This window comes from Hymenobacter sublimis (assembly GCF_023101345.1).
GTDB lineage: Bacteria > Bacteroidota > Bacteroidia > Cytophagales > Hymenobacteraceae > Hymenobacter > Hymenobacter sublimis.
This window is the reverse complement of sequence record NZ_CP095848.1, coordinates 2,323,676-2,439,018: the sequence shown is the minus strand read 5'-3', so window position 1 is coordinate 2,439,018 and position 115,343 is coordinate 2,323,676. Positions and strand designations below refer to the sequence as shown.

At 60.1% G+C, this 115,343-nt stretch carries 78 protein-coding genes, 2 tRNA genes and 1 pseudogene (2 of these 81 running past the window's edge); 36 read left to right on the top strand and 45 right to left on the bottom strand.

Going from position 1 to position 115,343, the window contains the following annotated elements; genetic code table 11:
- Positions 1 to 698 carry the 3' portion of an FAD binding domain-containing protein gene (locus MWH26_RS10185; RefSeq protein ID WP_247974187.1) on the top strand. Its footprint begins 325 nt before the window's first position, so the window shows 698 of its 1,023 coding nt (coding positions 326-1,023); its start codon lies beyond the left edge, outside the window; its stop codon occupies positions 696 to 698.
- Positions 695 to 2,926: a xanthine dehydrogenase family protein molybdopterin-binding subunit gene (locus MWH26_RS10180; RefSeq protein ID WP_247974186.1), complete on the top strand. Its 2,232-nt coding sequence runs from the start codon at positions 695 to 697 to the stop codon at positions 2,924 to 2,926. Before MWH26_RS10185 ends, MWH26_RS10180 begins: the two co-directional genes overlap by 4 nt.
- Positions 2,927 to 3,810: 884 nt before the next feature.
- Here the strand turns inward: MWH26_RS10180 and MWH26_RS10175 are convergent.
- The 3 genes from MWH26_RS10175 to MWH26_RS10165 form a co-directional block, all read right to left on the bottom strand.
- Complete coding sequence (locus tag MWH26_RS10175) at positions 3,811 to 4,965, bottom strand: alpha/beta fold hydrolase (RefSeq protein ID WP_247974185.1); 1,155 nt, start codon at positions 4,963 to 4,965, stop codon at positions 3,811 to 3,813.
- A gap of 343 nt (positions 4,966 to 5,308) precedes the next feature.
- The gene (locus MWH26_RS10170) at positions 5,309 to 6,487 is read right to left on the bottom strand and encodes an MFS transporter (RefSeq protein ID WP_247974184.1); all 1,179 of its coding nucleotides are present in this window, start codon (positions 6,485 to 6,487) and stop codon (positions 5,309 to 5,311) included.
- 223 nt (positions 6,488 to 6,710) lie between these two features.
- Entirely contained in the window at positions 6,711 to 7,268 is a 558-nt protein-coding gene (locus MWH26_RS10165) for a GNAT family N-acetyltransferase (protein WP_247974183.1), read from the bottom strand.
- Positions 7,269 to 7,551: 283 nt separating this feature from the next.
- Here MWH26_RS10165 and ygiD point away from each other — a divergent pair, with 283 nt between their 5' ends.
- Positions 7,552 to 8,439, top strand: a complete 888-nt coding sequence (gene ygiD / locus MWH26_RS10160) for a 4,5-DOPA-extradiol-dioxygenase (RefSeq protein ID WP_247974182.1) — start codon at positions 7,552 to 7,554, stop codon at positions 8,437 to 8,439.
- 416 nt (positions 8,440 to 8,855) lie between these two features.
- Here the strand turns inward: ygiD and MWH26_RS10155 are convergent, their stop codons facing one another.
- Together MWH26_RS10155 and MWH26_RS10150 are read right to left on the bottom strand one after the other, a co-directional pair.
- Positions 8,856 to 9,290 carry a c-type cytochrome gene (locus tag MWH26_RS10155; RefSeq protein WP_247974181.1) on the bottom strand — a complete coding sequence of 145 codons (435 nt, stop codon included), beginning with the start codon at positions 9,288 to 9,290 and terminating at the stop codon, positions 8,856 to 8,858.
- Between the two features lie 8 nt (positions 9,291 to 9,298).
- Positions 9,299 to 10,582, bottom strand: a complete 1,284-nt coding sequence (locus tag MWH26_RS10150; protein WP_247974180.1) for a PQQ-dependent sugar dehydrogenase — start codon at positions 10,580 to 10,582, stop codon at positions 9,299 to 9,301.
- A 454-nt stretch (positions 10,583 to 11,036) separates the two neighbouring features.
- On the opposite strand from MWH26_RS10150, the gene MWH26_RS10145 reads away from it, so the two are divergent.
- From MWH26_RS10145 to MWH26_RS10135, 3 genes are all read left to right on the top strand, one after another.
- The gene (locus MWH26_RS10145; protein WP_247974179.1) at positions 11,037 to 12,116 is read left to right on the top strand and encodes an acetamidase/formamidase family protein; all 1,080 of its coding nucleotides are present in this window, start codon (positions 11,037 to 11,039) and stop codon (positions 12,114 to 12,116) included.
- A gap of 238 nt (positions 12,117 to 12,354) precedes the next feature.
- Entirely contained in the window at positions 12,355 to 14,994 is a 2,640-nt protein-coding gene (locus MWH26_RS10140) for an MGH1-like glycoside hydrolase domain-containing protein (RefSeq protein WP_247974178.1), read from the top strand.
- 318 nt (positions 14,995 to 15,312) lie between these two features.
- Entirely contained in the window at positions 15,313 to 16,026 is a 714-nt protein-coding gene (locus MWH26_RS10135; protein ID WP_247974177.1) for a dienelactone hydrolase family protein, read from the top strand.
- Positions 16,027 to 16,209: 183 nt separating this feature from the next.
- On the opposite strand, the gene MWH26_RS10130 is transcribed toward MWH26_RS10135, so the two are convergent.
- Complete coding sequence (locus MWH26_RS10130; RefSeq protein ID WP_244696501.1) at positions 16,210 to 16,662, bottom strand: ankyrin repeat domain-containing protein; 453 nt, start codon at positions 16,660 to 16,662, stop codon at positions 16,210 to 16,212.
- Positions 16,663 to 16,936: 274 nt separating this feature from the next.
- On the opposite strand from MWH26_RS10130, the gene MWH26_RS10125 reads away from it, so the two are divergent.
- Positions 16,937 to 19,393 (top strand): TonB-dependent receptor, encoded by a 2,457-nt coding sequence (locus tag MWH26_RS10125; protein WP_247974176.1) that lies wholly within the window; start codon positions 16,937 to 16,939, stop codon positions 19,391 to 19,393.
- Between the two features lie 17 nt (positions 19,394 to 19,410).
- Positions 19,411 to 20,544 (top strand): PepSY-associated TM helix domain-containing protein, encoded by a 1,134-nt coding sequence (locus MWH26_RS10120; RefSeq protein ID WP_247974175.1) that lies wholly within the window; start codon positions 19,411 to 19,413, stop codon positions 20,542 to 20,544.
- An 89-nt stretch (positions 20,545 to 20,633) separates the two neighbouring features.
- On the opposite strand, the gene MWH26_RS10115 is transcribed toward MWH26_RS10120, so the two are convergent.
- The 7 genes and pseudogenes from MWH26_RS10115 to MWH26_RS10085 form a co-directional block, all read right to left on the bottom strand.
- Positions 20,634 to 21,692: a serine hydrolase domain-containing protein gene (locus MWH26_RS10115; RefSeq protein ID WP_247974174.1), complete on the bottom strand. Its 1,059-nt coding sequence runs from the start codon at positions 21,690 to 21,692 to the stop codon at positions 20,634 to 20,636.
- A 178-nt stretch (positions 21,693 to 21,870) separates the two neighbouring features.
- Positions 21,871 to 22,920 (bottom strand): bile acid:sodium symporter family protein, encoded by a 1,050-nt coding sequence (locus MWH26_RS10110; RefSeq protein ID WP_247974173.1) that lies wholly within the window; start codon positions 22,918 to 22,920, stop codon positions 21,871 to 21,873.
- 114 nt (positions 22,921 to 23,034) lie between these two features.
- Positions 23,035 to 23,744: pseudogene (locus tag MWH26_RS10105) on the bottom strand (IS5 family transposase).
- A gap of 17 nt (positions 23,745 to 23,761) precedes the next feature.
- Positions 23,762 to 25,165 (bottom strand): PepSY-associated TM helix domain-containing protein, encoded by a 1,404-nt coding sequence (locus MWH26_RS10100; protein WP_247974171.1) that lies wholly within the window; start codon positions 25,163 to 25,165, stop codon positions 23,762 to 23,764.
- 131 nt (positions 25,166 to 25,296) lie between these two features.
- Positions 25,297 to 27,867, bottom strand: a complete 2,571-nt coding sequence (locus tag MWH26_RS10095; RefSeq protein ID WP_247974170.1) for a TonB-dependent receptor — start codon at positions 27,865 to 27,867, stop codon at positions 25,297 to 25,299.
- Positions 27,868 to 28,418: 551 nt separating this feature from the next.
- A complete protein-coding gene (locus tag MWH26_RS10090; RefSeq protein ID WP_247974169.1) occupies positions 28,419 to 29,477 on the bottom strand; it encodes an LLM class flavin-dependent oxidoreductase in 1,059 nt (352 codons plus the stop codon).
- Positions 29,478 to 29,622: 145 nt separating this feature from the next.
- The gene (locus MWH26_RS10085; protein WP_247974168.1) at positions 29,623 to 31,191 is read right to left on the bottom strand and encodes an MDR family MFS transporter; all 1,569 of its coding nucleotides are present in this window, start codon (positions 31,189 to 31,191) and stop codon (positions 29,623 to 29,625) included.
- A gap of 191 nt (positions 31,192 to 31,382) precedes the next feature.
- Here MWH26_RS10085 and MWH26_RS10080 point away from each other — a divergent pair, with 191 nt between their 5' ends.
- On the top strand, positions 31,383 to 32,162 hold the full coding sequence (locus tag MWH26_RS10080; RefSeq protein ID WP_244696491.1) for a sulfite exporter TauE/SafE family protein: 780 nt from the start codon (positions 31,383 to 31,385) through the stop codon (positions 32,160 to 32,162).
- A 221-nt stretch (positions 32,163 to 32,383) separates the two neighbouring features.
- On the opposite strand, the gene MWH26_RS10075 is transcribed toward MWH26_RS10080, so the two are convergent.
- Positions 32,384 to 32,845: a hypothetical protein gene (locus tag MWH26_RS10075; RefSeq protein WP_247974167.1), complete on the bottom strand. Its 462-nt coding sequence runs from the start codon at positions 32,843 to 32,845 to the stop codon at positions 32,384 to 32,386.
- Between the two features lie 228 nt (positions 32,846 to 33,073).
- On the opposite strand from MWH26_RS10075, the gene MWH26_RS10070 reads away from it, so the two are divergent.
- On the top strand, positions 33,074 to 34,099 hold the full coding sequence (locus tag MWH26_RS10070) for an SDR family NAD(P)-dependent oxidoreductase (protein WP_247974166.1): 1,026 nt from the start codon (positions 33,074 to 33,076) through the stop codon (positions 34,097 to 34,099).
- Between the two features lie 142 nt (positions 34,100 to 34,241).
- Here the strand turns inward: MWH26_RS10070 and MWH26_RS10065 are convergent, their stop codons facing one another.
- The 4 genes from MWH26_RS10065 to MWH26_RS10050 form a co-directional block, all read right to left on the bottom strand.
- Positions 34,242 to 34,742 carry a DUF5004 domain-containing protein gene (locus tag MWH26_RS10065; protein ID WP_244696487.1) on the bottom strand — a complete coding sequence of 167 codons (501 nt, stop codon included), beginning with the start codon at positions 34,740 to 34,742 and terminating at the stop codon, positions 34,242 to 34,244.
- 312 nt (positions 34,743 to 35,054) lie between these two features.
- Positions 35,055 to 35,876 carry a DNA-formamidopyrimidine glycosylase gene (gene mutM, locus MWH26_RS10060; RefSeq protein WP_247974165.1) on the bottom strand — a complete coding sequence of 274 codons (822 nt, stop codon included), beginning with the start codon at positions 35,874 to 35,876 and terminating at the stop codon, positions 35,055 to 35,057.
- Between the two features lie 144 nt (positions 35,877 to 36,020).
- On the bottom strand, positions 36,021 to 36,923 hold the full coding sequence (locus MWH26_RS10055) for a PhzF family protein (RefSeq protein ID WP_247974164.1): 903 nt from the start codon (positions 36,921 to 36,923) through the stop codon (positions 36,021 to 36,023).
- Positions 36,924 to 37,147: 224 nt separating this feature from the next.
- On the bottom strand, positions 37,148 to 38,032 hold the full coding sequence (locus tag MWH26_RS10050; protein WP_244696485.1) for a M48 family metalloprotease: 885 nt from the start codon (positions 38,030 to 38,032) through the stop codon (positions 37,148 to 37,150).
- A 188-nt stretch (positions 38,033 to 38,220) separates the two neighbouring features.
- On the opposite strand from MWH26_RS10050, the gene MWH26_RS10045 reads away from it, so the two are divergent.
- Positions 38,221 to 40,314, top strand: a complete 2,094-nt coding sequence (locus tag MWH26_RS10045) for a T9SS type A sorting domain-containing protein (RefSeq protein WP_247974163.1) — start codon at positions 38,221 to 38,223, stop codon at positions 40,312 to 40,314.
- A gap of 165 nt (positions 40,315 to 40,479) precedes the next feature.
- Here the strand turns inward: MWH26_RS10045 and MWH26_RS10040 are convergent, their stop codons facing one another.
- The 7 genes from MWH26_RS10040 to MWH26_RS10010 all read right to left on the bottom strand — a co-directional run bounded on the left by MWH26_RS10040 (position 40,480) and on the right by MWH26_RS10010 (position 49,279).
- The gene (locus MWH26_RS10040) at positions 40,480 to 42,276 is read right to left on the bottom strand and encodes an ABC transporter ATP-binding protein (protein WP_247974162.1); all 1,797 of its coding nucleotides are present in this window, start codon (positions 42,274 to 42,276) and stop codon (positions 40,480 to 40,482) included.
- A 251-nt stretch (positions 42,277 to 42,527) separates the two neighbouring features.
- Positions 42,528 to 44,228 carry an MFS transporter gene (locus MWH26_RS10035; protein WP_247974161.1) on the bottom strand — a complete coding sequence of 567 codons (1,701 nt, stop codon included), beginning with the start codon at positions 44,226 to 44,228 and terminating at the stop codon, positions 42,528 to 42,530.
- A 203-nt stretch (positions 44,229 to 44,431) separates the two neighbouring features.
- On the bottom strand, positions 44,432 to 44,659 hold the full coding sequence (locus tag MWH26_RS10030; protein WP_247974160.1) for a KGG domain-containing protein: 228 nt from the start codon (positions 44,657 to 44,659) through the stop codon (positions 44,432 to 44,434).
- A gap of 48 nt (positions 44,660 to 44,707) precedes the next feature.
- On the bottom strand, positions 44,708 to 45,040 hold the full coding sequence (locus MWH26_RS10025; RefSeq protein ID WP_247974159.1) for an STAS domain-containing protein: 333 nt from the start codon (positions 45,038 to 45,040) through the stop codon (positions 44,708 to 44,710).
- Positions 45,041 to 45,093: 53 nt separating this feature from the next.
- Complete coding sequence (locus tag MWH26_RS10020) at positions 45,094 to 45,528, bottom strand: hypothetical protein (RefSeq protein ID WP_247974158.1); 435 nt, start codon at positions 45,526 to 45,528, stop codon at positions 45,094 to 45,096.
- A 529-nt stretch (positions 45,529 to 46,057) separates the two neighbouring features.
- Complete coding sequence (locus MWH26_RS10015; protein ID WP_247974157.1) at positions 46,058 to 48,226, bottom strand: hypothetical protein; 2,169 nt, start codon at positions 48,224 to 48,226, stop codon at positions 46,058 to 46,060.
- Positions 48,227 to 48,523: 297 nt separating this feature from the next.
- Positions 48,524 to 49,279 carry a DUF305 domain-containing protein gene (locus MWH26_RS10010; RefSeq protein WP_247974156.1) on the bottom strand — a complete coding sequence of 252 codons (756 nt, stop codon included), beginning with the start codon at positions 49,277 to 49,279 and terminating at the stop codon, positions 48,524 to 48,526.
- 377 nt (positions 49,280 to 49,656) lie between these two features.
- On the opposite strand from MWH26_RS10010, the gene MWH26_RS10005 reads away from it, so the two are divergent.
- From MWH26_RS10005 to MWH26_RS09995, 3 genes are all read left to right on the top strand, one after another.
- Entirely contained in the window at positions 49,657 to 51,231 is a 1,575-nt protein-coding gene (locus tag MWH26_RS10005) for an alpha-N-arabinofuranosidase (protein ID WP_247974155.1), read from the top strand.
- 171 nt (positions 51,232 to 51,402) lie between these two features.
- Positions 51,403 to 53,892, top strand: coding sequence for a beta-galactosidase GalB (galB, locus tag MWH26_RS10000; protein ID WP_247974154.1), 2,490 nt, complete (start codon positions 51,403 to 51,405; stop codon positions 53,890 to 53,892).
- A gap of 218 nt (positions 53,893 to 54,110) precedes the next feature.
- On the top strand, positions 54,111 to 56,387 hold the full coding sequence (locus MWH26_RS09995) for a heavy metal translocating P-type ATPase (protein WP_247974153.1): 2,277 nt from the start codon (positions 54,111 to 54,113) through the stop codon (positions 56,385 to 56,387).
- Between the two features lie 254 nt (positions 56,388 to 56,641).
- On the opposite strand, the gene MWH26_RS09990 is transcribed toward MWH26_RS09995, so the two are convergent.
- Both MWH26_RS09990 and MWH26_RS09985 read right to left on the bottom strand, forming a co-directional pair.
- Positions 56,642 to 56,713, bottom strand: a tRNA-Glu gene (locus tag MWH26_RS09990).
- A gap of 112 nt (positions 56,714 to 56,825) precedes the next feature.
- On the bottom strand, positions 56,826 to 57,551 hold the full coding sequence (locus tag MWH26_RS09985; protein WP_247974152.1) for a TVP38/TMEM64 family protein: 726 nt from the start codon (positions 57,549 to 57,551) through the stop codon (positions 56,826 to 56,828).
- 163 nt (positions 57,552 to 57,714) lie between these two features.
- Here MWH26_RS09985 and MWH26_RS09980 point away from each other — a divergent pair, with 163 nt between their 5' ends.
- Positions 57,715 to 59,505 (top strand): glycoside hydrolase family 15 protein, encoded by a 1,791-nt coding sequence (locus tag MWH26_RS09980; protein WP_247974151.1) that lies wholly within the window; start codon positions 57,715 to 57,717, stop codon positions 59,503 to 59,505.
- Between the two features lie 120 nt (positions 59,506 to 59,625).
- On the opposite strand, the gene MWH26_RS09975 is transcribed toward MWH26_RS09980, so the two are convergent.
- Positions 59,626 to 61,800, bottom strand: coding sequence for a bifunctional alpha,alpha-trehalose-phosphate synthase (UDP-forming)/trehalose-phosphatase (locus MWH26_RS09975; RefSeq protein ID WP_247974150.1), 2,175 nt, complete (start codon positions 61,798 to 61,800; stop codon positions 59,626 to 59,628).
- 383 nt (positions 61,801 to 62,183) lie between these two features.
- Positions 62,184 to 62,255 (bottom strand) — tRNA-Glu (locus MWH26_RS09970).
- Between the two features lie 292 nt (positions 62,256 to 62,547).
- Here MWH26_RS09970 and gap point away from each other — a divergent pair.
- From gap to MWH26_RS09950, 4 genes are all read left to right on the top strand, one after another.
- Positions 62,548 to 63,555: a type I glyceraldehyde-3-phosphate dehydrogenase gene (gene gap / locus MWH26_RS09965; RefSeq protein ID WP_244696469.1), complete on the top strand. Its 1,008-nt coding sequence runs from the start codon at positions 62,548 to 62,550 to the stop codon at positions 63,553 to 63,555.
- Between the two features lie 270 nt (positions 63,556 to 63,825).
- Complete coding sequence (locus MWH26_RS09960) at positions 63,826 to 64,692, top strand: diacylglycerol/lipid kinase family protein (protein ID WP_247974149.1); 867 nt, start codon at positions 63,826 to 63,828, stop codon at positions 64,690 to 64,692.
- 125 nt (positions 64,693 to 64,817) lie between these two features.
- On the top strand, positions 64,818 to 65,162 hold the full coding sequence (locus MWH26_RS09955) for a translation initiation factor (RefSeq protein ID WP_247974148.1): 345 nt from the start codon (positions 64,818 to 64,820) through the stop codon (positions 65,160 to 65,162).
- Positions 65,163 to 65,246: 84 nt separating this feature from the next.
- Complete coding sequence (locus MWH26_RS09950) at positions 65,247 to 65,648, top strand: DUF1622 domain-containing protein (RefSeq protein ID WP_247974147.1); 402 nt, start codon at positions 65,247 to 65,249, stop codon at positions 65,646 to 65,648.
- A gap of 12 nt (positions 65,649 to 65,660) precedes the next feature.
- Here the strand turns inward: MWH26_RS09950 and kdsB are convergent, their stop codons facing one another.
- A complete protein-coding gene (gene kdsB / locus MWH26_RS09945; RefSeq protein ID WP_247974146.1) occupies positions 65,661 to 66,407 on the bottom strand; it encodes a 3-deoxy-manno-octulosonate cytidylyltransferase in 747 nt (248 codons plus the stop codon).
- A 307-nt stretch (positions 66,408 to 66,714) separates the two neighbouring features.
- Here kdsB and MWH26_RS09940 point away from each other — a divergent pair, with 307 nt between their 5' ends.
- From MWH26_RS09940 to rlmF, 4 genes are all read left to right on the top strand, one after another.
- Positions 66,715 to 67,743 (top strand): LysM peptidoglycan-binding domain-containing protein, encoded by a 1,029-nt coding sequence (locus MWH26_RS09940; RefSeq protein ID WP_244696464.1) that lies wholly within the window; start codon positions 66,715 to 66,717, stop codon positions 67,741 to 67,743.
- Between the two features lie 125 nt (positions 67,744 to 67,868).
- Positions 67,869 to 68,627: a TIGR02757 family protein gene (locus tag MWH26_RS09935; protein WP_247974145.1), complete on the top strand. Its 759-nt coding sequence runs from the start codon at positions 67,869 to 67,871 to the stop codon at positions 68,625 to 68,627.
- 124 nt (positions 68,628 to 68,751) lie between these two features.
- Positions 68,752 to 71,169, top strand: a complete 2,418-nt coding sequence (locus MWH26_RS09930) for an endonuclease MutS2 (protein ID WP_247974144.1) — start codon at positions 68,752 to 68,754, stop codon at positions 71,167 to 71,169.
- Positions 71,170 to 71,273: 104 nt separating this feature from the next.
- Positions 71,274 to 72,203: a 23S rRNA (adenine(1618)-N(6))-methyltransferase RlmF gene (gene rlmF / locus MWH26_RS09925; protein ID WP_247974143.1), complete on the top strand. Its 930-nt coding sequence runs from the start codon at positions 71,274 to 71,276 to the stop codon at positions 72,201 to 72,203.
- A 528-nt stretch (positions 72,204 to 72,731) separates the two neighbouring features.
- On the opposite strand, the gene MWH26_RS09920 is transcribed toward rlmF, so the two are convergent.
- From MWH26_RS09920 to MWH26_RS09895, 6 genes are all read right to left on the bottom strand, one after another.
- On the bottom strand, positions 72,732 to 75,011 hold the full coding sequence (locus tag MWH26_RS09920; protein ID WP_247974142.1) for a phospholipase D-like domain-containing protein: 2,280 nt from the start codon (positions 75,009 to 75,011) through the stop codon (positions 72,732 to 72,734).
- Positions 75,012 to 75,292: 281 nt separating this feature from the next.
- Positions 75,293 to 75,589 (bottom strand): fibronectin type III domain-containing protein, encoded by a 297-nt coding sequence (locus tag MWH26_RS09915; protein WP_247974141.1) that lies wholly within the window; start codon positions 75,587 to 75,589, stop codon positions 75,293 to 75,295.
- Positions 75,492 to 76,328: a hypothetical protein gene (locus tag MWH26_RS09910; RefSeq protein WP_247974140.1), complete on the bottom strand. Its 837-nt coding sequence runs from the start codon at positions 76,326 to 76,328 to the stop codon at positions 75,492 to 75,494. The genes MWH26_RS09915 and MWH26_RS09910 overlap by 98 nt, the downstream gene beginning before the upstream one ends.
- Before the next feature lie 204 nt (positions 76,329 to 76,532).
- A complete protein-coding gene (murB, locus tag MWH26_RS09905) occupies positions 76,533 to 77,561 on the bottom strand; it encodes a UDP-N-acetylmuramate dehydrogenase (protein WP_247974139.1) in 1,029 nt (342 codons plus the stop codon).
- 131 nt (positions 77,562 to 77,692) lie between these two features.
- Complete coding sequence (locus tag MWH26_RS09900) at positions 77,693 to 79,084, bottom strand: sugar MFS transporter (protein ID WP_247974138.1); 1,392 nt, start codon at positions 79,082 to 79,084, stop codon at positions 77,693 to 77,695.
- Between the two features lie 69 nt (positions 79,085 to 79,153).
- Positions 79,154 to 80,176 carry a hypothetical protein gene (locus tag MWH26_RS09895; protein WP_247974137.1) on the bottom strand — a complete coding sequence of 341 codons (1,023 nt, stop codon included), beginning with the start codon at positions 80,174 to 80,176 and terminating at the stop codon, positions 79,154 to 79,156.
- Between the two features lie 547 nt (positions 80,177 to 80,723).
- Here MWH26_RS09895 and MWH26_RS09890 point away from each other — a divergent pair.
- The gene (locus MWH26_RS09890) at positions 80,724 to 81,902 is read left to right on the top strand and encodes a THUMP domain-containing class I SAM-dependent RNA methyltransferase (RefSeq protein ID WP_244696453.1); all 1,179 of its coding nucleotides are present in this window, start codon (positions 80,724 to 80,726) and stop codon (positions 81,900 to 81,902) included.
- A gap of 197 nt (positions 81,903 to 82,099) precedes the next feature.
- Here the strand turns inward: MWH26_RS09890 and MWH26_RS09885 are convergent, their stop codons facing one another.
- Positions 82,100 to 82,444 (bottom strand): four-helix bundle copper-binding protein, encoded by a 345-nt coding sequence (locus MWH26_RS09885; RefSeq protein ID WP_247974136.1) that lies wholly within the window; start codon positions 82,442 to 82,444, stop codon positions 82,100 to 82,102.
- Positions 82,445 to 82,602: 158 nt separating this feature from the next.
- Here MWH26_RS09885 and recQ point away from each other — a divergent pair, with 158 nt between their 5' ends.
- The 4 genes from recQ to MWH26_RS09865 all read left to right on the top strand — a co-directional run bounded on the left by recQ (position 82,603) and on the right by MWH26_RS09865 (position 87,705).
- Positions 82,603 to 84,885 carry a DNA helicase RecQ gene (gene recQ, locus MWH26_RS09880; protein WP_247974135.1) on the top strand — a complete coding sequence of 761 codons (2,283 nt, stop codon included), beginning with the start codon at positions 82,603 to 82,605 and terminating at the stop codon, positions 84,883 to 84,885.
- A gap of 288 nt (positions 84,886 to 85,173) precedes the next feature.
- Entirely contained in the window at positions 85,174 to 85,986 is an 813-nt protein-coding gene (locus tag MWH26_RS09875; RefSeq protein ID WP_244696451.1) for an XRE family transcriptional regulator, read from the top strand.
- A 191-nt stretch (positions 85,987 to 86,177) separates the two neighbouring features.
- Positions 86,178 to 86,897, top strand: coding sequence for a pirin family protein (locus MWH26_RS09870; protein ID WP_247974134.1), 720 nt, complete (start codon positions 86,178 to 86,180; stop codon positions 86,895 to 86,897).
- 88 nt (positions 86,898 to 86,985) lie between these two features.
- The gene (locus MWH26_RS09865; RefSeq protein WP_244696449.1) at positions 86,986 to 87,705 is read left to right on the top strand and encodes a GAF domain-containing protein; all 720 of its coding nucleotides are present in this window, start codon (positions 86,986 to 86,988) and stop codon (positions 87,703 to 87,705) included.
- A gap of 85 nt (positions 87,706 to 87,790) precedes the next feature.
- Here the strand turns inward: MWH26_RS09865 and MWH26_RS09860 are convergent, their stop codons facing one another.
- The 3 genes from MWH26_RS09860 to MWH26_RS09850 all read right to left on the bottom strand — a co-directional run bounded on the left by MWH26_RS09860 (position 87,791) and on the right by MWH26_RS09850 (position 91,328).
- The gene (locus MWH26_RS09860) at positions 87,791 to 89,647 is read right to left on the bottom strand and encodes a M2 family metallopeptidase (protein WP_247974133.1); all 1,857 of its coding nucleotides are present in this window, start codon (positions 89,645 to 89,647) and stop codon (positions 87,791 to 87,793) included.
- A 320-nt stretch (positions 89,648 to 89,967) separates the two neighbouring features.
- Entirely contained in the window at positions 89,968 to 90,912 is a 945-nt protein-coding gene (locus tag MWH26_RS09855; RefSeq protein WP_244696448.1) for a zinc-dependent peptidase, read from the bottom strand.
- Between the two features lie 53 nt (positions 90,913 to 90,965).
- Positions 90,966 to 91,328, bottom strand: coding sequence for a low molecular weight protein tyrosine phosphatase family protein (locus tag MWH26_RS09850; RefSeq protein ID WP_247974132.1), 363 nt, complete (start codon positions 91,326 to 91,328; stop codon positions 90,966 to 90,968).
- Positions 91,329 to 91,535: 207 nt separating this feature from the next.
- Between MWH26_RS09850 and MWH26_RS09845 the strand changes: the two genes are divergently transcribed.
- The 8 genes from MWH26_RS09845 to MWH26_RS09805 all read left to right on the top strand — a co-directional run bounded on the left by MWH26_RS09845 (position 91,536) and on the right by MWH26_RS09805 (position 107,036).
- Positions 91,536 to 92,144, top strand: a complete 609-nt coding sequence (locus MWH26_RS09845) for an RNA polymerase sigma factor (RefSeq protein ID WP_244696446.1) — start codon at positions 91,536 to 91,538, stop codon at positions 92,142 to 92,144.
- A 159-nt stretch (positions 92,145 to 92,303) separates the two neighbouring features.
- Positions 92,304 to 93,341 (top strand): FecR family protein, encoded by a 1,038-nt coding sequence (locus tag MWH26_RS09835; RefSeq protein ID WP_247974131.1) that lies wholly within the window; start codon positions 92,304 to 92,306, stop codon positions 93,339 to 93,341.
- Positions 93,342 to 93,531: 190 nt separating this feature from the next.
- Positions 93,532 to 96,807, top strand: coding sequence for a SusC/RagA family TonB-linked outer membrane protein (locus MWH26_RS09830; protein ID WP_247974130.1), 3,276 nt, complete (start codon positions 93,532 to 93,534; stop codon positions 96,805 to 96,807).
- Between the two features lie 12 nt (positions 96,808 to 96,819).
- The gene (locus MWH26_RS09825; RefSeq protein ID WP_247974129.1) at positions 96,820 to 98,361 is read left to right on the top strand and encodes a RagB/SusD family nutrient uptake outer membrane protein; all 1,542 of its coding nucleotides are present in this window, start codon (positions 96,820 to 96,822) and stop codon (positions 98,359 to 98,361) included.
- 121 nt (positions 98,362 to 98,482) lie between these two features.
- Positions 98,483 to 99,850, top strand: a complete 1,368-nt coding sequence (locus MWH26_RS09820) for a glucoamylase family protein (protein WP_247974128.1) — start codon at positions 98,483 to 98,485, stop codon at positions 99,848 to 99,850.
- Positions 99,851 to 100,024: 174 nt separating this feature from the next.
- Complete coding sequence (locus tag MWH26_RS09815) at positions 100,025 to 101,785, top strand: family 43 glycosylhydrolase (RefSeq protein WP_247974127.1); 1,761 nt, start codon at positions 100,025 to 100,027, stop codon at positions 101,783 to 101,785.
- A 245-nt stretch (positions 101,786 to 102,030) separates the two neighbouring features.
- Positions 102,031 to 104,355: a beta-glucosidase BglX gene (bglX, locus tag MWH26_RS09810; protein WP_247974126.1), complete on the top strand. Its 2,325-nt coding sequence runs from the start codon at positions 102,031 to 102,033 to the stop codon at positions 104,353 to 104,355.
- Positions 104,356 to 104,909: 554 nt separating this feature from the next.
- Entirely contained in the window at positions 104,910 to 107,036 is a 2,127-nt protein-coding gene (locus tag MWH26_RS09805) for a glycoside hydrolase family 97 protein (protein WP_375374014.1), read from the top strand.
- A 192-nt stretch (positions 107,037 to 107,228) separates the two neighbouring features.
- Here the strand turns inward: MWH26_RS09805 and MWH26_RS09800 are convergent, their stop codons facing one another.
- The 5 genes from MWH26_RS09800 to MWH26_RS09780 all read right to left on the bottom strand — a co-directional run.
- Positions 107,229 to 108,281, bottom strand: a complete 1,053-nt coding sequence (locus MWH26_RS09800) for an alpha/beta hydrolase (RefSeq protein WP_247974125.1) — start codon at positions 108,279 to 108,281, stop codon at positions 107,229 to 107,231.
- Positions 108,282 to 108,458: 177 nt separating this feature from the next.
- Positions 108,459 to 109,925, bottom strand: a complete 1,467-nt coding sequence (locus tag MWH26_RS09795; protein WP_244696433.1) for a glycoside hydrolase family 30 protein — start codon at positions 109,923 to 109,925, stop codon at positions 108,459 to 108,461.
- Positions 109,926 to 109,984: 59 nt separating this feature from the next.
- A complete protein-coding gene (locus MWH26_RS09790; RefSeq protein WP_247974124.1) occupies positions 109,985 to 111,442 on the bottom strand; it encodes a glycoside hydrolase family 30 protein in 1,458 nt (485 codons plus the stop codon).
- Positions 111,443 to 111,499: 57 nt separating this feature from the next.
- Complete coding sequence (locus MWH26_RS09785) at positions 111,500 to 113,461, bottom strand: sialate O-acetylesterase (RefSeq protein ID WP_247974123.1); 1,962 nt, start codon at positions 113,459 to 113,461, stop codon at positions 111,500 to 111,502.
- Positions 113,462 to 113,679: 218 nt separating this feature from the next.
- Positions 113,680 to 115,343: the 3' portion of an RICIN domain-containing protein gene (locus MWH26_RS09780; RefSeq protein ID WP_247974122.1), read on the bottom strand. The gene runs 466 nt beyond the window's last position; only the last 1,664 of its 2,130 coding nucleotides appear in the window; the start codon falls outside the window, past its right edge; its stop codon occupies positions 113,680 to 113,682.

Here is a 115,343-nt window from a genome sequence, read left to right as displayed (position 1 = left end):
ACGGCGGCAACCTCATGCAGCGCACCCGTTGCTACTACTTCTACGACACGGCTACCCCCTGCAACAAGCGCGAGCCGGGCTCGGGTTGTGGGGCCATAGGCGGCCTCAACCGTATTCATGCCATTCTGGGGGCTAGTGAACAGTGCATTGCTACCCACCCCTCGGATATGTGCATTGCCCTGGCTGCCCTGGCTCCAACGGTGCGCGTGAGCGGGCCGAACGGCGAGCGGACCATTCCGTTCGAGGACTTCCACCGCCTGCCCGGCAACACCCCGGAGCGCGACAACAACCTGCAGCCGGGGGAGCTGATTATCAGCCTCGACTTACCCGCCAAGGGCTTCGAGAAGAACTTCAGCTACCTCAAGCTCCGCGACCGAAACTCCTACGCCTTCGCCCTGGTATCGGTGGCGGCGGCCTTGGAGCTGGACGGTGGCACTATTACGGATGCTCGCCTGGCCCTGGGCGGCGTGGCCCACAAGCCCTGGCGCGACCAGGAGGCCGAAAACCTACTCAAAGGCCAACCCGCTACCCCCGAAACCTTTGCCCGTGCCGCGGCCAAAGTGGTAGAAAGCGCCGTAGGGCAAGGTTCCAACAACTTCAAGATTGAGCTGGCCCGTCGCGCCATCGTGCGGGCCCTCAAACAGGCCGCCGAAGGCAGCCAGCACGCATCCGACGTCTTTTTAAACTCGAATCCATGAGCACGACCAACTATATCGGCAAGCCCACGAGTCGGGTTGACGGCCCGGCCAAGGTGACGGGCGCCGCTACCTACGCCGCCGAGTTTCATGTGCCCAACATGGCCTATGGGTGGGTAGTGAGCAGCCCCATTGCCAAGGGCAAAATTACCAAGGTACACTCCGACGAGGTGCTGGCCATTCCGGGCGTATTGGAGGTGTTTTCGCACGAAAACGTGCCTAGCCTGGCTTGGTTTGACCGCAACTACAAGGACGACGTGGCCCCCGGCGGCTCGCCCTTCCGGCCCCTGCACGACAACGAAATCAAGTTCAGCCAGCAGCCCATTGCCCTGGTAGTGGCCGAAACCCTGGAGCTGGCCCGCTATGCCTCCTCCGCCCTGCGCATCGACTACGAGGAAACGGCCCACGACACCGACCTGGAAACCAAGCGCGATGAGGGCTTCGAGCCCGGCAATGGTAAATCGGGCTGGATGCCGCCGCCCCCGCCCCGGGGCAACCCCGACAAAGCCTGGGCGGAAGCCGAGCACCGCATCGAGCACGAGTACGTGCACGGCACCCAGCACCACAACCCCATGGAAATGTTCGGGGCAACGGTGGAGTGGCGCGGCGACAAAAAGCTGACGGTCTATGACAAGACCCAAGGGGTAGTAAACGTGCAGAACTACCTCACCAAAATCTTCGGGCTGAGCAAGGACGACTGCCGGGTGATAAACCAGTACATGGGCGGCGGCTTTGGCTCGGGGCTGCGGCCCCAGTACTCGGTGTTTCTGGCCGTGCTGGCTTCCCTGGAGCTGAAACGCTCGGTGCGCGTCACGCTCACGCGCCAGCAGATGTTCAGCTTCGGCCACCGCCCCCACACCCTGCAATACGTGAAGCTGGGCACCAACCCCGATGGTACCCTGGCCGCCATTCAGCACCACGCCCTCCACGAAACCTCGCAGTTTGAGGAGTACACTGAAAACGTGGTGAACTGGAGCGGCATGCTCTACCAGTGCGAAAACGTGAAGCTGGGCTACCAGCTGGCCAAGCTCGATGTATTCACGCCCCAGGACATGCGCGCCCCCGGCGCCGCTACCGGCTCCTTCGCCCTGGAAGTAGCCATGGACGAACTGGCCGCCGCCGCCGGCATCGACCCCATCGACTTCCGCATCCGCAACTACGCCCAGGAGGACCAGAACGCCGGTAAGCCCTTCTCCAGCAAGCGCCTGCGCGACTGCTACCACCAGGGCGCGGCCAAATTTGGGTGGGAGAAGCGCAACCCCCAGCCCCGCTCCATGCGCAACGGCAACCGCCTGGTCGGTTACGGCATGGCCGGGGGCGTGTGGGATGCTACTCAGAAGAAAGCCGCCGCTAAGGCCACCCTTACCGCCGACGGCAAGCTGCAGGTGAGCAGCGCTACCGCCGACATCGGGACGGGCACCTACACCATCATGACCCAGATTGCGGCCGAAACCCTGGGCCTGCCCTTAGAGGCCGTAAGCTTCAAGCTCGGCGACACCGACATGCCCGAAGCCCCCGTGCAAGGTGGCTCCTGGACCGCCGCCTCGGTAGGCTCGGCCGTGAAAAACGTGTGCGAAGCCATCGGGGAGAAGCTCCTCAAACTGGCCCAAAAGATGGAAGGCTCGCCCCTGAAAGGCGCCAGCATGGATGAGGTAGAGTTCGTGAACGGCCAGATTCGCCTGCGCCAGGACCCCGACAACGCCGTGGTTATCCGCGACGTGCTGCAAGCTAGCGGCGAAACCAAGCTGGAAACCGATACCTCGGCCACGCCCAACATGCTCAAGCAGGGCACTCACTCCATGCACTCGCACAACGCGGTGTTTGTGGAGGTGGAGGTAGATGAGGAATTTGGCACCGTGCACGTTACGCGCGTGCTCAACGCCGTGGCCGCCGGCCGCATCCTCAACCCTAAAACGGCCCGCTCGCAGGTGCTGGGCTCCATTGTGTGGGGCATCAGCATGGCCCTAATGGAGGAAACCATCATGGACCACCAGTTTGGGCGCTACATGAACCACAACTACTCGGAGTACCACATACCAGTGCAGGCCGATATCCACGATATCGAGGTGCTGTTCGTGGAGGAGGAAGACGACGTAGTAAACCCGCTCGGGGTGAAGGGGGTAGGCGAAATCGGCCTGCTAGGCGTAGCCGCCGCCATCACCAACGCCGTGTACCACGCCACCGGCAAGCGCGTCCGCGACCTGCCCATTTACCTGGACAAGCTGCTGTAATCCGGCTTGCCGTAACATGGAAAAGCCCCGGTGCCGTAAGGTGCCGGGGCTTTTTGGTGGGATAGTAAGTCGAATTATAGATAATTCATGGTCTTTCGGTCTTGTATGTGATAAGCGTTAATCGCTGCGTGGCAGGATATATCGATGGTATCTTGTTTCCGTATGTCTTGTGTTCATGTAATTTGAACTGCTAGGAAATAAAAAATCATATTCATTTGGATATAATATTCCAGTCGTTCAAAACATAGGATCCGAATAAGCCTTGATTCATCCTCAAAATTAATTTATAATTTTGAGGATTTTTATTTTCGTATATACTATTCATTACGTTTTTGTGTCCATATATGACATTGCTTCTGTTGTCATAGCCAAAGAAAATCTTATTATTTCTAGCTCTAGCAACTAAACCTTCTATTTCAACTGATGCAACAATCTCACTTTTTCTATTGGAATAAGAAATATTGAAATAATTGAATGTTGTTAGTAATAGTCCGGTGATAAAACATGATCTGATCATATTTTTTAATAAAGCATTAAACAATGATATTAATTTTCTATTTTTAATGAACTCAATTGAAAATATTATGATTAAAATTATGAAAAATGTTAATGGATATATAAATTTTGGGGAGTTTATTATTCGGTTAGATGTTTGCATATATAAGAAGTAACTCACGAGAAATACTATATAAATTAGGATATTTTTCTTGTCAATTGAATTACTTTTTTTCATTTGATGAAATTAATTGCAGTTTTTAAACTTCGTTCAGTGAAATATAATTTCAAAATACATTCTAGCTACTTTCAATCAGCAATATTTATGTTACTGCCATAATTGAGATGATGCCATTTTATCCAACCATCTTTTTATATAACTACCGATTTTACAATGTCTTCAACACCTCCACCGCGTTCATATTCTTCGGGTTAAGCTCTATGGATTTCTTGTAGTTGGCTTTTGCCAGCTCTTTGTTGCCGGAGGTGAGGTAGGCTTCGGCGAGGCTGTCGAAGGCGTTGCCGCTTTGGGGGTGGAGCACGGTGTTGAGCTTGAAGATTTCTAGGGCTTTCTGAGTTTCGCCCTGGCGCAGCAGGGTGTAGCCCCAGCTGTTCAGGTCGCTTTCGGAGTGGCGGTAATCGGTTTCGCGCTTTTTGAGTTCGTTGGTGGCCTCCACGGAGTAGCGGAGGCTGCGCTGGAGCAAGTCGGCGCGTTGCTGGGGGCCGCGGGTGGGGGCGTAGGCTTTGGCAATGACACTAACCGCCAAGGCGGGGTTCTCGTGGAAGAGGTAGTGGCCGCAGCCATAGGCCGTGAGGCTCTCCCGGTTGGGCTGGGCCGACACGAACTGCTGGTGGCAGGCTTTCCAGCGGGCGGCTTCGGTGGGGTTGGGTATGAAAAATTGCTCCGCTACCACGTCCATAACCGGGATGCTGGCCGGAAACGGCGCGTTGCGCACGGCCTGCACGGTGGCGGGGTAGTTGAGGGTTTGGTAGTAGCGGCCCCGGTGCTCGGTTTTGTTTTTGGCAATGTCGGCCTGCATGTCGCGCATCATGCCCGCGAGGAAGTCATCGGTGGCGAAGCAGGGTAGCATGGCATCCAGGAGCACCACGGCCTTTACCTGCTTGGGGTGGCGGGCAGCGTAGAGCGAGCTGTACAAGCCGCCATAGGAGTGGGCTACCAGCATAATTTCCTTGCCGTAGCCAAGCTTTTTAAGGCCGGTTTCCAGCCCCTGCATGCCGCTCAGGATGCCGTGCTGGGTGTCGTCGGCTTCCCGGGATACTTCGCTTTTCCCGAACCCGGCCCGGTCGTAGGTTATTAGGGTAGTGCCGGTTACCTGGGCTAGGGGTGTCAGCAGCTGCTCCCACACGCGGGCATCGTCGCCGCCCCCGGCTTCGAAGAGAATCGGTGTGCCTTTGCCTTTGATGATGTGGAAGTGGAGGCGGTAGCCGCCTACGTCCACCAGCGTATCAACGGTCTGGGCATGCCCGCGCTGGGGGACTAGCGGCAACAGGCAAAGCAGGAGAGCGGCCAAATAAAGCTTCATCAGGGTAAGGATAGAAAAGTGGGTATAGGATAGGGAGGTGATTCGGCGGTGGGAAGTTGCTTCGAGTTACAGGTTATAAAGGCCCAAGTAGAATGTCATGCAGAGGCACCGCCGAAGCATCTCGCTCGAATCGTTGGGTTAGTTTGGCAACGTCAGCACGCGAGATGCTTCGCTGCGCTCTGCATGACGTTCTACTTGGGCCTATTCAGTGCTGAAAGGCTGTGCAAAAAAGGCATTTTCACCTGTCATTCCGAGCTCAAGCGAGGAATCTGGATTGACCATCGGGAGCCAGACCCAGATTCCTCGCTTGGGCTCGGAATGACAAACCATACTCAGTCCTTGGCTACGCACTATCCGCTGGCGCAGTCCTGCCCCGCCACAAGGCCAGTAGCCCCAGGGCCGGCCCGATGGCTAGCGGCAGCAGCAGATAACGCGGGTTGAGGCTGCGGGAGAGCAGGCCGGTGAGCTGGATGCTGGCAATGGTGAGGGCAAAGCCCAGGCAGTTGACGATGGTGAGCGAAGTGCCCCGCGAAGCGGCCAGCGCGTGCTGCGCCACCAGCGTGGAAAACAGCGGCGAATCGGCCACTACTACTACCCCCCAGAAAAACAGAAACCCCAGCAGCAACGCCACGGAGCCGCTGCCCAGCATCAGCGGCGACACCACGCAGCACACCCCCGACAACGCCAGCGCCGCCGTGGCCACCGGGCGCGGCCCCAGCCGCTGGGAAAGCAGCCCGCTACCCACGCAGGCCAGGCTGCCTACCCCAATAATCAGAAACGAGAGCAGCGGCACGGGCAGCTCCGCGCCAGGGTGGGCGCGGTTGTAGGCCGCCAGCAGCACCGGTACAAAGGCCCAGAACGTGTACAGTTCCCACATGTGTCCGAAGTAGCCAAAGGCCGCCGCCCGAAACGGCCGCTCCCGGAACCCCGCCAGAAACGCCGTGAACTTCAGTTGCTGCCCGGCGCGGCGGTAGGGCCCATCGGGCACCAGCAGCACCAACGCCAGGCCGCCCAGCAGGGCCAGGGCAGAGGTAGCCCCCGTTACGTACTGCCACGGCAGCCGGGCGGTAGCGGCCTTCAACAGGTGGGGAAAGGCCGTGCCCAATACCAGCGCCCCCACCAGAAACCCCAAGGACTTACCCAGGCCAGCCTGGTAGTAATCGGCGGCTATTTTCATACCCACCGGGTAAATGCCCGCCAGGAAAAACCCCGTCAGGAACCGCAGGGCCAGCAGCTCCCCGGCCCCGATGCCATTGCCGTTAACGCCCAGGTTGCACAGCGCTGCCAGCAGGGCACTCCCGAAGAACACCCGTGAGGGCGAGAATCGGTCGGCTAGGGCCAGCAGGGCGAAGGTGAGCGTGCCGGTAATGAAACCCAGCTGCACGGCGCTGGTAAGCGTAGCCACAAAACTGGGTGGTAGGTGCAGCTGGGCGGCTATGTCCGGGGCAACGGCGTTGCCGGCAAACCACAGGGAGGTGCAGAAAAACTGCGCCACCACCAGGGTTGGTAGAATACGGGGCATGAAGGGTGAGCAGAACGGGTGGGGTAGGAGCGGAACCAGTCAGCAAGTTGCCGAAAGTTCTGACGCGGTGGCCCGTAACCTTGAGCAGAAAGCAGGACGTTTTAAAGGGCTGTTAACTACCACCTGTTATTCTGAGCAGCGCGAGGAAGCTGGAGTTACTGCGAGAGGGTAGCCCAGATTCCTCGCGCTGTGCGGAGCGACAGGTGAGATGTTGCCGCTCCCCTTACTTGGAAGTGTCGTAGGCAAGCTCGTAGTACTGGTTGCCGTTGAGCTCAAACTCCCGGATAACTTCAAGGCCGAGTTTTTGAGTATGCGCGGCATACGAGCGGGTATTGATGCGGTTGATAAACGTGACCAGCACGGGGTAGCGCACCGCCATCTGTGCCCTGGAGAAATCAAATATTCTTTCCAGCACCCCGCTACCCCGGTGGGGCTTATCAATGCAGATGGGGCCGTACTGGTAGCTGTTCGTGGTGCTGAGCTGCCGGCCCGCGTAAGTCAGCGTCGGCAGCTGCGCTATCATGTAGGCGAAAATCGGCCACCCCGACCAGAACTGCCACGAGGCCGCCATGACGTACGCTACCACCTGCCCCTCGTGCGTGGCAACAGTCAGGCCCTGCTCTTGCTCAATAAGCTGCGTGAGCTGCTCCCGAGTGAAAGCGGTAGTCACGAACCCATCCGGCTTGTCTTCCTCGGCAATGGTGGCCAGCTGGTATTTCCGGTGTAGCGCCAGCACGCCGTCAATATCTTCTAGACTAGCAAGTTTGAATTCCAACTCCATAGTAGGGGGTAGGGGAAACATGGTCAAGAAGCACAAGCTACTAATTCGTTGTCATGCTGAGCGAAGGCGTAGCCGCAGTCGAAGCATCTCTACCTCTGACTCACTTTTAATGGGAGGACGAAGCGGCAGAGATGCTACGCCTTCGCTCAGCATGACGTTCTGGTGAGTTGCTATTTACAGCATAGCAGTAACCCCGAGCCGTGCTGCGCCCCATTTCTTACCCTACATCAAGGTCCCGCCACCTAAGCCGGGGTACTTTTGTTCTGTAGAAACTACAAACCCCATGCACCGCCACGACTTCCTGCAAGCCCTAGCGGTGCTACCCTTTGCCTCCCTTATGAACTCCCTGCAAGACCTTCATAAAACCGCCAGCTCCTTCCAGCAAACCGCCAAAATGCCCGTGCTTTTCGTGGGGCATGGCTCCCCGATGAACGCGCTGGCCGATAACCCGTTCACCCAAACCCTGCACCAACTGGGCCAGGACATTCGCAACTTGCAGCCGCCGCGGGCGGTGCTGGTGGTGTCGGCGCACTGGCTCACGCGCGGCACTTTTGTAGCCGTCAATGAGCGACCCGAAACCATCCACGACTTCGGCGGCTTTCCCCAGGAGCTGTTCGACATGCAGTACCCCGCGCCCGGTGCCCCCGATGTGGCCCGCGAGGTACTGCAAGCCTTGCCCGACGCCCACCCCACCGACGAGTGGGGCCTGGACCACGGCACCTGGACGGTGCTGCACCACATCTTTCCCGAGGCCGATATTCCGGTGTTCCAGCTCAGCATCGATTACTACAAGCCCATTACCTACCACGCCAAGCTGGCCCGGCAACTACAGTTTCTGCGCCGCCGCGGCGTGCTCATTCTGGGCAGCGGCAACATCGTGCACAACCTGCGCCAGAGCATGCCCCGCTTCATGCAGAACGATGCTACGCCCCACGCCTGGGCCGTGGAGTTCGACGCCTGGGCCAAAACCAAGATAAACCAGCGCGACCTAGCAGCTCTGGCCCACTACCAGCAGGCCGGCGCCAGCGGCCCGCTCTCCGTACCCACCCCCGACCACTACATCCCCATGCTCTACAGCCTGGCCCTGGCCGAACCCACCGACAACATCCGCCACGCCTACGAGGAGGTAAGCTTCGGCGGCATGAGCATGCGCACGTTTGTGATAGGGTAGGTAGTGAGCCTTGCTGGTGAAGTAAGTGTATGTTAGTAAGTGTTTTAGGTGCTTCCTGTTGAGTTGTAGATCACCTATTTTTTCCGCGTCCTACAATTACCCCTTATACTCTGGGGTAAGTAAACATTCAGTAAAAGGCACGTCATGCAGAGGCGGAGCGAAGCATCTCGCGTGCTGATGTCTGGTTTACTACCTAACGATTCGAGCGAGATGCTTCGCTCCGCTCTGCATGACAATTTCCTTCTTTAAAATCTTTATTGCCTACTCTCTAGCCCATTGTCCTGAGCGTGGCGAAGGATGACGGGCTGCAGAAGCACGTATTGTACGTCTGTATTGTCACCCTACCCTTGCCTCTCAAGCTAAAAAGCCACCGTTGCACTTAGCAGCGGTGGCTTTCTAGCTTGGTATGCCTTGGTTTACTTCCTGTTGGTAGCCCGGATGGTTTTCACTTCCGCTGCGGTTACCTCACTGGCTTTGTTGCCGAAGTTGCTACGGACGAAGGTCAGTACGTCGGCAATTTCCTGATCCGTGAGGATGTCAAAGGCGGGCATGACGTTGTTGTAGGGTTCCCCGTCAATGTCCTCGTCTTGGAGGCCATTGAGGATGACTTTCACCAGGCGGGTTTTGTCGCCGAGCACGTAGGTGGTGTTGGTGAGGGGCGGGTTCATGCCATCTACGCCGCCGCCATCGGCCTGGTGGCAGGTAAGGCAGTTGCGCGCATAAATGGTTTTCCCGGCTACTACGCCCACGGCGGCCGCGGGGCGCGATTTAGTTTTTGCGTTGGTTTTCTGGGCTGCTGCCGAGTGGCTAAACCAGGCCAGCATGCACAGCAAGGCAAGAATCTGCTTCATTAAAGGGGTTATTTTTTAGCGTAGACGATGCGGTAGATGGTGCCTTTCTTGTCGTCGGTGACGTAGAGCGAGCCATCGGGACCCTGGGCCAGGCCGCAGGGCTTGTGCTCCGGGCGGCCGGCAGCAGCATTGGCCTCAGAGCCAGCAAAGTTATCCGCAAATACTTCCCAATCACCGCTTGGCTTGCCGTTTTTGAAGGGCTGAAACACCACGTAGTAGCCTTTCTGGGGCTCGGGGGCGCGGTTCCAGGAGCCGTGGAAGGCAATGAAGGCGCCGTTGCGGTAGCGCTCCGGGAACATCGTGCCAGTATAGAACAGCAGGGCATCGGGGGCGGTGTGGGCGGGGTAGGCCGCGGCCGGCTCCAGGTAGTTGCCCGTTGCTTCCTTCTTGCCGTCGCCGCCGTACTCGGGGTTCAGCATTTTCTTGCGCTGCTGCCCATCATAATAGAGGTAAGGCCAGCCGGCGTTATCGCCTTTTTTCAGGGCGTACATGCACTCGGCCGGTAGCTCCGCCGACTGCTTGCTGTCGTAGAGGGCCGGAAAGTTGTCGTAGAGCTGGTCGCGGCCGTGCTGCATCACGAAAAGCTGGTTGGCCTGGGCGTTCCAGTCGAGTCCCACCACGTTGCGCAGGCCCGTGGCGTAGCGAATTCCGTTGCCGTAGGTCTGGTTGAGCTTGTCGGCCCGGAACTGCCAGATGCCGCCCGCCGAGTCCAGAATGGGGCAGTTGGGCCGGCCCAGGGAGCCTTTCTGGCGGTCCTTCACCTGGCAGGTATTGGAGTAGGCGCCCACGTTCACGTACAGGTTGCCTTCCCGGTCTAGGGTGATGGACTTGCTCTCGTGCTGGCGGCGGTTGAGCAGGCCCGTCACAATTTTCTCGGGCTGCTCGGGGTTTACTACCTCGCCCTTGCCGTTGAGCTTGTAGCGGAACACGTCCTGGTCGGAGGAGGCGTAGAGGTACTCCGGGGTGCTGTACACACCCGTGCCGCCGTAGTTACCGAAGGCGCTGGCCACCTCGGCCTTGCCGCCGCTGGTTTCGCGCAGCATCAGCAGACCCTTACCGGCCGCGTTGGGCCGGTTCAGCTTCACGAAGATGGTGCCCTGGGGCGTGATGGTGATGTGGCGGGCCCGGCCCCCGGTTTCGGCCACTTTCAGGGCACTAAAGCCGGCGGGCAGCTTCAGGCCGGCATTGTCGGGGTCGGGCACAACGGTGCTGGCGTGCCGGAGCGCCAGCAGCGCCAGGCTGCCGAGCAGGGCCGGCGCCAGCAGTAGGGAACGGGTAAAGGAGCGTTTCATAAGAAGAAGACGATGGGTCAGTTCAGCAGATAAATCGATGAAAAGGCAAGTAAACCATTTGCCCGGCAAGAAAAGCGCCCGACCACCCGAAAAGCCATTTCCTTCCCTGCAAGCTGGCCGCCGCACCGCTAGGCCCCCGAGGAGCGAAGCCCAAGTTCTACTGGTTGCCGCAGGGTAGGCGTACGGCCCAAATGCGCATGTAACAGCCAGTACTTCAACCGAAGGCTACCCTTTCGCAGCTGCTCGGGAGGCTGCGCGGTAGCCTCAAGTTCGCTGCTCTGCCGCCGCGTTTGGGCCGGCGCCATCCTTGGAAGCGGTTCTGCCAGGGCAACGGCGGTGAGTTGGGGCGGGAGGTGGGCTTGGTTGTGATTTGAGGCTTTTTAGGGGAGGCCCTCGGTGGGCGTTCGGGTTCTGGGATGTAGCTTGGGGCGTACTCCTGTCTAGCTTTTTCTCGATGACTCCTCGTTTGAACCGCTACGCCGCCGCCACGGCTTTGGCGCTCCTGCTCTGCACTAACGCCCGGGCCCAGCAGGCGGCATCCGCCGCCGCCACGGGCAAATCCACCACCCACCAGCTCAAGCCTACGCCGGCCACCGTGGCCTGGGGCTTTTACGATGCCGCCGCGAGGCCCGTGCTGCGCATCAAGTCCGGCGACAAAGTGGAGGTGCAAACGCTCATTACCTCCAGCCCCACCCGCCTGGAAGGGGCCGGCCTACCCGCCAGCCAAGTGGAGCAGTCCTTGCGCGACATCCACCAGAGCGTGACCAACAAAGGGCCCGGCGGCCACATTCTCACCGGCCCGATTTACGTGGAAGGTGCCGAGCCCGGCGACGTGCTGGAGGTGCGCATTCGCAAGGTGGAGCTGGCCATTCCCTACGCCTACAACGCTTTCGGACCCACCAGCGGCTTTCTGCCCGAGGACTTCGGCTACGCCAAAATGCGCATCATCCCGCTCGACAAAAAACGCATGGTGGCCCACTTCGCGCCGGGTATTGAGGTGCCCCTACGGCCCTTCTTCGGGAGCATGGGGGTGGCCCCGCCGCTCGCCGCGGGGCGCGTCAACAGCGCCCCGCCCGGCATCCACGCCGGCAACCTCGATAACAAAGAGCTGGTGGCCGGCACTACCCTCTTTATTCCGGTGCACGTGGCCGGGGCCCTGTTCGAAGTTGGTGATGGGCACGCCGGCCAGGGCAACGGGGAGGTGGACATTACCGCCCTGGAAACCTCCCTCACCGGTACCCTGGAGTTTATCGTGCGCAAGGATATGCACCTGACCTGGCCCCGGGCCGAGACGCCCACCGCCTACATTACCATGGGCATCGATGAGGACCTCACGAAAGCCACCAAAATTGCCCTGCGCGAAATGCTGGACTTCTTGATGAAGGAAAAAGGCCTCAGCCACGACGATGCCTACATGCTGGCCAGCGTGGCCGCTGATATGGAAATCACCCAGCTAGTGGACGGCACCAAAGGCGTGCACAGCATGATTCCCAAGAAGATTTTCACTGGCAAGGCCAGTGGCAAGAAGAAGTAAGGGCTTACGGCTTAAGATCATGGAAGTAGCGCCCGGAAGTAGGATAAGGCGCAGAACCGGCCTGCTTGCTACCCTGCCTACCTCCACTGTAGCAACCATGCGGCGCAAAACGGAGTAGGGCAGAACTTCATTCGGCCAGATAAAGCCTAGCCAGGGAAACCGGCGCGGGCCCTGCTGCCCGCCGCATCCCGGCTCCCGTTGGCTTACGTGTATATTCAGGAGCCCTGAGCACCACTCTATGACGCAGGAACAACTACGCCTCGCAGAAACTACCGCCCGCACTGCCCCCTGGAAAAAGTTTGGCCCCTACCTCACGGAGCGCCAGTGGGGCACGGTGCGCGAAGATTACAGCGCCGAAGGCAACGCCTGGGACTACATTACCCACGACATGGCCCGCAGCAAGGCCTACCGCTGGGGCGAGGAAGGCCTCGGCGGCCTCAGTGACGACCAGCAGCTGCTCTGCTTCGGGTTGGGATTGTGGAATGGCAAGGACGAAATCCTGAAGGAGCGCCTGTTCGGCCTGACCAACGGCCAGGGCAACCACGGCGAGGATGTGAAGGAGCTGTACTACTACCTCGATAGTACGCCCACGCACTCCTACATGAAAATGCTCTATAAGTACCCGCAGCGGGCGTTTCCCTACCGTAAGCTGATCAGGGAAAATGGCCGCCGCAACCGCCAGCAGCCGGAATATGAACTGACGGACACGGGCATTTTCAGCAAAAACCGCTACTTCGACGTGTACATCGAGTACGCTAAAGCCGGCCCCGAGGACCTCCTGATGCAGGTAACGGTGCACAACCGCGGGCCCAAAGTAGCCTCGGTGCAGGTGCTACCCCAGTTCTGGTTTCGCAACACCTGGGCCTGGGGCTACGACGCTACCCGCCCCGTGCTGCGCGAAACGGCCTCCGGTACCGTGCTGGCCGAGCACCCCGCCCTGGGCCGCTACCACCTCTACTACGACCAGGCACCCCAGCTGCTGTTCTGCGAAAACGACACCAACGGGGCCCGCCTCTACAACCTGCCCGCCGAAGGCCGCCACTTCAAAGATGGTATCAACGACTACGTGGTGGACGGCGACGCTGAGGCCATTAACGCGGAGCAACGAGGCACCAAAGTAGCGGCCCAGTATTTCCTGAAATTGCAGCCCGGCCAGTCGCAGGTAGTGCGCCTGCGGTTGCGCCAACCTGGCTGCGAAGAGCCTTTCCTGGATTTCGACCACATCTTCGCGGCTCGCCGCCACGACGCCGACGAGTTCTACGACTGCATCCACGAAAATATTACCGACCCCGATGCGCGCAACGTGCAGCGCCAGGCATTTGCCGGCATGCTCTGGAGCAAGCAGTTTTACTACTACGACGTCACGCAGTGGCTGCAGGGCGACCCGGCCGTGCTCATGCCCCCGCCCGAGCGCCACAAGGGCCGCAACCGCCACTGGGGCCACCTGCACAACGCCGACATCATCTCAATGCCGGACAAGTGGGAGTATCCGTGGTACGCGGCCTGGGACCTGGCCTTTCACTGCATTCCGCTGGCCATGGTCGATGCCGAGTTTGCCAAAAGCCAGTTGCGCTTGCTCACCAAGGACTGGTACATGCACCCCAACGGCCAGCTGCCGGCCTACGAGTGGAACTTCTCCGATGTGAACCCGCCCGTGCATGCCTGGGCCACCTGGCGCGTGTACCAAATGGACAAAAAGCTCCGCAATGGGCAAGGCGACGCCACCTTCTTGGAAAGCGTATTCCATAAGCTGGCCCTGAACTTTGCCTGGTGGGTGAACCGCAAGGATAAAAGTGAGCGGAACATCTTTGAGGGCGGCTTTCTGGGCCTGGACAATATTGGCGTGTTCGACCGCTCGGCCCCGCTACCCACCGGGGGCTTCATTGAGCAGTCGGATGGCACGAGTTGGATGGCCATGTTTGCGTTGAACATGATGCGCATGGCCCTGGAGCTGGCCAAAACCAACCCGGTGTATCAGGAGCTGGCCGGCAAGTTCTTCGAGCACTTCCTCTACATTGCCGATGCCATGACCCGCGGGGGTGACGGCCTGTTCAACCTCTGGGACGAGGAAGACGGTTTCTACTACGACGTGCTGCACACCCCCGACGAGGAGCGCACCAAGCTCAAAGTCCGCTCCATTGTGGGGCTGATTCCGCTGTTTGCCGTGGAAGTCATCGACCAGAGCCTGCTGGACGCCATGCCTGAGTTCACGGAGCGGGCCCGCTGGCTGATGGAAAACCGCCCCCACCTGGCCCAGCTGGTTTCGCGTTGGGAGGAGCCGGGCAAGGGGGCCCGCCACCTGCTGAGCCTATTGCGCCGCTCCCGCCTCAAAAAGCTGCTGACCCGCATGCTCGACGAAACGGAGTTCCTCGCCGATTACGGTATCCGGGCCATGTCGCGCTACCACCTGGAGCACCCCTACGTGTTCAGCACCGAGGAAGACGACTTTGCGGTGCAGTACGTGCCGGGCGAGGCGGAAAGCAGCATGTTCGGGGGCAATAGCAACTGGCGCGGCCCCATCTGGTTTCCCATCAACTACCTCATCATCGAGTCGTTGCAGCGGTTTCACTTCTACTACGACGACAAGTTCAAGATTGAGTATCCCACCGGCTCGGGCAACCTGCTCAACCTGCAGCAAGTAGCGGCGGCCCTGGCTGGCCGGCTTACCAAGCTCCTGCTCAAGGACGAAACCGGCCGCCGCCCCGCCCTCGGCAACAATGAGCTGCTGCAAACCGACCCGCACTTCCGCGACAACCTGCTTTTCCACGAGTACTTCCACGGCGACACCGGTCACGGCCTCGGGGCCAATCACCAAACCGGCTGGACTGGCCTAATTGTGCGGCTGCTCCAACTGCGGGAGCAAGGAGTAGCATCGTGAGATGGTGAAGTGTGCGTGAGCCCAAGCGGCTCGCCTAGCTAACAAAAGCACGTCATGCTGCGCTGGCGAAGGACCTAATCATATTTGAACGAGTCGATACACCGAGTATCATACTGCCGTGACAAGGTCCTTCGCCAGCGCAGGATGGCGTATGGAAGTAGGAGTAGATGATGCCTTAGTAGAGGTGGGTACTGGGTAGGCAAAAGCGGACGATGGGCAGCTGATGTCACTTTGGGTGCTGGCGTCCTTAGCAAGCAGACGCAAACAAAAAACCGGCTAGCTGCTTTAAATAGCCAGTTCTTCAACCTCGCCTTTCCTATGAGCTACCCCAACGCCGTTACACTTACCGCTTCCGACAATACCCAACTGAACGCCTACACTGCCTTTCCAACCGATGGTGCGGGTCCGCAGCCGGGTATTATTCTGTTGCAGGAAGCTTTCGGCGTGAATGGCCACATCCGCAACGTGGCCGACCGGCTGGCCCAGGCGGGCTACGTCGTTATTGCCCCGGAGCTGTTTCACCGCACGGCGGCAGCGGGCCTGGAACTTCCCTACTCCAACTTTGCGGCCGCCATGCCTCACTACCAGGCCATTACCAACGAGGGCCTAACGGCCGACGTGCAGGCCTGCTACCACTGGCTGCGGGGCCAGCCAAACGTGACGGATAAAATAGGCAGCATTGGGTTCTGCTTGGGTGGCCGGGTGTCGTTTCTGACGAATGCCGTGCTGCCCCTGGCGGCGGGTGTATCATACTACGGCGGAGGCACTCACTTGCTCACCGACCGCGCCAAGGACCTGCACGCACCCCACCTGTTCTTCTGGGGCGGCCAGGACCAGCACATCAGTTCCGCGCACATAGCCCAAGTTGCGGAAGCCCTAGAAGCGGCCGGCAAGCCCTACATCAACACCGTTATTTCCTACGCCGACCACGGTTTCCACTGCGACGAGCGGCCCAGCTACCACCCCCAGGCCGCCGCCGAAGCGTGGGCCCTTACCCTGGCCTTTTTCGAGCAGAAACTGCGCCTGGCCTAACGTCAGTCGCCGCGGGTACGGTTGCCGGAGTCAGTGAGCGAGGTAGCTTTTGCCCTTGTTGGGGCAATGTCAAAGTAGGCTTAAGGGAAACCTAAAATGCCTACTACCAGCCCCCGAGCAACGAAACGCCCGAAACTCCAGCGGGAGCTTCGGGCGTGCCAGAAGGGTAGCGGGCCGTGAGCCTTATTTGGCTTTGGCCTGAATCAGCTTGAGTACCTCGGCGTTGCCACCTTCTTTGGCGCTGGCTAGTACGTCTTTGCCATCCTTATCCTTGGCCTTAGGGTTGGCCCCGCTGGCTAGCAGAAACTCCACTACCGCAAGGCTGCCGTTGGCGGCGGCGGCCATCAGGGCCGTAGCATTAAACGAGTCGGGCTTGTCAACCTGGGCCTTGTTCTTCACTAGCGCCTTCACTACCTCCAGATGGCCGTTGCCAGCAGCAATAATGAGGAAGGTGGTGGGAAAGCCCGGCATCATTTCTACGGTAGCGTTGGCATCGGCTCCGGCACTGAGCAGGGCGTCTACGTCGGCGGGCTTATTCTTTATAACGGCCGCGTATACCTTTTGGGTAGGAGTTTGGGCCTGGCTAAAGGTAGTGGCAGCGAGAAATAGCGTAATAGCAAGAAGAAGTTTTTTCATGCCAGGAAATCCAATTGAATAGGGAAAAGAAACTCAAATATACGGTATGCTACTGGAATAGCCCTATTTCAGCATAAACAATAGGGCCGTAAACATACGGTTGAGCTTCGTGGTTTTTCCACTTGCAGCTGGTACAGTTACGAAGTGATTAGCCAGGGTAGGGAAGGCCAGTTGGGGGTTAGTTGTGTAGAATTATTCTAAATAAATTTCATTTTCGACATTCTGTGGGCTTACTTTGCAGCGCTTTAGAATCATTCTAAATACAGAATTCAGCATGAACACACTGCACCACCTGGGACTGATTTCCACGTTATCAGTTTGCGCTTTATCGGCTTCCGCTCAGCAAACCGGTTCTATTAGAGGTACCATCACAACGGCCGACGGCCGGCCGGCCGAAGCCGTTACGGTAGGGCTCAAGGGCCGAGGCCAGGGGGCTATTACCAACAACCAAGGGCAGTTTGTGATTGAGCGGGTGCGCGACGGGCAGTACACGGTAGTCGTAACGGCCGTTGGGCTGAAATCGGAGGAGCGGGCCGTAACGGTCAGTGGCGGGCAAAGTGTATCCCTGGACTTTACCCTCACGGAAAATGCCGAGCAGCTGCGTGAGGTAGTGGTGAACGGGGCCCGCGTGAACCGCTTCGCCCGCAAAGAGTCCATAGACGTCAACAAGATGCCGCTCAGCAACTTGGAAAATCCGCAGGTGTACGCCACCGTGGGCAAGGAGCTACTGACGGAGCAGCTGGTTTTTTCGGTGGATGAGGCCACGCGCAACGCCCCGGGCGTGCAAAAAATGTGGGAGGCCACCGGCCGCTCCGGCGACGGGGGCTCGTTCTACGCCTCGCGGGGCTTTGTGGTATCAAGCCAGTTGCGCAACGGTGTGGCCGGCGGGGTCACCAGCACCATTGATGCCGTTAATCTGGAGAAGCTGGAGGTTATCAAAGGCCCTTCGGCTACGCTCTACGGCTCGGCCCTGACCTCGTACGGCGGCCTGCTGAACCGCGTGACCAAGAAGCCCTACGACCGGTTCGGGGGCGAGGCCGCCGTGGCGGCTGGCAGCTACGGCTTCCACCGGGCGAGTGTGGATGTGAATACCCCGCTCAACGCCGCCAAAACGCTGGCCTTCCGCCTGAACGGGGCCTACACCTACGAAGACAATTTCCAGAATGCGGGCTACACCGGCTTTGCGAAAGACGTAGCCCTTGCCCCAAGCCTGCAGTTCCAGCCCACCGACCGGCTCACCATCAACCTCGATGCCGAGGTGTACCGGAGCACCAACGTGGGCAAGCAGCTCATTTACTTGTACTTCCTCGATAAGGTCGATAACTTCGGTTTCTCGCGGGCCGATCAGGCCCCGCTCGATTACCGCCAGTCCTACCAAGGGCCAGGCCTGACCCAGGATTCGCGCAGCACCAACCTGTTTGGGCAGGTGCGCTACCGCATTTCGCCCAGCTTCACTTCCACTACCTACCTCACCTCCAGCCGCAGCTACTCCGAGGGCAACGGGCCGTACTTCTACCTGGCCTCCGACATTGCGCTCGGCAAGGGCACCACGCCCGGCGTCAGCAGCCTGATTCGGGCCGATCAATCAACCCAGGACAGCCGCCGCCAGACCTATCAGGTGCAGCAGCTCTTCAACGGCGACTTTCAGATTGGGGGCCTACGTAACCGCGTGGTGCTGGGCCTGGACTTCCTCCGTCTTGACTCCGATATTGAGTTCTTCGGCGGTACCATCGATACCGCGCCGCTCAACGTGCCGGGCTATAATTACCGCACTTTCAACAAGAGCACCGTTGACGCCACGTACGCTGCTCAGGCGCCGGGGCGCTACCCGGTAACCACTAAAATCAACACCTACAGTGCTTTCGTGTCGGATGTGCTGAACCTGACCGATAAGCTCAGCGTGCTGGCTGCCGTGCGCGTGGACCGCTACGATAACAAGGGCGGCATCCTGTACTTCCCCGTGCCGGCTTACAAGCAGACGGCCGTTTCGCCGAAGTTTGGTTTGGTGTACCAGCCGGTGAAGGATCGGGTATCGTTGTTTGCCAACTACCAAAACAGCTTTAACAACCAAAACAGCTCCTACCTGAACACCGAACTACAACCGTTCGTGACCAAGCCCGAGCGCGCTAACCAACTGGAAGGCGGCGTGAAGCTGGATGCGGCCGGGGGCCGGTTAAGCGCCACGGTAAGCTACTACGACATTCGGGTGCAGAACGTCCTGCGTACGCTCTACACGGTTACTACCGCCGACAGCGCTACGCTGACGATCAGCGCCCAGGACGGCACCCAGTGGAGCCGCGGGACGGAGCTAAGCCTGACGGCCAACCCGCTGCCGGGCCTGAACCTGATAGGCGGCTTTGCTTACAACTACTCGAAGTTTGTGAACACCAACGAAAACGTGAACGGCCGCCGCCCGAACACGGCTTCGTCGCCCTACCTGGCTAACTTCTGGGTAAGCTACCGCCAGCCCGAAGGCCCGCTGAAAGGCCTGGGCCTGGGCTTTGGCGGGAACTACGCCAGTGACAATAAGATTCTGAACAGTGTCTCGCAGGGTGTCTTCACGCTGCCCAGCTACACGGTGCTGAACGCCAGTGCTTTCTACGACCTGCCGCACTACCGCTTCGCGGTGAAAGTAGATAACCTGACCAATGAGCGCTACTGGATTGGCTATACCACCTTCAACGCCCAAAAGCTGCGCAGCATCATTGGCAGCGTGGCGTACAAGTTCTAACCCAACCTTCTTCGCCCATGAAGGCTAAAAAGCTTGTCGGCAAGCTACACCTCTGGCTCGGACTCACGTCCGGGCTAGTGGTCTTTATTGTAAGCCTGACCGGGGCCATTTTCGTCTTTCAAGACGAAATTCGGGACCTTACGGAGCCGTGGCGCAAGGTGCCGGTACAGGCCACGGCGCCGGTGTTGCCTTCCCGGCTCCAGGCCGCCGCGCTGGCTTCGCACCCGGGCATTGCGGCCTCTACCACGTGGGTGACCTACTTCGGCGCCGAGCGCTCGGCCACGGTCTTTTTCACCGACAAAGCCGGCAACCCCATTCAGGTCTACCTGAATCCGTACACCGGCCAGGTCTTGCGCGAGCAGAACCTGCGCACCTACTTTTTCAGCATTGTGCAGGAAATTCACATGACCTTGCTGCTGCCGGAGGCGGTAGCGAAATGGGTGGTAGGCGGCGCGGTGCTGATTTTTGTGGTAATGCTGCTGACCGGCCTGGTGCTGTGGTGGCCCAAGCGCCGGCAAGAGCGCAAGCAGCGCTTTACCATTAAGTGGGGTGCCCGCTGGCGCCGCATCAACTACGATTTGCACAACGTGCTGGGCTTCTACGCCGCCAGCATCGGGCTGGTGCTGGCCCTGACGGGCTTGTTCATGATTTTCCCCTCGGTGCTCACCGCCATTGCGTACGTAACCAACGGCGGACGAACCTACCCCCAGGACCTAATAACGGCCAAAGTAGATACCCTGCGCCCCGTAGCCGCTGCCCCAGCGCCGCTCTCCGACGTGGTGTACCAAGCGGTGCGCCGCCGCTCACCCCAGGCGGAAATGATTCTGCTGGGGCCCGCGGGTAATGGCAAAGAGCCCGCCTACTGCTGGGCCTACCGCAAGGCGCTGCATTACTATAACCGCGACGACTACGCCTTTCACCCCGTGTCGGGCCAGGAGTTGCAGGCCAGCTTTCACGCTACCAAAAGCGCCGGCACCCAACTCACCGACATGAACTACGACATCCATACCGGCCAGATTCTGGGTTTGGGTGGTAAAATCGTGGCCTTCCTGGCCAGTCTGATTTCGGCCAGCCTACCCGTCACGGGCACCATCATCTGGTGGGGCCGCCGCAACAAGGCCAAGAAACCCCGGAAGCTGCAAACGGCTTAAGCACTTTGGTGTTTTGTCAACTGCCAAGCCTAGTGCCCACGGACGAGCTTGGCGGCTGTAAGCTATTCAGTGGCTGCAGGTGGCCGGGGTCAGTGGATTTCGGTGTAAAGTTTATCGGCTAGTTGTTCTAAATCTCCTGTGTCGGTATTGCTCAAAATAAGTACTGCCTTGCGGAATGCTGGGTCTGTCAGCAAAACAGAATTGAATCCATCAATACTGCCTCGGCGTTCCAGAACGGGTTTCGTAAAGGTTTGGTCGTTGTAATAAAATCCCGCGGTAGGGTAGCCGCGGGCTTGGTCTACGAAAACGGCCTGTTGAGGCTTGAGCAGTAGCTTTGCGGTAGTTTTGGCTGTCAATAGAGTATTGGTTTGCAGAGCTAGCAGCAGCTTGTAGAGGTCGGTAACGGTAGAGTACATTGCCCCGGCCCCAGCATAGTTCGATAGGTATTTAGGGGCATCGTTGCGCAGAGTATCCTTGCTGCTACCAGCTCCAAACGTATAGTTATGGTATCCATACGCTAGGTTGGGGATTATCCGCGACTCCTGCACTACCCCAGTATCATGCATGCGTAGCGGGATAAGAATATTGTGACGTACCAAATTAGGAAACGATTGCTTTGACACAACCTCCAGAATACGCGTCAGCAGGATGTAATCAAGGTTGTTGTAATTGAAAGCCGGCGCTTTTCTGCTTTCGTTCTTAACGATGAATTTCTTCACAAACTCCGCAGTAGAATACCTAGTTTGATATACCTGCGTCGAGGGTTCGTTCTGTAGGCCAGAGCAATGCGTTAATAGCTCAGCGAGTGTAATGGTTTGACAAGCCGCAGGTAGATCAGGAAGGTAGAGAGACGCTTTATCGTCCAGCTTCAGCAATGATTTTTCGACAAGTTGAAGGATTAGAATTGCCGTAAAAAGCTTGGTCATGGAGGCAATGGGAAACCGGGTCGTACTGGTGATAGGAACGGCAAATTGGAAATTTGCATACCCCTTATTTATCTGGGAGATAATCTGGCCGTCTTTTACAACCAATAGCGCACCGTTGAAACGACCAGCTTCGTGCTCTGTCGTAACAAGAGTAGAAAAGCTGTTTTGTGCGAAAGTGCTCGTAGTCAGCAGTAAGAAAATGAGCAACAGGTAACGTGCCATACCGAGTAATAATATAGGGTAAATAGAATACTTGGTTTAAAGGTACCATACAGAGGTGCAGAGAATTGTCAGGTCTTTCTTGAATGACAATTCTTTGCACCTCTTTTTCCAAGACGTATCGGCGTAAGTTAGCTAGTCGAATCTTTTCTTTTAGGCTACACTTTGCACCAATCAAGGGCTAAACCGCAACAGAAACAGCTGCTTCCCGGCCCATGCGCTGGGCCATCATGCTGGCCAGCATGATTTGCAGGGCATGGTAGAGCATGAGTGGCAGCAGGAGCAGGCCCGTGGCGGCAGTGGCCGGAAACAGCAGGCTGGCCATGACGCTGCCGTGTACCAGAGACTTTTTGGAGCCGCAGAACAGGGCCGTAATCCGGTCCTCGCGGGAGAAGCCCAGCAGGCGGCTCAGCCCCCACACCAGCCCGAAAATAGCCAGGTACAGTCCCACCATGCCCAAGCCCAGCAGCACAATGTCGCGGGCCGCGAAGCTGCGGAAAACGCCTTCGGCAAACGACTCGCAAAAAGCTGTGAATACAATCAGTAGGATTACTACTTGATCCGAAATGCGTAAGGTGCCCTTGTGCTGTTCGGCAAACGCGCCGAAGCGGCGGTTGAGCAGCACGCCCGCCACTACGGGCAGAATCACCTGCCATATGAGGCTGGTAGCCAGCCCCCAGAGGTGGCCGCCATCGGCAGAGGTGTGCAGGAACAAGCTGGTCCAGAGTGGGGTAAGCAGGATGCCGAGCAGGCTGCTGATGCTGGCGTTGAAGATGGCCGCCGGTAGGTTGCCCCGCGCAATACTCACCATCACCACGGAAGTGGAAACCGTGCTAGGCAGGGTGCACAGAAAGAAAATGCTTTGCCAGAGCTGCTCACCCTTTAACCCCGCAAACAGCGGCCGCACCACCAGGGCCAGCACCGGAAATGCTACGAATGTAATTAGTTGCACTACCACGTGTAGGCGCCAGTTGCGCAGGCCAGCCTTCAGCTTGTCTAGGCTCAAGCGCAGGCCGTAAAAGAAGAAGATGAGCGCCACGCCCGCCGTGGTAATAGCTTTCCACGGAATGGGGCTAGCCTTGCTACCTACCCCCGGAATTAGGTAAGCCAGCACTACCGCCCCCATCAAGCCCAGCAAAAACCAATCGAGTAGGCCCGCCCGCCGGAGCAGGGCCACAAAGCGGTTTTCAGTGGGAGCAGGTAGGGTAGGAGGGGAAGTTGGCTGACTCATGGAGCGGTAAAATAAAAGCGTCAGGCTGAAGTAGCCCGACGCTTTTAAAAATACGCGCGCAACGCGCCGGGGTTATTCGCCGGCCGCTACGCGGCTACTAGGCTGTGTGGACAGCTAGCGCATCCAATCGAGGGCAGCGAGCAGGTGGGCCACGGCTAAAAAGGAGGTAGCAGTTTTCTCGTATCGGGTCGCAAAGCCACGGGCCTCTTTGAGACGGCCGAAGAAGCGCTCCACCTTGTTGCGGTCGGCATACAGGTTTTCATCGTAGTCGCGCTGGTCGAGGCGGTTGGCTTTGGGCGGGATGACGGCTTCGACTTCGTCTTGGGCCAACGTACTGAGTACGTGGTTCGTGTCATATGCCTTGTCGGCGACTACTGCGCCGGGTTGTTCTGACAAGGCCGCCAGCAAACCGGGCAATTGCGGGCTGTCGGCTGCTTCGCCCGGCGTTAGAGCCACGTGCAGGCAGTTGCCCAACGCGTCCACGACGGCATGCACTTTGGTGCAGAAACCGCCGCGCGAGCGGCCTAGAGCTTCGGCTGCGGGCGTGCTTTTTTTTGCCCGGCCGCCGCTTTGTGGGCCTTGGCCGTAGTCGAGTCGACCAGCACCCAGGCATAGTCCGGTTCCTGCACGGCCTGAAACAGCGCTTCCCACACGCCCGCTTGTGCCCAGCGGCGGAAACGCCGCGCCACCGTATTCCACGGGCCAAACCGCTCGGGCAAGTCGCGCCAGGCCACGCCTGTGCGCACCCGGTAGAGCACGGCGTTGACAAACAAGCGGTTGTCGCGCCCCGTGCCCAGCCGGCCGAGGGCGTGTGGTTCGACCATTTTCCATTCGCGTTCGGTTAGTTCATGACGGCGCATGGCGTAAAAATACTATCCTTGCTGTCCACACACTCTAGCTTGGCCTGCTTGCGCCGCTGTTTGCGCAGGCGGTTCAACCACAGGATAGTGCCCGTGATGGGGAAGGTGAAGCCCAGCACGCACACCACCAGGCTGATAATTTTAGAGGGCCAGCCCCAAATAGAACCCGTGTGCACGGGCTTAAACATGCCCCGAACGCGCTGCCCCAGGTTGCGCTGCTCGTAAGTCTGCTGGCTTAGCACCTGGCCCGAGTACTGGTCGAGGTAGGCTTCGTCGGTGGCGTTTTCGTAGGTAGCGTTAGGCCGCAGCGTAGCTACCCGAATGCTGCCGGTAGGGTCCTTCGGTAGTTGCAACGAGTAATACACCGATGAAGGAGCCAGCTCCCGAGCCCGGGCTAGGGCCGCATCTGCCGTGAGGCCGGGCACTGCCGGAGCCGGGGTGGCGCCAGCTTCTGGGGTTACAGCAGGGGTAGCCGTAGCAGCACCCGGCACTACCGAAGTTGGCGGCTCGGGGCGTTGCATGGGCGAGTTCGTCACGGCGTAGATGCCTTTGTTAAACCACTCAAATGACCAGGCCAGCCCCGTAAAGGCAAACACAAACAGGAACAGCGCCGAGTAAAACCCGAGCACAATGTGCAAATCGTGGTTGAGGCGCTTCCAGCCGCCAGTCCATTTCACTTGCAGGCGCTGCTTTACAGCCTTGCGGGTAGCGGGCCACCAAAGCACCAGGCCGGTCAGGATGATGAACAGGAACATCACGGTGCTCACGCCCACAATCAGCTTGCCGATGGGGCCGCCCACCATACCGCGGTGCAGGGCCATCATCGTGAAAAAGAACGTTTCGCGGTAATTCAACTCGCCGGTTACAGTAGCCGTGTAGGGATTCACGAACACCACCGGGCCGCGGCCACCTTCGCCGCCTCCGCCTTTGCCACCTTTGCCTTCCGCGCCGCCTTTGCCGCCCTGGTCTTCCCCGCGGCCGCCCTCGGCGCGCTGGCCTGCCGCTTGCGGGCCTTTTCCGGCTTCGGCGCGGCCCTCATGGCCTTGGCGGCCTTCTGCTTTCTGCTCCTTGCCTTCCCCTTTGTGCTCACCGCCAGGGCCACCGGGCGCGCCGGCCAAGTTGAACTCCACGGTGCGCGCGGGGTCAGCGTACACCTTCATGCCCGTGATTTTAGCGTCGGCTTTGTAGGCTTTTACGGCGGCCGTGAGGCGCTCTAGGGGCAGGGCAGGGGTAGCAACCGGCGCCACAAAGTAGCGCTCCGGGTGCCAGGCCTGCTCCAGCTCTTTCTCGAAGACGAGGATGCCGCCGGTCAGGCAGACCACGGCAATAATCAGCCCCGAAACCAGGCTGAGGTAGAGGTGAATGTTGCGGAAGAAGGTTTTCATGGGGCTAAAATACAAGGCGGAACGTCGGGCGAAAACCCGAAAGGTGGCTAGTTGCAGCTAGCACCTCCCGGGTTTTCATTCACTTACTTTTCTGTGCCAGCTAGCGAACTAGCCTTCGGCTGCTGTGCGCGCTACAGGCGGTAGCCGAGAGTAGCCGCGAAGTTGCGCGGGGCAATGGGGTTCACGCTGTTGTCGTCGTGGAGGTTGTAGCTCAGCTCGTCTAGGATGTTGGCCACCTTCACGCGCACCGAGAACCGGTTGTAGGTGTAGCCCAGGGAGGCGTCGAACAGCAGATAGTTCGGGATGGAAATAAACTTGTTGGAGTCCGTGTTGAGGGGCTTTCCGTCGCTGCCAGTGTCGCGTGGGTTACGGCCAGCCAGCTTATCGCCCACGTAGTAGCTCGTAATGCCGGCACTCAGGCCGCGCAGGAACGTGTTGCTGCCAAACGCGCTGCTGAAGTTGTAGAACAAGCTCAGGTTGGCGGTGTGGGCGGGGTTATAGCGCAGGCGGCTGCCTTCCTTATAGATGTTGCTCTTGGTATAAGCGGTGTTGTTGTAGCTATACCCGGCAATAAAGGAGAAACCATACACCGGCCGGCTCTGGATATCTACTTCCACGCCTTTGCTGGTTACCTCCCCGGCCATTTCCTGAGCTGTAGGGCGGTCGGGGTTGAAGTTGGCAGCGGTAGGCAGGATGGTTTGGACCAAGTTGCTATTCACAATCCGGTAAGCCGTTACGTTCGCCGACAGGGCCCCCTTGAACAGCTCGTTCTTGATGCCCACCTCGTACTGGTCTATAATGGAAGGGGCTAGCGGCTTGCCGCTTACATCCAGGGCATTAACGCCCGTGTTCGGTACAAACGAGTTTGCATAAGAGGCAAACAGCGACATCGTTTTGATGGGCTGATACACCAAGCCCAGGCGGGGCGAGAAGGCATCGTCGTAGCGGGTGGGGTTCTCAGTAGCAGTAATTACCTGCTGACCCTTTGCGTCGGGTTTGGCGTAGGCGTAGGTAGTAGTGGGGGTTTCCTGGTAGCTCCAGCGCACACCGGCCAACACTTTCACTTTCTCGCTGAGGCTGAGCAGGTCCTGCACATAGAAGCCGGCCCGGCGGGTGTTGCCCAGGGTACGGGCGCTGCGCGTGAGGTCGTTGTAGCCGCTAACGCGGTTGGCAGGTAGGTTCAGCACCTTACTCCGGTCGAGCACGTTGATGGAGTCGTAGGGCTGAGCCGCGTAAGTCAGGGTGTTGGTCTGGTACTGGTCGGCGTCGGCCCCGATAAGCACGGTATGGCCCAGGAAGCCGGTCCGAAACTGGCCCGTCAGATCTAGCTGAGCCAGGTAGTAGTTCTCCGTGTTTTCCGTGCGCGCCACAGTCCGCTGCCAGTCGCCGTAGAGGCTGGCTTTGGGGTGGGCTTTGGCAACCACGGTAGTGCCGCGCCGCACTTCTGGCATAATGCCCGCATTAATGCCCACCGGACGGTTACCAGTGCGCAGCTCGTTGTCGTAGCGCTGGAAGCCAGCTACGCTCCGAATCTGCCACTTGTCGCTCAGGCGGCTGGTGAGGGTAGCGGTGGTGCTGGTCTGCTGGGTCGAGTTTTTGGCGCCCGGCGTGTTCAAAAAGCGGCTGCGCGACTCCAAAATGTTGTAGTCGATGGCACCGACGCCGTAGTCGGGCGTGCGGTTGTCGCGCAGGTAGTCGCCCTCCAGTACCAGGGTAGTCTTGGGGCTCAGCTCAAACAGCAGGGAGGGGTTCACATACACCCGGTTTGATTTCACCTCGTCGCGGTAGCTGTTGCCCTGCTCGTAGGTCCCGTTGAGGCGGAAGGCCACTTTCTCGCTCTTGCCCACGGCCCCGTACACATCTACCAGCGGCTTCCAGAACCCGAAGCTGCCCACGCGCAGACCTACCGAGCCGCCGCGCTCGAACTGGGGCTTCTTGGTTACCAGGTTCAGCACCCCACCCGCGGCCACGTTGCCGTACAGGATGGCGGCGCTGCCCTTCAGCACTTCCATGCGCTCCAGGGAGCTAGCCTCGGGCATCACCCCGTTATTAAAGCGCACCCCGTTCTTAAAGGTGTTGTTGGAACCGTAGGCAAAGCCGCGGCTACCCAGTTCTTCTTGGGTACCGCCGGTGGTGCTGGTTACGTAGAGGCCGCTCACGTTGACCAGTGCGTCGGAGAGGCGCAGCACCTGCTGCTGCTCCAGCACCTGGCGTTCCACGGTTACGGCGCTCTGGGGCAGGTCTAGGGAGGCTACCGGCAGCTTGCTGATGCTGGTGGGGCGCTCATTCAGGCTGCGGTTGCCGGTTACGGTTACTTCGCTCAGCTGCTGGTTGCTCTGAGCCAGGGAAAAGGCCGGCAGCGTGTTGGTTTCGCCAGCCGTAATGGTAACCGTCAGCTCCTGGGAGGTGTACCCCAGGCTGCTTACTACTAGCTGGTAGGAGCCAGCTGGGGCCGAGAGGCGGTAGCTGCCATCGGTGCCGGTGGTCGTGCCAAAAGAGGTGCCTTTCAGGGCCACCGTCACGCCTTCTACGGGCTGCCCTTTCTCGTCCTTCACTACCCCCGCCAAGCGGCCCCGCTGCGCTGTATCGTCCTCACCGTGCTTTACAGAAGCAACCGGAGCATCCGGACCGTTCAGTAGGGGGGCGGCAACACCAGACAGCGGCAGAGAAAGAAGCAGGAGCAGAGGGAGAGGTCGGGACATATGGAAGGCAGCCAACGGCGGGCAGCTTGTTTAGACTGATTTAAAACAATGCAAAGCTCAGGTCTATTTAGATAGATTCAAAACAGTTCTTTAGAAAAATTCTATACTTACAAGAATGTCCTTGAATATCAATAAGGTTGCCTGTTGTCAGCTAGCCCAAGTCCAGGATGGATAACTAAAAAAGCCCGACCATAGGCCGGGCTTTTTTAGTTGTTAGGTAGGTGTGAGTAGCAACTGTTATCAGTTAGCTTAAGTCGTGCGTCATGCAGAGGCGCAGCCGAAGCATCTGGCGGGCTGACGTTGGGGTAATAAACCAGCCGACTGCACGCCAGATGCTTCGGCTGCGCCTCTGCATGACGTTCTAGATTCATTCAAATATGCTCTAAGTCAGCCGCTAATGTTTTACGCATTGTGGAGGTGCATATTTTGCGTCTCGTCGTTGCGGACATTGTAATAACCACATCGTTTTGATTTAGTCGTTCAATGACGAGTCTCCAAGTATTGCGCCTCTATCTTATTCTACTGGGTTATTGGCTGATTCACCTCACTTCTCAGTGCAACACAGCGGCCTGGGTGTGGGCGGTAGCACCCGTAGCAGGCAAGGCGAAAGCATAGGCCAGCAATTCGTAGGAGCGGAGCCGGTCGTCGAAATCATGGGTGATGGTGACGGCCACGACTTCATCGACCTGGTAAGCGGCGGCCAGTTCCTGCAAGTCGGCTTTCACCTTATCGGGGGTGCCGCTAATAATGCGCTGGTGATGGTAGGCCAGGCGGTGGCGCAAATCAGCCGACAGGCCCGCCACGTTGGCTTTCTCGACGGCATCGATGGGGGAATATTGGCCAGTTTCGAGCTTGAGCATTTGCAGGGCCAGGTTGTCGGCCAGGGCCTGGGCATGGCCGGCGGTATCGGCGCACACCACGAAAATGGCCACGTTGGCCTGGGGCGCAGCCAACTCCGGGGAAGGCTTAAACCGGTCCCGATACAGCTTCATGAGCTTGGGGCCGCTGTTGGGATTGATGAAGTGGGCAAACGAGAAGGCCGCACCCGCTTCGGCCGCGAACAGGCCGCTTTGCCCGCTGGAGCTCAGCAGCCACAGTTCCGGGATAGTGTCCGTAAAAGGTGAGGCTTTCACCCGAGCATGTATGGTGTCGGGCACTACCTCGTCGCGCAGGTAGGCACGCAAATCCATGAGCTGCTCGGCGAAATCCTCGTCGCTGAAGGTGTTGTGGGGGTTGAGGGCGTGGGCCGTAATCCGGTCGGAGCCGGGGGCGCGGCCGATGCCCAGGTCAATGCGGCCGGGGTACAGGGTTTCGAGCAGGCGGAAGTTCTCGGCTACTTTCAGGGAAGAGTAGTGGGGTAGCATCACCCCGCCCGAGCCCAGGCGGATGCGGGAGGTTTCGGCCCCCAGCCGGGCCAGCAGCACCTCCGGGGCCGAGCCGGCCAGGGTGTTGGTGTTGTGGTGCTCCGACACCCAGAAGCGGCGGAAGCCGAGCCGGTCGGTGAGGCGAGCCAGCTCCAGGGTATGGTGCAGGGCCTCGCGCGGGGTGCGGCCCACCGGCACCGGCGACTGGTCCAGCACGCTCAGGTGAAGGGAGAAAGGCGTTTCCATGGCAGAACAATGATCAACCCGAATAACCGCCGCGCCACCCCAGAAGTTTGCGCAGCACCTCTCTTCTTGTGCCGAAGCCAAGTTATATGCTAATGGATAGCCACCGCTGGGGTAGGGGCGGTAGGGGAGCCGGCCAACGCAGGCGCTACTCAGCCGGGACGGGCGGGGCGCTGTCGTTGCTTTTGCGCAGGGGTAGCTCCGGCACGAACAACGTCATCAGCAGGCCGCCAGCTACCAGGAAAATGTTGAACAGGTACACCCGCGAAATAGCCTGGGAGAAGGCTGCCTTCAGCGCCGGTGATACCTGCGCCGCTCCCGGCCCCGGCACTACTGGCCCTTCCGAAACCGCTACCACCGGCGGCGCCGGTGCCCCCGTAGCGGGCAGGCTATGCGTGAGCGTAAAGGTGAGAATGGCCCCCAGCACCGAGGCCGTAATGGCCCCGCCAATCTGCCGAAAAAACTGGCTGGCCGACGTGGCCTGGCCCATCAGCTGGGGCTCAATGGCGTTCTGAATGGCTAGTGTGTACAGGGGCATGGTAGGCCCCAGCCCGATGCCACACAGCAACAGGTAGCCCAGCACCTGCCGGTAGCTGACCGTGACGGGCATGGTGGCCAACAAGGACAACCCCCCGAGCAGCACTACCAAGCCCCCCAGCATCCAGCGCTTGTAGTGGCCGAAGCGAGAGACCATCTGCCCGGCCAGCAAGGAGCCCAGCACCACTCCCATCGACAGCGGAATCAGGCTAACGCCCGCCCGGGTAGCCGACACACCCAGCACGTTCACCATAAACAAGGGCTCGAAAATGATGATGCCCAGAAACGCGCCGCCTAGCAGAAACAAGGCCGCGTTGGCCGTCCGGAAAACGTGGTTACGAAACAGCCCGAAGTCCAGAATTGGGTTGTCGTGCCGCAGGCTGCGCCTCACAAACAGAGTCAGAGAGGCCACTGCCACCGCAAAAAGCCCGAGCGTAACCGGGGATGTCCAGCCGTACTCCGCCCGGTTGAGTTGCAAGGCTACTACCAGCGGCACCAGCCCGGTTAGCAGGAGCAGGGCGGCCAAGTAGTCAATGGGCCTGGGTTTGCCGGCGGGGCGGAGGGCGGGCATCTGGGTCAGGATAAACCAAAGGGCCAGCAAACCCAGCGGCAGATTCACGTAGAACACCAGCCGCCAGCCCGCTACCCCCGGAATCAGGTCGGAGCCCTGGTCGGTCAGGAAGCCGCCCAGGAAAGGCCCCAGCACCGAGGAAGTGCCAAACACGGCCCCCGTATAGCCCTGGTAGCGGCCCCGCTCGGCGGGCGGAAACAGGTCGGCAATAATGATGAAAGCCATGGCAAACAGCCCCGCACCCCCAAAGCCCTGCACGGCCCGAAAAACCACGAGCTGGTTCATCCCATCACCGAGCAGGGGTAGGGGACCAAATTCCCCAGCCAGACCGCACAGCATGGAACCCACCAGAAATATGCTCACGGCCCCAATTTCAATTTTGCGCCGCGAGTAGGTGTCGGCTAGCTTGCCGTAGAGGGGCACCAGCGCCGTGCTGGCCACCAGGTACGCGGTAGCCACCCAAGTAAAGCGGTCCAGCCCGTGCAAATCGGCCGCAATGCGGGGCAGGGCCGTGCTGACAATGGTTTGGTCGAGGGAGCCCAGGAACATGGCCAGCAGTACGCCCGCAAACGTGAGCATCTTCTGCCGGTGGGTCAGGTTTTCGGTCATGGAGGCGAAGGAATGAACCTGCCTCTACGGCCCCCGCCGCCCGAAGATGCTTCGGCACAGGTTTTCAGGGCCTCTTAGTTAACCAGCATAGCACAGCGGCACTACCGTTATTCGGCTTCCCGCGAGGCCCCGGAAACAGTACCCTGCAACGCTAGCAACTTCGGTGTACCGGGCTGTACCTTCGCGGCCACATGATACCTACGCTTACCCTCGCTCTGCTGTGCACGTTTGCCTTTTTGGCTGGATTGGTTGACGCCGTTGTGGGTGGCGGCGGCCTGATTCAGCTGCCCGCCATGCTGGTATTGCTCAAAGGCACGCCGGTGCCTACCATTTTCGGGACGGGCAAAGTTTCCTCCCTTATGGGCACGGCAGCGGCCCTGCGGCGCTACGCCGGGCAGGTACCCATCCGGTGGCGGGCGGTGGGCGTGGCGGCTGGTGTAGCGGGCATCTTCTCGTTTCTGGGGGCGCGGGTGGTGAGCATGTTGCCCCAGGAGCTACTGCCTCCGTTGGTGCTGGGCCTGCTGGTGGTTATTGCCATTTACACCTTCTGGCGCAAAGATTTCGGCTCGATTCACGCCCCACGCCTGCCCGAAAATCGGGAGCCGCTCTACGGGGCGCTGATTGGCCTGGTTATCGGATTCTATGATGGGTTTTTTGGTCCCGGCACCGGCTCTTTCCTGTTGTTTGCCTTCGTGGGCCTGTTTGGCTACGACTTCATTACGGCCTCTGCTTCGGCCAAGCTGGTCAACGTGGCTACCAACCTGGCGGCTCTGGCCTACTTCGCCTACACCGGCCAGATTCTGTGGGCCGTGGCCGTGCCCATGGCCATTAGCAACATCATCGGCTCCACCCTGGGCGCCCACCTGGCCCTGCGCCACGGCACCGGCTTTGTCCGTATTTTATTCCTGGTAGTAGTCAGTGCCTTCATCCTCAAGCTCAGCCTACAAGTGTTCGAAGTGAGCTTGTGGTGAAACAGGGAATGAGCACCTGAGCACCTGAGTGAAGTACTGTCATGGCGAGTAGGTGGCGCCGTCTGTTTTCTCTTCTGCGACAAGGCGAATAAACTGACAAGCCCTTACTGCCAGCGCGGCGGTATGGGCTTGTCACATTTTAGAAGAGTAGCACGCAGTCAGGACGGATAGCTTCAGTGCCCTCGCCATGACAGTACTTCACTCAGGTACTCATTTTCCGGTTACTCCTCGTAGCGGCTGGGGAGGCCGGGGGCAGCGTTGCCCTGGACGCCCTGGCTGCTGGGAACTCCCATTTTCTCCTCGCGCTTGCGCTGGTATTTGTCGAACTGCTGGGGAGAAAGTGTCTCCTTGAGCATGGCTAGGCGGGCCTGGCCAATATCGTCAACTACGCCGGCCATTTTGCGCACGTCGCGGCCGTACTTCTGGCGGGCGGATTCCACGCCTCGTACGCTGATTAGGTTGATCTGCCGCACCTTCTCTACCTGCTGCGGGGTCAAGGCCAGAGCCTTCTGCATGTTGTCGGTGAGAGCATTGGCGCGGGCCTCCACTTGGGCCGGGTTGGGCGCGGCGGGCTGGGTAGCGGCCGAAGCTGCGGGTTTCGGTTTGGGCTTGGTGGCGGTTTGGGCCAGCAGGGTAGCGGGGGCGCTGAACAGCAGCAGCGAAGCGAGCAGGGTAGTTTTCATGCGGGGAAGTAGCGAAAAGTCGGGGCAGCGAAACAGACGAGAACTGCTACCTGCGCTTTCCACCTGTAAAGATGATGCCAGAAGTGTAATCTGCCACTCACAACGCACAAACGGCTGGTTGTATTCCACGGCAAGAACAAAATCTGGACGGGCCGGCGCGCAACCTTTCCCCGGGGTTTCCATACACAGATTATGCTGCTGCCCGGCGGCACCACTTTGCCCAAGCCTATGAAACCTGATACCCGAAATACTCTGCTGGCCGCCGCGGCTGGCGCTGTGGGCCTACTGGCCGCTACCCTTTACTCCAATCGTCGGGGCAGCTACGAGCTGGCTGGTCGGGTGGTGCTTATTACCGGCGGCTCGCGCGGGCTAGGCCTGATTCTGGCCCGCCAAGCCGTGGCCGAAGGCGCCAAAGTAGCCATCTGTGCCCGCGACGCCGAGGAACTGGAGCGCGCCCGCCAGGAGCTAACCCAGAGCGGAGCCGAAGTGCTGGCCCTGGTCCGGGACCTCACCAACGCCGAGGAAGTGCAGACCCTGGTGGCGGAGGTGCAGCACCAACTCGGCCCTATTGATGTGCTGGTCAATAACGCCGGCATCATCACGGCTGGCCCCCTCGATAACATTGAGCTGCGCGACTACCAAGATTCCATGGACACCCACTTCTGGGCCCCGCTCCACGCCATGCAGGCCGTGCTACCCAGCATGCGCCGCCGCGGCGAGGGACGCATTGTGAACATAGCCTCCGTAGGCGGTAAAGTACCAGTGCCGCATCTGGCGCCCTACTGCGCCAGCAAGTTTGCCTTGGTGGGTCTTTCGGAAAGCTACCGTGCTGAGTTGCTGCAATATGGCGTTCAGGTCACGACCGTGTGTCCCGGGTTGCTGCGCACCGGCAGCGCCCGCCACGCCATCGTGAAGGGCCAGCATAAAAAGGAGTACGCCGCTTTCATCATTGCCGACTCCCTGCCCATGCTCTCAATGAATGCGGATGCGGCCGGACGGCAAATCTGGAATGCCTGCCGCCGCGGCGACGCCGAGGTAATCCTGAGCGTGCCGGCCAAAGTGCTTTCTACCCTGCACGGCCTGTTTCCGGGTACTACTGCCGATGTGCTAAGCTGGGTGAACCGCAGCTTGCCCAAGTCCGGCGGCCCCCTCGGCGACGAGCGGCGCCGGGGTTACGAAAGTGAGTCGGAACTGAGCCGCTCCTGGCTTACTACCCTCACCCGCAAAGCCGAAAAGCAAAACAACGAACGGTAAGCCCCCTTACGCTTCTTCTAGCCCTCACGAGGGAGCCGTACTATTCGCCATTGAAAAGAGCTTAAGCCCGCACCAAGCAAAAGCGCCCGGTCATCATGACCGGGCGCTTTTGCTTGGTGCGGGCTGTAGTAAAGCGCTGCGCTTAGCGTGCGAATACGGAGGTGTAGGTGTTGGTTCCCTGCTCGCTGGTTTGAGTCAGCTTGATGCGGAGGGTGGTGCTGGTGAGTTCCTCCACGGCGAAGTGACGGGTCACGTCAGGCTGGGAAATAGTCAGCGAATCGCCGGTCAGTTTCCAGGTGCCGGTGCTTTGCTGAGGAGCCTCGGGGTAGGCTTTTACGGCTGCCTCATCCAGGGTGTAAGCGCCGCTGGTAGCAAAGCTGTGCAGATTGTCGCGCTGGGCGGGTTTCATGCGGGGGAAAATGTCCACGGCGGGGGCAGCTGTAGCACCCGGAGCGACCGTAGCCAGCGTCAGGCTGGTTAGGTGCCAGGGACCAGCGGCCAACAGTGCCGGTTTCGATTGGACGGTAGTAGCGGCGTCTGCCACTTCCTGGGCGGGGTCTTTAATCTCCTCAATCTCTTTCTCACAGGAGGCAAACACGAGGGTGCTAGCCAGCAGGCTCAGGAACACGGGCAGTTTCTTCATGAAAACGGGTTTTGGTGATTGTGCAACAACACGCTTCGAGGCGTAGTATATCTGCGACATATGCCTGACTTTTTACGTCCAACTTCTCTACTACTCGGCTCCCTGGTGGATACCGTTGATGCAAAGCTAAGTAATTATAATTAATGCTGGTTCAGGTAGTTATCTATTTTGGCAGATTTGTACCACGTTCTCCTCATCTGGTACAATATATAGTGCATTTTATTAGCAGGTTCATATCATTATCCTTTAAAAATGAAAATAGCCAGCTGGGTAGTAGCTGGCTAATATATAGGTGCAATAGTATTTTATGGGTTAACTAGTCGCCGGCTGGCACTGTGGGCATACGTACGTAGCTCGCCCACTAACATAAAATTTTTCTATTTTAGTCTCGGGGTGACGAGGGCAGTACAAGTGCTTGTCGGTACCTGGCGTCGCGGAATCATCCCATTCCCGGGCATGGATGAGAAAACCAGCCGGAAAATCCCGGTAGGTAGCCTCGTGCCCGATTGCGGTGCGTAATACCAGCTGAATGGCTTGGTGCAGATCTTTAAATTCTGCAGTCGACAGCGTGTAGGCCGTACGCTCGGGATGAATCCGGGCCTGAAACAGCACTTCATCTACAATCCAATTGCCAAGGCCGGCCGTGATGCTTTGGTCTAGCAGCAGCGGTTTTAGGATGGTTTTGCGGCGCTGCAGCTTGTGCTCCAATTCCTCCACGGTAATAGCAAGGGCATCGGGCCCCAGCTTTTTGGCCTGCTGGTAATGAGCCACGCTCTCTGCCAGCCGGATGCGTCCAAACTTACGCGGGTCAATGAAAGCAACCCGCAGGCCGGAAGCTAAGTGGAAGGCGACGCGGGTGAAGCGGGGCGCGTCGGTTTCGTCGCGGTAGGCACCCACGTCGCCAGTCATGCCGAAGTGTAGCACCAGGGCCGGGCCGCTGTCTAGCAGCAGAAAACAGTTTTTGCCGAGTCGACTCGTACCACTAACCGTACGGCCCACCAGCGCCTGGCGCAACGTGTCTTCGTCAACTGCCAGTACGTGCGGGTCTTGCACTTCAACGGCCACAATGGGCTGCTGCAGCATCATCTCTTCCAGAAAACGGCGGTACGTTTCAACCTCTGGTAATTCGGGCATCTGGCTGTAGGGTCAGGGTAGGGTTCAGGAAAGAAGGGCTGCGGCCTTAAAGTGGCGGCAACTAGTAGAAAACAAGCTCCACACTAGCCTTCGTTCCCAACCCAGCGGCTAAGCTCTAACGGGCCCTTGGCCGTTTCATTGCTTTCAGAGTTGCAGTTGGCCTTCTACTACAACTACGCCGGTGCCGCCAATCTGCACGGCGTCAATGGCTTGACGGGGTCCCAGCACGCGTACCTGCACCGTGCCCGGTCGGCCCAGCCAATGCCCCTGCTCGGCTATAAAATCGGGGGAGGCCAGGTAGCCGTAGTGCCAGAGGTAGGCCGCCATGCCGCCGGTAGCGGAGCCCGTAACGGGGTCTTCCAGCACATCGGGAGGGGTGCAGAGGTGACGGGCGAAGGTGGTGCCAGCGGGGGTAGCACCTTCCAGACAAAACAGGTGGGAACTGAAGAAATCAGTGCGGCGGCGGTATGCTTCCAGGGCAGCGGGGTTGGGTAAGTGCGCCCGCCGGAGGGTAGCGGCATCGCGCAAGAACACCATCAGCTGGGGCGTGCCCGTACTCACCGTTTGAATAACCGAGCCCGGCACTAAGTCCTCGGGCTCAAGGCCAAAAAGAGCCAGCACCTGAGCTGGCTCATGCACCTGCCCAAAGACGGGCCGGCGCTGGGTCATGAGTACCTGGGCCGGCGCAGCAGAAGCCGCGGGAGGCAGCACCGAAATGGCAATGGGGCCGTGCAGCAGTTCCAACTCCAGAGCCAGTGGCTCGGTAGTAGGTCGCGCTAGCCGCCCCGTGTGCAGCAGCGCCGTGATAGTAGCAATAGTGGGGTGGCCAGCCAGAGGAATTTCCTCACTGGGAGTAAAGTAGCGGACGCCAAAAGCCGCCACGCGTGAGGAGCGCACAAAGGCCGTTTCGGACTGATTAAACTCCTGGGCCAAGCGCTGCATCTGCTGATCGGTCAAATCATCGGCATCAAGCACGACGGCACAGGGGTTGCCGCCCAGGGCCGTTTGGGTGAAGGCGTCTACCAGCAGAAAAGGATAGGAAGGCATTGCAAAAGAGTAGGTGTGAGGCCAAAGGTAGCCGACACGCGCAAAGCCTGGCCTAGTTACCAGCGTACCTGAGCACAGCGCAGTTCCTGCTGTTACGATAGGTAGGCGCTCTATGTACGCTGGAGCACTGTTCAGTACTCCTATAGTAGGAGCAACAAAAGCAAAGGCCAGCTTCCGCGGAAGCTGGCCTTTGCTTTTATCACAAGCGTGCGTGCACAAGTGCGTTACGAAGGATCGGAGAGCATGGCTACCTGCCGGCCGGTGGTATCAAAAATACCGCCGCTGCGGCTGATGTAAAGTCGGCGCTGCTGCCCATCAACTAGCACGTAGGGGTAGTTGGTGCTTTCCGAGCGGGTTAGGCGGCCCACTACCTGCGCCGTACGGTCATCGGGGTCTACGCGGACCACGCTCAGGCGGTTGGTGAGGTAGAAGAACTGGTCGGGATTGTCGCGGAAGGTAATTTTGCCCAGCACGCTCACCGGACTAGCCGCGGTGGCTACCGTGCGCACCGGGGCCGTAGCGCGGTCGGCTAGTACGGCGGGCGCAGCGGAAGGAGCGGCCACGCGGGTGCTGGCTACAATCTGCTGGTTGGCTCGCTGCCAGCCTTCCCCAATGGAGGTGAGGCGGGTGCGGCGGCCCGGGTGGGTAGGCGACGCCTCATCGTCGGAAACAACGGCCATACCGGCCTGGGCCTGCGCTAAGCTAGCGCCCATCTTGCGCAGAACAAAGCCCGAAAACTCGTCGGCTTCCAGCTCGTCGGCGGGGTTGGAGCCGCCAGCACGCAGGGTGTGCCCGTTGAGGTGGTGACCCATTTCGTGGGCCAGAATGCTGATGCCAGCCCAGTCAGTGCGACCAGCGCGGTTCACGGCGGCCACAAACTGCGGGTTATATAGGAGGTAGCGTTTGCCACCATATACTACGGCGGCGGCGTTTTGTACTTCGGTAGTTGCCCGCAGCTCAAAGCGGGGCTTGAGGCCCACTACATCCGTGATTTCGCGCAGAACGTCGCGCTGCCCGGTAGTGGATTGCGCTTGCAGCGAGCCGGTAAGTAGGAGCCACCCGGCAAGCACCAAGCCTGCGAAGCGGCGGAAGAAGCGAGGGTGGTTCATGAAAAAATCCAGTTAAGTGTAATGGTTTAAGAACAAGAACCTTGCCGAAAATTATCGGCCCAGGGCAAGGAACTAAAAGTGGGCAAGTAAAGTTTGAAGCCCATATTTATCTGTGAGCACCGCTAATTAAAACCGCGCGATGCGGAGCTGAAAAGCGGGTGAAAACTACAGAATTGATACTGAGCTACATGGAAAAAACACAATTGAGGTGGAATAGGTTCATCCGGGTGGGTGCTACTGTACTAGGACTACTGGCTGTCAGCGCCGGCTCATCTGTAGCCCAGGATGCCTGCCTGCTGGAGCCCGTATCTTTGCGCCAGCGCATTGCCGCCGCCACCGTAATTGTGGAAGCCCGCGTAGCTGCTACCCGCAGCCAAGACGAAGGGCCGCACATCGTAACTCTTAACGAACTCGAGGTATATAAAGTATTCCGCGGCACGCTGCCAGCCGGAAAGTTAACGGTGGTAACGGCTGGCGGCACGGTAGGGCTACGGCGGGAAGAAGTAACTAACTCACCTCAACTAGCTGTAGGTCGGCAGGCCGTGTTTTTGCTGGAGCCCGATCCGCAGCAGCCGGGGCGCTTCCGCCTCTACGCCGGGCCCCAGGGGCTTATCAGCTACGACCTGAACACGGCCGCCGCCGCGGAGCCCTTTGCCCGCTACGCTTCCATTGAAAACGACCTGTATCCGGCCCTCGAAGCGCAGACCGGCCAGGCTTTTCGCCCCGTGCAACCCAATGCTCCGCTGCTGGCCCGCCTGAAACGGGCGGCTCGGCCTGACGCCGCGCCGCTCATCAGTGGGCTGAGCCCCAGCACCATTACGGCCGGCACCACCAGCGTGCTCACCATCACTGGCTCGGGGTTCGGGGCCACCCAGGGCACGGGTACCGTGGGCTTTCGGAACTCCGACAACGGCGGGCAGTCCTTCGTTTCCCCGCTGGCTGCTGACTACGTGAGCTGGTCGGACACGGAAATTAAGGTGCGGGTGCCTTCCACTACCATCGGCGACGCAGGCACAGCCGGCTCCGGGGCCGTGCTGGTAACCAATGGCACCGCAGAAAGCGCCCTTAGCGTTGATAACGTGACGATTGATTACGCCCTGACTAACCTGAGCTACCAGACCAGCGCTACGGCGCCCCTGAGCCCCTACCGTGTAGCCCTGGTTGGCCGCGACGGGCAGGGCGGCTACACCTTGCACTACAACGAGCGTTTCGCGGCCAACACCGCTGCCAAAGAAGCTTTCGAGCGGGCCTTGCTGACCTGGCGCAACGGGGTAGGGGCCAACCGCCGCATGGCTACCACCACTACTACTACCAATGCCAATGCCCGGGACAATGTGAACATTGTCAGCTTTGATGATGCCGGGGAGCTAGCAGCCGGGGTGCTGGGCGTCACTTATTCCTACTACGCTGGCTGTAGCACGAACGGGGGGAGTATCAACTGGGTGTTGGCCGAAACCGACTACCTCTATGACGAGGAGCGCAACTGGCAATTCACCTCCGCCAACCCCACCAACGGACAGTTCGACTTTGAAACGGTAGCCCTGCACGAGCAGGGCCACGGCATCCAGCTTGGACACATCATCAGGCCAGGAGCGGTTATGCACTACGCCATTGCTCCCAACACCAAAAACCGTGTACTCAGCGCGGCCAGCGACATAGCCGGGGGCACGGCCGAAACCAATTTTAGCCTCTCCGCGGTAAGCTGTAACTACGCCACGTACGCGCGCCAGGCCCCGGCGCCGCTGCCCGTCACGCTGGTAAGTTTCGGGGCGGAAGCGGGCCCAGCCGGCGTACAGCTACGGTGGCGCACGTCGGTGGAGTTGAACAGCCGCTACTTTGCCGTGGAAGCTGCCGACGACCCAGCGGCCAGCAGTTGGACCGAGCTTACCCAGCTGCCGGCCGCTGGTACCAGCACCACACCTCGCGACTATGCCTACCTGGATTCCCAGCCCCTATCGGGCCTACGTTACTACCGCTTGCGTCAGCAGGATCTGGACGGAACCGTGCAGTATTCGGCCGTGGTAACGGTAGCGCCCGGCGCCAGCGCCACCCTAACCGCCTACCCCAACCCCTTTACCACGGAGTTACAGGTGCAGCTACCAGCCGCGCCGGCGGCTATCCTGCGCCTACTCGACCTCACGGGCCGCAGCGTGTACTCCGCGCCTGTGCCCGCCGCCCAAACCTTTCTGACCCTTACCCCGCCCGATTTGCGCCCTGGTGTGTACTTGTTAGAGTGGCGCAGTGGTAACCAGGTGCAGCGCACCCGGTTGGTGAAACAGTAAGTTAGCCTATAGCCAACTAGTAACTAGGTGTAGAAATCCTTCCAAAACTGTCATTCCGAGTGAAGGGAGGAATCTGGGTCAGACTGTAAAAGGCTACCCTAGATTCCTCCCTTCGCTCGGAATGACAGCTTAAGCGAGTTTCTAATCGGAGACAGTTTGACCGGGCTACACGGCGGCGCGCTGGCGGCCGGGCTGGATGGCTGCTTGGGGCCGCTCGCCGATTTGCTGGCGCCACATGGCGTAGTAAAGGCCGCGCTGGGCCAGCAATTCATCGTGGCGGCCGGCTTCGGCAACGTGGCCGCGCTCCAGCACGAAGATGCGGTCGGCGTGCAGAATGGTGCTCAGGCGGTGGGCAATGAGGATGGTGATGTGCTGGCGCGAGCCCGAAAGCTCCCGCACCGTTTGGCTGATTTCCTCTTCCGTGAGCGAGTCCAGGGCCGAGGTAGCCTCATCGAACACCAGCAGGGTAGGGTGGCGCAGCAGGGCCCGGGCAATGCTCAGGCGCTGCTTTTCTCCACCCGAAACCTTCACGCCGCCCTCGCCAATCACCGTATCCAGGCCCAGGGGGGCGCGGGCCAGCAATGAGTCGGCAGCGGCTTGGTGCAGGGCGCGCAGGCACTGCTCGTCGGTGGCCTGGGGCGCCACAAAGCGCAGATTTTCCCGGATGGTGCCGGCAAAGAGCTGAGCATCCTGGGTCACGAAGCCAATTTGCTCCCGCAAGGCGTCCAAATCTAGCTCGGGACCAGGAATGCCGTTATAAAGAATCTGGCCCTCGGCCGGAGGGTAGAGGCCTACCAGCAGCTTAACCAAGGTAGTTTTGCCCGAGCCCGAAGGCCCCACGAAAGCAATGGTTTCGCCTAATTTGGTAGTAAATGAAATGCCCGACAATGCCGCCGTGCTGGCGGTTAGGTGCTGGAAGTGCACGTCGTTGAAGGCCAGCGTCTCGATTTTCTCAATCACCTTAGGATGGGCGGGCTTCACCTCCTTGGGCGTGTCGAGAATCTGCTGGTAGTTGGCCAGGGAGGCCTCCGTTTCGCGGTATACGTTGATAATGGTGCCCATTTCCTGCAAGGGCCCGAAGATGGCGAAGGAGTAAATAAAGAAGGAGAAAAACTCGCCCACGGAAATAACCTTCTGCACCACCAGAAACAGCAGCATCAGCAGAATCACGTTACGCATCAGGTTCACGAAGGTGCCCTGCACAAAGGACAAGGAGCGCAGGTAGCGCACCTTTTTCAGCTCCAGCTTCAGAATTTTATCGGTGGTAGCGTTCAGCCGCTGGGTTTCCTGCTGGGCCAGCCCCAGACTTTTCACTAGTTCAATGTTGCGCAGGCTTTCCGTAGTAGAGCCGGCCAGGGCCGTGGTTTCGGCCACAATGGTTTTCTGAATCACCTTGATGCGCTTGCTCAAAAACAGGCTCAGCGTGGCCAGCAGCGGAATAGTAAGGAAGTAGACTACCGCAATGGGCCAGTACACGCTGATGGCGTACCAGGTCACAAACAGGATGGCTACCAAGGAAATAAACAGCACGTTGACAAAGCTTTGAATCAGCTTTTCCACGTCGGTGCGCACCTTCTGGAGCTTGCCCAGGGTTTCGCCGGAGCGCTGATCCTCGAACACTTGGTAGGGTAGCTCCAGGGAGTGCCGCAGCCCATCGGAGTAGAGCTGGGCCCCCAGCCGCTGGGTAATCACGTTGGTGTAGTAGTCCTGGAAGTTTTTGGCAATGCGCGACACCATGGCCACACCTAGGGCCTTAAGAATCAGCAGGCCTGCACCTCCAGTTAGGAAAACCCAGAAGGTGGGACGCTGGGCACTGTCCAGGGAAGGCGTAACGTAGCGGTCAATTATCTGCCGCAGAATGTAGGGATCTAGCAGGGAGAAAACCTGGTTGATGGCCGCCAGCAACAAAGCCAGGGCCAGCAGGCCCCAGTAGTTGCGTAAGTAACTGTAGAGGAGTTTCATTGAGGAGAAAGAGGGGAGCTATAGTAAGCCGAACAGGCGCTCGAAAGTTTTATTAGGGTAAGCGGGTAGGCGGGTAGGCGGGTAGGAGTTAAGGGGGAGGAAATTCATTATTCTTGAGTTATCCAGTCCCGAATGCTCCGTTAGTCAAGTCGTAGAGGTTTTGCTCAGACCAGAGAGAGTTTTCTTCAAGCACTAAAGTACAGAGCTGCCCCTCATCAACTCTTAACCTCACACCCTCCTGCCCTGAAAACCTACGCCGTGGCCTCGCCGGCGGTGCTGGCTACTAGGCGGGTGCTGCCGGGTACCATTGGGGGCGGCGGGGCGGTAGCGTTGTAGTGCTGGGCTAGCAGGTGGCTCACGGCGGGCGGCTCGGGGCCCTGGTGCAGGGCCCGGATCTGGTTTTTCAGCTCCGCCTCGTCGCGACTGACGCCCCGGTCGTGTTGCTGGGCGTGCTCCTCCCACGACTCGGTCATGAAGTATTCCACCAGCCGGGTGGGGTCAGCCAGGTCGGCATAAAGACCCCAGCCGATGGCGCCCTCGCGGCGCCGAATGCGCGCCAGCTGCTCCATGAGGTAGGTGAACGTGGGGCGGTCGGTGGGGGCTACCCGGTAGGTAGTCGTGATAATAACCGGGCCATCCTCGGGGTCGGGCGCCTCGGCCAGCACTGGTTCGGGGCGGGGGCGGGCGGGGGTGTGGTCCAGGGTTTCGGGGGAGGTGCGCAGGGAAAAGCGCAGGGCTAGCAGGGTAGTCAGGCCCAGCCAGATGGCAGCTCCGGTCAGTGCCAGGGGTAGGCCCGCCCGCTCAGCTACGGTACCCCACACCACACTGCCCAGGGCCATACCGCCCTGAATGGTAAGCAAATAGAGGCTGATAGTGCGGGCTTGTACCCAGCGCGGCACCACCGTTTGCACGCCCACGCTAAACGAGTTCAGTACCAGCATCCAGGCCATGCCCACCAACGTCAGCAGGGCATACAGCAGCCAGTGACTGTCGGCGTAGCCCAGGCCCAGCAAGCTCACGGCAAAAGCCGCCGTAGCCAGGGTCACGCGCCAGTCAATGCTCAGGCGTTGGTTGAGGCGGGGCAGCAGGAAAGCCGCCAGCACCGCACCCAGGCCCATGCAGGAAAGCAGCAGGGAGTAAAACGAGGTCGGTTCGTGCAGGCGGCGGGCTACCACGGCGGGCATCAGGGCAAACAAGGCGCTGGCCCCGAAGGTAAAGCACACGCCCCGCAGCAGAATATGCTGAACCGGCGGGGCAAACCGGGCGTAGCGGATGCCGCCCCGGATGGCGGCCACTACCCGCTCCGTAGCCAGCGTAGACGTGGCCTGGGGTTCCCGTTTCCAGCTATACACCATGTAAATAGTAGCCAGAAACGACAGCCCATTTAGCAGAAATGCCGCGCCCGCCGAGAAGTACCCGATAACCAGTCCGCCCAAAGCGGGCCCAAAGGCGCGGGCCAGGTTAAAGCTGACGCTGTTCAGGGCAATGGCCTGGGGAAGCTCCGGGCGGGGCACCAGCTCCGGCGTCACGGTTTGCCACACGGGGTTGTTCAGGGCCCCGCCCAGGCCCAGCAGAAACGTGAGCGTAAGCAGCAGCCACGGGGTAGTAAAGCCCAGCAGCGTTACGGCGGCCAGCAGCAGGGCCACCGTGGCCATCCAGGTTTGGGTGAGCAGCAGCATCTTGCGGCGGTCCACCAAGTCGGCGAGGGCACCAGCGGGCAAACTCAGCAGGAACACGGGCAGGGCCGAGGCGGTCTGGAGCAGGGCCACCAGCACCGGCGAGGTCGTCAGCTCCGTCATCAGCCCCACGGCCCCCACGTTCTGCATCCAAGTGCCAATGTTCGACACAAAGGAGGCAATCCACAGCATCCGAAAAAACGGAATCCGCAGGGGCGTGAACGGGGATGTGGAGGAAGCGGGCGAAGCGGCCGGAGCCGTGATGGGAGCAGACATGCGAGGCAAAGCGGCGAAGACAAAGGAGCAAAACCGCTTGCTTGTACGCAGGAACCTGCGGGCTGGCCGCGGCTAGTGCCCGGACTACCCCCTCATTAGGGCCGAAGACCGGGCTACCCCAAAGCGCCACAAAGCCCCGAAGGTGCGCTTCGGGGCTTTGTGAGGTGAGAAAGGTGGGCAGTTGCTGCCCGGGCTAGCTGCAGTTACGCGGCGCTAGTGCGGGTAGTGCGGCTGGCTTGCCCCCCTTTGCGGCCGGCCGCTCGGGCCTCTTCCGAGGTGAAGCGGTGGCCCCGGCCGCTTTCGTGCGAGGCTTTGCCGCCCTCACTGGCAATGCGGCGCTGGGTGGCGGGGTCCATGGCGGCGAAGCCCCGGGGGCGCTTGGCTTTGTCGGAGTTTGGGTTCGGTCGAGACTGATTTTGGTCGTTTTTCATAGCGTAAGAGAAGGTTGGAAAAGAAGTGAAAAAAGGTCGAGGAACATGTTAAGCGGGCCGGGCCTTGTTGCCGGCCTCCGCGGCTCGCAGCTCAAACAGCTGGTCGAGGCGGAGCAGGCGCAGGGAGTGTTCCAGCACCGGGCCCACGTTATAAAGCACAACAGTAGCGCCGGCCTGGCGCGTGAGCAGCAGCTGCGACGCCAGGTAGCTGACGCCCAGCGTGTGTAGGCACTTAAGCCGGCTGCAGTCGATGCGCAGCCGGGGCTGGGAGCCGGGCAGCGTACGAACCAGGCGGCGGGCCAGGGCCACGGGGTCGGTTGTGTTCAAGTCGACGTTATACAAAATCAACGAGGAGGCAGGTTTATTTGAAGCGCGCAACATACTAAGGCAGACGATAAAGAGAATACCGAAAACAGAAGTAGCCGGCGGGCAGGCTACACGCGCCGCGCCGCCGAGCGAGAGGAAGCTATTGTTCGGCCCGGCCGGCGCTGGGCAGGCGCCTGGGGCACGGGCCCGAACAGCCAGGTAGCACTACCGGGCTGTAGGCGCACTACCGCAAACTGGCCCCGTAAGTGCGCCCCCCCAATGTGCAAGCACAGGTAGTGGAGCGGCCAGTGCTCGGCCACGGGAACCACGGCCCGGCAACTACCGGCGTCGAGCTCGGTGGTAGGCAGGGCCAGGCCGGCGGGGGCCTCCGTGAGCAGCAGGTGGGGCTGGGGCGCTTCCCCGTGGCAGGCGGGCGTGGGCACCAGCAACCAGTGCGCTACCAGCCCCTCTGGGCTGAATAGGGCCAGGTGTTGCAACCCATCAGCGGCCAAGGACTGACGGAGCGCAAAGCGGTGGAAGGTGGTGGCTTGGGAAAGAAGCATACCGGGCAGAGCAGTAAACAGGAGGACCGGCGGGGGAGAGGCGTGAAAGGCGCCTGGCCGCTGGTTGGATAAAGGTGGTAAGGAGACTCAAAGGTCGCGGACTAAAACCAGAAATAAGTCCAGATAAACTACCAATTGTGCTAATCCGTATTTACCGCGGCGCTTCCTACCCGAACAGTAAAAACCCGTCCGTGCTTTGCGCTGGTAGGGTAGTTTTCACATGCCAAAAGGCCTCCTAGAGCTAGAGGACAGGCCACTCCCCACGTGGTCAAGCCGCTTTGCCAGTTGATGCAAGGAAATAGGCCAGGCGCTTTCCAGTAGCTGCTATCCGTCAGGCTACTGGGTAGTGGCTTCAGCAGGGCGCGGGGGCTAGCTTTACCCGGTAATTCTCCGCAGGATATACACGTAGTGAAAACCTATCTGAGGCCGCCGCTTTTTCTAATACGCCCAAGGCCCGGAACGACAGTTCCGGGCCTTGGGCAAATGCGGTAGTAGGGGACAGGTGGCGCCAGTGCGCTTGCCGTGGGCGCTAGAGCCGAATCCCGATGCCCGGCCCGAATAGGAAAAACAAGGAGCGTTTGTTCATTAAGTAGCCCCCGCCCAAATACAGCGGAAACGTTAGTTTGGCATCGGAGCGGGTAGGATACACCGAGCCCAGCACCACAATGCCCAGGTCACGGTTCACGTTGGATTCCTGGCTGAGGTTAAAGGCATTTAGAGCTACAAAACCGGCGCCTACCTTATAAGGCCGCAGCTTATTGATTTTGGTGGGGTGGTAGAAGCTGAGCTGAGCCAGCGTGGCCAGTGAAATGCCCCCGAATGAGGTAAAGCTCGACTCGCCCTTGTACTTGGTTAGCAGGCCGCCCGGAAAGCTGATATCAATGTCGAACTTGACGCGGCGCTGCAACACCAGCTCCAGCTTCTGGGAAAAGCCAGGCTCCTGGTACTGGCTTTGGGTGTGCCGGATGGTGATGATAATCGTGCTCCAGTCGTCGAGGTCGTAGGTTTTGCGGTAGCTCAGCAGGCTGTTTAGGCTGATGTTGCCTACCTGGCACTGCTTGTCCTGGTAGAAGGAGGCGCGCACGGAATTGCCATCGGGGCAGACTACTACGTTGTCGATGGTGCGCATCTCAATCAGCTCGCCCTTGGCGTTTTGGGTCCGGATGTCGAAGGTCAGGTACTGCTTGCCGTAGAGCTGCCGCTCTGAGTCGATGGCTCCGGCATTAAAGCTGAACACCACGTCGCTGATGGTGCGGTTGTAGAGCACGGGCCCGTTGAGGCGGGTAAGGGGCCGCGGGGCCTCCCCAAACGTAACGCCCACAAAATCCAGGGGGTGGGGCCGCTGGAACTCCCGCACCGAAAGGCCGTAGCCGGTAGGCTGCCCAGAGTTGAAAATGGTAATGCGCTTCTTGTCGATCGTAACCGGCACCTGCACCCGGTACACCACGGCCGCATCGGAGCGGATGCTGGAGTCGGAGGGAATCACCTGCACGTCCTCGAAGTGAAACCGGGCCCGGGAGAGAGATTCGCCCTCTAGGCGCACGTCCACGGTTTCGCCGGGGTTCACGTTGGTGTTGGTGGTCCAGTCGCCGCCGCGGTGGCGCACGCTCACGGCGCTGATGGCGGTCTTGGGTGAGATGTTGAAGTTGGTGACGTACTTGGCCTGGTCGTTTTCTTTGATGTAGAGGTAGCTTTCCGTCTGGCGGTGGGTATTGTACACGCGCAGCCAGCACAGCACCCGGTCGTTGGTCAGATACTGGCGCGTAAACAGCTCGGCAATCAGGGTGCCGCCGGCTTCTTCCTGGTCCTCAATGCGGTAGGTGCGCTTCAGATCAAAGGTGCGGCCGTTGTCCAGAATCAGCTCTACGCCGCGGCGGCGGGAGGCATCATCGAGGGTAATTTCCTTTTTATCGACGCTGAGAAAGCGCAGGCGCGAGGCCTTTACGGTAAACTCCTGACGCACCGGCGGCAGGCTGTAGGTCACGCGGCGGTTGTTGTCGGTCAGGAAGGGCCGCTCGGTTTGGGGGCGCAGGGTCAGCTGGCGGGTGCCCAGGGCATTGGGCAGCACGTGCAGGCGTAACACGCCTTTTTCCTGCTCCACCCGGTAGTCAATATCCTGGCCGCGCGTCCACTCCGGGCTCACCCGAATGTTCTTGGGGTTGTTGCTGATCAGGTCAAATACCTTTTCCTCGCCCACGAACAGCTCCGTATCGGCGGGCCGAAACTCCAGGGTGGTGCGGGTGGTAGGCAGCAGATTGATGGTTTGGGTTCGTACCGGCCGGCCCACCGTATCGGCGCTTTGCTGAAAGGTCAGGCGCAGGTAGCGGGTGCCAGTCAGGTCGCGGAAGCGCACCTTGGCCCGGTAGTACTGCCCGCCCTCCACGGCCGTCAGCGAATCCAGCAACACAAAATCGGCGGAGCGCTGCAGGCGAAGCGGCGCGCCCGGCCGGGGAGCAGCCTCAGGGTACACCAGCAGCTCCGCAGTTTCGTCGTCTTGGCGGTAGGTGAAGTAGAGGTGAGGCTCGCCCTGCACCGCTACGGTGTTGCGGCTTAGGCTGTAGCGGGTGGTGTCGGTGCGCACACTCAGGTCGCGCACCAGGGGAAATTGCTGGGCCTGAGCAGTCAGGCCACAGAGGAGCAGCAGCAGGGCCAGGCCCCAGGCGCCCGGCAGCCTGCGGAACCCGGAGAAGTTCAACACGGCAATCAAAAGGAAAAGTAGCCCCCGACCCACCGGGCGCCGCGCAAAGGTAGGACGCCGGGTAGGCCAGTTGCACTACTGCGGGCCTTTTTTTCAGCAGGAAGGAAGTGAGGTACTGCTGCCTGTGAAAACAAAAACGGCTGGCCGCTCCCGTAAAAGCGCAACACGCTGCCGCCGCTCGGCCGCTGAACCAGCCGTGGTATTAGCAGATTTCACCGGGCCCAGGGTGCCGCAGCAGGACCGGCCGGGCGGCCCGGGCCGCGGCTCGGAAGGGCGCGAAAGGGTAGGGAAGATGGGCTACTGCTTGTTGGCGTTGGCGGCGTGCCAGGCTTTGAACTGCTGAATCTCCTGCTGCTGGGCCGTAATCATTTGCTGGGCCATTTTCTTGAGCTGGGGGTCACGGCCGTGCGCAAGCTGAGCCTGGGCCATATCCACGGCGCTTTGGTGGTGCACCGTCATGAGTTGGTTGAAGCTCAGGTCTGGGTCGGTAGCTGGCTGGGGCAGGTCCTGCATCATGCCGTCCATTGAGGCCTTCATTTTGCTGCTGAACGGGTCGGCGGGGTTCTCGGGCTGGTAGTTGGCCGGGGCACTTTTCAAGCGGGCGGCAGCGGCAGTCAGCTCACGGATTTCCTGTTGCTGATCGGCCTTAATTTGCTCCGCCATGCGGCGCATGGTAGCGTCCTGGCCGTCGCGCAGCTCAATATCGGCCATTACCACGGCGCCCTTGTGGTGTTCCAGCATGTGGCGGGCAAAGTCGTAGTCGGTGTTTCCGGTGGGTGTGGTGGCGTGCATCTGCTGCATCATCTCGTTCATGGCCGTCAGCTGGGGCGAAGGCTCACTGGCGCCGGCTGCTCCGTGCCCCATGGCCGCGTGCCCCATGGCCGCGTGGTCCATAGCCGAGTGGGTTGCGCCAGCCATATCGTGGGTAGTGGAGGCATTGGCGTCCGCCCCAGCAGTGGTAGCCGCTGAATCGGCGGTGTGGTCGTTGGTGCAGCTGCTTAGCAGCAGGGTAGCCACAAGGAGAGCGGTAAGATAAATAGGGGAATTTTTCATGGGAGAGAGATGAGAGGGTTTGCGGGATAGGCAGCCTGGTGGCCGGTGCCAGCTTGCCAGCAGTTTATTCTTAACTGAGAGCCGTACCAAAATTGTTCTGCCGAGACGTTTCCTGGTTTCAACGAGAACAACCTGGCGCGGGTGGGAGCAGCTGACTAGGTTTACGGAAGCGGTTGACTGCCCACCGTTGGGCACCTGAACTCCTGCAGGTTAGCGCAAGCCAGCCTGGCGGCAGCCACCTCGGCCTTTTTTCTGGGCGGAAGTTGCCTTCCTCTCTGGAAAACAGCGTACGTTGCACGCACGTTTCTTTTCCAGCCTAGCTCAGCTTCTGCTAGCCGGGCACACCAACCCACGTATCCTTCCCCACCTTTCAACCAATGACGACAGAAAATCTACACAATCGTTTGTGCCAGCTAGCTTTGGCAGTGGCCTTGGCTTCTCCGCTGGCTGCTACGGCCCAGGGCACTACCACCGTAACCGTGCAACCCGGCGACCCGAAAGTGATGATTAGCAAGCACATCTACGGACACTTTGCCGAGCACTTGGGCCGCTGCATCTACGACGGATTTTGGGTGGACGAGAAGCTGAACGTGCCCAAGCAGGGCCGCATCCGGATGGACATTGTGGAGGCCCTACGCAAGATTAAGGTGCCCAACCTGCGCTGGCCCGGCGGCTGCTTCGCCGATACCTACCACTGGCGCGACGGGGTAGGACCCACGGCTCAGCGCCCTAAAATGCTCAACATGTGGTGGGGCAATAACCTAGAAGACAACTCCTTCGGTACCCACGAGTTTCTGGAGTTGTGCAAGCTGCTGAATACGGAGCCCTACCTAGCGGCCAACGTGGGCAGTGGCACGGTGCAGGAAATGGCCGGCTGGATGGAGTACCTCAACTCCAACGACGACACCCCGCTGGTGCTGGAGCGGCGCAAAAACGGCCATCCCGAGCCGTATAAAGTAAGCTGGTGGGGCATTGGCAACGAAAGCTGGGGCTGCGGGGGCAACATGACGGCCGAGTACTACACCGACGTGTACAAACGCTACGCCACCTTCGCCCACAACTACCCGGCCTCCCCACCGCTCAAGAAAATTGTGAGCGGGGCCAACGGCGACGATGCCCACTGGACGGAAACGTGCATGAAGAACATTCCGCTCAACCAGATGTGGGGCCTGACCCTGCACCAGTACACCTTGCCCACGGGTAGCTGGACCGGCAGCAAGGGCAAGGCCACCGGTTTCACGGAGCAGGAATACTTCAATACCCTGCGCAACTGCCTGAAAATGGACGCCGTAGTAACTAAGCACGCGGCCATCATGGACAAGTACGACAAGGACAAGAAGGTGGCCCTGCTGGTGGACGAGTGGGGCGTGTGGACCGACGTGGAACCCGGCACCAACCCGGGCTTTCTGTACCAGCAAAACTCCCTGCGCGACGCCCTGGTAGCTGGCACTACCCTCAACATCTTCAACAACCACGCGGACCGGGTACGCGGGGCCAACCTGGCCCAGGCCGTAAACGTGCTCCAAGCCCTGGTGCTGACTGACAAGGAGCGGATGCTGCTCACGCCCACCTACCACGTGTTCGACCTCTACCAGGTACACCAAGATGCCCAGTTGCTACCCCTGCAGTTCCAGAGCCCCGACTACGTGATGGGCAGTGAGAAAATCCCGGCTCTGAACGCCTCGGCCTCGCGGGCAGCCAACGGTACGGTGCACATTTCCCTGGTCAACCTCGATACCAAAAAGACCCAGAAGCTGGAAACCGCGCTGCTCGGCGTCAGCTGGAAAACCGTGTCGGGCCGCATCCTGACCTCGCGCAACGTGAGCGACTACAACACCTTCGACAAGCCCAATACCGTGCAGCTGGCTAGCTTCAACGGGGCCCGCAAGCGCGGCGACAAGCTGAGCGTGGAAGTGCCACCCCAGTCGGTGCTGGTGCTGGAGCTGAAGTAGGAACCTCGTATTTACCGGCCCACCCGTATTTTTTGAAAAGCATGGGCTGAGTGCCGAATACGAGGTCTGGCGCTTGTTTTATCCTGCGGGTTGTCGGTTTTCCTACGCTTCTTTAGCTCTACTAATTTCCTTCCAGTAAAAGCCTGTGGGCTTCCTGCTTACCGTTTACATATGAAAGATATTTTAGTGCGGAGCGGCCTCCTGCGAGGCGTGGTAACCGGCTTGCTCTTAGCGCCTTCCCTCATGGCCGCGGCCCAGGCCCGCCAGGAATACCTGCTGACTTCTGACTGGAAATTTGCCAAAGGCGACCAGCCCGCCGCCCAGCAGCCTAACTTCAAGGACGCCAAGTGGCAGACTGTCAGCGTGCCCCACGACTGGGCCATTTACGGTCCGTTCAGCAGCACCAACGACCTGCAAAAGGTTAAAATCGAGCAGAACAATGAGAAGCAGGCTACCACCAAAGCCGGCCGCACCGGCGGGCTGCCCTTCATCGGGACGGGCTGGTACCGGCGGCAGCTGACGGTGCCGGGTTTCGGGCCGGGCAAGCGGGCCGTACTCCTCTTTGATGGAGCCATGAGCGACGCCCACGTCTTCGTGAACGGGCAGCAGGTAGTGGTGTGGCCCTACGGCTACAACTCGTTTTTCGTGGATGTGACGGCTGCCCTTCAGGCCTCTGGCCCGAATACGCTGGCCGTGCGCTTGCACAACCAGCCCGAGGCCTCGCGCTGGTACCCCGGGGCCGGCCTCTACCGCAACGTGCACCTCATCGTCACCAACGACGTGCACATTCCGGTGTGGGGCACCTACCTCACTACCCCCGAAATCAACGCCGACTACGCCAAGGTAAAGCTGCGCACCCAGGTAGAAATGCCCGCCGGAGCGGCCCCGGCGCTACGCCTGCAAACCGAAATCCGGGACGCGGCCGGGCGGGTAGTGGCTACCCTCACCACGCCGCTGGCTACTACCGATGGGCACACGTTTGAGCAAAACCTGGTGGTGCCCAAACCGCGGCTATGGTCGCCGGAAACGCCGGTGCTCTACACAGCTTCCTCCAAGCTCTTCGCCGGCGACCAGCTCCAGGATGAGTACGAAACGCGCTTTGGCATTCGCTCCTTTACGTTCGAGGCCGATAAGGGCTTTTCCCTGAACGGGCGGCCGCGCAAGTTCAAGGGCGTCTGCAACCACCACGACCTGGGGCCCCTGGGCGCGGCCATCAATATGGCCGCCCTGCGCCGGCAGCTGACGCTGCTCAAGGACATGGGCTGCGACGCCATTCGCACCTCCCACAACATGCCCACGCCGGAACTGGTGGAACTCTGCGACGAAATGGGCTTTATGCTAATGGTAGAGTCCTTTGATGAGTGGAAGGCACCCAAGGTTAAGAACGGCTACAGCCAGTACTTCGATGAGTGGGCCGAAAAGGACCTGGTGAACATGGTGCACCGCGACCGAAACCACCCCAGCGTCATTATGTGGAGCATCGGCAACGAGGTGCCCGACCAGAGCACGGCCGGCGGCGGTAAAATCGCCAAGCGCCTCCAGGACATCGTGCACCGCGAGGACCCCAGCCGGCCCGTCACCATGGGCATGGACCGGTTCGACGATGACATCAAGAATAACTTTGCCTCGGTGCTCGATGTGCCCGGCTTCAACTACAAGCCCCACCGCTACCCCGAGGCCTACGCCAAGCTGCCCCAGGGCTTCCTGCTGGGTTCCGAAACGGCCTCCACGGTCAGCTCCCGCGGCGTGTATAAGTTTCCGGTGGTGCAAGCCAAGGAACAGCGCTACCCCGACAACCAGTCGTCCTCCTACGACCTGGAGGCCTGCAGCTGGTCGCAGGTGCCGGATGATGAGTTTGTGGCCCAAGACGAATTGCCCTACACCCTAGGCGAGTTCGTGTGGACCGGCTTCGACTACCTCGGCGAGCCAACCCCGTACGACGAGCGGTGGCCTTCGCACAGTTCCTACTTTGGCATCTTGGACCTGGCTGGCCTGCCCAAAGACCGGTTCTACCTCTACCGCGCCCGCTGGAACACCACCGCGCCCACCCTGCACCTGCTACCCCACTGGACTTGGCCCGGCCGCGAAGGCCAGACCACGCCCGTGTTCTGCTACACCAGCTACCCCTCCGCCGAGCTGTTCGTGAACGGTAAAAGCCAGGGCCGCCAAACCAAAACCACCACCGGCATGCCCCAAGCCCGCTACCGCCTGATGTGGAACGAGGTGAAGTATGAGCCCGGCGCCATCAAGGTAATAGCCTACGACGCCCAGGGCAAGGCCGTAGCCGAGGAAGAGGTGCGCACCGCCGGCCAGCCCCACCACATCAAGCTCGTTGCCGACCGCACCAGCCTCACCGCCGACGGGCAGGACCTAGCCTACGTGACGGCCCGGGTGGAAGACGCCCAGGGCAACCTCTGTCCCGAAGCCACCAACCAGCTGCAGTTCCGCGTGGGCGGCGCGGGCCGCTTCCGGGCCGTGGCCAACGGCGACGCTACCAACCTGGAGCTGTTCCACCAACCCCGCATGAAAGCCTTCCAGGGCCAGCTAGTGGCTCTGGTGCAAACCACCAACCAGGCCGGCGCCGTGCAGTTGAAAGCCACTAGCAAAGGCCTGAAAGACGGCATAATTCAGCTGCAAACTGCCAAAACAGCCGCGAAATAGCTGCTGGCCGGCCCACCTGCGCGCCTAGCGTTTCCTCGAAGTTGTTGCAATAGGCTGAGTCGTTTGCTTCGGCGCTACCGCCGCGTGCAAATCATGCAAGATTTCGGAAGAATTCCGTACGAACTCCGGCTTGGTCGGGCTGTTTCTTTGTATCGGCTGGGCAGGCTGCCGTTTTACTCGCGAGCAGCCTGCCTAGCCGGGCCATGTTGCTTACTACTATGGAATCAGCTACTAAAACCGAAACCCTTGCTATAGAAGGCATGACGTGCGCCTCGTGCGCGTCCTTTGTGGAAAAGTCGCTTAGTCGTACGCCGGGCGTGCAGCGGGCGGTGGTGAATTTCGCCACCGAAAAAGCGACCATCGAGTATGTACCAACTCAGGCCAGCCCGGCCAGCCTGAAAGCGGCCGTTTTACAGGCAGGTTACGGCGTAACCGAGCAGGCCCCCGCTACCAGCGTCGCCGACCAGCAGGCCGCAATCGACCAGCAAAAAGCCCTGGCCTATGACAAGCTCAAGCGCCGCTTTTGGGTGGCCGCCGGGTTGGCCGCGCTTATTATGCCCCTGAGCATGCTCATGCTCTGGCCCGCCATGATGCAGCACGTTGACATGCAGTGGCTTAACTACGGCCTGCTGGTGCTCACCCTACCCGTGCTGCTTTATAGTGGGCGCGAGTTCTATACCTCGGCCTGGAGCAGCTTTCGGCACCGGACCGCCACCATGGACACTCTGATTGCGGTAGGTACGGGCGCTGCTTTTCTGTACAGTCTGGCTGCTACCGTGGCCCCGGGCTGGTTTACAAGCCAGGGCATCGTGCCCGAAGTGTATTATGACACCACAGCTACCATCATTGCCCTGATTCTGCTGGGTAAGGTGTTGGAGCTGCGCGCCAAAACGCAGACTTCGGCCGCCCTTAAAGCCCTAATGGGGCTGCAGGCGAAAACGGCCCGGGTGGTGCGCCCCGGCGGCCAGGAAGTTGACGTGCCCCTGGAGCAGGTGCTGCCCGGCGACGTGGTGGTGGTGCGCCCCGGCGAGAAAATTGCCACCGATGGAATTCTGGAAGAAGGCCACTCCGCCGTGGATGAGGCCATGCTCACGGGGGAAAGTTTGCCGGTAGAGAAAAGGGTAGGCGACTTGGTGTTCGGGGCCACCCTAAACAAAACCGGCTCCTTTCGCTTCCGGGTAACGAAAGTAGGCGCCGAAACCATGCTCGCCCAGATCGTTAAGCTGGTAGAAGATGCGCAAGGCAGCCGCGCCCCCATCCAGCGGCTAGCCGACAAAGTCAGCGCCATCTTCGTGCCCGCGGTTATTGGCATTGCCCTCCTGACGTTCGGGGTCTGGTTTGCCCTGGCGCCAACGGAAAGCCGCCTGCCGCTGGCCCTGGTCAACTTTGTGGCCGTGCTTATCATTGCCTGTCCCTGCGCCCTGGGCCTGGCTACGCCCACGGCCATCATGGTAGGCACTGGCAAAGGCGCGGAGCACGGCATTCTGATTCGTAACGCTGAGGCGCTGGAAAAAGCTTATCAAGTAGACACCGTGCTCCTGGATAAAACCGGTACCATCACCCGGGGCCAGCCCACCGTCACCGATTTTGTGCCGGTTCCGGGGCCGAATGCTGCGGAGCTGCTGGCAGTGGTTGCGGCCGTGGAGCGCCAGTCAGAGCACCCGCTGGCCGAGGCAGTGGTTCGCTATGCGCAAGCCCAGCAAGCGGCCGTGCTGCCGGCCACTGCTTTCCGGGCGCTGGAGGGTAGGGGCGCCACGGCCACGGTTAGGGGGCAGGCGGTGCTCATTGGCAACTTGCCCCTGTTGGAAGCCGCCGGCATCAGCCTGCCGCCCGCCTTGCACGAACACGCCGCTGCCCTACTTGCCCAGGCCAAAACGGTGCTCTACGTGGCCGTAGCGGGGCAGGCGGCCGGGTTGGTGGGGGTAGCTGACACCGTGCGCGATACGTCGGCCGCCGCCATAAAGCGCCTGCAGCGCCTGGGCCTGGAAGTGGTTATGATGACCGGCGACAACCCCCAAACAGCGGCGCAGGTGGCCAGCCAAGTGGGTATTGGGCGGTACTTTGCCGAGGTACTACCCCAGGACAAAGCCGCCAAGGTAAAGGAGTTGCAGCAGGAGGGCCGCACCGTGGCTATGGTCGGCGACGGAATTAACGACGCGCCAGCCTTGGCCCAGGCCGATATTGGTGTGGCCATGGGTGGGGGCACGGATGTCGCTATGGAAGCCGCCGGCATCACGCTCATGCGCTCGGATTTGCTGGGGGTAGTAACCGCCCTTGAACTATCCCGCCAGACCATCCGCACCATCCGGCAGAACTTGTTTTTCGCTTTCGTTTACAATACGCTGGGTATTCCCGTGGCCGCCGGGCTGTTGTACCCCGTGTTCGGCGTGTTGCTTTCCCCCATGCTGGCCGCCGCCGCCATGGCCCTAAGCTCCGTGTCGGTGCTGATGAATTCCTTGCGCCTCCGCCGGTTCTCGATGAAGAATGAGCTGTGAGGAAAAGGCAGTCAGGTCGCCGTTCGTACCCAGGCCGGCCTTCGCACCCATTCTACGCTCTCTGCTTCTTGCCGCCCCGCGGCCGGTACCCGTGCGCGAGTAATTGAGGTAAGCTCCGGCTAATTCTAGTGACGAGCAGGGGATTAGTTGCGCGGGTGGGAAGTGCGAACAGCAGCGGCGTTTGATACTAGCACCAGCGTAAAAGCAAAACCTCCCAGCAAGCTAAGGCTTACTGGGAGGTTTTAGATGAGCTGTAGTCCGTAGGGGAATCGAACCCCTGTTGGTAGAATGAAAATCTACTGTCCTAACCCCTAGACGAACGGACCAGGTTACCAGCGGAGTGTTTTCCGTTTTGGTGGTGCAAAGATAAGAGGCGCTTTAAGCACTGCAATAGTCTGCGCTGAAAATTTTTCTGATTGGGTCGTAAATCGGAGAGAATCAGGAGGTTTTTTTGTGCATTCGGTTCCGGTCCCACCAAATATACGCCCCAAACAGCACCACACTTACGCCCGTTACCCACAGCAGGCCCGATTTCAGCCGGTCGCTGTTTTCGCCTAAATACGCCAGCAACGCAATCAGAGGTACTACCCCAGCGGTAGTGGCAGCCATAAACTTCAGGTAACCCATGCGCGCCAGGCCCGCTACGAAGCTGATGGCATCATCGGAGAGGGCAGGGGAGAGGCGGGCGATGATAACAGCCCACACGCCGTAGCGGTCCACTACTTCCAACACTTTCTGCTCGTTTTTCTGGCCCAGCACCCGCGTCACGAACGACTCGCCCATGGCCCGGCCCAGGCCGTAGCCCACAGAGGAGGCCACCAGAATGCCACCCAAGGCCAGGGCCGAGCCCCACCACGGTCCGTAGGCCAGGATAGCTACCAGTATGAGCAGCACCACGTTGACAACAAAAAGAAACATTTGCGCCACCATAGCGGCCACAATTACCACCGGGCCCCAGTAGCCGAATTGCTGCATCCAGGCGGCAATGCGGGGCTGCTCGCCGCTGCGCAGCACCGTCCAGCCTTCGCGGGCGGTGGTCTGGAAATCGGGCCAAAAAAACCAGCAGCCCAGTAGGCCCAGCAGCACGGCCAGCGTAACGTATAGGGGAGTGTGATTAGCGCGTTTGGCCGGCGCGGCGGCAGTGGAAGCAGTGGTAGGTGGCACGGGCAGACAAGGTAGAGTGCGGGAGTTTTCCCGGGGGCAGAACGGGTACGTACGCAGGCCGCGCCCAAAAAGCTGCGGCAACCCCAGCGGCACCAGAGCGGTACTACCCATAGAAACCGCCATCCGGCCGCTCGTTGGCTGCGGACCGGCAAACTCTCTCCCGATGACAAAACATACCTATGACCTCGGTCTGGTTGGCAACTGCGCCTTTCTGGGCCTGATTGGTACCGATACCGCCGTGCGCTGGCTCTGCTGGCCCCGCTTCGACAGCAGCTTCGTGTTTGGCTCCCTGCTCGATGACAACAAGGGCGGCGAGTACAGCATTCGGCCCGCGGAGCCGGGCACTACCGTTACTGCTCGCCAGTACTACCGCACCAATACCAACGTGCTCTGCACGGAAATCACCACTGACGACGGCAGCAGCTACCGCGTCACGGATTTTGCCCCCCGCTTCCTGCAGTATGAGCGCTACTACAAGCCCCTGATGTTTATCCGAAAGGTGGAGCCGCTGGAAGGGACACCCCGGGTGCGGGTAGCCTGCCGGCCGGTGGGCCAGTACGGGGAATTAGAGCTAAAGCGCCGCCGCAGCTCCAACCACATTGCCTTTCTAGGGCTGGAAGAAGAAATCCGGCTCACTACCAACATCTCGCTAACCTACGTGCTGGATGAGGAGGACTTCGTGCTCAACGAAACCAAATACCTAGTGCTCACCTATGGGGCCCCGCTAGAGGCTCCGTTGGAAAGCACGGCCGAGCGGTTTCTGCGCGCTACCATCGACTACTGGCGCACCTGGGTCAAGAGCACCAGCATCAGCAACTTCCGCCAGGATCAGGTAATCCGCTCGGCCCTGGCCCTCAAGATTCACCAGTACGAAGACACCGGGGCCATCATTGCGGCCAGCACCACCTCTCTGCCCGAGGCCCCCGGCAGCACCCGCAACTGGGACTACCGCTACTGCTGGATGCGCGACACCTACTACATCCTCACGGCCTTCAATAACATTGGCCATTTTGAGGAGATGGAGCGCTACTTCCACTACATTGCCAACATCTCAACCAAGATAAAAGGCCGCTACCAGCCCTTGTATGGCATCAGCGGCAAATCGGAGTTGGTGGAGCAGGAATTGCCCCTAGCCGGCTACCTCGGCAACCAGCCCGTGCGCATCGGTAACGATGCCTACACCCACATTCAGAACGACGTGTACGGGCAGGTGCTGGTGGCTCTGCTGCCGCTCTATGTGGACTGCCGCTTCATCGACCCCGAATGGCCCAACCCCTCGCAGCTGGTGTTCGAGGCCTTGAATCTGATTGAAGCCACCATGGATCAGCCTGATGCTGGCCTCTGGGAGTTCCGTAACCTGGCGCAGTATCATTGCTACACCTACTTGTTTCATTGGGCTGGCAGCCACGCCGCGCGCAAGGTGGCCCGCTCCCTGGGCAACAAGGAAATGGAAGCTCGGGCTGAGCGACTGATGCAGGCCGCCGCCGACCACATTGAGCAGTGCTACAGCCCTGAGTTGGGGGCCTACACCAACGCCATCGGCTCGCCCCACCTCGATGCTAGCGCCATGCAGCTCATTCTGATGGGTTACCTGGACCCCGCCTCGGAGCGGGCCCGCACCCACCTAGCCGCCTTGGAAAAGGAGCTGATGACGCCCGAAGGTCTGTTCTACCGCTACCGCCATGCCGACGACTTCGGAACTCCCGAAACCACCTTCCTCATCTGCTCCTTCTGGTACGTAGAGGCCCTGGCCGCCGTGGGCCGGGTAGAGGAAGCCATGACCGAGTTCGAAAAGCTAACTACCTATACCAACCACCTGGGCCTGCTTTCCGAGGACGTAGACGCCAAAACCGGCTCGCAATGGGGCAATTTTCCCCAGGCCTACAGCCACGTTGGGCTGGTAAACGCCGCCTACCGCATTGCCCAGAAGCTAGCCAAACCCAACTTCATTTGATTGGGTCGTGGGGTATTAGGAACTTAGGGTCTTGGATATATACATCAAAAAGCCTCGCCATGTACTGGCGAGGCTTTTTTGTAATCTGACATCAGGCAGAACATACACCAAGACTACAACTTACAGCAGCGTGCGCAGCAGATTGCGGACGTCGGTGGTGGAGCTGAGGTGAAAGCGGGCTAGGGAGCGAGTTCCGGTGCCAACTTTGATGGTGTAGGCATCTTCCGGTAGGGCCCGGAACGTGTCCTCATCCGTGCGGTCGTCGCCGATGGCGAGGATAAACTGCGGGTTGTAGGCTGCCAGCCAGCGGGCGGCCGCCGTTCCTTTGTTAATGCCCGAGGTTTTCACTTCAATGACCTTATTGCCTTCCATCACTTGCAGCTCTGTGTTTGAGGTCATAAAGGATAGATGGTTCAGCAACTCCCGGGCGCGCACCTCGCCCAACTCCACGTCGGCGCGGCGGTAGTGCCACACCAGGGAGTAGTCCTTGTCTTCAATGAAAGAACCAGCCGTTCGGGTCACGTACATTTCCATAATGGGGCGGATGTCCTGCTTCCAGCTGTTATTCAGGGGCTGAAACAGCTGCCAGTCCTCGCTAGCCGGCCGCAGCCACACGCCATGTTCGGCAATGAAATCAAGCGGCAACTGCCCCAGCCAGCTCTGCAGCGTCGTCCGGTCGCGGCCACTGATGATGACCACGTGGTTGCGCGGATCGGCCGTTAGCGCTTGCAGCAGCAGCAGCAGCTCCTGGTCGGGCTTAGCACGCTGGGGTAGGTTGTGGAACGGGGCCAGGGTACCGTCGTAGTCGAGCAGGAGCAGGCGCTGTTCGGCGGTAGTAAAGTCATTGAGCAGCTGCGCGGTAGCATCGGTAGTCAGCATTTCCGTGGCCAAGGTCAGCTGCTTGATTTTGCTGTACGCTAGCCGGTCCATGAACAGCTTGGTCCAGGCAAACACGTCGTACTGCCGGACCAGCGCCTGCATGGCCGTCATACGGTGCACCTGTTCTTCCTCGGGCATCACTAGGGCATCGTGCATGGCCTCGGCCAGCTGAGCCGTATCGGTAGGGTTGATGATGAGGGCATCGGACAGCTCCCGGGCGGCACCGGCCCGCTCGCTCAAGATTAGTACCCCTTTACCATCGGCCTTGCTGGCTACAAACTCCTTGGCTACCAAGTTCATCCCGTCGCGCATGGGCGTAACCAGCGCTACCTCGGCCAGGCGGTAGAGGGAGGCCAACTCTTCTAGCGGGAAGGAGCGGTAGAAGTAATGAATGGGCGTCCAGCTGATGGTGCGGTACTGGGCGTTGATGCGGCCCACTATTTCGTCGATTTCCTCCTTCAGGGCCGCGTACTGCGCCACCTGGTCGCGGGAGGGCACCACCACCATAATCAGGCTGACTTGCTCGCGCCACTCGGGGTAGCGCTGAATCAGGACCTCAAAGGCGCGAAGTCGCTCGGCAATGCCTTTGGAGTAATCTAGCCTATCAATGGAAAGAATGATGCGGGTATCGCGTAGGGCCTCGCGGTACTCGGCCTCGTGCTGCTGGGCCTGCTCCGAGGCGGCGGCGGCCACAAAGCGCCCATAGTCAATGCCCATGGGAAAGGCATCCACGAGAACAGTCCGGTTCGGGGTTTCAATTTGCCCATTCTGTGAGGAGTGTCCCAGCAACTGCGAGGTAGCACTCAGGAAATGACGCATATACCCAAAGGTGTGGAAGCCAATCAGGTCGGCGCCCAGCATGCCGCGCAGCAGCTCCGAACGCCAGGGCAGGGCCCGGATCAGCTCATAGGAAGGAAAAGGAATGTGCAGGAAAAAGCCAATAGTGCACTCCGGGCGGGCATTGCGCAGCATTTCCGGCAACAGCAGCAATTGGTAGTCGTGCACCCAAATGGTGTCCTCCGGGCCGGCCAGCTCCAGCACGGCCCGGCAGAATTTCTCGTTTACGGCCACGTAGGCATCCCAGTGGGCCTGCTCGTAGGTGGCGTACTGGGGGAAGTAGTGAAAGGTAGGCCAGAGCGTGGAGTTGCTGAATCCTTCGTAGAAGTCGCGAATTTCCGCCTCCGTGAGAAACACCGGAGCCATGCTGTCGGCACTAAGCTCCTGCTCAATGTGCTGCTCTTCCGCCTCATCCTCTACAAAGAGCCCAGGCCAGCCCACCCACACGTTACCTTCCTGCCGGTAAATGGAGCCCAAACCCGTGGCCAGCCCGCCTTCGCTGGGCTGAAACGTGAGGCTCTCGGCAGTGCGCTGGACTTTTGTAGGCAGTCGGTTGGAGACGATAATTGTGCGGGACATACGCCGTGACAAAATGATGAATACCCCTGCTTACGGGAGAAAACCGGGGGTAGCCATTATTTTTTCACCTGCTTATCCTTACGGCGCGCTTAGTGCCGAGCTTGCCTGAACGGTAGAAAAAAGGCCTCAGAAAGGCTTAAAACAGCAGAATCAGGTAGTTAGCATCAGCGTGCAGTAGCCCGCCACCGCGGGCGCAGGAAAAGCATGTGCTGGAGCAGTAGTTTTCCTTCCCTGAGCCTAGGCAGGCCCGCCGGAGTGAGTAGGAGCGGTGCCGGTTGCTGCGGGCGAAGGTAGCGGCGGGCTCTGGGGTATAAGCAAAAGAAAAGCCCGCTTACCGGGAAGGCAAGCGGGCTTTTAGGAAGAGAGCCAAAACGGTAGGCGAGTAGTCCGTAGGGGAATCGAACCCCTGTTGGTAGAATGAAAATCTACTGTCCTAACCCCTAGACGAACGGACCAGGTAACGCGGCCTTGTTCCGTTTTGGTGATGCAAAGATAGGTAACGCAGCTTTCAGCGCAATAGCTGCATTTGAAAAAAAGTCGGGCAGTACTATGAATAGACTGATTTTCAAGCCGAAATTTTTCAAGTAAACGGTTTAGCAGCCCCCGGTTTGCGCTGTACAGAGGCATCCTGGCGGCCCCTACCACCGTATTGCGGTTTGATTTGGCGGAATACCCCTAGCCCGTTACCTTCGCTCCGCGTTTTCACCCGGCCCCTCGGGACCGACAACCCTCCCATTTCCCCATACTATGGCTAAAATCAAAGTTGCCATTAACGGCTTCGGCCGCATTGGCCGCCTCACGTTCAAGGCGCTGCTCCAGCGCGAGAACGTGGAAGTCGTGGCTATCAACGACCTCACCGATAACAAGACCCTGGCGCACCTGCTGAAGTACGATTCCGTACACGGTCGTTTCGATGGTACCGTAGCTTACGATGAGCAGAGCCTGACCGTAAATGGCCAGCGTATTGCTGCCCTCGCCGAGCGTGACCCCAAGCTGCTGCCCTGGGGCCAGATGGGCGTTGACGTGGTATTGGAATCCACGGGCCGCTTCGTAGACGAAGCTGGCGCTGGTCAGCACCTGACGGCCGGCTGCAAAAAGGTAGTTATTTCGGCTCCCGCTACCGGCAACATCCCGACGGTTGTGCTGGGCGTAAACGAAGACATCCTGACCGGCGAGGAAACCATCCTCTCCAACGCTTCCTGCACTACCAACTGCCTGGCCCCCATGGCCAAGGTGCTCGATGATGCTTTCGGCATCGAGAAGGGCTACATCACCACGGTGCACGCCTATACCTCCGACCAGAACCTGCAGGACGCGCCCCACAAAGACCTGCGTCGTGCCCGCGCGGCTGCCTACAGCATCATTCCTACCAGCACCGGTGCTGCTAAGGCCGTAGGCCTGGTGCTGCCCCAGCTGAAAGGCAAGCTAGACGGTATTGCCATGCGCGTGCCTATTCCAGATGGTTCGACGACGGACCTGACCGTAATCCTGAAGCGTGAGGTAACCAAGCAGGAAATCAACGACGCCGTGAAGGCAGCCGCTGAAGGTCCGTTGAAAGGCATCCTCGAATACAGCACCGATCCGCTGGTGAGCATCGACATCGTGGGCAACCCCCACTCGTGCATCTTCGACTCGGAGCTGACCTCGGCCAATGGCTCGCTGGTGAAAGTAGTAGGCTGGTACGACAACGAAACCGGCTACTCAACCCGCACCGCCGACCTGATTCAGAAGCTGGGCGAGAAAATGAACGGCTAAGCCTCCGGGTTTTGCTGACGTAAGAAGCCGCCTGTTCGGGAAACCGGGCAGGCGGCTTTTCTTTACGCGTTGGGGTAGATGGTGCCTGAAAGAACCAGTACCCACACGGCCGGAAACAATGCATCCAGCTGAAGTCGGTAGGTTTCTATTTCCTCGACATCACGTGGGCGGCCGCAGTGATGTCACTTCATCGTATTGTCTAGTGATGCCGCTCTGCCGGCTGGCTCTATCTTTAACTTACCATTTCACGATTTCACCATCTCACCACCTGTGCGCATCTGCTTTATTCTGAACCCGACTTCTGGCACTAACCGCACCCAAGACGTGCCAGCGCTGCTCACGCGCTACGCCACGGCTGCCGGCGCCGACTTCGAGGTGCAGGCCACCCAGTACGCAGGTCACGCCGAGGAGCTGGCCAGGCGGGCGGCACGGCAAGGTTGCCGGGTGGTAGTAGCGGTCGGCGGCGACGGCACCGTAAATGAGGTAGCGCGCGGCCTGCTCGGCACCGCAGCGGCTCTGGGCATCATCCCCCGGGGCTCCGGCAACGGCTTGGCCCGCCACCTGCGCCTCCCGTTAGATTTGCCGGGAGCCGTGCAGCGAGTGTGCCGGCCCACCTTCCAGCGCATTGATGTGGGGCGTATTAACGGCCGCCCGTTTTTCTGCACCGCAGGTCTGGGCTTTGATGCCCACGTGAGCAAAATGTTTGCGCGGGCCGGCACCCGCGGGCTGAGTACCTATATCAAGGTATCGTTGCGCGAATACCGCCGCTACCAGCCCGTACCGGTGCAACTTGAGCTGAATAACCAGGTGCTGGCAACTAACTGCTACGTGCTGGCCTTTGCCAACGCCGCCCAGTACGGCAACAACGCCTACATCGCGCCCCGGGCCGATATTCAGGATGGCCTGCTCGACGTGTGCCTAATTGATGCCCTGCCGCTTACCCGCGCCGTGCGGGTGGGGGTGGGGCTGGCCCTGGGTACGCTGGCAACCTCCGGGGCCGCCGTTTATCACACCAGTCACCACATCCGCGTCCGGACCGAGCACACCCTAGGTTTTCACGTGGATGGCGACTACGTGGCCGACGCCGCGGAATTTGAGGTAGCCCTGGAACATTTGGCCCTGGAAGTAGCCGTGTAACCAGAGTGAAGTTATGAAATGGTGAAAAGGCGAAATGAAGGCGAATAATAATCTAGCGGGACTTATTCGGTAGGCAAAGCACGCATTTCACAATTTTGCGTTTCACAATTTCACAACTTGCATTCATGAAAGCCGATAAAAACCGCCGGGAGGGAGTCGTATACTCGACTAACCCCGATTTTGAGTACCAGCAAACCGGCGACGAGCAGGCCGCCACGCTGCCGCCCCAGCAGCAAAACCTGCGGGTGCAGCTCGACAAAAAAGCCCGGGGCGGCAAGCAGGTTACCCTCGTCACTGGCTTCGTGGGCCAGGATGCCGACCTGCAAACCCTGGGTAAGCTGCTGAAAACCAAATGTGCTGTCGGCGGCAACGCCAAAGACGGTGAAATCATCATTCAGGGCGACTTCCGCGACAAAGTACTGGCCGTGCTCCTTGAAAAAGGCTATAAGGTCAAAAAGGCTGGCGGCTAACGGAAGTCGTTTTCTGCCTGTCTTCTACCCCCGTAAATAACTCCCAGCGCTCGGCCGCTTGCCCTTCACCGTATTCCCTTCACTATGCCTGCTCCCGAAGTTGCTACTGTGCATTCCCTGGCTGAAAACTGGGTTATTGAAGCTGTACAGTGGCTGAAGCTGGGGGTAGAAACCGTGGGGGCCTTTATTATTGCGCTGGGTATTATCGTAGCTGGTGGCCTGTTTTTGAAGGCCCTGCTGACGCGTCAAACAGCCGATTTTACGGCCATTCGCCTGACCTTAGCCCGCTACCTGGCCCTGGCCCTGGAGTTTCAACTGGGCGCTGATATTCTTTCCACCGCTATTGCCCCCAGCTGGGAGCAGATCGGCAAGCTGGGGGCCATTGCTGTCATTCGGACTACGCTCAACTTCTTCCTTTCCAAGGAAATGAAGGACGAGCATCGGAGTGCCGCCGAACATCACATCACCAAAAGGGCCACTGAATAGAGGGTGGTTGCCTTACCGGCGAGTCAAGTAGGCCCGGGCGCGCTCCACATCCTCCGGCGTGTCAATGCCGATGGTTTCCAGCGTCGTTTCGGCCGTCAGGATGCGGTAGCCGTTTTCCAGCCAGCGTAACTGTTCCAGGCTTTCGGCCAGCTCCAGGGCAGAGGGAGGGAGGCGGGTGATTTCGGCTAGCACATCGGGGCGGTAGGCGTACAGGCCAATGTGGCGCAGGTAGCGGTGGTGCCGGAGCCAATCGGCCGGGGCGTGCTGGCGTTGGTAGGGCAGGGGGTGGCGGCTGAAATAGAGGGCATGCCCGGCCGCGTCAAGCACTACTTTGGGCAGGTGAGGACTGAAAAGCTCCTCCTCACTCACCACCGGCTTAACTAGGGTAGCCAGTTGGGGCGGCTCGGGTCGGGCAAACAGCTTCACCAACGCATCAATTTGCGCGGGGTGAATAAAGGGCTCGTCGCCCTGGATGTTGATGATGCAGTCGGCGGTAATGCCTAGCTGTTGGTAAGCATCCCAGATCCGGTCGGTGCCGCTGGGGTGCTCGGCGGACGTCAGGACGGCCTCGCCCCCAAACTCGCGCACATGCTTTAGAATCCGCTCGTCGTCGGTGGCTACCACTACCCGGCGCAGGCCAGCCTGCCGGGCCTGCGCCACCACCCGCTGAATCATGGATTGGCCGCCCAGGTCTACAAGAGGCTTGCCGGGTAGGCGGGTGGAGGCGTAGCGGGCGGGAATAATACCAATGGCGTGCATATAGGAGCAGGATGATGAGCGAGCCACAAAAAACGGCAAAAACCGCCACGGTTTCCTACCCCGCCTTAAAGCAAGAACATCAGCGTACACTTTTTATCGAACTGACCCGGAAATAGGGGGCAACTTCTGGTGCCGAGAAGACGCGGGGCTCGGGATGTTGGCGTCCCGAAATCAACCAACAAAAAACCCCTGCTGTCATATTGTAGCGGATGCTTCGGCTTGAATCCGTAACTTTCGGCAAACTTTATGCAAGAGGGTCATTCTTCGCCTTGAGGGGCCTGCTACTTGCTTTTTGCCACCCCGTTGTATGTTCCGATTTTCGTTGCTGACCACTGCGCTTGCCCTGACTGGTTTTACGGCTGCGGCCGCCCCCCGGCCGGTAGCGCCGCCCGATTCCATTGGGGTTGAGTACCGCAACAACATGATGCTAATTAAGCACCGGGTAGGACCCGGCGAAACCCTTTACGGGCTGGCTCGGCGCTATAAAGTACCCGTGGAGCAGATTGTGGAGGCCAACTCGGGTCAGAAAGGTGCCCTGGTAACCGGGCAAATTGTGCTGGTGCCCCGCAACCGGGTAGTGTTGAACCAGCCCGCTACACCCCGCGCTACGGCCGCTACCACCTCGGCCCCGGCCCGCACGCTGCCTACCGACAGCCGTGGCAACCGCATTTACCGAGTTGAGCCGGGCGTCACGCTGTTTGCCATTGCCCGCCGCTTCCAGACTACCCCCGCCGAGCTGTCTCGGCTGAATGGCTTTCCGGCCAACTACAACGTGCGCGTGGGAGAAACCGTGATTGTGGCCGCTGGTACGGGTAGCGCACCAAGCGCTGCCCGCCCGGCCGCAGCCCCAGTGGCAGCCGCTCCAACTCGCCCGGCGCCCACGGCCCGGCCGGAGCGCGACGACACTGCCGAGCGCGAGGCCAGGGAAACCCGGGAGCGGGAAGCGCGCGAACGGGCGGCTCGGGAACGAGCCCGCGACTCCGCCACGGCTCCTGCCGTGACGCCCGCCAGCCCGGCCACGGAAGCTCCCGACACCGACCGGGGCCCCTCCCGCGCCAGCGAAATTGTGCGGCGCGTATCGGAAAGCGGCCTCGCCACTGCCATTCAGACGGATGCCTCGGATAAATACCTGGCCCTGCACAAAACCGCGCCCGTAGGCACTATTATGCAGGTGCGCAACATCATGAACGGGCAATCGGTGTACGTGCGCGTAATTGGTCCCCTGCCCGACACGGGCGAGAATACCAATATTCTGGTGCGTCTGTCTAAGAAAGCGGTGCAGCGCTTGGCTACCCCTGACCAGCGCTTCCGGGTAGAAACCAGCTACGTACCGTAGCAGTGAGATGGTGAATTTGTGCAATGGTGAGTTTTTATGTTCGGCTGGCCTGGAGGCGCCGCTTGGGCAGGTAGGACTGCCTGAACGGAAAACTCACCAGCTCATTATTTCACCATCTCACCTGTATGAACCACGCTCAGGTTCGGGCCTTGCTCGACGAAAAATACCGGCATTACGACCAGCCAGCCTTCATCCTGGCCGATCCAATCAGCATTCCGCACCGCTTCAGCCAGTTGCAGGATATTGAAATTAGCGGGTTGTTTGCGGCCTTGCTGGCCTGGGGCCGCCGCCCCACTATTATCAGCAAGTGCACGGAACTGCTGCGCCGCATGGACGATGCGCCCTACCAGTTCATTACCCAGCACCACGACGAGGACCTGAAAAAGCTGCTGGGCTTTTGCCACCGCACGTTTTGTGACACTGACCTGCTGTATTTCGTGCACTGGTTGCGCTGGTTTTATGCCCGCCACGAGACCCTGGAAGATGCCTTTCTGGTGGGTAGCACCCAAAAGGAGCGCCTCGAAAACTTCCATACCCTATTCTTTAGCCTAGAGGATGCGCCCCAACGCACCCGCAAGCACGTGGCTACCCCGGCCCGGGGCTCAGCCTGCAAGCGCGTGAACATGTACCTGCGCTGGATGGTCCGCCCCGATTCGCGCGGCGTCGACTTCGGCCTCTGGCGCCGCCTACCCGCCGCCGACCTCATCTGCCCCTGCGACGTGCACGTGGAGCGCGTGGCCCGCCGCCTGGGTCTGCTGGAGCGCAAGCAAGTCGATTGGCTGGCGGCCGAGGAGCTGACGGCCCACCTGCGCACCTTCGACCCGCTGGACCCCGTGAAGTACGATTTTGCCTTGTTCGGGCTAGGCGTGGAAGGGGAGATGTAGAAATTCTGACCGGCCACTGCCGACGGGTAGTAAGCGGCGCATTTATTAGCATTTGTGAATCTTTCCGGCCTCAGCGAGTGTTTATCTTCGCATTCTCATCTGAATCTCCAAGTACCTACCCGATTTGATTCTTCCTCAGAACTTTGAGCAGAAAATAGGTTTCACGCAGTTGCGTGAAATGTTGGATACGTTGTGTCTGAGCTCGTTGGGCCGGCATTTCGTGGCCAAAATGTCCTTTCAAACCAATGCTGAGCAGCTCCAGAAGCTGCTGCTGCAAACCGACGAGTTTCGCCAGCTCCTGAACAGCGGGGCCGATTTTCCCAGCCAGCACTACCACGACGTACACCAGCACTTGGTGCGCGCCAATCTGCCCGGTTCTTACCTGGACGTAGCGGCTTTTTTCGCCGTGAAAATGAGCTTGCGCACCATCCGGGAGGCGCTGACCTTCTTTACCCGGGCCGAAGAAAACTTGTACCCTACGCTCCGCCTGCTAGGCATTGGCGTGCAGGTTGACCGCAACCTAATAGCCAACCTCGATAAGGTAGTGGACGATGAGGGTCAGGTCCGTGAGGATGCCTCGCCGCTGCTGCGCCAGATCCGGCAGGAGCTAATTAACCGCCAGGGCCAGCTGCGCAAGCAGATTGCTGGCATCCTGCGTCACGCCCGCAACGAGGGCTGGGTGCCCGAAGGGGCCGAGCCTACCATCCGGGGTGGCCGGCTGGTGCTGCCGGTGATTGTGGAGCACAAGCGCCGGGTGAAAGGCCTGATTCATGACGAGTCGGCGACGGGCCAAACGGTGTTCATTGAGCCGGAAGCCGTCTTCGAGCTCAACAACGATATCAAGGACTTAGAAAATGCCTACCAGCGCGAGTTGGTGCGCATCCTAACCCAGCTCACAGGCCAGCTGCGTCCCCACATCCCGGACCTGCGTAAGGCCTACCAGTACCTGGGCCTGCTCGACTTTATTCGGGCCAAAGCCCAGCTGGCTCGCCGCTTGGAAGCCACGCTGCCCGCCCTGGACCCGCGGCCCCTGATCCGGTGGCACCGGGTGCGGCACCCGCTGCTGTTCCTCACCTTCCAAGGCCACGCTAAAGATGACCCGCGCGAGGTGGTTCCTCTGGATATTGAGCTGACCCCGGAGCAACGCATTCTGCTGATTTCGGGGCCCAACGCCGGAGGTAAATCGGTGAGCATGAAGACGGTAGGCCTAGTGCAGTACATGCTACAGTGCGGCCTGTTGATTCCGGCCGGCGAAGAATCGGAGGCCGGCGTATTCGATGATATTTTCCTAGACATCGGCGACGAGCAGAGCCTGGAAAACGACCTGAGTACGTATTCCTCCCACCTGCTGAGCATGAAGCAGTTCGTGACCCTAGCCAACAAGCGCAGCCTGGTGCTGATTGACGAGTTTGGCACCGGCACGGAGCCCAGCTTGGGCGGGGCCATTGCCGAAGCCGTGCTGGAGCAGCTCAATCGGGCCCGGGCGTTTGGCGTCATCACGACGCACTACACCAACCTGAAGAACTATGCCGAGCGCACGCCCGGCATCATCAACGGGGCCATGCGCTACGACCCCGACCAGCTGCAGCCCCTTTACCGCCTCGAAACCGGCAAGCCCGGCTCCAGCTTCGCCATCGAAATTGCCCGCAAAATTGGCTTGCCCAAGCAGATTGTGGAGCGGGCTACCCAGCTCGTGGGCAAAGATAAAATTCGCTACGACCGACTGCTGGAAGGCCTAGAAAAAGAGAAAACCGAGCTGGAGCAGCGTACCGCCGAAGCCGCCAAAGCCGAGCGGCGCCTGAAAAAAGCCGCCCAGGAATATCAGGACCTCAAAAAATACCTCGACGATACGACCTTGGACGTGCTGCGCGAGGCCAAGGCCAAGGCCAAAATGCTGCTGCGCGACACCAACCAGCAGATTGAGGCCACCATTCAGGAAATCCGGCTGGGTCAGGCCGAGAAGGAGCGCACCAAGGAGGCCCGCGGCAAGCTCGATACCTTCGTGCGAGAAAAGCTGCAGATTGAGCCGCCCAAGCCCAAAGCCACCCGCGAAATGGCCGACGCTACTACCCTCAAACCCGGCGACAAGGTAGCGCTGCTGGGCCAGGAAGGGCACGGCGAAATCATGGCGGTGAAGGGCAAAACGGCAGAGGTTTCCTTCGGGGGTATGAAAACCATCGTCAAGGTGAATCAGCTGGAAAAGCTCACCCGTTCCGAAATTCGGGAGCGGGAGAAGGAGTCGGCCCGCCGGGCGCCGGCCCAGCACGCTACCCTGGATATTACGGGCCGCATGTCGGGCTTCAACACCACGCTGGACTTGCGCGGGGAGCGGGCCGAGGATGCCCTCAACCGTATTATGGCCTACGTGGATGATGCCGTGATGCTGGGCGTGCCGGAAATCAAAATCCTGCACGGACGCGGCAACGGCATTCTGCGCCAGATTGCCCGCGACTACCTGCATAAGGTGCGCGAAGTGGCCAGCGTAGCCGACGAGCACGCCGACCGGGGCGGCGACGGCGTGACCATTGCCGTGCTGAAGTAGCCGGCCGCACTTTCAGCGTACCTTTGCATTCCTAATGCACCCAAAGAGCCCGTTGCGTTCCGCGTAACGGGCTCTTTATTCCAGTAACATCACAACGCTCCGCTATGCACCCCCGTAACCCCCATGCCGCCCGCTACGACTTCGCCCAACTGACCGACACCAGCCCCGAGCTGGCCGCCTTCGTCATCCCGAATCCTACCGGCGACGACAGCATCGACTTTGCCAATCCGGCCGCCGTAAAGGCCCTGAACCGGGCGCTGCTGAAGCAATTTTACGGGGTAGCGCACTGGGATGTACCCGCCGGCTACCTGTGCCCGCCCATTCCGGGCCGCGCCGACTACATCCACAACGTGGCCGATTTGCTGGCCGCCGACCACGGCGGCGTAGTACCGCGGGACAAGTCAGTACACGTGCTGGACGTGGGGGTAGGGGCTAATTGCGTGTATCCCATCATCGGCACGCAGGCCTACGGGTGGCGCTTCGTGGGCTCGGAGATAGACGGCGTGGCGCTGAAAGCCGCCCGTAGCATGGTAGCGGCCAACCCGAGCCTCGCCGGGCGCATCGACCTACGCTTGCAAACCCATACTGACTACATTTTCGAGGGCATTGTGAAGCCGCGGGAAGAGTTCGACGTGGTCATCTGCAACCCGCCGTTCCATACTTCGGCCGCCGATGCGGCGGCCGGCAGCCGCAAAAAGGGCCGTAATTTGGGGTATGCCAAAACCAAGTCGGCGGAGCCCCTGCTCAACTTTGGAGGCCAAAACACGGAGCTGTGGTGCGAAGGCGGCGAAGAAGGCTTCCTGAAGCGCATGATTACGCAAAGTGTGCCGCTGTCTGCCCGAGTGCTCTGGTTTTCGTCGCTTATTTCCAAAAAGGAAACCCTGCGTAGCGCCCACTACCTGCTGGGCCAGGACGGCGCCACCGAGGTAAAAGTGCTCGACATGTCTCAGGGCCAGAAGGTTAGCCGGGTAGTTGCCTGGACGTTCCAGGACGAAGCCCAGCGCCACACCTGGGCCGAGCGGCGCTGGAAGTAAGGGTAGGGCTGGGTTGCTGTACTGGCTTTTAACCAGGGTAGATTATATAGCATGAGGTCCTTTGTAGCTTCCTGTTACAACAAGAACTGCTAGCAATGCAACGAGCAGGTAAAGGATAACCACTACCCCGTAGGCAATAGCCATAGAATAGCGAGTACTGAGAAGCATTCTAACCAGTAGTACCAGGTTTGTAGCTATGCCCAAGAGGTAGCAAACACATACGGCATACGGAACTATCTTTTCAGACACTTCGACCAATGGCAGGTATCCGTACGCTACAGCTCCAAGTAGGAGCATTCCTACCAGAAAACTTCCGTTTACAAGTAAAAAAGAGACGTAAGAGGAAAGCGTAGTGCGTGGACTCAAAAGGAATAGCGAGGGTTGAGTTCTATAGGAGCGTATCTGTATAACCACCTGTATTGGCTCAGACCAGATGATTCTGGCGTATAGGGCTACAGCAAAGTCGGACAAAAAAAGGTCGTTCCCACCCGGGAACGGCCTTTTTTATTATACAGAAGAATAGAAGGCTTACTCCACTACTACCCGGCTAACCTGCGTCGATTCGGCCGTTTCAATCTGTACCAGGTACAGGCCGGCGCGTAGGGCCGAGGCATCTACGCTTACTTCCTGGCCATTCAGGGTTTTGGTCTGGTCGAGCACTACGCGGCCGGTGGCGTCGCGCAGCACCACGCGGGCGGTGCGGGCGGCGCTGGCTTGCACGCGCAGCTGGAACTTGCCGCTGGTGGGATTGGGGTACACCTGCACGGCGCTTTGCTGCACGGTTTTCTTGTTGCTCAGCACCAAGCTGCACAGCTGTACGCCCCGGTTTTGCTCGGCAATGCGGGCGGCAAACTCCTGGTAGTACTGGTTTACGATGCGGGCATCGTGCACGATGAGCGTGTTTTCGTCATTCTCCGTATCGGCCGAGAGCGACCAGTTGTGGGAACCCACAAACACCAGCGGGTCCGACTGCGAGGCGCCGGCATCCACGATGGCGTATTTGTGGTGCATGATGCCGCTGGTATTTTTTACTAGGGCCCGCTCGCCCAGCGCGGTGCGGATGGTGCGCAGAATGGTGCCGGTGCCGGTGTTGCTGGTATCATTCACCAGCACCTCGGAGCAGCCCACGATGTTGCGGGCCCGTACCTGGTCCACGATGGCGCGGCCCAACTCGGCGCGGGTAATCAACATGGTGGCAATGTGCAGGTCGTTGTCGGCCGACTGAATGGCCTGAATCAAGCGGCCGTTCACTTGGTCCGTGGGCGAGAACCACGACTCCACCTGCTTGCCCCCGATCATGAGGTAGTGGGGCGTGTTGTCGGTTTTGGCCGAGCCGAAACGGGCCGTAGCCAGGGTGCCGCTGCCCCACATTTCATTGAACTCCAGGGTGTAGGTGCGGGCCAGGGCCTGGTCCTGAATGGCAATGGCATTGTTACGGTCCGTGGAAAGCTGGGCTGGCGTCCAGTTTGTGGAGCCCGACCATACCCACGGCACATTCACGTTGGCATCCTCGGCGTCAATCACCACAAACTTGTTGTGCATGATGTTCTGCTGGGTCTGGCGGCCGAGGCGCGGTATGTTGGTGTTCAGGCCGGGAATGCTGGCGTTGGTGTTATCATTTTCGAAGATGACGCGCACGGCTACATTTCGAGCGTGGGCCGCATTTACGGCCGCCAGAATAACTGGACTGTTCCAGTTATAAATGGCAATGTCCAGGGTTTTGGTGGCCCGATTGATGTAGCGAGCCAGCGTGTCGGCAATAGCGCCGTTGGCCAGGTACGTAGCCGCGTTGCTGGGCAGGGCCAGAGCCGTGTTTACCGTGCCAGTGAAGTAGGAACGCATTTTACCGCTGGAAAGCGAGGCCGTTACCATGGGCACGGCCCTGGACTCCGAAGTGCCAATGCTGTTCGTAACCGAGGCTTTCACGTAATAAATAATGCCCGGCTGCAAACCCGTCAGGGCGATGCTGTGCTGCTTGGCGGCCGTGGTAGGCCCGGTTACCGCAGTGAAGGGACCGGCCGGGGAAGTACCGTACTCCAGCTTGGCCGTACCCGTGTTTTCGGTGGTGAAATTCACCGTGAAGCCCGTGGTGCTAATGGCCGTAGGCACCGGCGAGCTGAGCAGGTTGGGAGTGCCACCCAACACGAAATCCTGGTAGCGGCGGGGAAGCAGCTGGTAACCGCCCGTGCCGCTGTTGGAAAACTGGCTCATAATTCCCAGCACGTCGAACTGACCGCTGGGGGCGGCTTTCCCTACAATGTCGTTGCCGGTATTGCCCGCGGCGGCCGTGCGCACAGTAGCCCCGGTAGTGCCGTTGAGCAGGTAGTTGGTGTTGCCCCCGAAAGTGCCGACTGCGGCGCCGGCGCTGGTGGTAATGGAGGTGTTCTTGTTGATGCGCACCACCCGCGACTCGTACTGCTCGGCAAAAACCGACGTCAGGGCGGAAGCCTCTACGGTGGCTGCGGGCCGGATAACCCGGTTCTGGGCCAGCACGGCCACGCTGGCTACTGGGTCAATTTCCAGCAGGCCATTAAAGTTTTTCAGCGTCCCGCTGATTTCGATACTGTCGCCGGGTACCAGGGCCGAAAAGCCGGCCGCGCTAGTAGAATAGGCGGCCAGACCACCGGTGCCATCCTGCAAGTAGCGAATGACGCCCAGCTCCGTACCGTTGGTAACTACGCCCCGCACCGTTACAACGGCGCCAACCCCGGCGGCGCGGGCATCGGCCACCGATTGTACCGTTTGGGCCGCTACAGGCTGCAATGCGGCCCCGCTACCTAGCAGAGCTAACAGAGTAAATTTTTTCATCAAATGAATGGAATGGGAATGAGGTGGTAAGCGAAAAGTGCGACAAATATCTTCATCTTCCCCCAAAGAATAAGCCCCAGATTAGAAGATTTCCGGAGTCGAAAGGCCAGGAAATATTATAGGTAAATATCTGATTTACAGATTGGTGAAACGACCTAAGGTTCAGCTTGCCAACAAACGGCTCCGGCCGAAGCGCTTGCCGCGTGGCGCCCCCAAACGGGAAGCAGCCACGGCAAGCGTTTCGGCCGGAGCAGAAGGGGTAGGTAGTAGCGGAAGCTAGGCTAGGGCCGGGCGGTCAGGCGCTTTTTCGTGTCCGTTATCATTGGCACGGCGGCGGAGCGCGACGTACCCGCGGCATTGGTAGCCGATACCCGCACGTAGTACACCGTGCCTGGCTCCAGATTGGTGAGTTCGACGCTGTGGGCGGTAGTGGCGGCGGGCAAGTTAACCGTAGTGCCCAGGGCCGTGGTTTTGCCGTACTCAACGATGGTGGTGCCGGGGTTGATGGTCTGGAAAGTAACCGTGAAGCCGGTGCGGTGGATGGCCGTGGGTACGGGCTCGCCCTGGATGACAGGCAAGCCGCCAGCTACCGAGAATATCGGCGTACAGGCGCGGTAGCAACTGGTAGCCACCAGTGCCGCTCGGAGAAAACTGGCTTAGAGTCCCAATCAGGTCAAACGGCCCAGTTGGTGGCGTTTTGTCCACCAGGCCGGCGGGGCCGGTGGAGGCCACATGCACCCGAATGGGCGTACTGCGCTGGCCGTTGATTAGGTAGTTCGTATTGCCCTTCAGGGCTTCGGCGGGGGTGCTGGCAGAAGTCGTCAGGCTGGTAACCCCGGTAATCCGGAGCAGGCGGCCCTCATAACCTTCCTCAAAGGCCTTGGCCACATCGGCGGCGGCTATTTCCGTGGCTACTACGCGCCGGTTGCTGGCCAGCTTCTGCACGCTCGTAACGGGGTCCATTTCCAGCAGGCCGTTGTAATTTTTGAGCGTGCCCGTTGCCAGCACACTGTCGCCGGGCACGAGGGCTTGCAGCTCGGCATTGGTAGTCGAGAATAGCGCTAGGCCGTGGGTGCGGTCCTGAATAAAGCGCAACTGCCCCAACTCCGGCCCGTTTTCCACCACGCCCCGCACCGTAACGGTGCTACCGGGGCCGGCCTGCCGGGCGGCGGCAATGGTGGGCTCCGGCGGGGTAGCCGGGGCGCTGCTGCGCACCTGACGGGCGGCGCCTTGGCCGGCCCGCGACCGGGAGCCTTGCTGGGCCTGCGCAAGGAGGGCAAATGAAACAAAAAGGCAGGTGAGAAAACGTGTTTTCATTAAGCAAGCGGTGGTTGTAAGCCGCAAGAGGCAAGTAAACAGGCAAAAATTAAGCAGAACCGTAGGCAAGCAAGAAGGGGTAAAACTACACGATTTCTTTCCCAAAATGAGCAGGAAAATTCCTGTTGCCGTAAAAAAGTCCTAAAACAACGAAGCCCGCCTGGTAGCAAAACAGGCGGGCTTCGTTGCTCCGTAGTGGAGTGCTCAGAGGATGTTCACCTCGGGGTGCAGCTCGATACCAAACTTTTCCCGCACCGACGCAATAATGTCGTGGGCTAGCTCGCGGATGTCGTGTCCTAGCGCGCCGCCGTGGTTTACCAGCACCAAGGCCTGTTTGTCGTGCACGCCGTGGGCGCCGCGGCGCTGGCCCTTCCAGCCGCATTGCTCAATCAGCCAGGCGGCCGGCACTTTTACTCCGCCGGGCACGGGGTAGCCGGGCAGCTCGGGGAAGTGGGCCTTCAGCTCGTCATATTTAAGCTGAGATACTTCGGGGTTTTTGAAAAAAGAGCCGGCATTGCCAATCTGGGTGGGGTCGGGGAGCTTGCTGCGCCGAATGTGCATGACGGCTTCGCTGACCTCGCGGGGGGTAGGCTCGCCCCCAATGCCTAGGTCTTCGAGGGTGGTTTTGATGGCGCCGTAGCTGAGGTTGGGCCGGGCCTGCCGCTGCAGGCGCAAGACCACGCCCGTCACGATAAACTGGTTTTTTAGGGGGCCTTTGAACACACTTTCCCGGTAGCCGAAGCCGCACTCGGCGGCCGAAAACGTGCGCACCTGCCCGGTGCTGATTTCCAAAGCTTCGAGTTGCTCAAAGGTATCTTTCAGCTCGGAGCCGTAGGCCCCAATGTTCTGCAGCGGCGCCGCGCCTACCGTGCCCGGAATCAGGGAAAGATTTTCGATGCCGCTCAACTCCTGGTCCAGCGTGTACTGCACCAAACCGTGCCACGACTCGCCCGCGCCGGCCCGCACCAGGGCCGTTTCAGCATCTTGGCTGATGATGTCGAGGCCCCGGATTTCATTTTTCAGCACCACACCATCGAAATCCTGGGTGAAGAGCAGGTTGGAGCCGCCGCCCAGCACCAGCTTGGTGGCCGCTTGCACCTCAGGGAGGGCCAGCAGTGCCCGCAGCTCCTCAACCGAAGTAAAGCGAGCAAACAACCGGGCCTTCACCTCCAGGCCGAAGGTGTTGTAGGGGCGCAGGGAAACGTGGTGTTCAAGGACGGGAGCCGAAGCCATAGAAGCAAAAGGAAATGATGCGCCGGTAAAGGTAGCCGTTTGGCTATTGCGCGACAGTGCCCGAGGCCTACAAAAGCAAAGCCCGCTACCCTGCCAAGGGTAACGGGCCGTAAGTTCGGTTGCTGGCCTACCTACCGCACGCGGTAGCCGCGCAGAGCGTAGAACAGTAAATACGCGTAACACAGGGCCGGAATAATAAAGGCCACGCGCAGCCCGCCGCCGTTGGTGGCTACCCAGCCCATAAGCAGCGGAATAATGGCCCCACCTACGATGGCCATAATAAGGTAGGAAGAACCCTGTTTGGTAAAGCCGCCTAACCCTTTAATAGCCAGCGGAAAAATGACCGGCCACATAATCGAGTTCATCAGGCCGCAGAGCACAATCAGCCACAGAGCCGTTTCTCCCGCGTTTAGGATGGAGGCCAGCACCAGCAGTACGCCAGCGGCACATACTACTACCAGTGCTTTACGGTCGTTGATGCGGGCTAGCAGCGGGATGCCCACTACCCGACCCACCAGCGAGCCAAACCAGTACGACGACACCAGCACCGCGCCTACCGCTTTGGTGAAGCCGGCCGTGGTATCAATGGGGGCCGGAGCCTGACCTACTAGCACCGCAATAAAGTTTACGGCTACGTTCAAGCCCCGAACTAAGGCCTGGGTAAAGCCGCTGAGCTGCGTAATGCCTTGAGCCTCACCGTAGCGGATCAGGAAGGAGCCCAGGCCTACCTCCACGCCCACGTATACGAAGATGGCAACGACTCCCAGGGCCAGGTGCGGAAACTGCAGGGCCGAAGTGCGGCCCGCCGTAGCCGGTACTACCTCCGCTTCCTCATCGGCGAAAGTTTCCAGTTCGGGCAGTTTCAGTAGGAAGAAGGTGCCGGCCAGAATAACCAAAAACACCGCTAGTCCAATATAGGGGCCCTTTACGAGGGTAGATTCCTCGGCTAGGCGCTGGGCTACCGGTAGCGCCGCCAACCGTGCCTTCAGGGCCGCCGAGCCGCCGAACAGCAAAATCCCGCCCAGCAGCGGCGACAAGGTGCCTCCGAAGTTATTAGCTACCCCCACAATGCTTACCCGACTAGCCGCCCGGTTGGCCGGCCCCAGAATAGACACGTAGGGGTTGGCGGCCACTTGCAACAGCGTTACGCCCGCGCCCAACACGCTTAGCCCCAGCAAGAACACTCCAAACGTGCGCGAATTGGCCGCCGGAATAAACAGTAAAGCCCCCGACGCCATCACCAGCAACCCCAGCACAATACCGCGCTGGTAGCCCAGGCGCTTGAGCACGTAGCCCGCCGGCAGCGACATCAGAAAATAGGCCCCAAAGAAGGCAAACTGCACCAACGACGACTGCAAATCCGTGAGCTGGCACACGTCCTTGAGGTAGGGCATGAGCACGTCGTTGAAGTTGGTAACGGCCCCGAACAAAAAGAACAGGCTCGTCATGGCCGCCATGGGCAGGGCGTAGCTGCGCGTGGTGCCGGAAGTGGCGGTGGGAGAGGAGGTAATGGGTGCGGCCATGCAGGCAGAAAGGGAGAAAGTGAAGAGGCTTAAAGATAGAAATACCGGGCAGAACAGCGGCGCCAGCCGTTAGAGCGGAAACTGCCGCCGCAGCTGCTGGTAGCCGGGGTGGTCATCGAGGCTGGTGAGGCTCTCGAACATGCTGATAAAGGTGCGCACCAGCTCCGGATCCGTCGACTGCATGGCGCGGGTTTCGGCTACCCGATCCAGGTTGTACTGGCCCAGAAATATCACTAGGGCCCGGAAAGGCTCCTTGGCTTCGGCGTTGAAGCGCAGCAAGAGCTGGAAGGGCAGCACTGGCAGCTGCTGGTGCGGCTCCACGCCGGCGGCCCGCTGTTCCGGGTGCTCGGCAAGGGTAGTAAACGTGTCCTGAATCTGGCGCAGCGTGGCGCAGTGCTGCTCCCGGTGCTCCTGCCAGTGCTCGTCGGCTACGGGTGCCTCCGGGTGAAACTGCTGCCACACGCCCTCCACGAAATGGTGCAGCCGGCCGTGCTGGTCGCGGGTGGGTGGTAGGGCATCGGGTGTTTCGTCGGCGGCCAGCGTAGCCAGGTAAAACTCGCGCGCGTCGCGGGCCCGCTCCAGCAGTAGGTCATGAATACGGTCGGTGAGGGCGCGCATCTCCCGCTGGTTGAGGGCCGGATGGTGATGGCGAGCGTAGAAAGTACCAATGGCTGCCGAGTCGGTCATGATGGCCAAGTACTCACTACCTTCCGCTTCGGCCAGAAACTTCGCTACTTCCTGCATAATCGGCTCGAAGCCCTTGTGCAGCTCCCGGGTGGCGTCGCTGATAGTTACTACGGCGTTTTTGATCTGTTCCTCTACCGCATTGCTGCTTTGCACTAATTGCCGAGTTTCGTGGGCTAGGGCTTGCATCTGCCTGAGGGCTTCATCGGTATTGCGCGAAGCATCATCGGCCGCCTTCCAGCTGTGAAACGCCACAAACAGCCCCAGGAAAGAGGCCACGCTGCCCACAATGGAGTAGTGCCCATTCACGGCCTCAAAGGCCGTGAGGCCCAGCACCGACAAGGCCAGAAACAACGCCAAGTAAAACGCCGAGCTTTTGCTGGGGTTGAAGAGAAAGGAAGGCCGCATAGGCGGTAAAAATGCGGATTAATAAGTACTACTGCTAAAGCTTCGCGGCTTGGCAGGGCAAAGGTGGTTGATACTGGTACCTAGTTGCCTCATTCCTCGCCCCTACCCTCGCTTGCTGCGCGACATGGGGAGAGGGGAACTAGGTCGTGTGAATAGTTAGAACTCGTCAATTTCACAAGGTTGTCATGCAGAGCGCAGCGAAGCATCTCGCGTGCTGACGTTACTATACTACCTCAACGATTCAAGCGAGATGCTTCGCTACGCTCTGCATGACGGCCTTTGTAACATTTGCTCAGTTGTCTTCTACCTCCTAAATCTTTCCTCCTAGCTTCTAAATAACTAGTTCCCCTCTCCCCATGTCGCGCAGCAAGCGAGGGTAGGGGCGAGGAATGAGGCAACCAATGCTAGGCTGCCTTGACACTCCGCCCTAACCAAGCAACGGGAGCTAGACACTAGCCCGAAAGCAAAGTTGCGCCTGCTGCGCCGTATCACCCGCTTCTTTCCCGACCTTTGCAGCCTTACCCCGAATTTTGCTACCTGCTTTCCTATGGCCGATAACCGCCGCTCCGCCCCATTTTACATGACTGCCACTACCCAGTTTGGGCTGGAAGAAGTGCTAGCCGAGGAGCTGCGTCAGCTTGGGGCGAAAATTGAAAAGGTAGGCCAGCGAGCCATTGAGTTTACTGGCGACACCCAGCTGCTCTACGAGGCCTGCCTGTGGTGCCGCACGGCCATGCGCATCCTGCGGCCCTTCGCCGGTTTCTACGCCCGCGACGAAAAAGCCCTCTACCGCGAAGTAAGCCGCATCGACTGGCAGCGCTTTATCCGGCCCGACCAAACCTTTGCCATCACGGCCGTCGTGAACAAGTCCACGTTCGAGCATTCCCTGTTCGTGGCCCAGCTCACCAAGGATGCCATCGTGGACCAGTTCCGCAACCGCACCGGCTCGCGCCCCAGCGTGGACGTGAAAAACCCCGACATCCGGCTGCACCTGCACATGATTGAGAACGAGGTGACCCTGAGCCTCGACGCCTCCGGGGAGTCGTTGCACAAGCGCGGCTACCGCCAGCAAACCAACGTGGCCCCGCTCAACGAAGCCCTAGCCGCGGGCCTGCTGCTGCTCACCGGCTGGGACGGCCGCAAGCCCCTCATCGACCCCATGTGCGGCTCCGGTACCCTGCTCACCGAGGCTGCCCTGATTGCCCAGCGCATTGCCCCCGGCCTTTACCACCAGGGCAAATTCGGTTTTGAAAACTGGGCCGATTTCGACGCCGCCCTCTGGGAATCAGTGCAGCTCGACGCTCGCCAGGCCCGCCTGGAGGAGCCCCAGGCCTACCTTGCCGGTTCCGATTTATCCCGCGAATTCATCGAACTGGCCCGCGAAAACGTGGCCGCCGCCGATTTGGAAGACTTTATCCGGCTGGGCGTGCGCGACGTGCGTGAGGCCAAGGCGCCCGCCAAGGAAGAGCCCGGCATCGTCATCATGAATCCGCCCTACGGGGAGCGAATTGGGGAGGAAGCCGAAATGGATGCCCTCTACAAAACCATCGGCGACACCTTGAAATCCGGCTTCCAGGGCTACGACGCCTACATCTTCACTGGCAACCTGGAGGCCGCCAAGCGCATCGGCCTGAAAGCCTCCCGCCGCATTCCCCTCTACAACGGCCCCATCGACTGCCGCCTGCTCAAGTATGAACTCTACCAGGGTACCCGTAAGATAAAGTAGGGTAGGAGGGTAGGCGGATTTGAGGGTATGAGTGTTTAAGGGTAGGAGGGTGATTTTGGGAATTTATATACGTCTGCCAGCCTGAGCAGCGCGCAGGACCTTATCACGTCAGTACGACAGCCGTTCTAACGTGATAAGGTCCTGCACTCTGCTCAGGATGACAAGCAAATGGATGGATGTTTTGTACTACCTCCTAGTTACCCCAGGTACTGTTGGCAGGCTTCCACGCAGGCGCGGCAGGCGGTGGCGCAGTCTTGGCAGTGTTGGTCTTGGTGCTGGCTGCATTCTTCGGCGCACTTTTGGCACACCTCCATGCACTCCCGCATCAGATGCTTGGCGTGCTCTGAGTCGCGGGCAACAAGGCGGGCCGTGAGGGCGCAGATGTCGGCGCAGTCCCGGTCGAGGCGGATGCAGGCGGCCATCATGTGCACATGTTCTTCGCTCAGGCAGGCGGTAGCGCAGTACTCGCAGGTAGCCACGCAACGGTTCAAGGCATCCAGAATAACAACACGCTGGGCCGGGGCAGCAGGGGAGGTAGGCATGGCAACGAGGAGCTACATGAAAGAAAAAGACTACCTGCTTGTACGACAGCAGGCTCGGGCCGGGTGTGCACGATTCTGCCGCCAGAGTGCACCTTTTCCGCGGACCATTGGTTATTTTCATTCTTTCACCCCGCCGCGTTTAGCCCTATCTTTACCCCATGTTATTTGCTGCCGAACCACTCGCTCCTACCCTTGAATCTGCCCGCCGGGTATTAAAAAAATACTACGGCTACGACTCCTTCCGGCCCATGCAGGAAGACATCATCGGCAACATCATGGGCGGGCAGGATACGGTGGTGCTCATGCCTACTGGGGGCGGCAAAAGCATCTGTTTTCAGGTACCGGCCGTGGTGCAGGAGGGCGTGTGCGTGGTCGTTTCGCCCCTGATTGCCCTGATGAAGGACCAGGTGGAAGCCCTGAAAGCCAACGGTATTTCGGCCGCCTATATCAACAGCAGCGTGGGCCAGAGCGAGCAGAACAACATTGCCGCCGACTGCCTGAACGGCTACCTCAAGCTGCTCTACGTCTCGCCCGAAAAGCTCCTTTCGGAAGGCTTTCTGACCTTCCTGCGGCGCCTGCGCATCAGCATGTTTGCCATTGATGAGGCCCACTGCATCAGCTCCTGGGGCCACGACTTCCGGCCCGAGTACACCCAGCTGCGGGTGTTGCGCGAGCAGTTTCCCGCCACGCCCATCATTGCCCTTACCGCCACCGCCGACCGTCTCACCCAGCGCGATATTCAGCAGCAGTTGCGCCTGAGTAATCCGCGGGTGTTTCTCTCTTCCTTCGACCGGCCCAACCTCAACCTGATTGTGCGCCCCGGCCAGGATCGGGTAGGTGGCATTCTGGAGTTTCTGGAGCGCCACCAGGGCGAGGCGGGCATCATTTACTGCCTCTCGCGCAAGCAGTGCGAAACCCTGGCCCAGAAAATCCAGGCCAAGGGTATTAAGGCTGGTTACTATCACGCCGGCATGACGCCCAACCAGCGCGGGGCCGTGCAGGAAGCCTTCCTCAAAGACGACTTGCAGGTAATTGTGGCCACTATTGCCTTTGGCATGGGCATCGACAAGAGCAACGTGCGCTGGGTGATTCATTACAACCTGCCCAAAAACATCGAGGGCTACTACCAGGAAATAGGCCGCGCCGGCCGCGACGGCGCCCCCGCCACGGCCGTGCTGTTCTACTCCTTCGGCGACGTGATGAGCCTGCGCGACATGCTCACGAAGGAAAACCCCAACCTTACCCAGCTCAACCTCACCAAGCTGGAGCGCATGCAGCAGTTTGCCGAAGCGGCCTCCTGCCGCCGCAAAATTTTGCTCAATTACTTCGGTGAAACCCTGGCCACCGACTGCGGCAACTGCGACATCTGCCGCAACCCGCCTACCACCTTCGACGGTACAGAACTGGCCCAGAAGGCTTTGTCGGCGGTGGTGCGCGGGCGGGAGCGGATGAGCATCAACCTGCTCATTGACGTGCTGCGCGGCATGCGCAACCAAGCCGTGCTCAGCCAGGGCCTCGACCAAATCAAAACCTACGGCGCCGGCCGCGACCTGGCCTACCTCGACTGGTATAGCTACATCCATCAGATGCTCAACGATGGGTTGCTTTACATTGCCTACGAGGAAGGCTACGCACTGAAAATCACGGAGTTGGGCCGAGAGGTGCTGCAAGGCCAGCGCACCCTACCCATGAAGAAGTTTCAGCCTGCCGAGAAGGCTGAAAAAGCGCCGCGCGGCCGCAAAGCCGCGGCTCCCACCAAGGCAGCACCCGTTAGCCGCGAGGCCCAGCTGTTCGAGGCCCTGCGCACCCTGCGCAAGCGCATTGCCGACGAGCAAGGCGTGCCGCCCTACGTTATCTTCACCGACTCTACCCTGCAGGAAATGGCAACGGAGCGGCCTATCAACCGGGTGGCCATGCTCAGCATTTCGGGGGTAGGCATGAAGAAGTTCGAAACCTACGGGGACGCCTTTATCCGGGAGGTGCTGGCCCACGGCGGCAACCCAGCGGCCGCCGCGGCCGAGCTGGACTTCGACGACGATGCGGTTAGCCTCGACCCGGATGACTACAGCACGGCCGCCAAGACTGCTACCCGTAAAAAGGAAGCTAAAGAGCCCAAAGAAGCTGCTACCGAGGTAAATGGCACTATGGAAACTACCCACCAGCTCCACCGTATGGGGCTGAGCGTGGAGGCCATTGCCCAGCGCCGGGACTTGGCCGTATCTACGGTGCAAACCCACCTGACCACTTGCTACGCCAAAGGCCTGGAGCTGCGCATCGAGGACTTCCTGAAACCCCAGGAGCTGGCCGAAATCCAAACGGCCCAGGCCCAGCTCGGCGGTAGTCCCATGCTCCGCGACCTGTTCGACCACTTGCGCGAGCAGTACGACTACTTCCGCCTGCGCCTGGCCCTGATGTACTTTAAGAAGCTGCGCGGAGAGTAGGAGGTGGCCTCGTGGCCCTCACAACTCGCGCTCAGTCAAGCACTAGGTAGGCGGTGGCGTAAGCGGGCTATTGTAGCAGCGAAAAAGGCTAGGCTAATCACTAGGAGTGTGGAAAGTAACACGCGTCGCTTGCTGGGACCAGACAGTCGTAGTAGAATAGTAAGCGCGCCAAAAAAAATTAGCAAAAATTCAAGCTAATTGAATTAGTATTCGCGTAGTACGGTTTGTACCTTCGTGAGCCGGTACCTGTTTGCCGTTGCAGCCATTTCTCCCGGCTCCCCCTGCGTTATGATTAACACTAACCTCAAATTCTGGCGGCGCGAACTGAGCCTTACGCAGGCGCAGATGGCCGAAAAACTAGGAATTAAACGCTCCTTGGTGGGCGCTTACGAAGAAGGCCGCGCGGAGCCTAAGCTCGCGACCCTCGTGAACATGGCCCGCCTATTCGGCATCTCCCTCGACGCCCTGGTAACCACTGACTTTAGCAAGAAAAAGAATGCTAAAGCCGTGCTCCAACTGCAGGCCCAGACGGCCGCTGCTACCACGGAAGCCGCTACCGCGCGCACTAGCAATAACCTGCGCATTCTGGCCCTCACTGTTGACCGGGAACAGAACGAAAATATCGAACTGGTGCCCCAGAAGGCTGCGGCCGGCTACCTCAACGGCTACGCCGATCCAGAATACTTAGAAGAGCTGCCCAAGTTCCGTCTGCCTATGTTGGGCAATACGGGCACCTACCGCGCCTTCGAAATTGCCGGCGACTCTATGCTACCCATTGCCAGCGGCACCGTCATCGTAGGCCGTTACGTGGATGACTGGATGAGCATTAAGGACGGGACTCCGTGCATTGTGGTGAGTTCCAAGGAGGGCATCGTGTTTAAGCGCGTGTTCAACCGCCTGAAGGACGCCGCCATGCTGGCCCTGCACTCCGATAACCCGCTGTATTCGCCCTACCAGATTGATGTGGAGGACGTAGTAGAAATCTGGGAAGCCAAGGCCTACATCAGCAGCACCTTCCCCATTGCTGACCTGTCGCTGAACCGCCTCGCCAGCATTGTGTTGGATCTGCAGCAGCAGGTAAGCACCATGAAGAAAGTATAAGTGAGGCTGCCTCGTTTGGAATACCCGCTCAGCCTTGGCTGAGCGGGTATTTTGCGTTTATCGGGGCCCATGAGTGGCCTGAAATTTCCGTCACTGACCGGGGAATATCTATTCAATCCGATTCATCGTTTAACTAACCATGCCTGCGCCGCGTAAGCGCAACGCAACCACCAACGAACGAATACTCCCCGATGCTTAAGCTCCTTCCCGCTACCGACCGCCATCATGCTGCTCCCGTGAACTGGCTCAGCAGCTACTTTCTCTTCAGCTTCGCCGATTATTACGACCCGCAAAACCTGCATTTCGGGCCCCTGCGCGTGTTTAATGATGATACTATTCAGGGCAATGCGGGCTTTCCGCAGCATCCGCACTCCGAAATGGAGATTGTGACCCTGGTGCTGGATGGGGAGTTGACGCACGCGGACACCATGGGCAACAAGTCAACCATAAAAAAAGGGGAGGTGCAGCGCATGACGGCCGGTACTGGTCTGGCTCACTCCGAGCAGAATGCCACCGACAAGCCCGCCCACATCTACCAGCTGTGGTTTATTCCGAACCAGAAGGGCCTCTCGCCCAGCTACGAGCAGAAGGACGTAGATTTCCTGGACAAAAAGAATGAGTTGGTGCCCCTGGTATCGGGCCAAAAAGTGCTGGAAGACGTGGTGTACATGAATTCCAATACTACCATTTACTGGTGCAACCTGGCGGAAGGTAAAACGGTGACCTTCAAAACGTTTCCCATTCGTAATACCTTCATTTACGTGAAAGAAGGCACGCTGTACATCAACGGCGTAGATATCGGACCCAATGACCAGGTTCGGTCAACGGATGAGAATGTGCTGGAAATCCAGGCCAGCAAAGACGCGCAGTTCATCCTTATCGATCTGCCCGGCAGCGAGGCGAACTACTAAGCCTTGCTTTCCTGCAACCTTCCAACCTTCCGGCGGGTTGGCAGTTAGAAGCTAACTGCCAACCCGCCGTTTTGCTTATAAGTCCGTTATGACGAATATTTTTCCCGACCGCCTGGTACCCGAAAATGAAACGGCGCGCCTGCGCACGCTTCATCTGTACCAAATTGTAAACACCACGCCGGAGAAAATTTTCGATGACTATGTGGCCTGGGCGGCGCAGCTATTTAATACGCCCATCTCCCTGATTTCCTTTGTGGATGATGACTACGTGCACTTTAAGGCCGTAACCGGGGCCGAAGGCGTACCGGGACTGCCTCGCACGGAAAGCATGTGCTCGGCCGCCATTCTGCCCGACATGCCGGTTGTAACCACTGACTACTCGGCCGAGGGCTGCCGCCTGATCAGCCCGGATGTGGCACAGACTCTAGGGTTAAACTTTTACGCCGGCTCCGCCCTGCGCATGCCCGATGGAGCCCGCATTGGGATGATGGCCGTAATTGGCCGGGAGCACCGCACGCTCTCGGGCGCCGAGGAAGAGGTGCTGACTCGCTTAGCCCACCTGGTAAGCCAGACGGTGGAGCTGCGGTTTCAGTACTTGCAGGCCCAGCAGGACGACCTGTGGCAGGAGGCCCAGCAGGAACTCGCCGAAACGCTCGACGACAACGCTACCCTTACCCGCTACCTCAGCACCCGCAACCACGGCATCAACCTCGACGATACGGAGGTGCAGGATCTGGTGCTGCGCCGCCTCACGGGGGTAGAAAAGGTGCTGGATCGGCGCCTACGGGAAGCGCCCACCGCCGCATAAGTAGCAAATACCACGCACGAAAAAGCCGGCCCATCTGGGCCGGCTTTTTCGTGCTTTACCGCAAGCGTTAGTTCAAACGAAAGAGCTACATCGTGTACTTGCGGCCTTTGTTCTGCTGCTTGAGGTAGGTCATCAAGGGCTGGAAGTACTCGACCATGGCCCGGGCCGAAAGGTCTTCACCGGTTTTTTCCTTGAGTACGGCGCGCCAGTCTTTGCTGGAGCCGGGGCGCATGATGTCGGCCAGGAATTGGCCTACCTCCTTGCTGCCGTAGTAGTTAGTGGCGTGCGGATCCTGCTTCAGGATTTTCTTGGCAATGTGGTCGTGGAGCTGGAACAGGATGACGTAGGACAGGGCGTAGTCGTAGTACTGGGCCGGGTCGTCGTTAATGTGGGTTTTGGTGGCCGGGTCAAGGTAATTTTCGCCGCGCGTGGTGGGCGGCACAATGCCCTGGTACTGCTTGGCCAACTGCCACCAGCGGGCGTTCAGCTGGTCAGCGGATAATTTGTCGGCGTAGAAGCTGTTTTCCCACTCACTCATTACGCCCGAGGCAAAAGGAATGAACACAGCGTAGTTCAGGGCTTCCTTGAGCAGCGTCTGCGTTTCATCCGTTTTCGCCTTCGGGTCGATCAGGCCCAGGCCGGCTAGGAAAGGCTTTTGAGTAGCGGCCAGGCCCATCAGGGAACCCATGGCTTCGTGGTAGCCGCGGTTGGCTCCCTGGCGCAGCAGCGGCGGCACGTCGGGGTTGGTGTAGGTGAGGTAGTAGTAGATGTGGCCCAGCTCGTGGTGGGTGGTTTCGTACCACTCGGTGTTGCCTTCCACGCTCATCAGGCTGCGCACGTCCTGGTTCAGGTCCATGTGCCAGGCCGAGGCGTGGTTGTTCTTCTTATAGGTGGCATCCTTGGGCAGGGGGTAGAGGCTCGACTTCTCCCAGAACACGGCCGGCAGGGCTTGAAAACCAAGGCTTTGGTAGAAGCGCTCGGCCTGCTTTACTTGCCACTCGGCGCCTTTCTTGGCCAGCACGGGGTCGATGTTCAGGCCCTTTACTTCCACCATGGCGCTCCAGTCCTGGCCCCAGCGGTTGGGCAGCCAGGAGGCGGGCAGGTAGTCAGGTACTTGTTTCACGCCGTATTTCTTGGCCAGCTCGTAGCGGGCGTAGGTGTGCAGTTCCCGGTAGAGGGGGCGTAGCTCCTCATTGATGCGGCGCACCAGCGTCATCATTTCCTCCCGGCTCATGCCGTAGTCGGAGGCCTGGTAGGTGAAGTAGTCGGGGTAGCCCAGGGCCTGCACGGTTTGATTGCGCAGGTCGCGCAGGTTCAGCAGGCCATCCTTGAGGGTAGGGCCGATGGCCTTGCTGGCCTCCCAAATCTGCTGACGCTTCAGGGGGTTGTTCTCCTTGCGCAGCAGCTCGTCCAAGTCGTTGGTCGTCACCGATTTGCCCTGGTACTTGTAGTCGAAGCCGTAGAGCTTTTCCGTCTGCTGGGTTTCGGCTTTGATGCGGCGCTTTACTACGTCGGCAATGGTTTGGGGCGAGTTGGCGGCGTTGTAGAGGGCGGTTTGCAGCTGCTTTACCTGCAGTTCCGTTAGCTCCTGCTTGTGTTCCAGCAGCTCGCGGAGGCGCTGAATGTTCTGGGCCGAGCCAGTGAAGGCCGCCATACGCTCATTGGCCCGGGCCGTGGCTCCAGAGTTGGCCGTGTCGCCGGTCACAATGCGCGTATTGGAGCGCCACTCCGCCTCCGACGATTGGGCGTACAGGCGCTGGTATTGAGCGGAATAGTCCTTCAAGAATGCCTCCGCCTGCTCCTGCCAGTTTGGGGCAACGGGCTGGGTAGCAGCTTCGGGGGCGGTAGTGGGTGGGGTAGTGGCAGCCGTGGGCGTCTTGGCCGTGGGGGCGCAAGCGGTCAGCACCGCGGCGGTAAGGGTGGGAAGGAGGTACTTTTTCATTGGGAAGTGGAAAGCTTCAGAACAACGTCAGGGTAGACGAAGGTACATAGCCCATCGGTTTAAGCCGCAACCGGAAGTGCGTACCAGCTGTCAGAGCGCGGCAAGAAGGGGGGCGGGGCACCTATATCAGCGCCTTACCGCGTTGCACATTGTCCTGGCGAGGAAGTACGACGCCATCCGTCCTGACCAACATATTACCCCTCGAAACGTGACAAGCCCTCAACGCTGGCATACGTCAAGGGCTTGTCACATTTCTAGGATTGTCACAGCAGAGAGGAAGGATGGCGTCGTCGTGCTTCCTCGCCAGGACAGTCGAGGTCTTATGCGGCCTGCTCCTGCTGCAGCAAGTGGCAGTCTTTGTACTTCTTGCCGCTGCCGCAGGGACAGGGCGAGTTGCGGCCGAACTTACGTCGGGTGCGCAGGCTCCGGATCCACTCGCGCGGGTCCACGGCCAGGCGCAGGAAGCGCTTTTTGGGGTTCTGGCGCAGGGCTCGGCTTAGGAGCTGGTACAGCTCGGGGTGGTGTTCCTGCAGCTTTTCGGGCTTCTCGAAGAAATACTCCGTTACCACGGCAAAGAACTCGGCCTCGTTGGTGCCCGCGTAATCGTTGATTTCGGAGCTGCCGGCCCGGATGGCGGCTATTTCGCGTTGCATCACGGCTTCCCACTCGGGGCGCAGCTCGGCGGGTAGGGCCAGGGCCGGCACGCCGTCAATCACGCCATCGGCCTCGTCCAGCAAGTGCGCAAACTCATGAATACCCACGTTCTGCTTGTCTAGGGCATCCTTGAAGCCCTGCTCCAGGGAGGTTTTCGACAGGCGCATGTAGTGGGACGTCTGAAAGCCTTGCACGCTACCCAGCAGGGTGCCTTCCAGACCTACGAATTCCTTGTTGGGGTCACGCTGTTGGGTCCAGGCGTCGGGCACTACCAGCACCTCGCTCAGGTTGGCGTATTCCCAGTCGGGAAAGCCGAAGACGGGAATGACGGCCGAGGCGGCTACCAGCACCCGGGTCGTTTCGTCGATGTCGGTTTGAATGCCCGTAATGGGCGTTTGGGCCAGAAACACCTGCACCTTTTTCTCGAAGCGCTGCTTGTCCTTGGCCGTGAGCGAGAGGTAAAAGGCCACCCGCTCAGCGAGAATCTGCCGCCACTCGGCCGGAAATTCAGCGGCTACCGCGGCTTGTTTCAGGCGCGACTCGCGGGTCAGGTACCGGTAGAAGAGGAAGGCTACGCCCGCTACCAGGGCGGCAAAAATGAAATACTGCATGAGCCGCTAAACGAGCGGCTGGCGGCCAGGTTGTGCCCGCGGGCCTCGGAAGGCTACGGTACCTCCGGGCCCAGCTGCTCGCGCAGCCGCTCCCGCAGCAAATCCAGCAGAATATGGTCCATGAACTGAAATTTATCGGGGATGCGCAGGTTGATGATGCGCTTGCCCGCCAGCTCCTCACCGAACTTCTGCTGCAGAATTTCGGTGTGCTTGCGCTCCATCACCAGCACCACATCGGCCCAGCCCAGGTGCCCGGCCGTAACGCGCACCCGGGCTCCCGGCTCCGTGCCGGCTGAGCGGGCCTCGTAGTGCGGGTGGTGGTCAAAAAGTCGCTCGGCGGTAAGGCTGCGCCAGCGGTTCTGGCTGCAGACGAACAGAAGCTTTTGGGGCGCGGAAGCGGCGGAAGAAAGATCCAAGGCAATACTACGTAGGTCGAACAGCCGCAAAGTAGCGCCGGCAAGGCCGCGAACCTAGCCCCAATTAGTGCGCTTCTGCGTATGCTACGGAGCAGCTTTCAGCTTAGGGCCCTCGGCCTGGGTAGGGGCGCACTCTGCACTTCCAGGCGAGAGGTTCCGCTTGGAGGTTCTTGGTAAGAATGATAAGTTAGGCTTTCTGCCCTGTCCATGCCGTCGTTGCCGTCATCCTCTCCCCAGCGCCACCACCTGTACGCCGCTTGGTCCGACGAGGCCTTGGTGCGGGCTCTGGGCAACGACGACAGCCGGGCCTTTGCCGAGATATACGAGCGGTACTGGGAGCTGCTGCTAGGCGTGGCTTACCGCAAGCTGCACTCCCGGGAAGCGGCCGAGGAACTGGTGCAGGACTTGTTCACTACCCTCTGGCAGCGGCGCAGTACCCAGCAAATCCAGACCCTGAAAAGCTACCTACTGCGGGCCGTGAAATATCGGGTAATCGACCTACTGAAAGCCCGCCTGACCCAGGCCAGCTACCTGACCCACTCCCGCCAGCACGTAACCACCGAGGACCACAGTACCGAAGAAACCGTGGCCGCCGACGACCTGTCCCTGGCCCTGCTCTCCAGCCTGACGCGCCTGCCGGAGCACACCCGCGAGGTGTTCCGCCTAAGCCGGCTGGAGCACCAATCGGTGCCGGAAATTGCGGAACACCTGAACCTCTCGCGCAAAACTGTGGAGTACCACCTAACCCGCGCCCTCCGGGTGCTACGCGTAAGCCTGCGCGATTTTCTGGCCCTGGTGCTCGTGTGGTTGTGGTAGGTTAATTACCTTAATTTCAGATAGTTATAGCTGATGCTATTCCGGTGCCAGGGTGGCTGCCGGTTTTTTTATGAATTTTTTTCTGGAGGGCGGCTAGGGTGTTAGGCCAGTTAATCGACTGTACCAATAGCCCGCCCTCCTGTCTTTCGCTGCAAGGCCATGAAACACCCCGACTTACTCAACCTCTTACAGCGGTACCAGCAAGGCGAGTGCACGCCCGAAGAAAAACGGGTAGTAGAACACTGGTATGACCTGTTGGGCCACGAGCAGCCCCCACTTACGCTCACGCCCACTGAGCGCCAGGCGCTGCGGGCCTCGCTGTGGCAACGCATTGAAAACCAAACCCTCGACGCGGAAGATGTAAGTCCGCCGGCGGCTGGGCCCTGGTACGCGGGCCGGTGGCGCTGGGCTGCGGCGGCCGCCCTGGCCTTGGGGCTGGGGGTAGGGGCCCAGCAGCTCCGGCAGCCGGCCACTGCCCCGGCCGAGGTGAGCGTAGCTACCATCACACCGCGCCCCGCTACCGGCTGGCAAACCTACCGCAACACCACGGCGCAGCCCCAGCTTGTGCAGCTCTCCGATGGTAGCCGCGTGCGGGTGTCAGCAGGAGGGCAGCTGAAGTATCCGCGCCGCTTTGCCAGCCAGCACCGCACCGTATACTTGGTAGGAGAGGCCTTCTTCCGTATTGCCCACGATAAGGCGCACCCATTCCGCGTGTACACCAACGAGGTAGTGACTACCGTGCTGGGTACCAGCTTTCTGGTTAAGGCCCCGGCCGGCCGGGGGCCAGTAGTCGTGAAAGTGCGCACGGGCCGGGTGCAGGTGCGCCCCCTGAGCCCGGCCAACGCCGCGGCCACGGAGCCGGTGGGGGTTGTGGTGCTGCCCAATCAGCAGGCCGTGTACTCGCCGGCCCGCCACGAGTTGCAGCGCGAGTTAGTCGCCCAACCCGTGCAGCTGGCGGCCCAGTCGTTTGCCTTCGACGACCGGCCGGTGCCGGAGGTATTGGCGGCCCTGGAAAAAGCCTATGGTGTTGACATCGAGTACGATGCTCAGGCCCTGGCAGCCTGCACCGTCACCCTGAACCTGCAGAACGAATCCCTGTACGGCAAGCTGGATGTGCTCTGCAAAACCCTGGGCGCCAGCTACGAGAAATCGGCAACCCATCTGGTATTTCGCAGCCCCGGCTGCTCCGGTCACTAGCTTTTTTTAGAACCTCACTTCGTCACCCTACCTGCTGCCTATGAGTTACTAGCGCTTCTCTTGCCCCTGCTCTCCGCGGGTGCGGCAAGTCCCATCCGGTTGCTCTAGCGAAAAACCGGTCTGCCGCGCCTCTCGCCCCGCGCGAACTGCCTTACCAGCCGTGAGCTTTCCATCCATTCCCACCTTCCGCATGAAAAATCCCCTACACTTTCCTTCCCCGCATCTGCTGAAGCGGGCGGCGCTGTTGCAGCCCTTGTGCATTGCGGCGCTCAGCAGCCTGGCCACCGCCGCGGCCCTACCCTCCGCCGCCCAGCAGTACCTGGAGCAGCCCATCACCCTGCAGGCCCAGGACGAGACCATGCACGCGGTCCTGACCAAAATTGAAAGCCAAACCAACGTTCGGTTTCAGTACAGCCGCCAGCTGATTGGGGCCGGCCGCCGGGTATCAATTCAGGCTACTGGCCAACCCCTGGGCCAAGTGCTGCACCTGCTCTTCGACCCGTTGCGTATTGCCTATGAGCCCCTGCCCGGCGGTATTGTGCTCAAGCCCGCCGCGGCCGCCGACATTACGGTAAGTGGCCGCGTGGTAGATGAAAAAGGCGCCGCCCTGCCCGGGGTGAACGTGGTGGTGAAGGGCTCCAGCACCGGCACCCAAACCGATGCTGACGGCCGCTACACCCTCACGGCCCCCGATAACGCCACCCTGATATTTTCCTTCGTGGGCTTCACCTCCCAGGAAGTACCCGTTAGCGGCCGCACTACCGTGGACGTGGCCCTGGGCTCCGACTCTCAGGCCCTGAGCGAGGTAGTGGTGGTGGGCTACGGCACCCAACGCAAGCAGGACGTGACCGGGGCCGTGGCCCGCATTGAAGCCGCCGAAATTGTCAACCAGCCGGTGCAGACGCCCACCCAGGCCCTGCAGGGCAAAACCGCCGGCGTGCAGATTACCACCGATGGCACCCCCAACGCCCAACCCACGGTGCGCATCCGGGGTACGGGCACGCTGCTGGCCGGGGCCAACCCGCTCTACGTGGTGGATGGGGTGCAAACCACCGACATCCGCAACCTAAGCAACGCGGATATTGAGACGATTGACGTGCTTAAAGACGCCTCAGCCGCGGCCATTTACGGGGTGCGCGGGGCCAACGGGGTTATCATTGTCACCACCAAGAAAGGCAAGCAGGGCAAGCCGGTGCTGAGCTACAATACCACCGTGGGCTTTAAGCAAGCCGCGCGCAAGGTAGAAATGGCCGACGCCGGCCAGTACACGGACTACCTGCGCAGCACCTCGCCCGACGTGACCCTGCCCGCCAGCACCGGCAGCACCGACTGGTACGACCAGATTCTGCGGCGGGCTATGTACCAGAACCACAACCTGGCCGTGTCGGGGGCCAATGAGAGCGTGCGCTACTACTTCAGCGGCAACCTCTTGCAGGATGATGGCATTGCCATTCAGAATAAGTTTTCCCGCCTGACAGTGCGCTCCAACACCGACTTCACCATCTCGCCCAAGTTTAGCGTCAATTCCCAGGCCTCGTTCAGCCGGGCCAACACCCGCGACGTGAACTTTGGCACGGCCTTCCAGAACGCCTACCGCGCCGCGCCCATTATTACCGCCAAGGAAGGGGGGCGCTACGGCAATACCTCGGCCTTCGGCAACGTAGGCAACCCTCTGCTCGACATCGAGAAGAACAACAACCGTTCCTACGAAAACCGCCTGCAGGGCAACGTGGGGCTGAACTTCCTGCCCGTGGAAGGCCTGACGCTTCGTTCGGCCATCAACGTGGACCTGAACTTCACCAACCGCCGCATCTACGATTACCAGTACCTAAACGACGAGGCTACCTTCCTGGCTTCGGGCGGCAACCAGCGCAACCCCCAAAGCACGCTCAACGTGGAGCAGCGCACTCGTTCGCGCTACCTCTGGGAAAACACGGCAACCTACCAGCGCGTCTTCGCCGAAAAGCACAACCTGACGTTGCTAGCCGGTACGGTGGTGGAAGAAGGCAATGTCAATTCCATTTCCGGCAGCCGCCGCAACGTGCCCGAAGACCCCAATCAGTGGTACCTGACTACCGGCGACCCGAACACGAGCGTGAACGGCGCCCCCGAATTAGGCAAAGACCGCCGTCTGTCTTTCCTGGGCCGCATCAATTACGCCTTCGCCGACAAGTACCTACTTACTACCAACCTGCGCTACGACGGAACTTCCCGGTTTAACTCAGAGCAGCGCTGGGGCCTATTCCCGTCCCTGGGTCTGGGCTGGGTACTCACCGAAGAAGGCTTCCTGAAGGACCAGAACGTACTCAACTTCCTGAAGCTGCGCGCCAGCTACGGCCAACTTGGCAACGACCAAATTGACGCCAACTCCTACATTACTACGGCCGAAACCAACATTCCCTACGTGTTCAACAATACGCCGGTGCTCGGGGCCGTCATCAGCCAAATCAAGGACCGGAACGTGCGCTGGGAGGTTACTACGGAGTACGACGCGGCCGTGGAGTTTGCTACCCTCGACAACCACCTGAGCGGCGAGCTGACTTACTACCGCAAGAAAACCTCCGATGCCCTGATTCCGGTCAATATTCCGGCTCTGTTTGGCGACCCGGACAACCAGTACATTACCAACGCCGCCGACATCAGCAACCGCGGGGTAGAAGCGGCTCTGAACTGGCGCGCCGACATCGGGGAGAACTTCTCCTACAACTTCGGGGTGAATGCCACCTTCAATAAAAACCGCATTGAGAACCTGAACGGCGGGCAGGCTCTGTTTGGCGGCCCCCGCGACGTCACGCGCTCCGACAACGGGGTAGCAGCCGGCTCTTTCTACGTGCTGCGGGCGGTGGGCGTGTTCCAGAACCAGGCCGAAATCGATGCATATCCCAAGTATACCTTCCTGACTCCGCGCCCCGGCGACCTGAAGTACGCCGACACCAACGGCGACGGCACCATTGACCCCAACGACCGGGTGTACGCCGGTTCTTACCAGCCGCCCATGTACTTCGGCATCAACGGGGGGCTCAACTTCCGGGGGCTGGACTTCTCCTTCGTCTTCTCCGGCAACGTCAACAACGACGTGTACAATGCCAAGAAGCAGGCGAGCGGGGCCGTGACCGACAACGTGGAGGCCGAGTTTGCCCGCAACCGCTGGACGGAGGCCAACCCCTCCCAGACCAACCCCTACGCCATCCGGAGCAACACCCCAAACTCCACCTATTTCATTGAGTCAGGCTCCTACCTGCGCCTGAACAATCTGGTACTGGGTTACACTTTTCCCGCTGACCTCACCAAGCGGGCGCATGTTTCCTCGTTGCGGGTGTTTGCCACGGGCCAGAATCTGTTCACGGTCACCAACTACTCAGGCTTTACGCCGGAGCTGCCCGGTGGCCCCTTGGATGCGGGCATCGAAGCCACTACCTATCCCACCAGCCGCACCCTGGCCCTGGGTCTCAATGTTAATTTCTAAGCTCGTCGTCTGATGAAAGCCATAGCAACTATCCTTTCCCGGCGCGTGTACCTGGCGGCGCTGGGCCTAGCCCTTACGGCCGGTGCCGTGGGCTGCAAAGATTTCTTGGAGGTAGCGCCCCAGGGCCAACTCACCGAAGACCAGATCCGCACCGACCCCGCCGCCGCCCAGAAGCTCGTGGATGGGGTGTACAACACCATGTACCTGGGCGGATTCGGCCCCGACATTCACGGCCTGCAGTTCGTGGTGCTGACCGATATTGCCTCCGATGACTCCGACAAGGGCAGCTCGCCCCAGGACTACTCGCCGGCCGCCGAGGTGGACAACTTCACGCTCAACTCCACCAACGACATCGTGAACAATGCCTGGAAGGGCTATTTCCAGGGCATCAACCGCGCCAACCAGGCCCTCGATAAAATTCCCCTGAGCCCCGCCCCGGAGGCCACGCGCAACCGCCTGATCGGGGAGGTGCGCTTCCTGCGCGGCTACTTCTACTTTAACATGGTGCGCCTGTTTGGGGGCTTGCCCAAACTAGACCGGGTGCCGGCTGCCTCAGAAATCAATAACCCCGAGTTGCAGAGGCGGGCCACGGCCCAAGAAATTTACCAGCTCATTATTGATGATCTGCAGTTTGCAGCCACCAACCTGCCCCTGAAGGGTGCCACCGAAACCGGCCGGGCTACCAAAGCCGCTGCTCAGGCCATGCTGGCCAAGGTGTACCTCTACCAGAAAAACTACCAGCAGGCCTTTGCCCTCACCAACGAAATCATCCAGGGCACCTCGGGGGCCTACGGGCTGTACCCGCGCTACGAGGAAATCTGGCGGGAGGTAGGGGCCAACAGCCAAGAGTCTATTTTCGAGGTGCAAACGGGCGTCAATTCAGCTTGTAACAACTCGGCCGTAAACCTGTACACCGTCAGCCAGGGCCCGCGCTCCGGGGGGCGCGGCGGCTGGGCCGACTTAGGCTTCGGGTTCAACTCGCCTACCCAGCAGCTGGCCGACGCCTACGAGCCCGGCGACCGGCGCCGAGCCGGTAGCATCATCTTTATTACCACGGCCCGCACCGGCACGGTACTCTGGGACGGATTCCGGATTCCGAGCAAGGACTCGGTGGAAAATTTCCGCTACAGCTATAAGGCCTACCACAGCCGCACCCAGGAGCGCAATTGCGGCAATAATGACTACCTGCCCAAAAACATCCGGGTGATGCGCTACGCCGAGGTGCTGCTCATTAACGCCGAAGCCGCCCTGCAGACTGGCAACGCCGGCGCGGCCCTGACCAACGTGAACCTTGTACGTACCCGCGCCGGCCTCGCGCCCCGCACCAGCATCACGCTGCCGCAGATCTGGCAGGAGCGCCGGGTGGAACTGGCCCTGGAGCACGACCGGTTCTTTGACCTCGTGCGCCAGGAAAGCGTGCAGCCCGGCCGCATTGTGCCCCTGTTCGCGGCTCAGGGCAAAACCTTTGTAAAGGGTAAACATGAGCTGTTCCCCATTCCACAGCAGCAAATTGACCTCAGCGGCGGCCAACTCACCCAGAACCCCGGCTACTAAGCTGTTTCGTTGGTAGATACCGACCTTTTAAAACTAGCTCCCCTCCTCAGGTAAGAAGGGGAGCTAGTTCTGCTGACGTCGTCCCGTTATCGAAGTCGAAGACCAGAGGTAAAAACACTCTATGAAAACAACCCTTCTCGCACTTCTCCTGTGCCTGCTCTGGCCCGGCTTGCTCCGGGCCCAGCAGAAGCCAGCCGCCAAAAAAGCCCCTGCTACTACTGTCAAATTCGACCCAAAGCAACGCCCCAAAAACCTCACCGACGAGCAGCTCCTGGACTTGGTGCAGCGCCAAACGTTTCGGTACTTCTGGGACTTTGGGCACCCCGTGTCGGGTATGGCGCGGGAGCGGAGCAACGTGGCCTATGACTACGGCAGCGAGGTAGTAACCACCGGCGGCACGGGCTTCGGCATCATGGCCATCATTGTGGCGGCCGAGCGCAAGTGGATTCCGCGGGAAGAAGCGGCGGCCCGCATCTACAAAATCGTGCGGTTTCTGGAGAAGTCCGACTCCTTTCACGGCGTGTATCCGCACTGGCTAAATGGGGCGACGGGCAAGGTCATTCGCTTCAGCCAAAAGGACGATGGCGGCGACTTGGTGGAGACTTCCTTTCTGTTTGAGGGCCTGATCTGCGCCCGCCAGTACTTTACCGGTGAAAGCGCCACGGAGCGGGATCTGCGCAACCACATCCTCTGGATGTGGGAAGGAGTGGAGTGGAACTGGCATACCCAAGGCGGGCAGAACGTGCTGTACTGGCACTGGAGCCCCAACAACGGCTGGAGCATGAACCACCAGATTCACGGTTGGAACGAGTGCCTAATCACCTACGTGCTGGCCGCCTCCTCACCCAAATACGCCATCGACAAAAAGGTGTACGACCAGGGCTGGGCCACCGGCGACTACTTCAAAAACGGCAAGGAGTTCTACCAAACCAAGCTGCCCCTGGGTTTCGACTACGGCGGGCCACTTTTCTTCTCGCACTATACCTTCCTGGGCCTGGACCCGCGCGGCCTCAAAGACCAGTACGCCGACTACTGGCAGCAAAACCAGGCCCACACCCGCATCAACTACGCCTACTGCGTGGCTAACCCCAAGCAGTACAAAGGTTACGGCCCCAACAGCTGGGGCCTTACCGCCTCCGACAGCTACCAGGGCTACGCCGCCCACTCGCCCACCGAGGACCTGGGCGTGATTTCACCCACCGCGGCCCTCTCGGCCATGCCTTACGCCCCTAAGGAGTCGATGGCGGCCCTCAAGCACTTTTACTTCGATTTGGGCGACCAAATCTGGAGTGAGTACGGCTTCGTGGATGGCTTCAGTGAGCACCACAACTGGTACGCCAAGTCGCACCTAGCCATCGACCAGGGCCCCATCGTGGGCATGATTGAAAATCACCGCACCGGCCTGCTTTGGCGCCTGTTCATGAGCAGCCCTGACGTGCAGCGCGGCCTCGGGAAGCTAGGCTTTGAAGGCGCGCCGGTGAAGAAGTAAGCTGCCTTGCTGAAGTATAAATCCCAAGTTAGAACAGTTGTAGAGAAGTGACACTTCGCATCTCGGCGCGTGCTGAGGTTGTTATGATGGCACGGTACCGCTCGTTCTGACGCCGAGACGCGAAGTGTCGCGTCTCTACAACTGTTCAGGCAACTCGATTACCTACCCCCACCCATGCGCCAAACCATTCTCCTGTGCCTGGCCGTACTGCTGAGCTTGACGGCTCGGTCCCAGCCGACGCCTAGCCCGGGCGGGCAGCGCACGTACTGCAACCCGCTGAACCTGGACTACGGCTACACGCCCATTCCCAACTTCGCCGAGGCCGGCAAGCACCGCGCCACCGCCGACCCGGTCATCACCTTGTACAAAGGCGACTACTACCTGTTCAGCACCAACCAATGGGGCTACTGGTGGAGCCCGGACTTATACAGTTGGAAGTTTGTGCCCCGCCATTTTCTCAAGCCTGAGCACAAGGTGTACGATGACCTCTGCGCCTCCGCCGTGTTCGTGCTGGGTGATACACTACTCGTGTACGGCTCCACGCAGGAGAAGAATTTTCCCATCTGGATGAGCACGAACCCCAAGACCGGGGAGTGGAAGGAAGCCGTGGACCCGTTCCAGGTAGGCGCCTGGGACCCGGCGTTTTTTCTGGATGACGACGGCAAGTTGTACCTCTACTGGGGTAGTTCCAACGTGTACCCGCTCTACGGGCAACAAATCAGCCGCAAGACGTTTCAGCCCATGGGGCAGCGCCGGGAGCTGTTCAAGCTCAACGACGAAAAGTTTGGCTGGCAGCGTTTTGGCGAATACTTAGATAACACGTTCCTCGACCCCTTCATGGAAGGTGCCTGGATGACTAAGTATCAGGGTAAGTATTACTTACAATACGGTGCCCCCGGTACCGAATTCAGCGGCTACGCCGATGGCGTGCAGATAAGTGACAAGCCCCTGGGCCCGTTCACGCCCCAAAAACACAACCCTTTCGCCTACAAACCCGGTGGTTTTGCCCGCGGGGCCGGCCACGGCAACACCTTTCAGGATACCTGGGGCAACTGGTGGCATTTGTCGACCATGGTTGTCGCGGTAAAAAACAATTTTGAGCGGCGCTTGGGGCTATGGCCCGCGGGCTTCGATAAAGACGGGGTGCTGTACGCCAATACTACCTTCGGTGACTACCCCCATTACCTGCCCCGAGGCCCGGCGGACCACCTCAAGAGCCGGTTCACCGGCTGGATGCTGCTCAACTACCAGAAGCCCGTACAAGCCTCCTCTACGCTCGGCGGCAACCTACCCAACTACGCCGTCGATGAAAGCATAAAAACTTATTGGAGTGCTACTACTGGCAATAAAGGTGAATATTTTCAGACGGATTTAGGTACCGTAAGCACCGTCCACGCCATCCAGATCAACTATGCCGATCAGGACGCAGAGTTCTTGGGGAAGCAGCAGGGAACGTACCATCAGTACAAGCTGTGGGAGTCGAAAGACGGCAAGAAATGGAAGTTACTGGTCGATAAAAGCCAGAACAAAACCGACGTGCCCCACGACTACATTGAGCTGGCCAAGCCCGCGCAGACGCGCTACCTCAAACTTGAAAATATCCACATGCCGACGGGTAAGTTTGCGCTGAGCGGCTTACGAATTTTTGGCAAGGGCACGGGTTCAGCACCCAACCAAGTCAAAGGTTTTGTAGTATTGCGCACCGAGAAGGACAAGCGCAGCGCCTGGCTGAAATGGGCTCCTTCCGACGATGCCTACGCCTACAACATCCACGTAGGGGTAGCGCCCGACAAGCTCTACAGCTGCATCATGGTGCACGGAGCCGCTGAATACTACTTCAAAGGCATGGACAAGGACCTGCCCTACTACTTTACCATCGAGGCCCTCAACGAAAACGGCGTTTCCGCGCGCATTCCCGTCGCGGAAGCAAAGTAGCATTATGAGTTTCGTCTGGTGACAGTAGATGTCATGCAGCGGCGCAGCTGAAGTATCTCGCGTGCGGGCTACTCTATAATCGTTCGGCTCCCCCTCTCTGCCGGAGAGGAGGCCGGGGGGTGAGGCGCCCCACCAGAACGAAGCGGTAGAGATGCTTCGACAAGCTCAGCATGACGTTCTGATAGTGCTACCTAGGTCATTACCTGCCTTCCTGAATATTGCCTGTTCCATAATTCCATTCCCACATGAAACGAGTTTTTCGTACTGCCCTGCTCATGTCGCTGGGGCTGCTCACGCCGCAACTGCAAGCCCATATGTCGGCGGGGCCTTCCGCTGCTACGGTGGCCGCGGCCGATGAGGAGAAGATGAACAAGTTCATCTCCGACTTGATGCAGAAGATGACCCTGGAGGAGAAAATCGGTCAACTCAATATGATTACCGTGGGTTTCGACGTGACCGGCCCAGTCGTGAGCAAGGACGTGGACGCCAGCATCCGCAAGGGCAACGTGGGCTCGGTGCTGAACACGTTTACGCCCCAGGCCGCGCGCAAGCTCCAGGAAATGGCCGTGAAGGATACTCGCCTGAAAATTCCGCTCATCTTCGGCTACGACGTCATCCACGGCCACCGCACCATCTTCCCGATTGCCCTGGGTTTGGCTTCCAGCTGGGACCTCACGGCCATTGAGCGCAGTGCCCGCATTGCCGCCGAAGAAGCCTCCGCCGATGGCCTGAACTGGGTGTACTCGCCCATGGTGGACATTGCCCGCGACCCGCGCTGGGGCCGCATCAGTGAGGGCTCGGGCGAGGACCCCTACCTCGGCTCCCAGATTGCCCGCGTGATGGTGCGCGGCTACCAGGGCGACGACTTGAGCAAGAACAACACCGTCATGGCCTGTGTGAAGCACTTTGCCCTGTACGGGGCCGCCGAAGCCGGCCGCGACTACAACACCACCGACATGAGCCTGGTGCGCATGTACAACGAGTACCTGCCACCCTACAAAGCGGCCGTGGAAGCCGGCGCCGGCTCCATGATGTCCTCCTTCAACGATATCAACGGCGTGCCCGCCACCGGCAATAAGTGGCTGATGACGGAGCTGCTGCGCAACCAGTGGGGCTTTAAGGGCTTCGTGGCGACCGACTACACGGCCATCAACGAAATGACCGCCCACGGCATGGGCGACGACGCCCAAGTGTCGGCCCTGGCCCTGAACGCGGGCATCGACCAGGACATGGTGGGCGAGATTTTTCTGCGCAACCTGGCCCAGAATCTCAAGGACGGCACCGTGAAGCAGGAGCAGATTGATGTGGCCTGCCGCCGCATCTTGGAAGCTAAGTGGAAGCTGGGCCTCTTCAAAGACCCCTACCTCTACACCAACGAGAAGCGCGCCAAGGCCACGATGATGAAGAAGGAGTTCATCACCGATGCCCGCGACATTTCCCGCAAAAGCCTGGTGCTGCTCAAAAACAGCAATAACGCCCTACCCCTGAAAAAGCAGGGCACCATTGCCCTCATCGGCCCGCTGGCTACCCGTCAGCGCGACATGATTGGTAGCTGGAGCGGAGCCGGCGACTGGAAGCAGGCCGTGTCCTTGGAGCAGGGCATCCGGAACGTGGCCGGTAACGGCGTGAAGATTGTCACGGCCCAAGGCGCCAACTTCACCGACGACCAGCAGATGATTGACCGCCTCAACGCCCACGGCGGCGAGCTGAACGTGGACAAGCGCAGCGCGGAGGAAATGATCCGCGAGGCGGTGCAGGTAGCCCAGGGCGCCGACGTCATTGTGGCCGCCGTAGGCGAGAGCCAAGGCATGACGGGCGAAGCCGCCAGCCGTGCCGACATTGGCCTGCCCGGCCAGCAGCTGGAGCTGCTCAAGGCCCTGAAGAAAACCGGCAAGCCCCTGGTCATCGTGCTCATGAACGGCCGCCCGATGACGCTGCCCTGGGAAAACCAGAACGCCGACGCCATCCTGGAAACCTGGTTTGCGGGCACCCAGGCCGGCAACGCAATTGCCGACGTGCTGTTCGGGGCCTACAACCCCTCGGGCAAGCTCACGGCCACCTTCCCCCAGCACGTGGGACAGATTCCACTCTACTACAACCACAAAATGACCGGTCGGCCCTACCAGGGCGTGGCGCTGGACAAGTACAAGTCGCGCTACATGGACGTGAGCAACGACCCGCTCTATCCCTTCGGGTATGGCCTGAGCTACACCACCTTCGAGTACGGCAAGCCCGAGCTAAGCACGACCACGCTGCCCATGAACGGCACGCTGGACGTGAAGGTGACCCTGAAAAACACCGGTAACTACGACGGCGAGGAGGTAGCCCAGCTCTACATCCGCGACATGGTCGGCTCCATCTCGCGCCCTGTGAAGGAGCTGAAAGGCTTCCAAAAAGTGATGCTGAAAAAAGGCGAGAGCCGCACGCTCACTTTCCGCCTCACGCCCGAGGACCTGAAGTTCTACAACGCCGACCTCAAGTTCGTGGCCGAGCCCGGCGACTTCCAGGTGTTCGTGGGCGGCAACTCCCGCGACGTGCAGACGGCAACTTTCAAGCTCGCTGCCCAATAAAGTCACCTCCGTTACTACCTGCGCCTTGTTGTGGGACGAGCGCGCGGGGGCTTCCGGAAACTGATCCGCTAATAGGGGAGCGGGTTAGTGCTCCGGAAGCCGATTACACCGCTAGCGCGAAGCTTCTTCAGGGGGCTTCGCGCTTCTGTTTTTTAGCTCGACGGGGCAGGTGAAGACCGTATCATTCTGTGTCCTTTGCCATAGGAACGTCCTGCAGAGGCGGAGCCGAAGCATCTCGCGTGCTGATGTCTGGTTTACTACCCGACGATTCGAGCGAGATGCTTCGGCTCCGCCTCTGCATGATGTTCTGTTTGCTGCTGACGTAATCAGGTAACCCGACCGTCATTTAGTCAATAGCGCACGGAAAGCAGACAACGCGGAAGTAGCAGGCCGCAGCGAAGAGCGTCAACTTGCTGCTGCGTATCTTCCCATATTTCCTTCGCGGAGCAAGCTGCGTCGAACCTTCTCTTTTCCTTCCCACCATGTGCATTGACCGCATAAGCTGGCCCGTTTCCTCCCGGAAGCAGACTGGCGCCCAGGTACTACCTTCTGCCTTGCCTCAACCTTTTCGCCGTTTCAGCCGCGGCGTGCTGCTGCTCTGCGGCCTGCTGCTGGGTAGCGCGGCTGAGGCCGAGGATATTCAGTCGCCCAACAAACAGTTCACGCTCAGTGTGAACGTACAGGCAGGCGGCGTGCCTACCTACAGCCTCACCTACAAAGGCCGGCCCGTGCTGAAAACCAGCAAGCTGGGCCTTGATCTGAAAAATACGACTGCCCTTACCAGCGGCTTCACCCAAACCAGCGCCGAGCGCCGCTCCTTCGACGAAACCTGGCAGCCGGTGTGGGGCGAAAGCAAGAACATCCGTAACCACTACAACGAGCTGGCCGTGACGCTCACCCAGGCCCAAACCAACCGCGTCATGCGGGTGCGCTTTCGGGTGTTTGATGATGGGCTGGGCTTCCGCTACGAGTTTCCCCAGCAGAAAGGCCTCGACTACTTCACCGTGAAGGAGGAGCGCACGCAGTTTGCCCTGGCCGGCGACCACAAAGCCTTTTGGCTGCCCGGCGACTACGACACTCAGGAGTACAGCACCGTCACGTCCAAGCTCTCGGAAGTGCGCGGGCTGATGAAGGCGGCGACTACTCCCAATGCCTCTCAAACCCCGTTCTCGGCCACCGGCGTGCAAACGCCCCTGATGCTCAAGAGCCAGGACGGCCTCTACATCAACATCCATGAGGCGGCCCTGATCGACTACTCAGCCATGCACCTGGAGCTGGACGACAAGAACATGGTCTTGGAAAGTCACCTCACGCCCGACGCGGTAGGGGACAAGGGCCTGCTCCAGACCCCAGCCAACTCGCCCTGGCGCACGGTGATAGTCAGCGACAAAGCCGGCGACATTCTGCTCTCCAAGCTGGTGCTCAACCTCAACGAGCCCACCAAGTTCAAGGACGTATCCTGGATTAAGCCGGTGAAGTACGTGGGCGTGTGGTGGGAGATGATTACGGGCAAGAGCACCTGGTCGTACACCAACCTGGAGAACATCAAGCTCGACTCGGTGGACTACCGCACAGTGAAGCCCAACGGCACCCACGCCGCCAACACGGCCCACGTGAAGGAATACATTGACTTTGCGGCCAAGCACGGGCTGGATGGCGTGCTGGTAGAAGGCTGGAACACCGGCTGGGAAGACTGGTTCGGCAAGCACAAAGACTACGTGTTCGACTTCGTGACGCCCTACCCCGACTTCGACGTGCAGGAGCTGAGCCGCTACGCTCAGAGCAAGAACGTGAAGATCATCATGCACCACGAAACCTCGGGCTCGGTGCGCAACTATGAGCGCCACCTCGACTCGGCCTTCCAGTTCATGAACAAGTACGGCTACAACGCCGTGAAAACCGGCTACGTGGGCGACATCGTGCCCCTGGGCCACAAGCACTACGACCAGTGGATGATCAACCACTACAACTACGTGCTGGAAAAGGCGGCCAAGTATAAAATCATGGTAAACGGCCACGAAGCCGTGCGCCCCACCGGCCTCTCGCGCACCTTCCCCAACCTGATTGGCAACGAGGCCGCCCGCGGCACCGAGTACGAATCGTTCGGGGGCAACAACGCCGACCACACCACCATTCTGCCCTTCACCCGCCTCATCGGCGGCCCCATGGACTATACGCCCGGCATCTTCCAAACGAAAATCAGCGCCTACAATCCGCAGAATAACTCCTTCGTGCATAGCACCCTGGCCCGGCAGCTGGCCCTGTACGTGACCATGTACAGCCCCCTGCAAATGGCCGCCGACCTGCCCGAAACCTACAATAAGCACCTCGACGCCTTCCAGTTCATCAAGGACGTGGCCGTGGACTGGGACGACACGCGCGTGCTGGAAGCCGAGCCCGGCGACTACATCACCTACGCCCGCAAGGCCAAGGGCAAGAGCAGCTGGTTTATCGGCAGCACCTGCGACGAGCAGGGCCGCACCTCGAAAATCAACCTGAGCTTCCTGGAGCCCGGTAAGAAGTACGTGGCTACCATCTACGCCGATAAGAAGGACGCCCACTACGAGAAGAACCCGCAGGCCTACGAGATTCGCAAGCAGAACGTCACTAGCAAAACCAAGCTGAGCCAGTACTGCGCCCCCGGCGGCGGCTACGCCATCAGCGTGATGGAAGCTAAGTAACCCAAGCTACTAGGTAGCCTACAACAAAAAAGGCCCGCCGGAATCCTTGGATTCCGGCGGGCCTTTTAACGTGTGCGGGGAGTAGCGGAGAGAATGGGCAGGATGACAAACGAAGTTGGTGTGGATTGTCTATAGCGGCTTCAGGTTAACCCAGATTCCTCGCTCTGCTCGGAATGACACTGGGGGCTTGGGTTACTCGAACTGTAGCAATTGGTTGAAGAACGGCAGCAGCTTCTGGTACAGTCGGCCCTCGCGGCCCATGATGCGGTTGCCGTGGTTGCCCTCGTAGCTCTCAGCGGCGTGCGGGATGCCGTAGGCCGAAAGCTGGGTGTCCAGCAGGCGGCAGGTTACTGGAATGTGCTGGAACTGATCCTGTTCGCCCCAGTCGAAGGCCAGGCCGCGCAACTGGCGCAGGCTGGCGAGGTGGGTAGGCAGCAGCGCTACCGGTGAAGCGGCGCCCCACCGGGCCAGCACGGCGTCGCGGTGGATGAGGCTGTCGGAACTGACGGAGTAGGGTAGGGCGGCTCCAAAAGCTCCTTTGCCCGGCGTAGGCGAAAAGGCCCGGGCGCAGGCTACCAGCCGGATAGCATTGAAGTCCTGCTGGATGACCGCCCGGGAGGTAGCCCGGCTGGCCGCGGCTTGGCTCGGCCGCGCCGCCATCCACTCCGGATGCGGCGCCACAAAGGCCGGGCTCAGAGCATAGGCTGCCGCGTACGTGCCGGGGTACAGCATGGCAAGGCGCAACGTACCGTTGCCGCCCATGGAGTGGCCCCCCAAGCCCCGGCTGGCGGGTTTGGCCAGCGTGCGGTAGTTCTTGTCGATAAAGCTCACCAGCTCCCGGGCGGTAAAGTCGGCCCAGGGACCGTTGGTGGCCGAGTTGGTGTAGAAGCTACCCTGAAACAGGGTCTGCTCGTTGGGAGCCACCACAATCAGGGGGCGAATCTTGCCGTCGGCAATGGCCTGATCCAGCAGCTCGCCCAGCCCATCAGCATGGAAAAGGAGGCTGTCGTTCCAGGTGAAGCCGTGCAGGTAGTAGAGCACGGGGTAGCGCTTGGCGGCAGTGGCCTCGTAGCCAGCCGGCAGGTACACGCTTACGCGGCGCCGCGGGTTTTCGCCGCCCGGGTTGCCCTTCAGCAGCTTGGAATCGAGGTAGGTGACGACCACGCGGCCTCTGGCCGGCGACTGAGCGGCTACGGGCCGCTGCCAGAGTACCCCCAGCAGCAGAATCAACGTGAAGAAGCGCATCAGAAGGAAAAACAGAGGATTACTGAAAACAAAGAACGTCCTGCTGAGCGCAGTCGAAACCTCTCTACCGCTTTGTCCTCACGTCAGGAGTATAGCCAGCGGTAGAGAGGCTTCGACTGCGCTCAGCAGGACGTTCAATGAAGGGTTCGTCAGCTATAATCAGCCAGAAAATGCAGCTTAATTTACTACCATCGTCATAATGGAGTGGGGGCGGCTGGTGGCCTGGGCGGCCTGACCTTTCAGCCAGAGCTGGAAGGGCTGCTCCTTATCAGTTTGGTTCATCACCACCACGGCCACTTTGCCATCGGGATTGAGGAAGGCGGTGGTTTGCAGCACGTCGCGGCTGGAGGCGGTGGCAATGCGCCGGGCGCCGGGCCGCACGAACTTGCTGAAGTGGCCGATGTAGTAGTAGGCGTTGGTGTAGATGAGCTTGCCGCTGCGGGTGTCGCCGATGACGGGGGCGTAGCAGAAGTTGCCGACGTGGTTGGGGCCGCCGGTTTCATCGAGCAGGATGTTCCAGTCGGTCCAGGCGACGGTGCCGGCGTTGAAATCGTTGATCATCGAATTGCCGTACCGCTCGCCCAGCTTCCAGTCCTGCACGTTATCGAACTTGAAGTTTTCTACGCAGCCTTCCGTGAACACTAGGTGTTTGTCGGGGTAGGTTTCGTGCACGCGGCGCAGGTTGTCGAATTGCATGCCCGAGCCGGTCCAGGTTTCGTACCAGTGGTAGCCCAGGCCCCAGAAGTACTTGCTGGCTTCGGGGTCGTCGAAGAGGGTAGCGGCGCGCTGAAACGCCAGGTCGCGGTTATGGTCCCAGCCGATGAGCTTCTTGTCCGAGAGGCCGCCTTTTTTCAGGGTCGGCCCGAGGAAGCCCTTCACGAAGTCGCGCTCCTCTTCGGCCGTGAAAATGCAGGATTCCCACTTCTGCTTGGCCATGGGCTCATTCTGCACCGTGAGCCCCCAGACCGGAATACCAGCCTTCTCGTAGGCCTTAATGAACTTCACGTAGTAATCGGCCCAGCTCTGGCGGAACTCGGGCAGGAGCTTGCCGCCCTGCAGCATGTTCTTGGTGTCCTTCATCCAAGCCGGTGGGCTCCAGGGACTTACGTACAAGGTCAGCTTGCCCCCGGCCGCGGCCGTAGCCTGCTTAATAAAGGGCATCTTGTACTTCTCGTCGTGCTTGAGACTGAAGGTTTTCAGCTCCTTATCGCCGTCCTGCACGTAGGTGTAGGTGTCGCTGGAAAAGTCGCAGCTGTTGATGTTGGTGCGGCCCAGCGTATAGCCAATGCCCTGGCTGGGGCTGAAGTAGGCCTGCAGAAACTCCTGCTGCTGGGCTTTGGGCAGCTTGGCAAAGGTTTCAGCCGAGGCATCGGTGAGGGCCGCGCCAATGCCTACCAGGGTCTGGAAGGTGTGGGTCGGGTCCACGAACACCGTGGGCTGGGTTTCCAGGGGTTGGCCTACTTCCTTGAAACTGAGCTTGTCAGTGGCACTTAAGCGGAGCTGGGAGTTGTCGGCAGTGGTGTACACCTGCACCTGCTTGCCCGCCGCCGAGTACGATTTGGGCGCGGTGGCCGTAGGTTTTTGAGCGGAAGCAGTAGTGCCAATGCCGGCCGCCACTAGAACGGCCAATAAGGATTTTTGCATGCGTAAAAAAATCTGGTGCGAGAAATCAGGAGAGGAAATGACCGTCAGGCGGAGCGGGCCTACCACACGTAGGTGCCCACTGCGCCCTTGTCAAGCGAGGTAGTTGCAACGTTGCCACGGTACTGAATAGCAAAGCGTTGGGTAGCGTTGCCTGCGTTCAGTACAATGAGTACCTTCTTGCCATCGGGGTTCTTAAAAGCCACGTTTGGTAGGTTGCCAAGCTCGTTGGTGCTGATGCGCACCGAGCCGGGGCGAACAAACTTCGCGGCGTGAGCCACCGTGTAGTAGGCCGTGTTGCGGGTCACGTTGTCTCCGCTGATGGTCAGGGCGCCCAGGCAGGTGCTGCAGCCTCCGGGAGTGTAGGGGCCATAGTTGGGGTCGGCGGCCAGGTTCCACTCTAGCACGTTGCGGCTCCAGTTGCGGGTAGCCCCAATGATGAGGTTGCTCACGTGCCACTTCAGGTCGCCGGCAAAGTCGCCGGGGCCGCCTACCCACTGCTCCGTGAAGTACACGTTCTTGCTCGGAAAGGCATTGCGCACGGTAGTCATGGCCGTGATGTCGCCGGCGTAGAGGTGGAAGGCTGAGCCATCCACGTACTGGCTGGCTCCCGGGTCGCGCAGAATGGTGAGCGGATACTCCGGCTTGTCCAGGTTGTGGTCGTAGGTAATGATTTTGGTGGTGAGACCAGCCGCGCGCAGGGCCGGGCCCACATGGTCGCGGATGAAGGTGGCCTGCTCCAGCGCCGACATGAGCATGCTGGGGTTGTTGCCGTCGTGCAGGGGCTCGTTTTGCAACGTAATGGCGTCCAGCCGGATGCCTTCAGCCTGCATGGCTTGCAGGTACTTCACAAAATATTGGGCATAGGCCGCGTAATACTCCGGTTTCAGCGCCCCCCCGATGTAGCTGTTGTTGGTTTTCATCCACCGCGGAGCCGTCCAGGGCGAGCCCAGAATCTTGATACTGGGGTTGATAGCCAGAATTTCCTTGAGCACCGGAACTAGATTGACTTTATCCGGGGCGAGGCTGAACTGGGCCAGTGTAGGGTCGGGTTGGGCGGCATCATCGTAGGTAAACACGCCCACGTCGAGGTCGGAGGCCCCGATGCTAACGCGCAGGTAGCTGGTGCCGATGCTGGCGCCGTCGGTGGCAAACAGTTCCTTGAGCAGGGCCGCCCGGGCTGTGGCGCTCATCTGCTTGAGTAGCATGGCGCTACTACCCGTAAGCGTGTAGCCAAAGCCGTCAATGGACTGGTAGGATTGGGTTGTGTCCACGATGATGGTCGGGTTCTGGCTGCTGGTCGCCTGAAAGTTCAGCGGCGACGTGCTTTTATAGAACAGAGCCGATTTATCGGGTGCCGTTAGCCACTGCGCAACCTGAGACGGGCCGGCCGGCTGGGGCGGCACGGGTGGGGCCGGGCTGGGCGTAGGGGTGCTGTCGTCGGTGCTGCCGCCGCAGCCGGCCGAGCCAAGCAGCAGAACACAGGCCAATCCGAGGCGAAATCCGGGGAATAGTTTCATGCAGGAAGAAGAATGCCGTAGCGAGGGTAGCGGCCGCGGAAGAGGGTAGTGGCGGGGTTAGTTATCGGAGCGAAAAGGGGAAGCCGGCAACCCTTCCTGATTGTAGAGGGTAGCCGGGCGGTTGTTGCCCCAGGCGTAGCGCACGGCCACCGGATTAGTCACCCCATCGGCCTGCAGCACCACGGTGTTGCCCTGGACCTGCGCCCGCGCCCACACAAAGCGCCCATCGGGTCCGGCTACGGCAAAGCTGCCGGGCGTACCCGCGGCGCCAGGCTTGAGCACCAGGCCGCTGCCCACGTTGCGGAAGCGAAGCAGCAGCTGGTTGCCCGCCGTGGAGAGCTTCTCGAAGGTAGGCCCGGAGGCAACCACGTCGGTTTCGCCGTAGGCCACCTGCCGGGCCAGCAGGGCCAGGCGGCGGCCCACGTCTTGCTTGTTGCGGGGGTGGATGTCGTCGGGGTTGCCCAGGTCCAGGGCCACTGCCATACCGGTTCTGGGTACTGTGAGGCTGGTAAAGCGCTGCGCTTCCCGCAGGCGGGCCCAGTCTGTGTCGGCGGGTTCCGGGCCGTCGTGCATGTAGCCGGCCAGCTGCACGAACAGGAAGGGCAGGGGACCTTGTTGCCAGCGCGTGCGCCAGTCCTGAATCAGAGCCGGAAACAGGGTGCGGTACTGGGCGTCGCGGCCAGCGTTGCTTTCGCCCTGGTACCAGATTATGCCCTTCAGCGCATAAGGTAGCAAGGGGGCAATCATGCCGTTAAACAGGGCCGTTGGCTCGTTCTGGGTTCCGCCCGGGAACGGGCTGCGGGGCCGGGTGCTGGGGTCGAAAGCCGGGCGGTACTGCCAGGCCCCAGCCAGCGGCACGGTGAGGCCGCCCACCGTGGCTGTCATGTCCGTGGGCTTGCCCCAAATGCCTCCGCCGCTACCCGTATCCGTAACCCGCACAGTTATGATGTTGCGGCCGGCGCGCACAAGGCTGGCTGGTACCGAGTAGCGCCGAAGTTGGTCGTAGCCGCGGGTACCACCAATGGCTACTCCGTTGAAAAAGGTGCTGTCCTGATCATCAACCTGGGCTAAGCTCAGGGTAAGGGGCTGATTGGCGGCAGTAGGGGGCAGCGTAAGTTCCCGCCGCAGCCACACAATGCCGTCAAAGTCACGCAGCTCCGGGCTCTGGCCTTCCCAAATGCCCGGCAGTTGCATGGACTTCCAGGTGGTCGTCGTCAGGGTAGGGTCGGCCCAAGTGGGCTGGCCTGGCAGCAGGCCCTGGTCCTGGCCGGCCGGGCTTTGCTGCCAGGCCCGCAAGCGAGTTGCGTAAGCGGCATCCTGCTCAGCAAATGAGCCGGTCTGGCCTTGCAAGACGGCCACTGGCCCCCGGAAATCCGGTAGTTTCAGCAGGGCCTCGGCGCTGGTCCAGGCTTCGGCGGCAGTGCCGCCCCACTCAGCTGCAATCAATCCAACGGGTACTTGGTAGCGCTGCTGCAAGTCGCGCCCAAAGTGGTAGGCCACGGCCGAAAAGTTGGCCACCGACTGCGGCGTGCATACCTGCCACTCGCCGCCGGCCAGCTCGGGCTGGGGCCGCGACTCGGCGCGGTTCGGCACGGTAAACAACCGGATGGTAGGGTGATTGGCGGCCGTTACGGCCGCCGGCCCGCCGGTCGTCTCGCGCAGGGGCCACTCCATGTTCGACTGCCCGGAGGCCAGCCACACGTCGCCTACCAGCACATCCGTCAGCCGAATTACGTTCTGGCCTCTCACTTCCAATTCGAAGGGGCCACCCGCCGCCTGGGCCGGAAGCTTGAGCTGCCAGCGCCCATCGGAGCCAGCTGTGGCCTGGGCCGTGGCGCCCCGGAACGTAACGCGCACCGTCTCGCCAGGCGCGGCCCAGCCCCAGAGCGGCAGCGGCACGCGGCGCTGAAGCACCATGTGGGAGTTCACCAGGCGGGGTAGGCGCACCGTGGCCCACGCAGCAGGCGAAGCCGCCAGCAGCAGGGTCGTGCTAAAGCAAAGACAAGAAAAAAAGCGCATGGCAAAGGAAGGGGACGAGAATCGAAGGAAAGACACTGCTGAGCTGAGTTTGGTGCAACCAACCCTTGGCTCAGTCTTATCTGGCCTTATCTACGAGGCGGGACGCCAGGTCGTGGCATTTCTGAACGAGTTACTAGTCAGGGAAGTACGTGTGTTGTCAATAGGCAGTAAGAAAAGCCGGCCCCGAGCATCCGGGGCCGGCTGGTTCTAGACAAAGCTTAATGGGCCACCACCACCCGGCGGACGAGCTGCCCATCGGGGGTATCTACCTGCAGCAAGTACATCCCGGCCGATACGCTGGCTACGGGCACCGTCAGCTGATTGTCGCCCGGCGTAACGGCCCGCCCTACCTGGCTAACGGCCACGCGGCCCGTTAGGTCCAGCAGGCGCAGGGTTAGCTGCTGCCGCGCCGCTGCGGTGTAGTGCAGGCTCAGCTCCGTATTCGCTACCGTGGGGTAGACTTGCAGGCGCAGGTCGGCGGCCGAGCCGGGGGTAGCGGCCAGCACCGCGGCCGGCCGGGCCGCACCCTGGTCTGAGAACCACCAGCGCTGGTTGTCGCCGCCGCCCCAGGTCCATTGCTGCACGGCAGCTCCGTCGGCGGTAGAGTTATTCTGCACGTCCAGGGCCTTGCCGCTGAACTTGCTGATGATGCGGTAGGTACCGTCGCCGTTACCAATGATCTGCCAATACTGGCTGTCTTGGCTCAGCCAATCCCACTGGTGGGTGAGGGCGCCGTCGGCGGTGCTGGGACCGGCTATATCGAGGCTCTTGTTGCTGTTCAGGTTCACAATGCGCACGTAGCCCCCGCCAGCATCCACCAGCTTCCACTTCTGGCTGGCCACGCTGGCCCAGGTCCACTGCTGCACCCGGCCGCCGTTCACCTGGGAGTTGTTCGACACTTCCAGAGCTTTGCCGCCGTTTTTGGAGCTGATTTCGTAGATGCGCCCGATGGCCGGGCCGCTGGGCGTAGCGGCGGTGCCGTTGTAATTGCCGCCGCCGGGGTAGTTTACGATGCCGTTCTGGTTGGGCGATACGGCCGCTACCGTCGTGTTGGGCACGCAGTTCGCAAACCGAATGTTGGTGAGCACCTGATTCAGGCCCGCGGGCCCATCCACCACGTAGGGCGGGTTGATGTGCATGAAGGCCGGGTTGCTACGGTCCTCGAAGCGCTTGTAGGTCCAGTGGCACCAGCCAATGCCCACGGAGTTAAGGTTCTTGGCCGCGTCGCGCATCCAGGTATCGGTGTTTTCGCCGGTTTCCCCAATCCAGATGGGCACGTTGTGGGTAGTGCGGAAGTTGCGCAGGTTGCCGATGAAGCGCAGGTCGTTGGGCCCGCCGCCGGTGGAGTTCACGCCATTATCCATCTCGTAGCCCGTGCCGCTGTAGCGGTGCGAGTTGTACACCAGGTTGGCGCGGTTGGGGAAGGTAAAAGGCTCCAGGTAGTTATAGTCGTTGCCCCAGCCGTTGCCCTCCACCAGAATCAGGTGGTTGTCGCCCTGATTCCGGATGGTCGTAATCAGGCGCTGAAATACGTCGTGAATCTTCTGGTTGCTGGGGTAGTTGTTCGGCTCGTTAATTAGGTCGTACATGGCCACCCGGGCGTCGTTCTTGTAGCGGTTCGAGATGAACGACCACAGCCGGTTGAGCACGTCCTGGTTGATTTGGCGGTTCCAGAGGTCGTTGGCTACAATCTGGTCGGCAATGTTGGCATCGGTGCCCTGGGAGCCCGGCACGGCGTGCATGTCCAGCACCACGTACATGTTGTTGGCCTGAGCCCAGGCCAGGGTGTTGTCAATCATGCGCAGCGCCGCCATATTGGCCGGGTCGGTGAAGAGCTGATTGGCGTTGTACCAGCCCGTAAGCTGGCTCACGTAGGAGTCGT

Bases quoted from the DNA above. Each gene is read 5' to 3' on its own strand.
- MWH26_RS09800 (WP_247974125.1), bottom strand. From the start codon at position 108,281: ATGCGCTTCTTCACGTTGATTCTGCTGCTGGGGGTACTCTGGCAGCGG.
- MWH26_RS09785 (WP_247974123.1), bottom strand. From the start codon at position 113,461: ATGCGCTTTTTTTCTTGTCTTTGCTTTAGCACGACCCTGCTGCTGGCG.
- MWH26_RS10040 (WP_247974162.1), bottom strand. From the start codon at position 42,276: ATGAAACTCCTCTACAGTTACTTACGCAACTACTGGGGCCTGCTGGCC.
- MWH26_RS10080 (WP_244696491.1), top strand. From the start codon at position 31,383: ATGATACCTACGCTTACCCTCGCTCTGCTGTGCACGTTTGCCTTTTTG.
- MWH26_RS09865 (WP_244696449.1), top strand. From the start codon at position 86,986: ATGACGAATATTTTTCCCGACCGCCTGGTACCCGAAAATGAAACGGCG.
- MWH26_RS09825 (WP_247974129.1), top strand. From the start codon at position 96,820: ATGAAAGCCATAGCAACTATCCTTTCCCGGCGCGTGTACCTGGCGGCG.
- MWH26_RS10120 (WP_247974175.1), top strand. From the start codon at position 19,411: ATGAAGGCTAAAAAGCTTGTCGGCAAGCTACACCTCTGGCTCGGACTC.
- MWH26_RS09920 (WP_247974142.1), bottom strand. From the start codon at position 75,011: ATGAAAAAATTTACTCTGTTAGCTCTGCTAGGTAGCGGGGCCGCATTG.
- MWH26_RS10125 (WP_247974176.1), top strand. From the start codon at position 16,937: ATGAACACACTGCACCACCTGGGACTGATTTCCACGTTATCAGTTTGC.
- gap (WP_244696469.1), top strand. From the start codon at position 62,548: ATGGCTAAAATCAAAGTTGCCATTAACGGCTTCGGCCGCATTGGCCGC.
- MWH26_RS10030 (WP_247974160.1), bottom strand. From the start codon at position 44,659: ATGAAAAACGACCAAAATCAGTCTCGACCGAACCCAAACTCCGACAAA.
- kdsB (WP_247974146.1), bottom strand. From the start codon at position 66,407: ATGCACGCCATTGGTATTATTCCCGCCCGCTACGCCTCCACCCGCCTA.
- MWH26_RS10155 (WP_247974181.1), bottom strand. From the start codon at position 9,290: ATGAAGCAGATTCTTGCCTTGCTGTGCATGCTGGCCTGGTTTAGCCAC.
- MWH26_RS09950 (WP_247974147.1), top strand. From the start codon at position 65,247: ATGCCTGCTCCCGAAGTTGCTACTGTGCATTCCCTGGCTGAAAACTGG.
- MWH26_RS09855 (WP_244696448.1), bottom strand. From the start codon at position 90,912: ATGCAGTATTTCATTTTTGCCGCCCTGGTAGCGGGCGTAGCCTTCCTC.
- MWH26_RS09955 (WP_247974148.1), top strand. From the start codon at position 64,818: ATGAAAGCCGATAAAAACCGCCGGGAGGGAGTCGTATACTCGACTAAC.
- MWH26_RS09885 (WP_247974136.1), bottom strand. From the start codon at position 82,444: ATGCCTACCTCCCCTGCTGCCCCGGCCCAGCGTGTTGTTATTCTGGAT.
- MWH26_RS09910 (WP_247974140.1), bottom strand. From the start codon at position 76,328: ATGAAAACACGTTTTCTCACCTGCCTTTTTGTTTCATTTGCCCTCCTT.
- MWH26_RS09895 (WP_247974137.1), bottom strand. From the start codon at position 80,176: ATGCGGCCTTCCTTTCTCTTCAACCCCAGCAAAAGCTCGGCGTTTTAC.
- MWH26_RS10010 (WP_247974156.1), bottom strand. From the start codon at position 49,279: ATGAAAAATTCCCCTATTTATCTTACCGCTCTCCTTGTGGCTACCCTG.
- MWH26_RS09820 (WP_247974128.1), top strand. From the start codon at position 98,483: ATGAAAACAACCCTTCTCGCACTTCTCCTGTGCCTGCTCTGGCCCGGC.
- MWH26_RS09790 (WP_247974124.1), bottom strand. From the start codon at position 111,442: ATGAAACTATTCCCCGGATTTCGCCTCGGATTGGCCTGTGTTCTGCTG.
- MWH26_RS09870 (WP_247974134.1), top strand. From the start codon at position 86,178: ATGCTTAAGCTCCTTCCCGCTACCGACCGCCATCATGCTGCTCCCGTG.
- MWH26_RS09830 (WP_247974130.1), top strand. From the start codon at position 93,532: ATGAAAAATCCCCTACACTTTCCTTCCCCGCATCTGCTGAAGCGGGCG.
- MWH26_RS10140 (WP_247974178.1), top strand. From the start codon at position 12,355: ATGACGCAGGAACAACTACGCCTCGCAGAAACTACCGCCCGCACTGCC.
- MWH26_RS10050 (WP_244696485.1), bottom strand. From the start codon at position 38,032: ATGAACCACCCTCGCTTCTTCCGCCGCTTCGCAGGCTTGGTGCTTGCC.
- MWH26_RS10055 (WP_247974164.1), bottom strand. From the start codon at position 36,923: ATGCCTTCCTATCCTTTTCTGCTGGTAGACGCCTTCACCCAAACGGCC.
- MWH26_RS10090 (WP_247974169.1), bottom strand. From the start codon at position 29,477: ATGGAAACGCCTTTCTCCCTTCACCTGAGCGTGCTGGACCAGTCGCCG.
- murB (WP_247974139.1), bottom strand. From the start codon at position 77,561: ATGGCTTCGGCTCCCGTCCTTGAACACCACGTTTCCCTGCGCCCCTAC.
- MWH26_RS10145 (WP_247974179.1), top strand. From the start codon at position 11,037: ATGACTCCTCGTTTGAACCGCTACGCCGCCGCCACGGCTTTGGCGCTC.
- MWH26_RS10180 (WP_247974186.1), top strand. From the start codon at position 695: ATGAGCACGACCAACTATATCGGCAAGCCCACGAGTCGGGTTGACGGC.
- MWH26_RS10165 (WP_247974183.1), bottom strand. From the start codon at position 7,268: ATGGAGTTGGAATTCAAACTTGCTAGTCTAGAAGATATTGACGGCGTG.
- MWH26_RS09860 (WP_247974133.1), bottom strand. From the start codon at position 89,647: ATGAAAAAGTACCTCCTTCCCACCCTTACCGCCGCGGTGCTGACCGCT.
- MWH26_RS10095 (WP_247974170.1), bottom strand. From the start codon at position 27,867: ATGTCCCGACCTCTCCCTCTGCTCCTGCTTCTTTCTCTGCCGCTGTCT.
- MWH26_RS09940 (WP_244696464.1), top strand. From the start codon at position 66,715: ATGTTCCGATTTTCGTTGCTGACCACTGCGCTTGCCCTGACTGGTTTT.
- rlmF (WP_247974143.1), top strand. From the start codon at position 71,274: ATGCACCCCCGTAACCCCCATGCCGCCCGCTACGACTTCGCCCAACTG.
- MWH26_RS09890 (WP_244696453.1), top strand. From the start codon at position 80,724: ATGGCCGATAACCGCCGCTCCGCCCCATTTTACATGACTGCCACTACC.
- MWH26_RS09935 (WP_247974145.1), top strand. From the start codon at position 67,869: ATGAACCACGCTCAGGTTCGGGCCTTGCTCGACGAAAAATACCGGCAT.
- MWH26_RS09845 (WP_244696446.1), top strand. From the start codon at position 91,536: ATGCCGTCGTTGCCGTCATCCTCTCCCCAGCGCCACCACCTGTACGCC.
- MWH26_RS09835 (WP_247974131.1), top strand. From the start codon at position 92,304: ATGAAACACCCCGACTTACTCAACCTCTTACAGCGGTACCAGCAAGGC.
- MWH26_RS10100 (WP_247974171.1), bottom strand. From the start codon at position 25,165: ATGAAAACCTTCTTCCGCAACATTCACCTCTACCTCAGCCTGGTTTCG.
- MWH26_RS09995 (WP_247974153.1), top strand. From the start codon at position 54,111: ATGGAATCAGCTACTAAAACCGAAACCCTTGCTATAGAAGGCATGACG.
- MWH26_RS10175 (WP_247974185.1), bottom strand. From the start codon at position 4,965: ATGAAGCTTTATTTGGCCGCTCTCCTGCTTTGCCTGTTGCCGCTAGTC.
- mutM (WP_247974165.1), bottom strand. From the start codon at position 35,876: ATGCCCGAATTACCAGAGGTTGAAACGTACCGCCGTTTTCTGGAAGAG.
- MWH26_RS10070 (WP_247974166.1), top strand. From the start codon at position 33,074: ATGAAACCTGATACCCGAAATACTCTGCTGGCCGCCGCGGCTGGCGCT.
- MWH26_RS10065 (WP_244696487.1), bottom strand. From the start codon at position 34,742: ATGAAGAAACTGCCCGTGTTCCTGAGCCTGCTGGCTAGCACCCTCGTG.
- MWH26_RS10115 (WP_247974174.1), bottom strand. From the start codon at position 21,692: ATGGCACGTTACCTGTTGCTCATTTTCTTACTGCTGACTACGAGCACT.
- MWH26_RS09795 (WP_244696433.1), bottom strand. From the start codon at position 109,925: ATGCAAAAATCCTTATTGGCCGTTCTAGTGGCGGCCGGCATTGGCACT.
- ygiD (WP_247974182.1), top strand. From the start codon at position 7,552: ATGCACCGCCACGACTTCCTGCAAGCCCTAGCGGTGCTACCCTTTGCC.
- MWH26_RS10025 (WP_247974159.1), bottom strand. From the start codon at position 45,040: ATGTTGCGCGCTTCAAATAAACCTGCCTCCTCGTTGATTTTGTATAAC.
- MWH26_RS10130 (WP_244696501.1), bottom strand. From the start codon at position 16,662: ATGAAAAAACTTCTTCTTGCTATTACGCTATTTCTCGCTGCCACTACC.
- MWH26_RS09900 (WP_247974138.1), bottom strand. From the start codon at position 79,084: ATGGCCGCACCCATTACCTCCTCTCCCACCGCCACTTCCGGCACCACG.
- MWH26_RS10085 (WP_247974168.1), bottom strand. From the start codon at position 31,191: ATGACCGAAAACCTGACCCACCGGCAGAAGATGCTCACGTTTGCGGGC.
- MWH26_RS10035 (WP_247974161.1), bottom strand. From the start codon at position 44,228: ATGTCTGCTCCCATCACGGCTCCGGCCGCTTCGCCCGCTTCCTCCACA.
- MWH26_RS10110 (WP_247974173.1), bottom strand. From the start codon at position 22,920: ATGAGTCAGCCAACTTCCCCTCCTACCCTACCTGCTCCCACTGAAAAC.
- recQ (WP_247974135.1), top strand. From the start codon at position 82,603: ATGTTATTTGCTGCCGAACCACTCGCTCCTACCCTTGAATCTGCCCGC.
- MWH26_RS10075 (WP_247974167.1), bottom strand. From the start codon at position 32,845: ATGAAAACTACCCTGCTCGCTTCGCTGCTGCTGTTCAGCGCCCCCGCT.
- MWH26_RS09975 (WP_247974150.1), bottom strand. From the start codon at position 61,800: ATGTCCCGCACAATTATCGTCTCCAACCGACTGCCTACAAAAGTCCAG.
- MWH26_RS09815 (WP_247974127.1), top strand. From the start codon at position 100,025: ATGCGCCAAACCATTCTCCTGTGCCTGGCCGTACTGCTGAGCTTGACG.
- MWH26_RS09875 (WP_244696451.1), top strand. From the start codon at position 85,174: ATGATTAACACTAACCTCAAATTCTGGCGGCGCGAACTGAGCCTTACG.
- MWH26_RS10005 (WP_247974155.1), top strand. From the start codon at position 49,657: ATGACGACAGAAAATCTACACAATCGTTTGTGCCAGCTAGCTTTGGCA.
- MWH26_RS10045 (WP_247974163.1), top strand. From the start codon at position 38,221: ATGGAAAAAACACAATTGAGGTGGAATAGGTTCATCCGGGTGGGTGCT.
- MWH26_RS10020 (WP_247974158.1), bottom strand. From the start codon at position 45,528: ATGCTTCTTTCCCAAGCCACCACCTTCCACCGCTTTGCGCTCCGTCAG.
- MWH26_RS10170 (WP_247974184.1), bottom strand. From the start codon at position 6,487: ATGCCCCGTATTCTACCAACCCTGGTGGTGGCGCAGTTTTTCTGCACC.
- galB (WP_247974154.1), top strand. From the start codon at position 51,403: ATGAAAGATATTTTAGTGCGGAGCGGCCTCCTGCGAGGCGTGGTAACC.
- MWH26_RS10135 (WP_247974177.1), top strand. From the start codon at position 15,313: ATGAGCTACCCCAACGCCGTTACACTTACCGCTTCCGACAATACCCAA.
- MWH26_RS10150 (WP_247974180.1), bottom strand. From the start codon at position 10,582: ATGAAACGCTCCTTTACCCGTTCCCTACTGCTGGCGCCGGCCCTGCTC.
- bglX (WP_247974126.1), top strand. From the start codon at position 102,031: ATGAAACGAGTTTTTCGTACTGCCCTGCTCATGTCGCTGGGGCTGCTC.
- MWH26_RS09980 (WP_247974151.1), top strand. From the start codon at position 57,715: ATGACAAAACATACCTATGACCTCGGTCTGGTTGGCAACTGCGCCTTT.